Annotated in this window: 96 protein-coding genes (2 of these 96 only partly in view); 55 read left to right on the top strand and 41 right to left on the bottom strand. The window is 62.7% G+C overall.

Annotated elements, in window-relative coordinates; translation table 11 throughout:
- From V3C40_RS20545 to V3C40_RS20525, 5 genes are all read right to left on the bottom strand, one after another.
- On the bottom strand, positions 1-479 hold the 5' portion of the coding sequence (locus tag V3C40_RS20545; RefSeq protein WP_254671641.1) for a response regulator. The gene continues 223 nt to the left of window position 1, outside the view; only the first 479 of its 702 coding nucleotides appear in the window; its start codon is at positions 477-479; its stop codon lies beyond the left edge, outside the window.
- Positions 476-2,143, bottom strand: coding sequence for a sensor histidine kinase (locus tag V3C40_RS20540; protein WP_139143401.1), 1,668 nt, complete (start codon positions 2,141-2,143; stop codon positions 476-478). Before V3C40_RS20540 ends, V3C40_RS20545 begins: the two co-directional genes overlap by 4 nt.
- 149 nt (positions 2,144-2,292) lie before the next feature.
- Entirely contained in the window at positions 2,293-3,252 is a 960-nt protein-coding gene (locus V3C40_RS20535; protein WP_034750954.1) for a sensor domain-containing diguanylate cyclase, read from the bottom strand.
- Positions 3,253-3,257: 5 nt separating this feature from the next.
- On the bottom strand, positions 3,258-3,884 hold the full coding sequence (locus V3C40_RS20530) for a chemotaxis protein CheC (RefSeq protein ID WP_034750807.1): 627 nt from the start codon (positions 3,882-3,884) through the stop codon (positions 3,258-3,260).
- Between the two features lie 2 nt (positions 3,885-3,886).
- Entirely contained in the window at positions 3,887-4,255 is a 369-nt protein-coding gene (locus V3C40_RS20525) for a response regulator (RefSeq protein ID WP_070303475.1), read from the bottom strand.
- 206 nt (positions 4,256-4,461) lie between these two features.
- Between V3C40_RS20525 and rpiA the strand changes: the two genes are divergently transcribed.
- Positions 4,462-5,139: a ribose-5-phosphate isomerase RpiA gene (gene rpiA / locus V3C40_RS20520; RefSeq protein WP_034750801.1), complete on the top strand. Its 678-nt coding sequence runs from the start codon at positions 4,462-4,464 to the stop codon at positions 5,137-5,139.
- A gap of 20 nt (positions 5,140-5,159) precedes the next feature.
- On the opposite strand, the gene V3C40_RS20515 is transcribed toward rpiA, so the two are convergent.
- Both V3C40_RS20515 and V3C40_RS20510 read right to left on the bottom strand, forming a co-directional pair.
- A complete protein-coding gene (locus tag V3C40_RS20515; protein WP_331778396.1) occupies positions 5,160-5,684 on the bottom strand; it encodes a DUF6622 family protein in 525 nt (174 codons plus the stop codon).
- A 167-nt stretch (positions 5,685-5,851) separates the two neighbouring features.
- Positions 5,852-6,124, bottom strand: a complete 273-nt coding sequence (locus V3C40_RS20510) for an oxidative damage protection protein (protein ID WP_034750797.1) — start codon at positions 6,122-6,124, stop codon at positions 5,852-5,854.
- Positions 6,125-6,343: 219 nt separating this feature from the next.
- On the opposite strand from V3C40_RS20510, the gene kdsA reads away from it, so the two are divergent.
- Positions 6,344-7,189 carry a 3-deoxy-8-phosphooctulonate synthase gene (gene kdsA / locus V3C40_RS20505; RefSeq protein ID WP_034750794.1) on the top strand — a complete coding sequence of 282 codons (846 nt, stop codon included), beginning with the start codon at positions 6,344-6,346 and terminating at the stop codon, positions 7,187-7,189.
- Positions 7,190-7,233: 44 nt separating this feature from the next.
- On the opposite strand, the gene argA is transcribed toward kdsA, so the two are convergent.
- Positions 7,234-8,544 (bottom strand): amino-acid N-acetyltransferase, encoded by a 1,311-nt coding sequence (argA, locus tag V3C40_RS20500; RefSeq protein ID WP_046685875.1) that lies wholly within the window; start codon positions 8,542-8,544, stop codon positions 7,234-7,236.
- A gap of 56 nt (positions 8,545-8,600) precedes the next feature.
- On the opposite strand from argA, the gene hrpA reads away from it, so the two are divergent.
- Complete coding sequence (gene hrpA / locus V3C40_RS20495) at positions 8,601-12,836, top strand: ATP-dependent RNA helicase HrpA (protein ID WP_331778395.1); 4,236 nt, start codon at positions 8,601-8,603, stop codon at positions 12,834-12,836.
- 181 nt (positions 12,837-13,017) lie between these two features.
- Here hrpA and V3C40_RS20490 read toward each other — a convergent pair whose 3' ends face one another.
- The gene (locus V3C40_RS20490; RefSeq protein ID WP_331778394.1) at positions 13,018-13,617 is read right to left on the bottom strand and encodes a PRC-barrel domain-containing protein; all 600 of its coding nucleotides are present in this window, start codon (positions 13,615-13,617) and stop codon (positions 13,018-13,020) included.
- A gap of 239 nt (positions 13,618-13,856) precedes the next feature.
- Between V3C40_RS20490 and V3C40_RS20485 the strand changes: the two genes are divergently transcribed.
- The 3 genes from V3C40_RS20485 (at position 13,857) to V3C40_RS20475 (ending at position 18,695) form a co-directional block, all read left to right on the top strand.
- Positions 13,857-15,056, top strand: a complete 1,200-nt coding sequence (locus tag V3C40_RS20485) for an extracellular catalytic domain type 1 short-chain-length polyhydroxyalkanoate depolymerase (RefSeq protein ID WP_331778393.1) — start codon at positions 13,857-13,859, stop codon at positions 15,054-15,056.
- 307 nt (positions 15,057-15,363) lie between these two features.
- Positions 15,364-16,578, top strand: coding sequence for an MFS transporter (locus V3C40_RS20480; RefSeq protein ID WP_331778392.1), 1,215 nt, complete (start codon positions 15,364-15,366; stop codon positions 16,576-16,578).
- An 83-nt stretch (positions 16,579-16,661) separates the two neighbouring features.
- A complete protein-coding gene (locus tag V3C40_RS20475; RefSeq protein ID WP_331778391.1) occupies positions 16,662-18,695 on the top strand; it encodes a GNAT family N-acetyltransferase in 2,034 nt (677 codons plus the stop codon).
- Positions 18,696-18,747: 52 nt separating this feature from the next.
- Here V3C40_RS20475 and V3C40_RS20470 read toward each other — a convergent pair whose 3' ends face one another.
- Entirely contained in the window at positions 18,748-20,013 is a 1,266-nt protein-coding gene (locus tag V3C40_RS20470; RefSeq protein ID WP_070303483.1) for a putative Na+/H+ antiporter, read from the bottom strand.
- A 206-nt stretch (positions 20,014-20,219) separates the two neighbouring features.
- On the opposite strand from V3C40_RS20470, the gene imuA reads away from it, so the two are divergent.
- The 4 genes from imuA to V3C40_RS20450 all read left to right on the top strand — a co-directional run bounded on the left by imuA (position 20,220) and on the right by V3C40_RS20450 (position 23,961).
- Positions 20,220-20,930, top strand: a complete 711-nt coding sequence (gene imuA, locus V3C40_RS20465) for a translesion DNA synthesis-associated protein ImuA (RefSeq protein WP_152546434.1) — start codon at positions 20,220-20,222, stop codon at positions 20,928-20,930.
- Positions 20,860-22,347 carry a Y-family DNA polymerase gene (locus tag V3C40_RS20460; protein ID WP_331778390.1) on the top strand — a complete coding sequence of 496 codons (1,488 nt, stop codon included), beginning with the start codon at positions 20,860-20,862 and terminating at the stop codon, positions 22,345-22,347. The genes imuA and V3C40_RS20460 overlap by 71 nt, the downstream gene beginning before the upstream one ends.
- Positions 22,348-22,428: 81 nt before the next feature.
- Entirely contained in the window at positions 22,429-23,133 is a 705-nt protein-coding gene (locus V3C40_RS20455) for a glutathione binding-like protein (RefSeq protein ID WP_331778389.1), read from the top strand.
- 69 nt (positions 23,134-23,202) lie between these two features.
- Positions 23,203-23,961, top strand: coding sequence for an alpha/beta hydrolase family protein (locus V3C40_RS20450; RefSeq protein WP_070303486.1), 759 nt, complete (start codon positions 23,203-23,205; stop codon positions 23,959-23,961).
- A gap of 74 nt (positions 23,962-24,035) precedes the next feature.
- Here the strand turns inward: V3C40_RS20450 and V3C40_RS20445 are convergent, their stop codons facing one another.
- Positions 24,036-24,386, bottom strand: coding sequence for a hypothetical protein (locus V3C40_RS20445; protein WP_331778388.1), 351 nt, complete (start codon positions 24,384-24,386; stop codon positions 24,036-24,038).
- 221 nt (positions 24,387-24,607) lie between these two features.
- Between V3C40_RS20445 and V3C40_RS20440 the strand changes: the two genes are divergently transcribed.
- The 5 genes from V3C40_RS20440 to coaD all read left to right on the top strand — a co-directional run bounded on the left by V3C40_RS20440 (position 24,608) and on the right by coaD (position 30,135).
- A complete protein-coding gene (locus tag V3C40_RS20440) occupies positions 24,608-25,075 on the top strand; it encodes an Hsp20 family protein (RefSeq protein WP_331778387.1) in 468 nt (155 codons plus the stop codon).
- A gap of 274 nt (positions 25,076-25,349) precedes the next feature.
- Entirely contained in the window at positions 25,350-26,864 is a 1,515-nt protein-coding gene (locus tag V3C40_RS20435) for a Do family serine endopeptidase (protein ID WP_331778386.1), read from the top strand.
- 31 nt (positions 26,865-26,895) lie between these two features.
- On the top strand, positions 26,896-27,555 hold the full coding sequence (locus V3C40_RS20430; RefSeq protein ID WP_034750756.1) for a response regulator: 660 nt from the start codon (positions 26,896-26,898) through the stop codon (positions 27,553-27,555).
- Positions 27,556-27,557: 2 nt separating this feature from the next.
- Positions 27,558-28,892, top strand: coding sequence for an ATP-binding protein (locus V3C40_RS20425; RefSeq protein WP_034750754.1), 1,335 nt, complete (start codon positions 27,558-27,560; stop codon positions 28,890-28,892).
- A gap of 94 nt (positions 28,893-28,986) precedes the next feature.
- Complete coding sequence (gene coaD / locus V3C40_RS20420) at positions 28,987-30,135, top strand: pantetheine-phosphate adenylyltransferase (protein WP_128142265.1); 1,149 nt, start codon at positions 28,987-28,989, stop codon at positions 30,133-30,135.
- 2 nt (positions 30,136-30,137) lie between these two features.
- Here the strand turns inward: coaD and V3C40_RS20415 are convergent, their stop codons facing one another.
- Together V3C40_RS20415 and V3C40_RS20410 are read right to left on the bottom strand one after the other, a co-directional pair.
- The gene (locus V3C40_RS20415; protein WP_331778385.1) at positions 30,138-30,737 is read right to left on the bottom strand and encodes a 2-hydroxychromene-2-carboxylate isomerase; all 600 of its coding nucleotides are present in this window, start codon (positions 30,735-30,737) and stop codon (positions 30,138-30,140) included.
- Between the two features lie 23 nt (positions 30,738-30,760).
- Entirely contained in the window at positions 30,761-32,959 is a 2,199-nt protein-coding gene (locus V3C40_RS20410) for an OsmC domain/YcaO domain-containing protein (protein ID WP_331778384.1), read from the bottom strand.
- Positions 32,960-33,107: 148 nt separating this feature from the next.
- Between V3C40_RS20410 and V3C40_RS20405 the strand changes: the two genes are divergently transcribed.
- Together V3C40_RS20405 and V3C40_RS20400 are read left to right on the top strand one after the other, a co-directional pair.
- Positions 33,108-33,656 (top strand): histidine phosphatase family protein, encoded by a 549-nt coding sequence (locus V3C40_RS20405; protein ID WP_331778383.1) that lies wholly within the window; start codon positions 33,108-33,110, stop codon positions 33,654-33,656.
- A gap of 114 nt (positions 33,657-33,770) precedes the next feature.
- Complete coding sequence (locus V3C40_RS20400) at positions 33,771-34,160, top strand: GNAT family N-acetyltransferase (protein ID WP_331778382.1); 390 nt, start codon at positions 33,771-33,773, stop codon at positions 34,158-34,160.
- A 73-nt stretch (positions 34,161-34,233) separates the two neighbouring features.
- Here V3C40_RS20400 and V3C40_RS20395 read toward each other — a convergent pair whose 3' ends face one another.
- Complete coding sequence (locus V3C40_RS20395; RefSeq protein ID WP_331778381.1) at positions 34,234-36,636, bottom strand: TonB-dependent receptor plug domain-containing protein; 2,403 nt, start codon at positions 36,634-36,636, stop codon at positions 34,234-34,236.
- 177 nt (positions 36,637-36,813) lie between these two features.
- Complete coding sequence (locus V3C40_RS20390; protein WP_331778380.1) at positions 36,814-37,608, bottom strand: PhzF family phenazine biosynthesis protein; 795 nt, start codon at positions 37,606-37,608, stop codon at positions 36,814-36,816.
- 144 nt (positions 37,609-37,752) lie between these two features.
- On the opposite strand from V3C40_RS20390, the gene V3C40_RS20385 reads away from it, so the two are divergent.
- The 4 genes from V3C40_RS20385 to V3C40_RS20370 all read left to right on the top strand — a co-directional run bounded on the left by V3C40_RS20385 (position 37,753) and on the right by V3C40_RS20370 (position 42,237).
- Positions 37,753-38,118 carry a toxin-antitoxin system TumE family protein gene (locus V3C40_RS20385; protein WP_331778379.1) on the top strand — a complete coding sequence of 122 codons (366 nt, stop codon included), beginning with the start codon at positions 37,753-37,755 and terminating at the stop codon, positions 38,116-38,118.
- Positions 38,115-38,465, top strand: coding sequence for an HVO_A0114 family putative DNA-binding protein (locus V3C40_RS20380; RefSeq protein WP_219307422.1), 351 nt, complete (start codon positions 38,115-38,117; stop codon positions 38,463-38,465). Before V3C40_RS20385 ends, V3C40_RS20380 begins: the two co-directional genes overlap by 4 nt.
- A gap of 112 nt (positions 38,466-38,577) precedes the next feature.
- Complete coding sequence (locus V3C40_RS20375) at positions 38,578-41,718, top strand: error-prone DNA polymerase (RefSeq protein WP_331778378.1); 3,141 nt, start codon at positions 38,578-38,580, stop codon at positions 41,716-41,718.
- A gap of 39 nt (positions 41,719-41,757) precedes the next feature.
- Positions 41,758-42,237: a GNAT family N-acetyltransferase gene (locus V3C40_RS20370; RefSeq protein ID WP_331778377.1), complete on the top strand. Its 480-nt coding sequence runs from the start codon at positions 41,758-41,760 to the stop codon at positions 42,235-42,237.
- On the opposite strand, the gene V3C40_RS20365 is transcribed toward V3C40_RS20370, so the two are convergent.
- The gene (locus tag V3C40_RS20365; RefSeq protein WP_442907304.1) at positions 42,238-43,647 is read right to left on the bottom strand and encodes an FAD-binding oxidoreductase; all 1,410 of its coding nucleotides are present in this window, start codon (positions 43,645-43,647) and stop codon (positions 42,238-42,240) included.
- Between the two features lie 183 nt (positions 43,648-43,830).
- Between V3C40_RS20365 and V3C40_RS20360 the strand changes: the two genes are divergently transcribed.
- From V3C40_RS20360 to V3C40_RS20340, 5 genes are all read left to right on the top strand, one after another.
- Positions 43,831-44,742: a ChaN family lipoprotein gene (locus V3C40_RS20360; RefSeq protein ID WP_331778376.1), complete on the top strand. Its 912-nt coding sequence runs from the start codon at positions 43,831-43,833 to the stop codon at positions 44,740-44,742.
- A 141-nt stretch (positions 44,743-44,883) separates the two neighbouring features.
- Complete coding sequence (gene exbB, locus V3C40_RS20355; protein WP_331778375.1) at positions 44,884-45,639, top strand: tonB-system energizer ExbB; 756 nt, start codon at positions 44,884-44,886, stop codon at positions 45,637-45,639.
- 3 nt (positions 45,640-45,642) lie between these two features.
- Complete coding sequence (exbD, locus tag V3C40_RS20350) at positions 45,643-46,068, top strand: TonB system transport protein ExbD (protein ID WP_331778374.1); 426 nt, start codon at positions 45,643-45,645, stop codon at positions 46,066-46,068.
- Positions 46,065-46,844 (top strand): energy transducer TonB, encoded by a 780-nt coding sequence (locus V3C40_RS20345; RefSeq protein WP_331778373.1) that lies wholly within the window; start codon positions 46,065-46,067, stop codon positions 46,842-46,844. The genes exbD and V3C40_RS20345 overlap by 4 nt, the downstream gene beginning before the upstream one ends.
- Before the next feature lie 31 nt (positions 46,845-46,875).
- The gene (locus tag V3C40_RS20340) at positions 46,876-49,134 is read left to right on the top strand and encodes a TonB-dependent receptor domain-containing protein (protein WP_331778372.1); all 2,259 of its coding nucleotides are present in this window, start codon (positions 46,876-46,878) and stop codon (positions 49,132-49,134) included.
- A gap of 30 nt (positions 49,135-49,164) precedes the next feature.
- Here the strand turns inward: V3C40_RS20340 and V3C40_RS20335 are convergent, their stop codons facing one another.
- The gene (locus V3C40_RS20335; protein ID WP_034750714.1) at positions 49,165-49,572 is read right to left on the bottom strand and encodes a PRC-barrel domain-containing protein; all 408 of its coding nucleotides are present in this window, start codon (positions 49,570-49,572) and stop codon (positions 49,165-49,167) included.
- Positions 49,573-49,818: 246 nt separating this feature from the next.
- On the opposite strand from V3C40_RS20335, the gene V3C40_RS20330 reads away from it, so the two are divergent.
- The 3 genes from V3C40_RS20330 (at position 49,819) to ftsB (ending at position 53,281) form a co-directional block, all read left to right on the top strand.
- Positions 49,819-51,471: a CTP synthase gene (locus V3C40_RS20330; RefSeq protein ID WP_319990991.1), complete on the top strand. Its 1,653-nt coding sequence runs from the start codon at positions 49,819-49,821 to the stop codon at positions 51,469-51,471.
- Positions 51,472-51,612: 141 nt separating this feature from the next.
- A complete protein-coding gene (gene eno / locus V3C40_RS20325) occupies positions 51,613-52,896 on the top strand; it encodes a phosphopyruvate hydratase (protein WP_034750709.1) in 1,284 nt (427 codons plus the stop codon).
- 61 nt (positions 52,897-52,957) lie between these two features.
- Positions 52,958-53,281, top strand: a complete 324-nt coding sequence (gene ftsB, locus V3C40_RS20320; protein ID WP_070221436.1) for a cell division protein FtsB — start codon at positions 52,958-52,960, stop codon at positions 53,279-53,281.
- A 230-nt stretch (positions 53,282-53,511) separates the two neighbouring features.
- Here the strand turns inward: ftsB and V3C40_RS20315 are convergent, their stop codons facing one another.
- The 5 genes from V3C40_RS20315 to V3C40_RS20295 form a co-directional block, all read right to left on the bottom strand.
- Entirely contained in the window at positions 53,512-53,787 is a 276-nt protein-coding gene (locus V3C40_RS20315) for a hypothetical protein (protein ID WP_072455257.1), read from the bottom strand.
- 152 nt (positions 53,788-53,939) lie between these two features.
- On the bottom strand, positions 53,940-55,070 hold the full coding sequence (locus V3C40_RS20310; protein WP_331778371.1) for a glycerophosphodiester phosphodiesterase: 1,131 nt from the start codon (positions 55,068-55,070) through the stop codon (positions 53,940-53,942).
- Entirely contained in the window at positions 55,070-57,481 is a 2,412-nt protein-coding gene (locus V3C40_RS20305; protein ID WP_331778370.1) for a TonB-dependent receptor, read from the bottom strand. Before V3C40_RS20305 ends, V3C40_RS20310 begins: the two co-directional genes overlap by 1 nt.
- Positions 57,482-57,621: 140 nt before the next feature.
- The gene (gene hslO, locus V3C40_RS20300) at positions 57,622-58,602 is read right to left on the bottom strand and encodes an Hsp33 family molecular chaperone HslO (RefSeq protein WP_070303508.1); all 981 of its coding nucleotides are present in this window, start codon (positions 58,600-58,602) and stop codon (positions 57,622-57,624) included.
- Between the two features lie 4 nt (positions 58,603-58,606).
- Positions 58,607-59,131, bottom strand: coding sequence for a gamma carbonic anhydrase family protein (locus tag V3C40_RS20295; protein ID WP_131687534.1), 525 nt, complete (start codon positions 59,129-59,131; stop codon positions 58,607-58,609).
- A 206-nt stretch (positions 59,132-59,337) separates the two neighbouring features.
- Here V3C40_RS20295 and V3C40_RS20290 point away from each other — a divergent pair, with 206 nt between their 5' ends.
- The 8 genes from V3C40_RS20290 (at position 59,338) to bamC (ending at position 66,391) form a co-directional block, all read left to right on the top strand.
- Entirely contained in the window at positions 59,338-60,213 is an 876-nt protein-coding gene (locus tag V3C40_RS20290; RefSeq protein WP_331778369.1) for an alpha/beta fold hydrolase, read from the top strand.
- A gap of 90 nt (positions 60,214-60,303) precedes the next feature.
- Positions 60,304-61,137, top strand: a complete 834-nt coding sequence (locus tag V3C40_RS20285; RefSeq protein WP_331778368.1) for a 3',5'-nucleoside bisphosphate phosphatase — start codon at positions 60,304-60,306, stop codon at positions 61,135-61,137.
- Between the two features lie 82 nt (positions 61,138-61,219).
- Positions 61,220-62,104 carry a protease HtpX gene (gene htpX / locus V3C40_RS20280; RefSeq protein ID WP_034750690.1) on the top strand — a complete coding sequence of 295 codons (885 nt, stop codon included), beginning with the start codon at positions 61,220-61,222 and terminating at the stop codon, positions 62,102-62,104.
- 38 nt (positions 62,105-62,142) lie between these two features.
- Complete coding sequence (locus tag V3C40_RS20275; RefSeq protein WP_128142283.1) at positions 62,143-62,766, top strand: L-threonylcarbamoyladenylate synthase; 624 nt, start codon at positions 62,143-62,145, stop codon at positions 62,764-62,766.
- 94 nt (positions 62,767-62,860) lie between these two features.
- Complete coding sequence (locus V3C40_RS20270; RefSeq protein WP_034750684.1) at positions 62,861-63,538, top strand: site-2 protease family protein; 678 nt, start codon at positions 62,861-62,863, stop codon at positions 63,536-63,538.
- A gap of 42 nt (positions 63,539-63,580) precedes the next feature.
- Positions 63,581-64,153: a class I SAM-dependent methyltransferase gene (locus V3C40_RS20265; RefSeq protein ID WP_331778367.1), complete on the top strand. Its 573-nt coding sequence runs from the start codon at positions 63,581-63,583 to the stop codon at positions 64,151-64,153.
- Between the two features lie 84 nt (positions 64,154-64,237).
- Positions 64,238-65,116 (top strand): 4-hydroxy-tetrahydrodipicolinate synthase, encoded by an 879-nt coding sequence (gene dapA, locus V3C40_RS20260; protein WP_331778366.1) that lies wholly within the window; start codon positions 64,238-64,240, stop codon positions 65,114-65,116.
- 81 nt (positions 65,117-65,197) lie between these two features.
- Complete coding sequence (gene bamC, locus V3C40_RS20255; RefSeq protein WP_034750677.1) at positions 65,198-66,391, top strand: outer membrane protein assembly factor BamC; 1,194 nt, start codon at positions 65,198-65,200, stop codon at positions 66,389-66,391.
- A 281-nt stretch (positions 66,392-66,672) separates the two neighbouring features.
- Here the strand turns inward: bamC and V3C40_RS20250 are convergent, their stop codons facing one another.
- On the bottom strand, positions 66,673-66,927 hold the full coding sequence (locus V3C40_RS20250; RefSeq protein WP_034783358.1) for a hypothetical protein: 255 nt from the start codon (positions 66,925-66,927) through the stop codon (positions 66,673-66,675).
- Between the two features lie 353 nt (positions 66,928-67,280).
- A complete protein-coding gene (locus V3C40_RS20245; protein ID WP_331778365.1) occupies positions 67,281-68,402 on the bottom strand; it encodes a ribosomal protein uL16 3-hydroxylase in 1,122 nt (373 codons plus the stop codon).
- Between the two features lie 93 nt (positions 68,403-68,495).
- Here V3C40_RS20245 and V3C40_RS20240 point away from each other — a divergent pair, with 93 nt between their 5' ends.
- Positions 68,496-69,041 carry an FKBP-type peptidyl-prolyl cis-trans isomerase gene (locus V3C40_RS20240; RefSeq protein ID WP_070303515.1) on the top strand — a complete coding sequence of 182 codons (546 nt, stop codon included), beginning with the start codon at positions 68,496-68,498 and terminating at the stop codon, positions 69,039-69,041.
- 47 nt (positions 69,042-69,088) lie between these two features.
- Here V3C40_RS20240 and V3C40_RS20235 read toward each other — a convergent pair whose 3' ends face one another.
- The 8 genes from V3C40_RS20235 to V3C40_RS20200 form a co-directional block, all read right to left on the bottom strand.
- Positions 69,089-70,126 (bottom strand): hypothetical protein, encoded by a 1,038-nt coding sequence (locus tag V3C40_RS20235; protein ID WP_072455243.1) that lies wholly within the window; start codon positions 70,124-70,126, stop codon positions 69,089-69,091.
- A complete protein-coding gene (mutS, locus tag V3C40_RS20230) occupies positions 70,123-72,816 on the bottom strand; it encodes a DNA mismatch repair protein MutS (RefSeq protein WP_331778364.1) in 2,694 nt (897 codons plus the stop codon). The genes V3C40_RS20235 and mutS overlap by 4 nt, the downstream gene beginning before the upstream one ends.
- 247 nt (positions 72,817-73,063) lie before the next feature.
- Entirely contained in the window at positions 73,064-73,588 is a 525-nt protein-coding gene (locus V3C40_RS20225) for a hypothetical protein (protein ID WP_331778363.1), read from the bottom strand.
- A gap of 29 nt (positions 73,589-73,617) precedes the next feature.
- The gene (locus V3C40_RS20220) at positions 73,618-75,846 is read right to left on the bottom strand and encodes a protein kinase domain-containing protein (RefSeq protein ID WP_331778362.1); all 2,229 of its coding nucleotides are present in this window, start codon (positions 75,844-75,846) and stop codon (positions 73,618-73,620) included.
- A gap of 201 nt (positions 75,847-76,047) precedes the next feature.
- Positions 76,048-77,370 (bottom strand): aspartate aminotransferase family protein, encoded by a 1,323-nt coding sequence (locus V3C40_RS20215; RefSeq protein WP_331778361.1) that lies wholly within the window; start codon positions 77,368-77,370, stop codon positions 76,048-76,050.
- Positions 77,371-77,451: 81 nt separating this feature from the next.
- Positions 77,452-78,339 carry a MurR/RpiR family transcriptional regulator gene (locus V3C40_RS20210; RefSeq protein WP_331778360.1) on the bottom strand — a complete coding sequence of 296 codons (888 nt, stop codon included), beginning with the start codon at positions 78,337-78,339 and terminating at the stop codon, positions 77,452-77,454.
- A gap of 44 nt (positions 78,340-78,383) precedes the next feature.
- The gene (locus tag V3C40_RS20205; RefSeq protein ID WP_331778359.1) at positions 78,384-78,668 is read right to left on the bottom strand and encodes a hypothetical protein; all 285 of its coding nucleotides are present in this window, start codon (positions 78,666-78,668) and stop codon (positions 78,384-78,386) included.
- A gap of 299 nt (positions 78,669-78,967) precedes the next feature.
- The gene (locus V3C40_RS20200; protein ID WP_331778358.1) at positions 78,968-81,628 is read right to left on the bottom strand and encodes a TonB-dependent receptor; all 2,661 of its coding nucleotides are present in this window, start codon (positions 81,626-81,628) and stop codon (positions 78,968-78,970) included.
- A 292-nt stretch (positions 81,629-81,920) separates the two neighbouring features.
- Between V3C40_RS20200 and V3C40_RS20195 the strand changes: the two genes are divergently transcribed.
- Complete coding sequence (locus tag V3C40_RS20195) at positions 81,921-82,355, top strand: hypothetical protein (protein WP_331778357.1); 435 nt, start codon at positions 81,921-81,923, stop codon at positions 82,353-82,355.
- Between the two features lie 58 nt (positions 82,356-82,413).
- Here V3C40_RS20195 and cphA read toward each other — a convergent pair whose 3' ends face one another.
- The gene (cphA, locus tag V3C40_RS20190; protein WP_219327534.1) at positions 82,414-84,984 is read right to left on the bottom strand and encodes a cyanophycin synthetase; all 2,571 of its coding nucleotides are present in this window, start codon (positions 84,982-84,984) and stop codon (positions 82,414-82,416) included.
- A gap of 65 nt (positions 84,985-85,049) precedes the next feature.
- Positions 85,050-87,227 (bottom strand): cyanophycin synthetase, encoded by a 2,178-nt coding sequence (locus V3C40_RS20185; protein ID WP_331778356.1) that lies wholly within the window; start codon positions 87,225-87,227, stop codon positions 85,050-85,052.
- A gap of 467 nt (positions 87,228-87,694) precedes the next feature.
- Here V3C40_RS20185 and V3C40_RS20180 point away from each other — a divergent pair, with 467 nt between their 5' ends.
- Together V3C40_RS20180 and V3C40_RS20175 are read left to right on the top strand one after the other, a co-directional pair.
- Positions 87,695-89,965, top strand: a complete 2,271-nt coding sequence (locus V3C40_RS20180) for a cyanophycin metabolism-associated ABC transporter (protein WP_331778355.1) — start codon at positions 87,695-87,697, stop codon at positions 89,963-89,965.
- Between the two features lie 2 nt (positions 89,966-89,967).
- Positions 89,968-90,438 carry a cyanophycin metabolism-associated DUF1854 family protein gene (locus tag V3C40_RS20175; RefSeq protein ID WP_034750645.1) on the top strand — a complete coding sequence of 157 codons (471 nt, stop codon included), beginning with the start codon at positions 89,968-89,970 and terminating at the stop codon, positions 90,436-90,438.
- A gap of 132 nt (positions 90,439-90,570) precedes the next feature.
- Here the strand turns inward: V3C40_RS20175 and V3C40_RS20170 are convergent, their stop codons facing one another.
- Both V3C40_RS20170 and V3C40_RS20165 read right to left on the bottom strand, forming a co-directional pair.
- Positions 90,571-93,096, bottom strand: a complete 2,526-nt coding sequence (locus V3C40_RS20170) for a TonB-dependent receptor (protein WP_331778354.1) — start codon at positions 93,094-93,096, stop codon at positions 90,571-90,573.
- Between the two features lie 410 nt (positions 93,097-93,506).
- The gene (locus V3C40_RS20165; RefSeq protein ID WP_034750639.1) at positions 93,507-95,021 is read right to left on the bottom strand and encodes an AMP nucleosidase; all 1,515 of its coding nucleotides are present in this window, start codon (positions 95,019-95,021) and stop codon (positions 93,507-93,509) included.
- A 124-nt stretch (positions 95,022-95,145) separates the two neighbouring features.
- Between V3C40_RS20165 and V3C40_RS20160 the strand changes: the two genes are divergently transcribed.
- From V3C40_RS20160 to V3C40_RS20145, 4 genes are all read left to right on the top strand, one after another.
- A complete protein-coding gene (locus tag V3C40_RS20160) occupies positions 95,146-95,745 on the top strand; it encodes a TetR/AcrR family transcriptional regulator (RefSeq protein ID WP_331778353.1) in 600 nt (199 codons plus the stop codon).
- A 17-nt stretch (positions 95,746-95,762) separates the two neighbouring features.
- On the top strand, positions 95,763-96,566 hold the full coding sequence (gene map / locus V3C40_RS20155; protein ID WP_051991081.1) for a type I methionyl aminopeptidase: 804 nt from the start codon (positions 95,763-95,765) through the stop codon (positions 96,564-96,566).
- Between the two features lie 2 nt (positions 96,567-96,568).
- Positions 96,569-97,093: a hypothetical protein gene (locus V3C40_RS20150; RefSeq protein WP_219327532.1), complete on the top strand. Its 525-nt coding sequence runs from the start codon at positions 96,569-96,571 to the stop codon at positions 97,091-97,093.
- A 78-nt stretch (positions 97,094-97,171) separates the two neighbouring features.
- Positions 97,172-97,819, top strand: coding sequence for an FABP family protein (locus V3C40_RS20145; RefSeq protein ID WP_219327531.1), 648 nt, complete (start codon positions 97,172-97,174; stop codon positions 97,817-97,819).
- Here the strand turns inward: V3C40_RS20145 and V3C40_RS20140 are convergent.
- Positions 97,816-100,278 (bottom strand): hypothetical protein, encoded by a 2,463-nt coding sequence (locus V3C40_RS20140; RefSeq protein ID WP_331778352.1) that lies wholly within the window; start codon positions 100,276-100,278, stop codon positions 97,816-97,818. The two genes, V3C40_RS20145 and V3C40_RS20140, sit on opposite strands and share 4 nt — an antisense overlap.
- An 80-nt stretch (positions 100,279-100,358) precedes the next feature.
- Entirely contained in the window at positions 100,359-101,138 is a 780-nt protein-coding gene (locus V3C40_RS20135; protein ID WP_072455213.1) for an AraC family transcriptional regulator, read from the bottom strand.
- Positions 101,139-101,239: 101 nt separating this feature from the next.
- Here V3C40_RS20135 and V3C40_RS20130 point away from each other — a divergent pair, with 101 nt between their 5' ends.
- Together V3C40_RS20130 and V3C40_RS20125 are read left to right on the top strand one after the other, a co-directional pair.
- The gene (locus tag V3C40_RS20130; RefSeq protein ID WP_331778351.1) at positions 101,240-102,130 is read left to right on the top strand and encodes a DMT family transporter; all 891 of its coding nucleotides are present in this window, start codon (positions 101,240-101,242) and stop codon (positions 102,128-102,130) included.
- A 38-nt stretch (positions 102,131-102,168) separates the two neighbouring features.
- Complete coding sequence (locus V3C40_RS20125; RefSeq protein ID WP_070303531.1) at positions 102,169-102,756, top strand: O-methyltransferase; 588 nt, start codon at positions 102,169-102,171, stop codon at positions 102,754-102,756.
- Here V3C40_RS20125 and V3C40_RS20120 read toward each other — a convergent pair whose 3' ends face one another.
- Both V3C40_RS20120 and V3C40_RS20115 read right to left on the bottom strand, forming a co-directional pair.
- Complete coding sequence (locus V3C40_RS20120; RefSeq protein WP_070303532.1) at positions 102,757-103,266, bottom strand: GAF domain-containing protein; 510 nt, start codon at positions 103,264-103,266, stop codon at positions 102,757-102,759. It abuts the gene before it with no gap.
- A 68-nt stretch (positions 103,267-103,334) separates the two neighbouring features.
- Complete coding sequence (locus tag V3C40_RS20115) at positions 103,335-104,225, bottom strand: LysR family transcriptional regulator (protein ID WP_331778350.1); 891 nt, start codon at positions 104,223-104,225, stop codon at positions 103,335-103,337.
- A gap of 89 nt (positions 104,226-104,314) precedes the next feature.
- Here V3C40_RS20115 and V3C40_RS20110 point away from each other — a divergent pair, with 89 nt between their 5' ends.
- Positions 104,315-105,301: an aldo/keto reductase gene (locus V3C40_RS20110; RefSeq protein WP_331778349.1), complete on the top strand. Its 987-nt coding sequence runs from the start codon at positions 104,315-104,317 to the stop codon at positions 105,299-105,301.
- Between the two features lie 7 nt (positions 105,302-105,308).
- Here the strand turns inward: V3C40_RS20110 and V3C40_RS20105 are convergent, their stop codons facing one another.
- Complete coding sequence (locus V3C40_RS20105; RefSeq protein ID WP_331778348.1) at positions 105,309-106,277, bottom strand: IS1595 family transposase; 969 nt, start codon at positions 106,275-106,277, stop codon at positions 105,309-105,311.
- A 221-nt stretch (positions 106,278-106,498) separates the two neighbouring features.
- Here V3C40_RS20105 and V3C40_RS20100 point away from each other — a divergent pair, with 221 nt between their 5' ends.
- The 7 genes from V3C40_RS20100 to V3C40_RS20070 all read left to right on the top strand — a co-directional run.
- Positions 106,499-107,332 (top strand): CheR family methyltransferase, encoded by an 834-nt coding sequence (locus tag V3C40_RS20100; protein ID WP_034750609.1) that lies wholly within the window; start codon positions 106,499-106,501, stop codon positions 107,330-107,332.
- Between the two features lies 1 nt (position 107,333).
- The gene (locus V3C40_RS20095; RefSeq protein ID WP_331778446.1) at positions 107,334-107,942 is read left to right on the top strand and encodes a chemotaxis protein CheB; all 609 of its coding nucleotides are present in this window, start codon (positions 107,334-107,336) and stop codon (positions 107,940-107,942) included.
- A gap of 106 nt (positions 107,943-108,048) precedes the next feature.
- Complete coding sequence (locus V3C40_RS20090; RefSeq protein ID WP_331778347.1) at positions 108,049-109,173, top strand: hybrid sensor histidine kinase/response regulator; 1,125 nt, start codon at positions 108,049-108,051, stop codon at positions 109,171-109,173.
- On the top strand, positions 109,170-112,568 hold the full coding sequence (locus tag V3C40_RS20085; RefSeq protein ID WP_331778346.1) for a hybrid sensor histidine kinase/response regulator: 3,399 nt from the start codon (positions 109,170-109,172) through the stop codon (positions 112,566-112,568). The genes V3C40_RS20090 and V3C40_RS20085 overlap by 4 nt, the downstream gene beginning before the upstream one ends.
- 50 nt (positions 112,569-112,618) lie before the next feature.
- Complete coding sequence (locus V3C40_RS20080) at positions 112,619-113,017, top strand: MAPEG family protein (RefSeq protein ID WP_331778345.1); 399 nt, start codon at positions 112,619-112,621, stop codon at positions 113,015-113,017.
- 115 nt (positions 113,018-113,132) lie between these two features.
- A complete protein-coding gene (locus V3C40_RS20075; RefSeq protein WP_442907305.1) occupies positions 113,133-114,803 on the top strand; it encodes a RecQ family ATP-dependent DNA helicase in 1,671 nt (556 codons plus the stop codon).
- Positions 114,804-114,893: 90 nt separating this feature from the next.
- Positions 114,894-115,343, top strand: the 5' portion of a protein-coding gene (locus V3C40_RS20070; RefSeq protein ID WP_331778343.1) for a ligase-associated DNA damage response exonuclease. It continues 591 nt past the right edge of the window; only the first 450 of its 1,041 coding nucleotides appear in the window; it begins with the start codon at positions 114,894-114,896; its stop codon lies beyond the right edge, outside the window.

The raw sequence follows: 115,343 nt of genomic DNA, 5'->3' as shown, positions 1-115,343 counted from the left end.
ATCGCTTGCGCCGAGCCGCCACCGGGCTGCGTCAGCTGCGTCAGCATGCGTCCCAGCATCGCGTGTTCCAGCCACAGCTCGCCCTGGTACACCTTTTCGATGGCCTTCAGGACCATCTCCGCCGGCGCATCCTTGCTGACGATGCCGCGTGCGCCCTTGAGCACCGTCTGGTCGAGGACGGCCTGGTCGTGGCTGGCCGTCAGCACCAGCACGCGCGTGCCCCCGCTCTGCGCCAGCGCGGGCAGGATGGACAGCGAGCTGATGCCGCCCAGGTCCAGGTCCAGCACGATCACATCGGGTTGCAGCGCTTTCGCCTGCTCCAGCGCCTCGGTGCCGTCGGAGGCCGTGGCGACCACGCGCATGCCCGAGTGCTCACCGCCGATCAGCCGCTCCAGGCCCCATAGCATGGTCTTGTGATCGTCCACCAGCATGACGCTGATGACATGGCTGGCCGGTGGCATGTGGCGTAAGTCATTCATATGGGGATCTCGATCTGCACGGAAGTGTTGCCCAGCATGCCATGCGTGACGCGGGCCGTGCCGCCGAGGGCGGCGGCGCGCTCGGCCAGCGAGTCGGGCAGGAAATCGGGGACGTGGGCGGCGGCGCATTCGTTGTCGATGCTGATGTGCAGCGCGCCCTGCACGCAGGTCAGCTTGACGGCGCCGTGGCGCGCCGACGTATGCTTGCGGATATTGCTCATGCCCTCGTTGACGATCTGGAACACCTCGGCCGCCAGGCGGTCGTTGATGTGCAGGTCGCCTTCGATCTGCAGGGCGATGTCGATGCCATAGAATTCGCGGATCTGCGTGGCCTGGCGGCGCAGCGCGACCAGCAGTTCCGGCTCGCTTTGCACCTGTCCGTTCTTGAACGTGCGCGCGTAGCTGCGCAGGTCGGCGATCACCTGGCCCGACATGATGATCAGTTTTTCCAGTTCCGGCAGCAGCGGATTGCCCGGCGTGGCTTCGTTGCGCAAGGCGGCCAGGCCGTGGCGCAAGCCGATATACGGCTGCACGGCCGTGTCATGCAGGTCGCGCGCGATCTTTTCGCGTTCGCGCGAGGCCGCCTGCGACGCCAGCCGGTCGAGCAGGTTGATGTTTTCAATGACGGGAAACGCCTGCGCGCCGATATGGCTGAGAAACAGGGCGTCCGTCTTGCTCATGCTGGTGGCGGAGACGATAAAGATGCGGCCTTTGCCATTGCGCAGGGGCAGCGGCGCGCTGATGAAGGCGTGCGCTTCGAGCAGCTCGGCCAGACGGGCGCCCGCCGCGTCGTCATGCCGCAGCCAGCGTCCGCTGTCGGGCTCGAGCATGCGCGCGCCGCCTATCCACGGCAGCCAGGGGCCGGCGGGCTGGTTGTACAGCGCGATTTTATCGTGCGGGAAAGCGAGCAGGGGACTGGCCGCGTCGTCGCTGAGGAGCGAGCTGGTATGCACGACGCCCGTTGCCGTTTGCAGCACGCTGCGCAGCGACCAGACCCGCGTGCCCTTGTCCTGCATGATCAGCAGGCAGCTGCGGCCGTTGAAATAACTGCGGGTTTTTTCCAGCACCGAGGTAATGGTCTGGTCGACGCCGAAGCGCGGATTGGACAGCTGGCTGACATCGCGCAGCAGCGCCAGGTGGCTGCGCTGCGTGATGGCCGAACCGCCCCAGTAGGCGATCATGTAGCCGAGCGCCAGCAGGAAGGTGGTGCGCAGCAGCAGGCGCGACAGTTCCGCATCCGTTTCGCCGAACAGGGCAGTCGCGGCGAACAGGCCGGCCGAAGCGAGGGTGACGCGCGCGCCTTCCTCGAAGCCACGCTGGAACGACGAGGTCAGGATGGCAAAGAAAAAAAACAGGAAGAATAAAGTGTTGTGGCTGCTGGTGGAAAACACGATCAGCGCATACCAGGCCACGTCGAGCCAGTACAGCAAGATATCCTGGGGCAGGCTGAGGCCCAGCACGGCCAGCACGTAGAGCAGCAGGCTGTGCATGGTGTAGGCGGAAAAGATCAGCCAGGTAATCTTACTCAGCTTGCCGGCGCTTTCGGGATCGATGAACAGGGTCAGCAAGGTGGCGCTCGACAGCAGCAGGCGCATGCCGTTCACCATGGTCGTATCCATGCCAGCACCCGGCAAGCCGGATTTGAGGGGAGGATCGAGTTTCACAAGCGCTCCTGGCCGTGTCCCGCATGGTGAGCCATGCGCAGGGATAGATACCACAGATAAATTCTTGTTGTTGTTGCTGCAATCACTGACGAGTCTACGCACACGCCGTAAAGATGTCTACTGGAATCCTTTGTCCGGCGTTGCTTTTTTTATAGCGGCTGCACCATCACGCGGTTGCGCCCGGCGCCCTTGGCCAGGTACAGGGCGCGGTCGGCGGCGCCGATCAGGGCGGCGATGGTCGGCTGCTGCTGCGGGTGCTGGGTGGCGATGCCGATGCTGACCGTAATGTGCTTGACCTCATTGCCCGTCTTGGCATGCGGAATACGCAGCCCGGCCGCCCGTTCGCGGATCGCCTCGGCCATGCGCAGCGCCTGCGCCGCGTCCGTGTCGGGCAGGATGGCGGCAAATTCCTCGCCGCCATAGCGCGCCAGCAAGTCGGTGGGGCGCTGCAGCATGGCGGCCAGTTCGGCCGCCACTCTTATCAGGCAGTCATCACCTTGCTGGTGACCGTAATGGTCGTTGTAATCCTTGAAATGGTCGATGTCGATCATCAGCAGCGACAGGGGGCTGCCCGTGCGCATGGCGCGCCGCATTTCCTTTTCGATCGCCACGTCGAAGTGGCGGCGGTTGGCGATGCCCGTCAAGCCGTCGGCAAAGGTTTGTGAACGCAACACCATGGTTTGTTCGCGCAGCAGCTTTTCGCGGCCCACGGCGATGGTCACATCATTGATCTGGATCAGGCAGTGGCGCGGCGAACCGGGCAAATTGATCGGCGTGACGGCAATCGCCTGCTGCATGCGCTCCCGGCCTTCGGCCGCGCCATGCGTGTACAGGGGGAATGGCGCCTTGTGCAGGGTTTGCGACAGCAGCGACTGGAAATTGTCGCGCAGGGCCTGGGTGATGGCCGAGGCTATGCGCTTGTGGCGCAGTTCAGGATAGACGGCAAAGAAATCCTGGCCCAGCACGGCGTCGGCCTGGCACGCCGAGTGGCGCGCCATCCAGTGGTTCCACAGCACGATGCGGTGCTGTTCGTCGAGCACGATGGCGCCCAGGTTGACGGCGCCGAGTATGCTCTCGAGCAGGGCGAGTCGGTGCAAGGCCTCCGGCATGATCGTCACGCCTGTCCCAGGACCTTGGCCAGATAGCGGCTGACCTGCTGCTTCAGGTCGTGCAAGGCGGACAGGTCGAGCACGAATGCCACATAACCGTGGATCTGGTGCTTGGACAGCACGAAGTCGATATGCAGCATCAGCACGACGGCGTCGTCATCGTCGCCGCCGAACGAGGACAGGATTTCTGCGCTGGTGCCCACGTGGTACAGGGGCAGCGAGCCATGCAGTTCACTGTCGAACAGGTTGGCCAAAGTTCCCACGCAGGAATTGAGGATGATGTTGCCGATTTCGCTCATCGCCTCCTGTTCCATTTCCGTCAGTTCCTGCAGCGGCATGGCATCGCCCACCATCAGGCGCACGATTTCCAGGCTCTTGTCTTCGGGGAACATCAATATGGCTTCGGTGGCGAAGGCGCCATCGTAATGCTGGCTGACGCCGCAGATGCGTTCGCCATCTTTCTTGCTGCCCAGCAAGGCAGCCGCGTCGGCACGGTTCAGGAAGGTGATCGACGGCACCGACATGGTGACTTCTTCATTGACGATTTCGCTCATCGCGGCGGCCGCATGGCCCACCCCGATGTTGAATATCTCTACGAGGGCATCGTTTTCGAGTTCGGAGAGATTGACCATGCTCACAGTCCCAGTGACGCGATCAGCTGGTGGATGCGCGTTTCCGTGATCGGTTTTTCCATGAAGCCGACGCCGAGCTCAGTGGCGCGGTTGCGGATGGCGTTTTGCACGTTGGCCGTGACGAGAATGATGTGCGTTTGCGGACACAGCGCGCGCAATTGTTCCGCCGCCGCCACGCCGCCCATGCCGGGCATGTTGACATCCAGTAATATCAGCACAGGGCTGATGGTCTTGACTTTTTCCAGGGCTTCTTCACCGGTCGCCGCCTCAATCACTTGCCAGTCGGCATGTTTGCTGAGGATGAACTGATGCGACATCAAACGTGAAACCCGGCTGTCATCGACAACAAGTACCTGTTTACTGTGATTCATGTGCTATTCCTGGAACGTCATATCGGGCAATCGTGCCATTTTCGCATATTTTAGAGTGCATAGAGAGGAATTGGCTGGGAATTGCCCTGGGGCAAAGGTTTCCAGCTTGGCTGTTGTATTCCATCGCATGGCCCGTCATCATGGCCGGCTGGCCGGGCTGGCAATCCGTTAAAATAGCGGCATTCCCCACTTTAGCCTTTTTTGCCATGACCCAAGACGAATTGAAGCAAGCCGTAGCCCGCGCCGCCATTAACTATGTGGTGGACGGTGAAATCATCGGTGTCGGCACCGGTTCCACCGCCAACTTTTTCATCGATGAACTGGCCAAGATCAAGGACCGTATCAAGGGGACGGTCGCGTCGTCCGAAGCGACGGCCGCGCGCCTGGCAGGCCATGGCATTCCCGTCTTCGACCTGAACGACGTCGAATCGATCGCCGTCTACATCGACGGCGCCGATGAAATCACGGCCAGCGGTGCCATGATCAAGGGTGGCGGCGCGGCATTGACGCGTGAAAAGATCGTTGCCTCCGTCGCGAAACAGTTCGTCTGCATCGCCGACGGCTCCAAGCTGGTGGAAACCCTGGGCGCCTTCCCGCTGCCCGTGGAAGTGGTGCCGATGGCGCGCGCCGCCGTGTCGCGTCAGCTGGCCGCGCTGGGCGGCACGCCCCGCTTGCGCCTGAAGGCTGGCAGCGATCAAGCGTTCATTACGGATAACGGCGGCGAGATCATTGACGTGCTGGGCTTGAAAATTGCCGACCCGGTGGCGCTGGAACAGCAGATCAACCAGATCGTCGGCGTCATCGCCGTCGGCCTGTTCGCCGTGCGCGGCGCGAATGTGTGCCTGCTGGGCATGCCGGAAGGCGTGCGTACTTTGGCATACTGATACGCAGCAGAAATCCGGGGTCAGACCCGCCGGGTCTGACCCCAGCCTTCACTTTGCACAGCCCGGTACACGGCCACGGTGCGCAGCAAGCCGCCGAGGAAGAGGCCGCTGAAGCAGCCATAGGCGAGGCAGACTGGTACGGTGAAGCCGGTCGCGTGGGCATAGGCTGGCGCGATGACCAGGGTCACGGCCACCGCATATTTCATGCAGAAGATACTCATCATCAAGATCAATGGCACCCAGCTGCCGGGACGCCGCACGCTGCTCCGTTCGGGAATGGCGACGATCTTGCGCGCATCGGTCAGCGTCCACGCCAGCGCAGCACCGGCCAGGGCGCCGATTGTCCAGGCGAACGGCGCCACGCCATGGAAGCCGAAACTGCCATGCACGCCGCTCAGCGACAGCGCCAGCATCACCAGCGGAATGATGCACAGCTTGCGCAAGGTCACTTCGCGCGCGCGGCTGGCCAGCACGCCCCGGTAGACGAGAAAGCCCAGGATGGCCCAGACGTAGAGGGGAGTGTGGCTGAAGATTTGCTGCAACATGGTGTCCGCCTTGGAATGAGGTTGTCGATGGACGTACTGTGCCAGCGGGCGGCATGGGCGGCGAGCGGTGTGCGACGAAACGGGGAGGCGGTGCCGTGAAACGGCGGAGGCGGGCGTGAAACGCAGGCGAAACTGCCCGTGACGTGGTCACGGGCAAGCGATAAAACTTATTCCGTTGGCGGCACGTAGCCCATGGCGGCATCGGCGCCATCGCCGAAGAAATGCTTTTCCATCTGCGTGGCCAGGTATTTGCGGGCGCGCGCGTCGGCCAGGTTCAGCCGGTTTTCATTGACCAGCATGGTCTGGTGCTTGAGCCAGGCAGCCCATGCTTCCTTCGACACGGATTCGTAAATCTTCTTGCCCAGTTCGCCCGGGTACGGCGGGAAATCCAATCCTTCGGCTTCCTTGTTGAGTTTGATGCAGTGGATCGTGCGGGCCATCTGTGCTCCTGAATCAGTGTAGAGATAAAGCGTGATTATAAGGCACTTTGCGCCTGCCCTCGCGGGGCCGTCGCGGCCTGGCGACACGCCGTTTGCCGCGCCCTTGCGCTGGATCAAATTTGATCTGCGCCGCCCCAGCTAGTAAGATGCCTTATCGCGCCAGCCGCTGGCTGCGCCTCTTCCAAGCAAGTAGTAACAATTAACCAATATGGAATCCCTATGACCTCAGTGAAAGTCCATGGCATCGACGTCAGCAATACGGGCAGCTTTGCGCTGTTTGGCGGCATCAACGTGCTCGAATCGCGCGATCTTGCCATGCGCGCCTGCGAAGAATATGTGCGCGTGACGCAAAAACTGGGCATTCCCTATGTATTCAAGGCCAGCTTCGACAAGGCCAACCGTTCATCGATCCATTCCTACCGCGGCCCGGGCCTGGAAGAAGGCATGCGCATCTTCCAGGACGTCAAGGCGGCGTTTGGCGTGCCCGTGATTACCGACGTGCATGAACCATGGCAGGCGCAGCAGGTGGCCGAAGTGGTCGACGTGCTGCAACTGCCCGCTTTCCTCGCGCGCCAGACGGACCTCGTCGTGGCCCTGGCGAAAACAGGCAAAGTCATCAACATCAAGAAGCCGCAATTTTTGAGCCCTGGCCAGATGGCCAATATCGTCGAGAAATTCAAGGAAGCGGGCAACGATCAGCTGATCCTGTGCGACCGCGGCACCTGCCTCGGCTACGACAACCTGGTGGTCGACATGCTGGGCTTTGGCGTCATGAAGAAGACGTGCGACGACTTGCCCATCATCTTCGACGTCACGCACGCGCTGCAGCAGCGCGACCCCGGTGGCGCCGCTTCGGGGGGCCGCCGCCAGCAAGTGGCGGACCTGGCCCGCGCCGGCCTGGCCGTCGGCATCGCCGGCCTGTTCCTGGAAGCCCATCCTGACCCCGACAACGCCCGCTGCGACGGCCCCAGCGCCTTGCCGCTGGACCAGCTGGAACCATTCCTGGCGCAATTGAAGGCGCTCGACGACCTGGTCAAATCGTTTGCGCCGCTGAATATCAAATAATGGTTCCAATGTAAAAAAGCCCGGCATGCCGGGCTTTTTCAGTTTTACAGTGTCTTGATCAGCACTTGGGATTTACGCTGCCAGTTATACATGTGCTGGCGGTCCTTCGGCAAGTCGTCGACGGTGGCTGGTACGAAACCGCGCTTCTTGAACCAGTGCGAGGTGCGCGTGGTCAGCACGAACAGTTTGTTCAGGCCGGCGGCGCGCGCGCGGTTTTCCATGTGTTTCAGGATGCGTTCGCCGTCGCCCTGGGCTTGCACTTCCGGGTTGACCGTCAAGCATGCCATTTCCGCCATCTTTTGCGCGGGGAACGGGTACAGGGCGGCGCAGCCGAAGATCACGCCATCATGCTCGATGACGGAGAAATAATCGATTTCGCGTTCGATCAGCTCGCGGCCCCGTTTGACTAACGTGCCGTCCGCTTCCAGCGGTTCGATCAGTTTGATGATGCCGCCCACGTCTTCGATGGTGGCCTGGCGCAGGCTTTCCAGGTTTTCATGGCTGATCATGGTGCCCACGCCATCATGGGTAAACAATTCCAGCAGGGCCGAACCATCCATCGAGAACGGTACGATGTGCGAGCGCTCGACGCCGTTGTGGCAGGCCTTGACGCAATGTTTCAAATAAAACGCCGTGGCGTCGGGCAGGAAGCCTGCCATCAGCACGGCTTCGGCCTGGTGCGACGACAGTTCGCGGATTTCCACGCCCGTCGCATCTTCCATCATTGGCGTTTCGGTAATGAAAATCAGTTTATCCGCGTGCAGGGCGATGGCGGCGCTGCAAGCCACGTCTTCCATGGTCAGGTTGAACGCTTCACCGGTAGGCGAGAAGCCCAGCGGCGAGAGCAGCACCAGGCCGTCCGAACCGAGGATGGAATGGATGGTTTCGGCGTCGACCTTGCGCGTGATGCCCGTCAGTTCCAGGTCCACGCCATCGATCACGCCCAGCGGGCGTGCCGTGATGAAGTTGCCTGAAATGATACGGATGGCCGCATGCGACATGGGCGTGTTCGGCAAGCCCTGGCTGAACGCCGCCTCGATATCGAGGCGCAGCTCGCCGGCGGCTTCCTTCGCGCATTCCAGCGCGGCGATGTCCGTGATGCGCACGCCATTGTGGAAGCGGCCTTCGACGTTACGCAAGGCCAGCTGTTCCGCCACCTGCGGCCGCGAGCCGTAGACGACGGTGACATTGATGTCCAGCGCATGCAGCAGGGACAAATCATGGGCCAGCACCTGCAGCGCCCCGGCGCTGACGAGTTCACCGGGGAAGGCGACCACGAAGGTCTTGCCGCGAAAGGCGTGGATGTAGGGCGCGACGGAGCGCAGCCATTGGACGAATTGGGTAGGGTTTTCCATTAAGCGCATTATAATTCGCTGCGCGATGTGCGCGCTTAAAATACCTGTAAAAAACAATGTCTTCAGCCAGCAATAAGTCTTCCCCTCCTTCCAACGTTGCAAATGTGCCCGCCGGCGGGGATGTTTCCGCGCCTGCCGCCACGCCTGCGCAGGGCCGCCAGCGCCCGCCCGTGAGCCAGCAAAGGCAGCAGCCGCCGCGCGCGGAACAACAGAAACAGCAACAGCAGCAGCGTGCGCCGCGCCCGCCGCGTGAGGGGCAGCCGCCGCGCAATGACCAGGCTAGCCGCGAAGAGCGCGAAAGCCGTGACGCAGCCCGCGCCGCGCGCGAAGCGGAAAAGGCGTTCCGCAATCCGCTGCCACCGATTACGTATCCGGAAGACTTGCCCGTCTCGGGCCGGCGCGCGGAAATCGCCAAGGCCTTGCTGGAAAACCAGGTGATTATCGTCTCGGGCGAGACGGGTTCCGGCAAGACGACCCAATTGCCGAAGATTTGCCTGGAACTGGGACGCGGACAGAAGGGCATGATCGGCCACACGCAGCCGCGGCGTATCGCCGCCTCGTCGACGGCCAAGCGCATTGCGCAGGAGCTGGGCACGCCGCTGGGCGAAACCGTGGGCTTCAAGGTGCGCTTTACCGATACCCTGAGCCGTGGCGCGTCCGTCAAACTGATGACGGACGGTATCTTGCTGGCCGAGACGCAGACCGACCCGTTGTTGAAAAATTACGACACCATCATCATCGATGAAGCGCACGAACGCAGCCTGAACATCGATTTCCTGCTCGGCTACCTGAAACAGCTGCTGCCGCGCCGGCCCGATCTGAAAATCATCATCACGTCGGCCACCATCGATGCGGAACGCTTCTCGCGCCATTTCGGCACACCGGAAAAACCGGCGCCGGTGATCGAAGTGTCGGGCCGTTTGTACCAAGTGGAAGTGCGCTACCGTCCCGTGGAACGCGAGCAGGTGGCCATGCCCGGTGCCGCCAACCCTGACAAACCTGGCCAGCGCACGGCGAATGTACGTGTAGCTGCGCGCGAAAAGCGCGATTTGATGGATGCCGTCGTCGATGGCGTGGAAGAACTGTGCCGGATCGGCTCGGGGGACGTGCTGGTGTTCCTGCCGGGCGAGCGCGAAATCCGCGACTGCGCCGAAGCGCTGCGCAAGCACCATCCGCCGCACGTGGAGATTTTGCCCCTGTTCGCCCGCCTGTCGGCCGAAGAGCAGGAGCGCGTGTTTAAAACCAGCAATGCGCGCCGCATCGTGCTGGCCACCAACGTGGCGGAAACCTCGCTGACCGTGCCCGGTATCCGCTACGTGGTCGACGCGGGCCTGGCGCGGGTGAAACGCTATAGCTACCGCAACAAGGTCGAGCAGCTGCAGGTCGAGCCGATCGCCCAGTCGGCCGCCAACCAGCGTGCGGGCCGTTGCGGCCGCGTGGCCGACGGCGTCTGCATCCGCCTGTACGAAGAGCAGGATTATTTGCTGCGCCCGAAATTCACGGAGCCGGAAATCCTGCGCTCCTCGCTGGCCGCCGTCATCCTGCGCATGAAGTCATTGCACCTGACGGACGTGGAAACCTTCCCCTTCATCGAGCCGCCGCTGGCGCGTGCGATCGCCGACGGCTACCAGTTGCTGCAGGAACTGGGCGCCGTCGATGAAGTCAATAAACTTACGCCGCTGGGCAACAAGCTCGCCAAGCTGCCGCTCGACCCGCGCGTGGGCCGCATGATCCTCGCCGCGCTCGATAACGCGTGCTTGAGCGAAGTGCTGATCGTCGCTTCCGCCTTGTCCGTGCAAGACCCGCGCGACCGCCCGATGGAGCACCAGCAGGCGGCCGACGAGGCGCACAAGAAGTTTGCCGATGAAAAATCGGAATTCTTGAGCTACCTGAAGATCTGGCGCTGGTTCGAATCGGCCATCGAGCACAAGAAAACCAACCGCCAGTTGCAAGACAATTGCCGCACGAATTTCCTGTCGCAGATGCGCTTGCGCGAATGGCGCGACGTGCATTCGCAGCTGCTGACCATCGTCAAGGAACAGGGCTGGCGCCTGAACGAAGCACCCGCCACCTACGACAATCTGCACATGGCCTTGCTGACCGGCTTGCTGGGCAATATCGGCTTCAAGGGCGAGGACGAGCCGGGTGCCGGGTATCTGGGCGCGCGCGGCATCAAGTTCCACATCTGGCCCGGTTCCTCGCTGCTGAAAAAGCCGGGCAAGTGGATCATGGCGGCCGAACTGGTCGACACGACGCGGCTCTACGCGCGCTGCGTGGCGCAAATCCAGCCCGAGTGGCTGGAAAAGGTCGGCGAACATTTGCTGAAAAAATCATGGGGCGAGCCGCGCTGGGAAAAACGCTCGGCGCAGGTGACGGCGTCGGAACGCGCGACCCTGTACGGCCTGGTGGTGTACAGCCAGCGCCGCATCAATTACGGCAATTTCAACTTGCCGGAAGCGCGCGAAATCTTCATCCGCGACGCCTTGGTCGGCGGCGACTTCGATACGCGCGCGCCGTTCTTTGCGCACAACCACAAGCTGATCAAGGACATCGAAAACCTCGAGCACAAGTCGCGCCGCCTGGACGTGCTGGTCGACGATGAACTGATCGCCGCCTTCTACGACCAGCTGCTGCCGGCCGACGTGTGCAATGGCGCCGGTTTTGAAAAGTGGCACAAGGAAACCACGCGCGACAATCCGAAGCTGCTGTACCTGAATCGCGAAGAGCTGATGCGCCACGAGGCGGCCGGCGTGACGACGGACCTGTTCCCGAAAACCATGTCGGTGACGGGCCTGGAAATGGGCCTGACGTACCACTTCGAGCCGGGCAGCGTGCGCGATGGCGTGACCTTGAGCGTGCCGCTGTATGCCTTGAACCAGTTGCCGCGCGAGCGCTGCGAATGGCTGGTGCCGGGCATGCTGAAGGAAAAGGTGCATCTGCTGCTGAAATCCTTGCCGCAAAAACTGCGCCGCCACTGCGTGCCGCTGCCTGATTACGCGGCGAAATTCTGCGAGCGCGTGCATGCAGCGGGCGTGTTTGGCCGAGGCGACCTGATCGACGCCATCATCGCAGACATCCGTACGCAGATCACGATCAATGTGCTGACGACGGACTTCAAGCCGGAAACCCTGCCTGCCCATCACTTCATGAATTTCAAGGTGATCGACGAGCATGGCCGCCAGCTGGACATGGGCCGCAACCTGGCCACTCTGCAAGTGGAATTTGGCGGCCAGGCGCGCCAGAGTTTCCAGAAGCTGGCCGAAGTGTCGGGCGTCTCTGGCTCAGGCACACCGGGTGCCAAGGTGGCGGGTGCGCAAGTGGCGTCGCGGCTGCAGGCGCAAGCGCAGGGCGCCGCCGCCAATGCGGCAGCAGGCAAGGGCGGCGCGCCGGCCAAGGGTGCTGCCGTTGCCGCGCAGCCTTCCGCGAATGCCACCGTTTCGCAGCACATGGGCTTGACGGGCTGGACCTTCGGCGAATTGCCGGAGTTGCTGGAAATCGTGCAGGGCAAGCTGACCCTGATCGGCTTCCCCGCGCTGGTCGACAAGGGCACGCATTGCGACCTGGAAGTGTTTGACGACCCGACCGTGGCCGCCCGCACGCACAAGGTGGGTTTGCGCCGCTTGTTCGCGCTGCAAATGAAGGAGCAGATCAAATACGTCGAGAAAAGCATCCCCGGTTTGCAGCAGATGGGCATGCAGTTCATGGCCCTCGGTTCGCAGGAAGAGCTGCGCGAGCAAATCATCAACAAGGCGCTCGACATCGCCTGCCTGCAAGATCCGCTGCCGCTGGACGCCGCCTCGTTTGCCAAGCGCCAGGCGGAGGGCAAGTCGCGCCTGGTCTTGCTGGTCAATGAAATCGCCCGTTTGCTGTCGCAAGTGCTGACGGAATTCCACGGCTTGCCCAAGCGCCTGCAGAATATTCCCGCAGCGGCCGCCACCGATATCCAGTCGCAGCTGCAGGGCCTCGTGCATAAACGCTTCCTGACGGAAAACGAATACACGCAGCTCGCGCATTTCCCCCGCTATCTGAAGGCGATCAACGTGCGTCTGGAAAAGCTGCGCGCCGACCCCGCGCGCGACACCAAGTTGATGGCCGAATGGCAATCAGCCGCTGCGCCGTACTTGCGCCAGGCCAAGGACCGCCAAGCCGGCAAGAACACGGACCCGAAACTGGTCGACTTCCGCTGGATGCTGGAAGAGCTGCGCGTGTCGCTGTTTGCGCAGGAGTTGCGCACGCCGATGCCGGTGTCGGCCAAACGCCTGCAGAAGGTATGGGAGTCGATGCAGCGGTGATGGCGCCTCTATAAACCTACTGCGCAGCTCACTATCGCGTCGGCGTTGCTCACCGTACTAGAGTACGGTTGCGCTACTCAACGCGATATTGAACTTGCTCGCTACGGTTTCTAGAGGCGCCTTGACGCTAACGATGGGCAGCAACATGCTCCGCTAATCCATCCTACCCGACCTACCCGGCTCAAGTGCGCTTGTTGAGATCATCATCATCATCATCGCTGAGCGTTGAGCGCGAGCCCAGATCGCCGAGGTCGCCCTGGCCGCTGCCCGTGCCGGCACGGCTGCCGCTCATGGAGCTGCCGGTCAGGCTGCCTTCGCTGCCCGATTGCAGGCTGGCGCCGCTGCGCAGGTCGCTGCCGGATGGCATATGGCCTGCCATGCTGCCGTAGCGCGTGCCGCTGCCATAGAATGCTTCCATCTGCTGGTTCCAGGCTTCGCTGCCCATGTCGGGCCAGTTGTCCTTGTCGAAGCCGGGAGCGTTTTTCAGCAAGTCTTTGTCGACGTTCAGCAGGAAGCGCTTGTTGACGGTGTCCAGGGTCAGGCGTTCCCAGGGCACGGCAAACAGCTTGTCGCCCATGCCCAGGACGCCGCCGAAGGACAGCACGGCGTAGGCGATCTGGCCCGTGCGCATGTCGAGCATGATTTCCTTGATGTCGCCCAGCTCCTCGTCTTCGTGATTGTAGACATCGTCCCCGATCAGGGTATCGGCCCCCATCAGGGCCGGCCCCGGGCCGTCGTGGTTACGGTACATGCCCAGGATGTCGCGGTCCAGATAGCTCATGGTGTTCTCTCCTCGTGTGAAGTGCTGTTCGAACATCCAGATTAAGCATACGCACTATGTGGCGTTTGATCTGCCTCAATGGTGCCAGCGGCACTTTTATCGGTGTGCAAACGTACGGTGCTGTCAGCCAATTGCGGTACTCTATGCGTTCCAAGGAGGAGGCCGCACATGCTGATGACGCAACGATGCAATGGGATGAACTTGCGGTACGCTCCACAACGACACGCACGCCGCGTGCCATGGTAAAGCCCGCCACCAAATGGCTGCGCGGGCTATTGCGCGCCGGTAAGGCGCAGCAGCGCACGGCGACCAAGCTGGCCAAGGTGCTGTTCGGGCCCGTGCCAGCCAAGCCCAGGGCCAAACCCCGCAGCAAGCCGGTGCCCAAGACCAAGGTCAAGGCCAAGGCGACGCCGCGCGCCAGGCCCGCCAGCGACGCCGTACCCTCGCTGGCGCCCTTTGCCACGCCCCTGTCGCCACCGCGCGTGCGCAAGCGAACGGCGCCCCCGCCGGGCAAGTGGCTGGCCGCCCACTATGCGCCGCTGCCGGAACTGGGGCAGATGCCGGGCCGGCGCCTGCCGTATTTCCTGTACCTGCCCGAGAAGGCGCCGAGCGTCGCCATGCGCAGCCGGGGCCGGCCGCTGCTGGTGATGCTGCACGGCTGCGAGCAGAGCGCCACGCAGTTTGCCGATGGCACGCGCATGAACCGCCTGGCCGAGCGTAAGGGCTACGCCGTGCTGTATCCGCAGCAATCGCTGCGCTCGCATGCGCGCCGCTGCTGGAAGTGGTACGACAAGCTGACGCAGGAGGGCGGCGGCGACGTGCGCCTGATCGTCGGCGCCATCGAGCAGGTGGCGGCCCGCTATGTGATCGACCGCGCGCGCATCTATATCTGCGGCATTTCCGCCGGCGCCGGCATGGCGCATATCGTGGCCCTGAACCATCCCCATCTGTTCGCGGCGCTGGGCCTGCATTCCGGACCCGTCTTTGGCGCCGGGCATAATCTGATCGGCGCGCTGGGCGTGATGCAGCATGGCGCTGCCGCCCGCGCCGACGCGGCCATCGATGAAGTACTAGCGCGCCAGCCCGCGTTTCCCCGCCTGCCCACCATCCTGCTGCAAGGGCTGGCCGACAAGGTGGTGCGGCCCATTAACCAGACGCAGCTGGTGCGCCAGAGCGTGCGCGTCAACCATTTGCCGTTCGATACCGTGGTGACGGCGCAGCGCCTGCCTGGCGGTGCGGCGGGCGGGCGCAATCCGGCCCATGCGTATGCGCTGCACGATTATCAGGTGGGCAAGGATGTGCTGCTGCGCGTGGCGCAGGTCGAGCACCTCGAGCACGCGTGGAGCGGTGGCGACGCCAGCCTGCCGTTCAACGACAAGGCCAAGCCCGACGCCAGCAAGATGCTGCTCGATTTCTTCGCCAGCCACCGCCGCCGCTAAACCAGCGTGCCGCGCGCCGCAACGGTGCGCTGGCACTGGTACGCACCGTTCTCCCTTTCCCCACAGGGCCGCGGCCAGCGCGCCGGCACGCTGGCCGCGCCCTTTTCAGCCTGAATTCTAAATACCGCAGTACCATGGATTTCACTCAAGTGGTATTGCTGCGGTATTTAAAAATCACAAAAACAGGCGTTAAAAATGCTAACTGGTATACAATTGGTACACGTTTTCAGTGTGAAACCGTGTCCGCCGTCCCATGCCCGACGGCTGATACGCACTGACGGCAGCCACCCACGTTACGGAACGCGCCATGTCCATCAAGTCGAAGCAGTTGCTGTGGTTTTTTGCGTTTTTCCTTGTCTTTGAGCTCAACATCTATCTGTCGAACGACATGATCATGCCGGCGATGCTGGGCATCGTCGAGGAGTTCCAGGCGGAAAAAAAGTTCGTCCCCCTGTCACTGAGCCTGTATCTGCTGGGCGGCAGCTCGCTGCAGATTTTCCTCGGGCCCCTGGCTGACTGCATCGGCAAGCGCAAGCTGGTGTTGACCGGCAATACCTTGTTCTTGCTGGCTACCTTGGCCGTGCCATTGACCGCCTCGATCGAGCAATTTCTCGCCGTGCGTTTCATCCAGGGCATGGGCTGCTGCTTCATCTTCGTCGGCTATGCCATGATCCATGAGCTGTTCGATGACATGGCGGCCGTCAAGCTGAGCAGCATTTTGTCGAGCACCACCATCCTCGCACCCCTGGCCGGCCCCATCCTCGGCAGCGCCATCATCAGCCGGCTGGACTGGCGCTACGTCTTTTTCCTGTCGGCTCTGCTGGCGCTGCTGTCCTTGCTGGGCCTGTTCAAGACCATGCCGCGCGCGGCCCTCAAGACCACGCGCCCGGACCTGGCCGCCATCATGCGCAGCTACGCGGCCATTTTCAGCAATGGCCGCTTCATGTTCGGCATGTTCACGGCCGGGCTGGCCACCGTGCCTCTGACGGCCTGGATCGGCTTTTCACCCATCTTCGTGCTGCAGGAAATGGGCGCGTCCTACGCCACGTATATCGCCCTGCAATGCGTGATCTTGTCGGGTTTTGTCCTCAGCAGCATCGCCATCCAGCGCCTGCGCCAGGATTTCCCCCTCGTCTCCCTGCTGCGCCTGGGCGGGCTGATCGCGGCCGCCGGCATGCTGGGTGCCGGCGCGGGCCGCCATCACGTCGACGTGTTTGCCGCCTGCATGTTTGTCTATTCCATCGGTTTCGGCCTGTTCAACGGCGCGCTGATACGTAGCGCCATCACGGCCAGCAAGGAGGCGATGACCTTGACGACGGCCGCCATGAGCTTGCTGTACTGCATTTATCTGTCCGCCTGGCTGCAGCTGTACAACGTGCTGTGCCAGCGCTTCGGCTATGCGCTGGAAACGTATGCGTTGCTCAATATTCCCGTCATCGTGGCCATCACGGCCTGCCTGCTGCTGTTTACGCGGGGCATGGCGGGGCGCCGGGAAAGCGGGGTGCGGCTGGCCCGGCACTGATGGCGCAACGATGCGCTTGTTCTCGACCTTGCTTTACCTCCTGCGAAGTTTATTGACACTCTCCTGCGGAAAATGGTGCGCCCATGAAAATAGATGACCTGGCCTCGAAACACGATCAAGCAAAGATTTTCAACCTCGAATACGAGTTCCGCATCAACCGGCTGAAACTCGATTACATCACCCTGGCCGATGTCCGGCCGGCCGGCAGCGACCTGGAGCAACTGGCCGTGGAGCACCAGACGGGCATCGCGGCCCTGCGCAGCTTCGTCGCCCTGAACTTCAACCATTTCAACGCGGCAAGCTGTTCCTCGCTCAGCTGCATTCCCACGCGCGCGCTCGGCGACGACGAGCGCTACCTGCACCGCATCTGGATGGGCGGCCCATTGCCGGCCATCGCAGCCGAAGCGATCGGGCAGTGGGGCGCGGCGCTGGAAGAGGTGCGGCGCAACGGCGGCGCGCCATATGTCTCCATCCTGTGGGTATGGGATGCGCAGCAGCTGCGCAATGACGAGCGCTTCAGCCCCACGGGCGGCGCCGGGCGCTACACGATAGGCCGCTACGCGATCGGCGGCACGACCCTGCACATCAACTCGCTGCGCGCGCTGGCGCTCGATTTCGCGCCCGCCCGCTTCGACACCCTCGATACCCTGCATACGCAGCGCTATTTCGCCACCTTGTCCGATTACTTCCGCATCCTCATCATGTGCGAATACGGCGGCCTGTATATGGATGTCGATACGATCCCGCATAATCCGGCGACGATTTTCCTGATGAAGCCGGAAGTGCCCGATTATTTCCAGCGCAAGGAGGATGGCAGCGAAGAGCGCCGGCATGTCAGCTGGATGAATCTGTTTCTCGATGAAACGGGCATGCTGATCGCCAAGAAGAACGATGCCGCGCTGCGCGTGATCCAGCGCAATGTGAACCTCGCCTATGCGGGCATCGACGCGCAGATTCCACGTTCCTGCCCGCAATTCGAGGCGCAGCTGTTTGGCCAGTTCTATGCGGAATGGAAGAAGAACCTGGGCGTGACCGTGCTCAGCCATGCCGAGTTCTACCAGCGCTATTGCGTGCTGTATGACGGTGCGCGCGAAGCGGTGGCGGGCGGCATCCGCGGCATGCGCTTGCTGGACGATATCATTACCGACATGCACATTCCCTTGAGCGACGAGGAACGGCGCGCGTATGCGCGTTGCGTGGCGCGGCTCGACGAGATCGGCTGGCAGCTTGACGATCCTTTGATCCTGCCCGACATCGTCGATGTGTTCGATATCGAGGAAGTGCCGCGCATGGCGTATGCGGCCCAGCTGCGTGCCGACATCGACCATTTCCACTATTACTCGGTGCTGTCGGACGACCCGCAGCTCGACCGCGTGAATAGCGTCTTTTGCCGCTACCTGCTGGCCCACCGTTCGCAGCATATTGCCGCCGGTGCTTTCTGGCGCCCGACCGTCGGCCGCCACGGCAGCCGCATGCCGGCCGTCAGCGATGTGGCCCCGCCAGGTGACGAGGCGCAGGCGGACCTGCTGTCGCATGCACCGCTCACGCTGGTGCCGGGCGAACTGCTGGACGACGAGACGAAGAACCGCATGGCGAAGCTGCTGTTTGCCACCAGCTACCTCGAATACTGCTCGTTCGGCAATAAATTGAATCTGCAATTCGTCGAATTGCAGCGGCGGCAAAACATCGACCCGTATCTGGCGCACATCCACGGCCTGCATGACGAGGACGGGCGTTTCATCGGCTTTTTCACGGCCGCGACGATGGACGAGTTCCAGGCCTGCGGCGCCGTCTCCTATTACCGCGACGACATGAAGGCGCTCGACGATGCGTATGACGCCTTCGTGCTCGCGCATGCGCGTGCCGACGACTGTTTCGTCAGCAGCCTGGCCATCGACGAGAAATACCGGGGCCAGGGTTTATTCAGGCAGATGTTCCATGAAATCCGCGACCTGGCCAGCCGCAAGGGGTGCGCGCGCATCACCCTGACGGTGTGGGAAAAGAGCGAAGCGCTGCAAGTGTATCTGCACAAGGGTTTTCGCAGCGTGGGCACATTCGATTATGCCTACAGCCTGTTCTATGACCGGCTGCATTTCCTCGTGTATGAGGGTAACTGAGGCGGGAAACTGAGGGAAGCGGGGGCGGCCGGCAGCCGCCCCGTGAGTAGCGTTACAAAGCGAGGAAGGCCAAGGCCGCCACGGCCGTCGGCAGCAGGGCGCCGGCCAGCAGGCCGACGGCGCCGATCGATTCATCCTTGAAGCCGCGGCGCAGCAGGGCCACGCCGGCCGGGTTCGGCGCATTGGCGATGACGGTCAGGCCGCCACCGGCCACGGCGCCGGCCATCAGCATGTATTTTGCTTCGTCCGTCATGCCGACGATCAGCGAACCGAGGTAAGTGAGGGCCGCATTGTCGGTAATTGCCGTCAAGCCCAGGGCGCCGAAGAACAGGGCCAGCGGCTTCAGGCTTGAAACGATGGGTTGCAGCCACCATTGCTGCATGCCGCCCAGTACCACCAGGCCGCCCAGGAAGAAGCCGACCAGCAAGCCTTCCTTGAGGATCAGCGGGCTTTGATAGCGTTCGTACGCCTGCACGAAGCCGAGGAAGAACAGAAACAGGCCGATGAACAGCACGGGATGGTGCGCCAGGGTCACCACGCCGGCCAGCACGATCATGTGCACGAGGCTGACGGCCAGCGGCACTTTTGGCGCTTCCACATCGCCGGCCTTCGGCTTGATGTCGGAAGTGTTGCTGTGCAGATATTTGCGCAGCAATATGCTCACGCCCGTGGCGTTGACGAGCACGGCGATCGCGGCCTTCCAGCCGAAATGGCTGGCCATGTAGGCGCTGTCCCAGTTCCACGTGGTGGCCACCATCAGCACGGGCGGCGCCGCGTACGAGGTCAGGGTGCCGCCGATGGAAACGTTGACGAAGAGCACGCCCAGCGCGCCGTATTTCAGCCATTCAGGGATGCCCGGGCGGAAGATTTGCGGCGCCAGCATCAGCGCGGCCAGGGTCATGGCGGCCGGTTCCGTGATCAATGAGCCCGTCAGGGGTACGAGCGCGAGGCCCAGCCAGACGAGGCCCAGTTCCGTGCGCAGCGGCATCACGCGCGCCACGCTTTTCAACAGGCGCTGCACGGCGTCGAGCACAGGGCGCGAGGCGGCCACGACCATGACGACAAAGACGAACAGGGGCTCCGTGTAATGGCGCGACTCGGCATACTCGATGGCCGCATCGCTGCCCGAGACAAAGGCCATGATGAGGATCAGGATAAAGGCCCAGAAGCCGAACACGACTTCGACTTCGCCCAGCAAGTGCAGCAGGCCCGCATGGCGGGGATGGCGCCGCGACAAGGTTTCAAACGACTTGGCGGCAAAGGTGTGGATGAGCGCAAGGCCGAAGACGATGGCGCTGATGATTTGGATGGTGGTCAAATGCGTTTCCTTATGGACGGAGGAAGCCGGCTGGTACGTTGCCAACCGGTAAGGAGAGTGCTTATGGTACAGCAATCGATGCCGAAAACGGGGTTTTTCGGACATGGCGGAGCGGCCCCTGCGCTAGCGGCAGTCAGATAAACCTTGCCAAAAGTGGAGCTGGATAGTACTGTATATGCATACAGTATTCATCTATCTATCCAATGATGCAACATTCTCAATTGATGGCCTCGCCGGAAGCCTTGCACCCGTCCTTGTGGCGTGCATCGCAGCTGGGGCAGGGCGCCACGCGCTGCCTGGACACGGGTTTTGCCGCCCTGTCCGCGCAGCTGCCCGGCGGCGGCTGGCCCAGCGGCAGCCTGATCGATCTGCTGGTCCAGCAGCCGGGCAGCGGCGAATTGCGGCTGCTGGCCCCCGCGCTGGCGCAACTGCCGGGCTTGCCCATCGTGCTGCTGCAGCCGCCCCATCCGCCGCAGGCACTGGCCCTGGCCGCGCAGGGACTGGCGCCGTCGCAACTGCTGTGGCTCAAAAGCGCCGGCAGCAAGGATGCCTTGTGGGCGGCGGAAAACATCTTGCGCAGCGGTACCTGCGGCGCCTTGCTGTTCTGGCAGCCGCACGTGCGCGCCGACAGCCTGCGCCGCCTGCACCTGGCCGCGCAAAGCGGCAACACCCTGTTCTGCATGCTGCGCCCGCTGCACGGCGTCCAGGATGCGTCGCCGGCGCCGCTGCGCCTGTCCGTGCGCCCGGCCGCCGGCGGCATCGAGATCGGCTTCATCAAGCGCCGGGGACCGCAGCGCGACGCGCCCCTGTTCCTGCCCCTGCAACCTCCCTCATTATTGCGACGCCATGCGACTCTGGATCGGCCTGTGCCTGCCCCGGCTCCCGCTCGAAGTGTTTTGCCCGCGCTGGTCGGCTGACAGCCTGGGCGTGGTGCTGGAGCAGGAGCAAGTGATGGCCGTGTCGCCGCTGGCGCGGGCCGCCGGCATCCGGCCGGGCATGCGCCGCGCCGGTGCGCTGATGCTGGCGCCGCAGGCGCGCCTGCACGAGCGCTCGCCTGAACTGGAAGCGCAAGCCTTGCAAGCAGTGGCGCTGGCGCTGCTGCAATATTCACCGCTGGTGGCGCAAGGCGAGGAAGCGACCCTGCTGGTCGATGCGGGCGCCAGCTTGCGCCTGTTCGGCGGCGTGCGCGCCCTGTGTCGGCACATCGAGGCCAGCTTGCGCGCGCTCGGCTACACGGCCCAGTTGTCGTGCGCACCCACGGCGCGCGGCGCCTGGCTGCTGGCGCGCGCCGCTATGCGCCGGCGCCGCGTGCTGGGCATGGAGAGCCTCACCCGCCGCCTCGACGGCCTGCCGTGCGCCTTGCTGCCGCCCGCGCGCCCCTACCTCGACTGGTTCGAGGGCATCGGCTGCCGCACCCTGGGGCAGCTGCGCCACTTGCCCCGGCCCGGCTTGCAGCGCCGTTGCGGTGCAGCCTTGCTCGATATGCTCGACGATGCGCATGGCCACAGCACGGAATTGTTCGTGTGGCTCGAAGCGCCGCCCACGTTCCGCGCCAGCCTGGAATTGTTCGACCGCGTGGAGCACGCGGACGCGCTGCTGTTCGGCGCGCGCCGCCTGCTGCAGCAAATGACGGGCTGGCTGTGCGCGCGGCAATTTGCCGTCGAGCGCATCCAGCTGCTGCTGGCGCACGAGCGGGGCAGGGTGGCGCGCCCGCCCACCGTCATCGACCTGGCGTTGGGCGAGGCCGTGTGGCGCGACGAGCATCTGGTGCGCCTGCTCAAGGAGCGCCTGGCGCAGCTGGTGCTGGAGGCGCCCGTGATAGGCCTCACCCTGGAAGCGCTGCAGGTGCAGCCGATGGCGCCGCCCAGCGACAGCCTGTTTCCCGAGCCGGGCGGCACGCCGCAGGAACGCCAGCGCCTGCTGGAATTGCTGGTGGCGCGCCTGGGCACGGACAATGTCTTGCAGGCAGCGCCGCGCGCCGATTACCGCCCCGAGGCGGCCAACCAGTGGCTGCCGCTGCCGGCCAAGGCCGGCGCAAAAAACGCGCTGCCGGACTTGCCGCCAGGCTTGCCCGGCATGCCCCGTCCCGGCTGGCTGCTGGCCCAGCCCATCGCCCTGCTGATGCGCGAGCACCGGCCGTTTTATGGCTCGCCCTTGAAAATGGTATCCGTTGCCGAACGCATAGAGGCGGGCTGGTGGGGCCAGTCGCAGGCGCGCGATTACTTCATCGCCGAAGGCCTCGACCACGCCCATTACTGGGTCTACCGCGAGCGCATTGCCGGCAGTGGAGAAGACGCCGCGCCGCGCTGGTTTTTGCATGGCTTGTTTGGCTGAATGGGCTGTCCTGCTGAAACTGCCATGCTTGGCTATACTGGCTTCCCGGCGCCGCATCTTTCATTGAAACAAAGGATATCCATGACACAGCTTTCCGACTTCCCCATCACCCAAAAATGGCCCGCCCGCCATCCCGAGCGCTTGCAGCTGTACTCGCTGCCGACGCCGAACGGCATCAAGGTTTCGATTTTGCTGGAAGAGCTGGGCCTGGCGTACGAGCCGCACCTGGTCAGCTTCGAGACAAACGACCAGACATCGCCCGCCTTCCTGTCGCTTAATCCCAACAACAAGATTCCCGCCATCCTCGATCCGAACGGCCCCGATGACAAGCCGCTGGCCCTGTTCGAGTCGGGCGCCATCCTGCTGTACCTGGCCGAAAAGACGGGCAAGTTCATCCCCCAGGACGCGGGCCTGCGCTATGAAACGATACAGTGGCTGATGTTCCAGATGGGCGGTATCGGCCCCATGTTCGGCCAGGTGGGCTTCTTCCACAAATTCGCCGGCAAGGATTACGAGGACAAGCGTCCGCTCGAACGCTACCTCGGCGAAGCCAAGCGTTTGCTGGGCGTGCTCGAGCAGCGCCTGCAGGGCCGCGACTGGATCATGGGCAGCCAATACACGATTGCCGACATCGCCATCTTCCCGTGGGTGCGCTGCCTGGTGGGTTTTTACGGTGCGGGCGATCTCGTCGGTTTTAACAACTTCCCGAATGTGCAGCGCGTGCTGGATGCTTTCCTGGCCCGGCCTGCCGTTATCAAGGGGCTCGACATACCATCGCGTGGCTAAAACAGCCGTGGCCGGACAGCGCTACAATGCGCCATCGGCCGCGCTGCGCGGCAGCTTTGATCTGAGACAATGAAATCCACCCGGCAAGACTTTCCCGGCGCGCACGGCCATGTGCTGGCGGCGCGCCTCGATGCGCCCGACGGCGCCATCCGCGCCTACGCGCTGTTCGCCCACTGCTTTACTTGCGGCAAGGACGTGCTGGCCGCGCGGCGCATCGCGCAAGGCTTGACGGAACACGGCATCGCCGTGTTGCGCTTCGACTTCACGGGACTGGGTGCCAGCGAAGGCGAGTTCGCCGCCACGAATTTCTCGTCGAACGTGGACGACCTGGTCGCCGCCGCCGACTTTTTGCGGGCCAGACACGCCGCGCCGCAATTGCTGATCGGCCACAGCCTGGGCGGCGCCGCCGTGCTGGCCGCCGCGTCGCAAGTGCCGGAAGCGACCGCCATCGCCACCCTGGCCGCGCCGAGCACGCCCGCCTACGTGACGCGCATGTTCAGCGACCACCTGGAAAAAATCGCCGCCGAAGGCGAAGCGCTGGTGCAGCTGGAAGGGCGGCCCTTCCGCATCCGCCAGCAATTCGTCGACGACGCTGGCAGCCACAGCTTAAAAGAGCACATCGCCGGCCTGCGCCGCGCCCTGCTGGTGATGCACGCGCCGAACGACACGACGGTCAGCCTGTCGAATGCGATGGATATCTTTACGGCGGCCAAGCACCCGAAAAGCTTCGTTTCGCTCGACGATGCCGACCATCTGTTGACGGGGCGCGATGACGCGGCCTATGTCGCCAACGTGATCGCCGCGTGGAGTGCGCGCTATATCAGCTAAGTAACTAAGCTGCCGCCCATGAAAAACGCCGCGGCAGCAGAAGCTGGCGCGGCGCAGATGGGGGAGAAAACGGATCAGTCTTCGTCAAATTCGGCGGATAAATCTTTCCAGCCCTTGCTCACGGCAAAGGCCGAGAATTCCTCGGGCGCTTCCAGAACGATCAGTTTCTTGTCTTGCAGGCCCAGGTCTCCATGACCGAAGTCGGGGCCCACGTAGCCGAGGCTGCGCAGGCGGGCCAGGATGTGGCCGACCAGGGTCTTGTCCTTGTAGGCGCCCGCTTCGAGCGGGGCGGCGAAATCGACGTAGACGTCGATGATGCCGTAGCCTTCGTCGAAGATGCGGATGGCCTTGATGTCGTGGGCACGGCCGGAGCCGTCGGTGGCCTTGAAGGAGCCGCTGAGCTGGATGTCGGTGTCATTGTTCATGCCGTCAGCATACACCAAAAGCCGGCCCCGCATGGGGGGCGCCATGCAAAATCCCCGGGATGGGTCATGTAAAATTTTCTTACAAATTGAGCGGCGTCTGGGGCGCTTTTCGCCAATTTCAAGGCCTTGAAAGGGACTGGAGAGGCCGTATATCGGTAACAAGCGGATGCTCATCGTGAGGTCCGCCCCTCTTATCGCTTCATTTGAAAAGGATATTTATCATGCGTACTTTTGACCTTGCTCCCCTCTACCGTTCCGCCATTGGCTTTGACCGCCTGGCACAGCTGCTCAACGAACAACGCGCCGATGCGCAACCGAGCTATCCACCGTACAACATCGAACTGGTGTCGGAAGACAAGTACCGCATCGTGATGGCATTGGCCGGCTTTTCGCGCGAAGAGATCGACATCATCACCGAACGCGACTCCCTGCACGTCACGGGCCGCAAGCAGAAAGATGGCGTCGAGCGCACGTTCTTGCACCGCGGCATCGCTGCCCGCGATTTCGAACAGCGTTTCCAACTGGCCAACCATGTGAAGGTCACTGGCGCCACGTTTGAAAACGGCATGCTGACCATCGACCTGGTGCGTGAAGTGCCGGAAGCGCTGAAACCGCGCAAGATTGAGATCGGCGCCGGCAGCGACACCGCCGCTAACGTGAATGCGCTGGAACAGCGTCAAGCGGCCTGATCTGATCGTGGCGCCCCTTCGGGCGCCCTGGCAGCCGGGAGGGTTCCCTTCCTCCCCATGCAGTAAAATACTGGCCGGTTGATCCGGCCAGTGTCACGTCTGGAGCCTGTTCGGGCCCTTCATTGAGCGCCATGCAAGGTGCGTGCTGCAGGCCAGATTAAGCCATGCTTAAAGGCGCAAATACCTGTTTCCAAATAGAAAAATGTTAAGCACCGCCTAAGACTCGTGGCCCACTATTGCAGACATCAAAATCTCATTAAATGAGGAGCAATTCATGGAACAGCAAACGAATACCGCATCCCTGAAAATCAAACGCACCGTAGCCGCGCTGGCCGCGATCGGTGTGCTGGGCGCCGGTGGCGCCATGGTGGTGCATCAGAACAATGCAGGCGCGAATGCCGCTGCCGCTGCCCCAGGCACCCCCGTGGCTGCCGCCGTGGCACCCGCCGCTGCCGCGCCGCTGGTGGCCTTGCCCGACTTTAGCCAGATCGCCGCGCGCAACAGCCCGGCCGTCGTCAATATCAGCGTCACGGGCAGCACCAAGGTGGCCTACGACCCCTCGGCCCAGGCCGGCAATGACGACTTCGGCAACGACCCCTTCTTCGAATTCTTCCGCCGCTTCCAGGGGCCGCAGGGCGGGCAGCGCGGTGGCCGCGACGTGCCCACGCACGGCCTCGGTTCCGGTTTCATCGTCAGCCCCGACGGCGTCATCATGACGAACGCCCACGTGGTGCGCGATGCGCGCGAAGTGACCGTCAAGCTCAACGACCGCCGCGAATTCCGCGCCAAGGTGCTGGGCACGGACCCGAAGACCGATATCGCCGTGCTGAAAATCGACGCCAACAACCTGCCCGTCGTGCCGCTCGGCCATTCGAGCGACCTGAAAGTGGGCGAGTGGGTGCTGGCCATCGGTTCTCCTTATGGCTTCGACAGCACGGTGACGGCCGGCGTCGTCAGTGCCAAGGGCCGTTCCCTGCCCGACGACAGCAATGTGCCGTTCATCCAGACGGACGTGGCAGTGAACCCCGGCAACTCGGGCGGCCCGCTGTTCAACACGCGCGGCGAAGTGGTCGGCATCAATTCGCAGATCTACAGCCAGACGGGCGGCTTCCAGGGCCTGTCGTTCGCCATCCCTATCGACCTGGCCGGCCGTATCAAGGATCAGATCGTCGCCACGGGCAAGGCCAGCCACGCCAAGCTGGGCGTGACGGTGCAGGAAGTGAACCAGGGCTTTGCCGATTCGTTCAAGCTGGCCACGCCGGAAGGCGCCTTGGTCGCCAACGTGGAGCGGGGCAGCCCGGCCGACAAGGCGGGCCTGAAATCGGGCGATGTGGTGCGCAAGGTGAATGGCCAGCGCATCATCGGCTCGGCGGACTTGCCGGCGCTGGTGGGCACGTCCTTGCCAGGCGACAAGATCACGATGGATGTCTGGCGTGACGGCAAGATCGTGAGCCTGACGGCAACCCTGGGCAATGCGGCCGACAAGGTGGCCGACGTGGCGAAGAGCGACAGCGCCGCCGGCAAGGTAAAGCTGGGCCTGGCCCTGCGTCCGTTACAATCGGATGAAAAACGCGAGGCGGGCATCAGCGCCGGCCTCTTGGTGGAAGACGCGGGCGGTGCTGCGGCCAACGCCGGGGTGCAGCCGGGCGACGTGCTATTGTCGGTCAATGGCCGTCCCGTCAACACGGTCGAGCAGGTGCGCGACGTGGTGGAAAAATCCGCCAAGTCGGTCGCCTTGCTGATACAGCGGGGACCCGACAAGATTTTTATTCCGGTGCGTTTGGGCTGAAAACAAGAGTAACGAGATAGAGAGGCAAGCCATGCGCTTATTGCTGGTAGAAGACGATACGATGATCGGCGAGGTGGTGCTCGATTTGCTGCGCGCCGAGCATTACGCGGTGGACTGGGTCAAGGATGGCGATATGGCCGATACGGCCCTGCAGACGCAGACCTATGACCTGGTATTGCTGGACCTGGGCTTGCCGCGCAAGGATGGCCTCGACGTGCTGCGCTCGATGCGCTTGCGCAAACTCGACACGCCCGTGCTGGTAGCCACGGCGCGCGACGCCATCGAGCAGCGCATCGCCGGCCTCGACGCGGGCGCCGACGATTACGTCTTGAAGCCGTATGACCTTGACGAACTGCTGGCGCGCATCCGTGCCTTGCTGCGGCGCGCCTCGGGGCGGCCGGAACCGGTCTTCGAACACCAGGGCGTTTCCATCAATCCGCTGACGCGCGAAGTGATCGCCGAAGGGCATCCCGTCAATCTGTCGGCGCGCGAATGGGCCGTGCTGGAAGCCTTGATCGCGCGCCCCGGCATCGTGCTGTCGCGCGCGCAGCTGGAAGAAAAACTGTACAGCTGGAAGGATGAAGTCAACAGCAATGCCGTGGAAGTGTATATCCATGGCTTGCGCAAGAAGCTGGGCAGCGACTTGATCCAGAACGTGCGCGGCCTCGGCTACATGGTGCCCAAGGCATGAGGATGAAGGTCACGGTGACGCATTCGCTGCGCGGCCGCCTGCTGTGGTTTTTGCTGGCGGCCATTATCATGGCTGCCCTGGCGCAAGCGTCGATCGCCTACCGCAGCGCCTTGTACGACGCCGACCAGATCTTCGATTACCACATGCAGCAGATGGCTTTGTCGCTGCGCTCCGGCGCGCCGCTGGCCAACCATGCGCAAGCCTTGCCGGCAGACCCCGTCAACAACGACATGGTGGTGCAGGTGTGGACGCCGGACGGCGTGCAGGTGTTCCGTTCGATCACGCGCGCGGAACTGCCGCAGCGCGCCGTGCTGGGCTTTTCGAACGTGAAGGCGAACGGCACGACCTACCGCATCTTCTCCGTGCAAACCAGTTCCCAGACCGTGCAGATCGCCCAGGACATGGCCGTGCGCAAGCGCATGGCCGGCAGCCTGGCGCTGCGCACGGTGGGGCCCATCGCGCTGATGGCGCCGATTTTGATGCTCGTCGTCTGGTGGGTCGTCAGCGGTTCGCTGGCGCCCGTTTCGCGCGTGCGCAAACAGGTGGCGGCGCGCCAGGCGGACGATCTGTCGCCCGTTTCGGAAGCGGGCTTGCCCGACGAAGTGCGCCCGCTGGTGCATGAGCTGAACTTGCTGTTCGGCCGCGTCAAAACGGCGTTCGACGCGCAGCAGCATTTCGTTGCCGACGCCGCCCATGAATTGCGCACGCCGCTGGCGGCCCTGAAACTGCAGGTGTTGAGTCTGGAGCGGGCCGAATCGCAGGAAAAGCGCAGCCTGGCGATCTCCCGCGTGAGCGCCGGCATCGAACGGGCCACGCGCCTGGTCGAGCAGTTGCTGGTGCTGGCGCGCCAGGAAGCGAGCGCCGCCAGCGGCGACCAGCTGCAGGCGGTGGATTTGAACGACGTCGTCAAGCGCGCGCTGGGCGACATGGCCGGCATCGCGCAGGCGCGCAAGATCGATCTGGGCCTGCATCACATGGATGCGGCCAAGGTGGCGGGGCAGGCCGATGCGCTCAACATCATGCTGCGCAACCTGGTCGACAACGCCATCAAGTACACGCCGCAGGGCGGCACGGTCGACATCGACCTGCGCGCCAGCCCCGTCGGCGTGACGTTATCGGTGGAAGACAGCGGCCCCGGCATTCCGCCCGAGGAGCGCGAGCGCGTCTTCAGCCGCTTCTACCGCGTGCCCGGCACGGACGCCAACGGCAGCGGCCTGGGGCTGGCCATCATCAAGGCCATCGCCGAGCGCCACGGCGCGCGCCTGGTGCTCGATAAATCCGAGCGCCTGGGCGGCCTGTGCGTGCGCGTGGAGTTTCCGCAAGCCGTGAAAAAATAGCGTTTTGATCATGATCTTTGGCATGTTGCATTGACGCGCGCGCCGCTGGCATATATTGTCTGCGCAATAAGCAATCAAGCAAACGGAGCGCAGCATGCAGAAGATCGGCTTTTCAGGAACCCTCGACCCCATCACCAATGGCCATATGTGGGTGATCGGCGAAGCGCGTTCGCTCGCCGACGAGGTGATCGTGTTCCTGTCGCAAAACCCCGCCAAGCGCCCCCAATTTCCCGCCGAAGACCGCAAGCGCATCATCGAACAGAGCGCGCGCGAGTGCGGCTGGGACAATGTGCAGGTGGTCATCGTCAAGGGTGACTACACTGCCCGCGCGGCCAAAAAGCACGGCTGTGACTACCTGATCCGCGGCATCCGCACGACGGCCGATTTCGACTATGAAAACCTGATCCAGCAAACCAATGTGGATGTGCTGCAGGGCGCCAAGACGATTTTCGTGATGCCGCCGCGCGACCTCGGCTCCGTCAGTTCCAGCTTCGTCAAGGCGCTGGAAGGCCCTGTGGGCTGGAACTGGACCATGAAGAAATTCGTCCCCGGTCCCGCCTACCAGGCGTGGATACTCGACTGCCTGCGCAAGGAGTGGGAAGCGCTGTGGAACTACGCTACCGCCTCGCAAGATGACATCGCGCTGGCGGACCACTGGTTCGCCCACCTGACGGGACCGCAGGCGTATGGTGGCGCGGACCGCCACTATCACAACCTCGACCATCTGGTGCATGGCCTGTCCGAGATCCGCGTGTGGGCCGACAATACCTTTGCGCCCAAGCGCGACAGCGCGCTGGTCAAGAAGGCGTTCTGGTTCCACGACGCCGTCTACAGCCACGACGACGATGCCCTGTATTCGAGCGAAGAGGCGAGCGCCCAGCTGTGGCTGGCCAGCGGCCTTGATGCGGGCGACAACCAGGATGTGGCGCAATTGATACGCGCCACCGATCACTTCCAGGGACCCGGCATCAGCCATGCGCTGAAGGACGCCATGCTCAGTGCCGACCTGGCCATCCTGGGGCAGGATGAAGAAGTGTATCAAGCGTATACGCAAGCCATCGGAAGAGAATACGCGCACGTGGACCCCGTACGCTTCAACGAACAGCGGGGCCTGGCCCTGCAGCACCTGAGCGCCAAGGCGCAGGCGGGCCAGCTGTTTGGCGATGCGTATTTCGCCGACCAGTACAACGAGCGGGCGATAGACAATATGCGCAAAGAGATCGCGGCGCTGGCGGGGAATTGAGTTTAACGGCGGCTGGCTGCTGCATGCAGCAGTGCATCCTCGAGCCGGTCATTGCCCCAGAATAATTCTCCAGCGTTGATGAAGCTGGGGGCGCCGAACAGGTTCAGCGCTTGTGCCTGCTCGGTCTGGCGGCGCAGCCGCAGCTTGTTATCTTGTGTCAAAGCCAGCGCCAGGACGGCGCGTGCATCGAGACCCAGTTCCTCCAAGGCTTCGCTGACGGCCTCGATGTTGTCGATATCACGGTCCGCGGCAAAATTCATCGTCATCATGCGGCGCGCGAATGGCACAATCCAGCCCTGGTCCGCGCCGATCAAGGCCACACGCATGGGCAACAGGGCCGTGCGGGGAAAGGAACTCGGCTGCTGCCATGGCAACGCGTACTTTTCGCACTGGCGCGCCATGTCGCGCCACGTGTAGTCGCCCTTGAGTTTTTGCAAGATGAAGGGCGATGTCTGCCAGCCCAGCGCCTTGAAGACGACGCCCAGCAGGAAGGGTTTCCAGATCACATGTACCTTCTTTTCATGCGCCAGCGCTTCGATGCGCATGGCGCTCAGGTAGCTGTAGTTGCTGCCGAAATCGAACCAGAATTCCAGTGTGGCCATGGCATCGCTTCCAAGTGGTGGTGCTAGCGGGCCGCCGCCTTGGCGCGCGCCGCGTGCAGTTTCTTGAAGCTGTCGATCAGGCGCTGGTGCCTGTCGAGGCCTTCCAGCTGCATGCTGGTCGGGGTCAGGCCGAAGAAGCGCACGCTGCCTTCCACCGAGCCCAGCACTGCATCCATCCGTTCGTTGCCAAACATGCGGCGGAAATTGACGACGTAGTCGTCCAGTTCCAGCGCGTCATCGAGCTCCACTTCCAGCACCACGTTCATGGCCTGGTAAAACAGTTTGCGCTCGAGCGTGTTGTCGTTGTACTGCAGGAAGGTTTCCACCAGCTCTTTCGCTTCTTCGAATTGCTGCAAGGCGAGATGGATCAGCAGCTTCAATTCCAAGGTCGTCAGCTGGCCCCACACCGTGTTTTCGTCAAATTCGATGCCGATCAGGGTGGCGATGTCGCCGTACTCGTCGAGCTCGCTGTTTTCCAGGCGGTCGAGCAAGTCTTCCAGGCCGGCATCGTCCAGCTTATGCAGGTTCAGGATATCGGCGCGGAACAGCAGCGCCTTGTTGGTGTTGTCCCAGATCAGATCTTCGACCGGATACACCTCGGAATAACCGGGCACGAGGATGCGGCAGGCCGTGGCGCCCAGCTGGTCGTATTCGGCCGTGTACACTTCCTTGCCCATGCCGGCGAGGATGCCGAACAGCGTCGCCGCTTCCTCGGCATTCGAATTTTCGCCGTGACCGGAAAAATCCCACTCGACGAAATCGTAATCGGCCTTGGCGCTGAAGAAGCGCCACGAGACGATGCCGCTCGAATCGATGAAGTGTTCGACGAAGTTGTTCGGCTCGGTGACGGCTTCGCTGGCAAACGTTGGCTGCGGCAAGTCGTTGAGGCCTTCAAAGCTGCGGCCCTGCAGCAATTCCGTCAGGCTGCGCTCGAGCGCCACCTCCAGGCTCGGGTGCGCGCCGAACGAGGCGAACACGCCGCCCGTGCGCGGGTTCATCAGGGTGACGCACATCACCGGGTACACGCCGCCCAGCGACGCATCCTTGACCAGCACGGGGAAACCTTGCTCTTCCAGGCCGGCGATGCCGGCCAGAATGCCCGGGTATTTCGCCAGCACTTCCTGCGGCACGTCGGGCAGGGCGATCTCGCCTTCGAGGATTTCGCGCTTGACGGCACGTTCGAAAATTTCCGACAGACATTGCACCTGCGCTTCAACCAGGGTATTGCCGGCGCTCATGCCATTGCTGACGTACAGGTTTTCGATCAGGTTCGAGGGGAAATACACGATTTCGCCATCCGAATGGCGCACATACGGCAGCGAGCAGATGCCGCGCTCGGCATTGCCGGAGTTGGTGTCGATCAGGTGCGAGCCGCGCAGCTCGCCATCGGGGTTGTAGATATCCAGGCAATATTCGTCGAGAATCTCTTTCGGCAGCGCATCCTTGCGGCCCGGCTTGAACCAGCGCTCGTTCGGGTAGTGGACGAATGGCGCGTTGGCGATGTCCTCGCCCCAGAACGACCCGGCGTAGAAATGGTTGTTGCTGAGACGCTCGATATACTCGCCCAGGGCCGACGCCAGCGCGCTTTCCTTGGTCGCGCCCTTGCCGTTGGTGAAACACATGGGCGAATGCGCATCGCGGATATGCAGCGACCAGACATTCGGGATGATGTTGCGCCACGAGGCGATTTCAATCTTGATGCCCAGGCCCGCCAGCAGGCCCGACATATTGGCGATGGTCTGTTCCAGCGGTAAATCCTTGCCCACGATATAGGTGCTCGCGCCAGGGGCTGGATTCAAGGCCAGCAAGGCCTGCGCATCGGCGTCCAGGTTTTCCACTTCTTCGATTACGAACTCGGGACCCGTTTGTACCACTTTCTTGACCGTGCAACGGTCGATCGAGCGCAGGATGCCCTGGCGGTCCTTGGCCGAGATATCGGCCGGCAGCTCGACCTGGATCTTGAAAATCTGCTGGTAACGGTTTTCCGGATCAACAATATTGTTTTGCGACAGGCGGATGTTTTCGGTGGAAATATTGCGCGTATCGCAATACAACTTCACGAAGTAGGCCGCGCACAGTGCCGATGATGCCAAAAAGTAATCGAACGGGCCAGGCGCCGAGCCATCGCCCTTGTAGCGGATGGGCTGGTCGGCGATGACCGTAAAATCGTCGAACTTGGCTTCGAGACGCAGCTTGTCGAGAAAGTTGACTTTAATTTCCATGAGGTAATCCAATACAGTGCTTATGAGTTAGGCGCTATTATCCGTGCTTTCTGCCGCAGGGCAAACATTGTTCACTGCGGCCGTGCTGGCCGGGCACCATCGGGGCAATGAGGCAGGCTGATAAATATGCGAGGCGACCGAACTGAACATGCGAATAACACTGATGCGTCACGGCGAGCCGCAACTCGCCAAGGGCGGCTGGATAGCGCCCATGCAAATGGGACAGTGGATTGATCTCTACAATCAATCGCTGATCAAGGAGGGCGACATTCCTCTGGAGTGCCCCGTGGCCGCGCTTTCCGCGTCGACCATCGTGGCCAGCACGGCACCCAGGGCATGCTCGACGGCCAGGGCGCTGGGTGACTTACCATTCACGCAAGAGGCGATTTTCATTGAAGCGGAGCTTCCCTTTGCGCTCTGGAAAGCGCCCTGGCTGCCGCCTCAAGCCTGGGCAGTGATTTTCCGCCTGCTGTGGCTTTGCGGTTATGCGCGCGGCTCGGACTCGCTGACGCTCACCCGGCAGCGTGCCAGGGCCGCCGCCGAGCGGCTTGTTGCGCTTGCCGCCAAGGGGCCTGTGCTGCTAGTCGGACATGGCATCATGAATCGTTTGATCGGCAAGGAACTGCAGGCATTGGGTTGGCTTGCCCGCAACAGGCAAGGCAGCCGCTACTGGAGCATGGGCGTCTACGAGTTGTGAAACTGGCGGGGCGTGGATCGATACAATAGATGGTGATGTGATCGAAACGCTTGGACCTTCCCATTGCGAAGGTCAGCGTCATCCATAAAGAAGGCCGTGCCGATGCAAATTTCCATGAATGATGTGATCACCGAGCAAGAAGTGATAGCCCTCTACAAGGCCAATCACTGGTCGTCCGCGGAAAAGCCCAAAGAGCTGATGGCCGCGCTGCGCAATTCCCACAGCCTGGTGACGGCCCGCGCCAATGGCAAATTGATTGGCATCGGCAATGCCATTTCCGATGGCCATCTGGTTGTCTACTTTCCGCATATGCTCGTCGATCCGATGGCGCAAGGCCAGGGTGTCGGCAGAAGGATGATGGCGGCCATGCTGGAAAAATATGCGGGATTTCACCAGCAAATGCTGACGGCGGACGGCAAGGCTATCGCGTTCTACGAATCCGTGGGATTTGTTCGTGCCGGGAAAACAGAGCCCATGTGGATCTATGCGGGCGATGAGCATTGAATGGTGATGCCGACATGAAAACAGCGGCTGCCCATGCTGGCGCAGCCGCTGTTTTTTTAGGTGGATACGGTGATCAGAACTTCACCCACAGCCGTCCGAAATACGAAGCGCCGTTCAGGCCGAACTGCACGCTGTCGTATTTGAAGCCGTTATCCGTCTCGTCCGCGTTTTGCGTGGTGGGCTTGACGTTGAAGATGTTGTTGCCGCCGAAAGTCAGCTTGGTGTTCTTGCTGATGCTGTAGGTAAAGCTCAGGTCGGCCGAGGTCTTGGCCTTGTAGCGGGCGTTCGGTACGCCTTCGGCCGTGCCGCTGAAGGTGCCGAGGGTTTGCGGGCCAAAATAGATGATGCGCAGGTCCGATTCCAGCTTGCCCGTGATGTAGTCGAAGCCCAGCGTGGCTTTCGCGCGCGGGCCGCCCTGTTCGATGAACAGGCGTTCGCGTTCGGACAGCAAGACATCCTCGAAGCCCGTCAGCGAGGCGGGCGTCTTGACTTTCGTCACTTCCGTCTTGCTCAGGTTTAAGGCTACGAAGGTATTCAGGCGGTTGCCGGCCAGCTCGCCCTTGTGCGAAGCCGTCAGGTCCAGGCCGCGCGTGCGCGTGTCGATGGAGTTGACGAAGAATTGCGCCTCGCCCACGCCCAACAGGGCCAGGCGCGCGGCCAGGTCAGGGTAGTTGTCGGCATTGAAGCGGCCCGACAGCACGATGCGGTCCTTGATCTTGATGTTGTACAGGTCGGCCGTGACGGAGATGGCTTGCGTCGGCGTCCAGGTGGTGCCCAAGGTAAAGCTGGTGGATTTTTCCTCTTTCAACTTCGGGATGCCGGCCGCGTTGGCGACTGTGCCGCCGTTCGGCGCCAGCACCACGTCGGTGGGCACGCCGCCGATGAAGTCGGTGAAGGTGGACGAGAAATACACTTGCTGCAACGATGGCGCGCGGAAACCCGTGCTGGCGGAACCGCGCAGCAGCACGTTCGGCGCCAGCTTGTAGCTGCCGGCCAGCTTGCCTGTCACGGTGGAGCCGAAGTCGCTGAATTTTTCATAGCGCAGGGCGGCCTGGGTTTTCAGGCGTTCCGTCCATTCCAGTTCCACGTCGCCATACGCGGCGATGCTGTGGCGCTTGGCCTTGGTGGCGTCGCCGGGCTGGAAGCCGGGGAAGCCCTGGCTGCCCGCATTGCCGCCCACGCCCACGCCGTCCGCGTCGATGTAGGAGGCCTGTTCACCGGCCATGATCTTGTATTCCTCGCTGCGGTATTCGGCGCCGAAGGCCACGTTCATGCCGCGCATCACCGTGTCGTAGTAGCGGCTGAAATCGGCGTTGCTGGTCAGTTGCTGGAACGAGAAGCCGCCCGCGTCGTAGTTGCTGGCGCTGACACCCTTGCCGCCGTTCATCAGGTCGAGGTTGGCGATCGATGCGTTCAGCGTATTGCTGATGTCGTAGCGCATCTTGTTGTAGCCATAGGTTTGCGAAAAGTCCGCATGCCATTCGCCGATCTGGCTGCGGTGGCCGATGGTGGCATATTGGTCGTCGATCTTGCCGTTAATGAAGGGCACGAAACCGTCCGGGTACATGGCGGCCGAATTGCGCGATGGAATGTCGTCGCTGCCGATGCCGCCCCGGCCAAACGCGGCGCTCGAGGCATCGCGCGTCTGCGCGCCGGCCGTGAAGTACAGCTTGCCCGTGCCGCTGGTGGCGTAGTCGCCATTCACATACAGGGTTTTGTTCTTGGATTTGGTGTCGCCGATGATGCGCATGCTGTCGGAATCGGCGCGGTTCGAGCGGCCCCGGTCCAAGTATTCGCCCGTGATGGCAAGCGTGCCCTTGTCGCCCAGCGCGATGCCGCAGTAGGCGGAGGTCATGTAATTCTTGCCGTCGCCTTCGGAATACTGGCTGTAGCCGGCCACCGCTTCGCAGCCCAGGCTTTTCTTCAGTTCGATGTCGATCACGCCGGCAATGGCATCCGAGCCGTACTGGGCGGCGGCGCCGTCGCGCAGCACCTGCACGTTCTTGATGGCCAGCAAAGGAATCGCATTCATGTCCGTGCCCGTGTTGCCGCGGTTGCGGGCGCCGAACAGGTTGACGAGGGCCGTCGTGTGGCGCCGCTTGCCGTTGACCAGCACAAGGGTCTGGTCGGAACCGAGGCCGCGCAGGGCGGCCGAGTCGATCAGGTCGGCCCCGTCGGCGCCCGTCTGGCGCGTGGAATTGAACGAGGGCGAGATGTATTGCAGCGATTGCGCCAGGTCGAACTGGCCGCCTTGCTCGGCGACCTTGGAAATCGGAATGATATCGACCGGCACCATGGTATCGGTGGCGGAACTGGCGACGCGGCGCGAGCCGACCACGCTGACCGTTTGCACGGGGCCGTCCGTGGCCGCAGGGTCGTTGCTCTGCGCCATGGCGGCGGGACTGAAGGCGGCCATGGCGGCGCTGCCGTACAGGCTGATGAGGACTGCTTTACGCAAGGTGGTGAGGGTCGGCACGCAGTATCTCCAAGTGGCTGATGAGCAAGATTCGTGACTTGATTCTAGTGCCATCATTTCATCATTCACCAGCGATACTTTGTTTTGTTATTACAAATTTGAAGTAACTGTTGTTTCCTGGTTGATTATCTTTTCGCCGCTGCCCGGCTTGCCTCGTACTGGTGCGGCATGCCCCGTTCAGGTGCTGCGTTGCACCATGCCGCCCACCAGGATTTCCACAGGGCTGTATTGCACCTGGATCAGACACGGCTGCTGCGTCACGTGGCCCTGATGCAGGCGCAGCGACTGTTGCAAATGGACTGCCAGCGCGCCCGCCGCCACGCCCGTGGCGCTGTCTTCCAGCGCCGGATCGAGGTGGTTGAAGTTGCGGCCCTCGTACTCGTGCTCGCCCGTGCGGCAATACGCATAGCAGCCATTGATTTGATGTAAAGCGCTCCAGTCGGCGATCAGTTCCAGGTTCGGCCGCAGCGCGCGCAGGGTGGTGCGGTCGGCCACTTCCAGCAGCAGTTTCGGGCTGCCGACGGAGGCGATGACGGGCGGCGACAGCAAGTGCATGTGCTGGCCCATCAGTTCGGACGGCACATATTTTTCCAGCATGACGGACGGTGCTGGCTGCGGCGCCAGGCCGATAAACAGACCGGCTGCGTTGTACACCAGCTGCAAGGCTTGCCCGCGCATGGCCGTGGTGACCGTCAGGGTTGCCGGGGCGCCAGGCGCCGTCAGCAGCACATGCGCGGCCGCCAGGGTGGCGTGCAGGCACAGGGGGCTGCGCGTGTGCGGATAAAAATAGTCGAGCACGAGGCATCCCTCCGCGCCGTCCGCCTGCCGGTCGATGAAGACGCAGGCGCTGACCTGGCGCTCGCGGGCGAATTGCTGGCGCGCCGTTTCGCTGCTGTCGTCGTTTTCCACGACCAGCGCCGCATTGCCGCCACCGGGTGCGGCGCCGAAACATTTCAAGAGATGGACGATCATGGCGGGCGATGTGAACGGTAAAACACGAGCATAAACGAAAATCCGTGCAAAGCTTCAGGATGTCTTGGTCGACTGTAGTCCCAAGGCTCTGCTTATTGATCATTTCGTAGAAGTGGTATATCAACAGATGATATACTTTGTCGCATGTGGATCGATCCTGCCATTGATACATTGCTGGACCTCGATGGTTCCATACTCGACCAGGATGGCGGCTATTGGATCAAGATAGAGGCCAAACGGACGAAGGTATCGGATGAGATCCCTCACGGCATACGCTATTCTCTGACGCTGCACGAACCGTATGGTAAACGCATCCTCGGTTACGACAATGCGCACATGGTAAAGCCGCCAAAGAAATTCAAATATGCGGGACGTATCGTGGCTTTTGACCATAAACACCGGCATCCGTCGGATCAGGGAGTGCCTTATGAATTCAAGGATGCGCAGCATCTCATCACTGATTTCTTTGCTGACGTGGACCGCGTTTTGCTGGAGGTAAAAAAACAATGAAACCGATTTTTATTGGCATCATGCCGCAAGAGAAAATCCGCGAACGCGTGTTGGCTATCGCTAGCGGTACCTATAAACCGAAGCCGAACGAACCTAAAGTCTGGTTCACTTCCATCAAATCGCTGGCGGAAGTCCTGAGCGACGAAAACCGGGCATTGCTGCACGTGATTCTGGAAACGCAACCGGAATCCATCTCCGCATTGGCTGAGACAACAGGCCGTAAACCGAGCAATCTGTCGCGCACATTGAAAACCATGTCCAACTACGGCATCGTGGAACTGAAACGGGAGCGCAATCAAGTTCGCCCCATCGCCACCGCGACGGAGTTTCGCATTGTCGCGCATTGACGTTTCATGCTCTCAGCGGTTGATTTTCTAAATCAACAGTCGTTGCGCTTCCCGGCCACCTTTTCCAGATGAGTATAATATACTGTGTTTATATACAGTATTGAGGTAGATCATGTGGGGCGCCGTCTTACCCGAGTATGCTGAGTTGTACTGCCTGAGCAATTTCAGCCTCCTGCATGGGGCCTCGCATGCGGAAGAGCTGGTGGCGCGCGCCGTCCAGCTCGGCTACAAGGGGCTGGCCATTACCGACGAGTGCTCGCTGGCGGGCGTTGTGCGCGCGCATGCGACGGCCAAGCGGGCCGATTTTCCGCTGATCATCGGCGCGCATTTTCACTTGACGCAGGCCGACGGCAGTCCGGCCCTGTCCTTGCTGGCGCTGGTGCGGGACATCGACGGTTACGGCAATTTGTCGGAACTGATCACGATGGCGCGCACGCGGGCGGCCAAGGGGCGCTATTTGCTGACGCCTGACGATTTCGCCGCGCCTTCGGCGGAGTTTGCCCATTTGCAGGGGCTGCCAGGCTGCCTGATGATCTTGCTGCCCAGCTATCCGGCCCAGCCGGAAACCGTGCGCGCGCAGGGGACGTGGATGGCGGCTACCTTTGGCGGCGAGCGCAGCTGGATCGGCCTGAACCTGCTGCAGCGGGCGCAGGATGACGCGCACCGCAGTGCCGTGCAGGAGGCGGCGCAGGCGCAGGGCTTGCCCGTGGTGGCTGTCGGTCACGTGTGCATGCACGTGCGTTCGCGCAAGCCCCTGCTCGACACCCTGTGCGCGATACGCGTGGGCAAACCCGTGGGCGAGTGCGGCTACGCGCTGGCGCAAAATGCGGAGCAGCATCTGCGCGCGCGCCTGCGCCTGGCCAATGTGTATCCGCCGCAGGCGCTGGCGGAAACCGTGCGCATCGCCAAGAAGTGCACATTTTCCCTCGACAGCCTGCGCTATGACTATCCAGTCGAGCTGGTGCCGCACGGCCACACGCCGGCGACCTATCTGCGCGAGGAAACGTATGCGGGCGCGCGCAGCCGTTTTCCGCTGGGTATTCCGGCCAACGTGCAGGAGCAGATCGAGCAGGAGCTGGATCTGATCGCCGAGCTGTCGTATGAAGCGTACTTTTTGACCGTGTACGACATCGTGCGCTTTGCCCGCTCGCAAAACATCCTGTGCCAGGGCAGGGGCTCGGCCGCCAATTCGGCCGTCTGCTATTGCCTGCACATCACGGAAGTGGACCCGGCACGGGGTAACTCGCTGGTCGGGCGCTTCATGTCGCGCGAACGCAACGAGCCACCCGATATCGACGTCGATTTCGAGCACCAGCGGCGCGAGGAGGTGATTCAATATATCTACGGCAAATATGGGCGCGAGCGGGCCGCGCTGGCAGCCGTGGTGATCAGCTACCGGCCGAAGAGCGCCTTGCGCGACAGCGGCCGGGCGCTGGGGATCGACCTGGCCATCGTGGAAAAAGTGGCCAAGGCGCATCGTTGGTTCGACGGCAAGTGCGATCTGCTGGAACGCCTGGCCGAATGCGGACTCGACCCGGCGGCGGCATTGTCGCAGCAGTGGGCCGGTCTGGCGCAGCAACTGCTGGGCTTTCCCCGCCACCTGTCGCAGCATCCGGGCGGCTTTGTGATTGCACAGGGAAAATTGTCGCGCCTGGTGCCGATTGAAAACGCCAGCATGGCCGAGCGCAGCGTCATCGAGTGGGACAAGAATGACCTCGAGGAGCTGGGCTTGATGAAGGTCGACGTGCTGGCGCTGGGTATGCTGTCGGCCCTGCGCCGCGCGCTGGAGCTGGTGGGGGCGCGGCGCGGCGAGGAATTCCGCCTGCAGGATATTCCCGCCGAAGACCGCGCCACCTACGACATGATGTGCCAGGCCGACACCATCGGCGTGTTCCAGATCGAGTCGCGCGCCCAGATGAGCATGCTGCCCCGGTTGCGCCCCCGTGAATTTTACGACCTCGTCATCGAGGTGGCGCTCGTGCGCCCCGGTCCGATCCAGGGCGGCATGGTGCATCCGTATCTGCAGCGGCGCCAGCAGAAAGAACCGGTCGACTATCCGAAGGGTCTGGAAAAGGCGTTGGGACGCACCCTGGGTATCCCGATTTTTCAGGAGCAGGTGATGCAGGTGGCCATCATCGCCGCCGACTTCACGCCCGGCGAAGCGGACCAGTTGCGGCGCGCCATGGCGGCCTGGAAACGCAAGGGCGGCATGAACAATTACAAGAAACGTATCGTTGAAACGATGGTCAAAAATGATTATGACCGGGAGTTCGCGGAGGCCATCTTCAGCCAGATCGAGGGCTTTGGCGAATATGGTTTTCCCGAGTCGCACGCGGCCAGTTTCGCGCTGCTGACATACGCCAGTTCCTGGCTGAAATGCCACGAACCGGCCGCCTTCCTGTGCGCCTTGCTCAACAGTCAGCCGATGGGCTTTTACAGTCCATCGCAACTGGTGCAGGATGGTCGCCGGCATGGCGTGCAGGTGCTGCCCGCCGACGTCGCCGTCAGCGGCTGGGAAGCGGCATTGGAAGACGGGCAGGGCGCCGCGCCCGCCGTGCGCCTGGGTTTGAACAGCCTGTTCGGCATGCGCGCCGAGGCGGCCCTGCGCATCGAGGATGCGCGCGCCATCGCCGCCTTTGTCGACGTGGCCGATCTGGCGCGGCGCGGCGGCCTGGATCGCCATGACTTGCAGGTCTTGGCAGCCGGCAACGCCCTGCACGCGCTGGCCGGCCACCGGCGCGAGGCCTTATGGCAGGCGGCCGGCGCCGTGCCCGACAGGGATTTACTGCGCGTCACCACGCAAGAGGAAGACTTGCCCGTGCTGGCCGCACCGACGGAAGGCGAGAGCATCGTCAGCGACTACCGCGCGCAAGGCCTGACTTTGGGCCGCCACCCGCTGGCGCTGCTGCGCAGGCAATTGCTGGAGCAGCGTTTCCTGCCCGCGTCCGCGCTGGCCAGCTACACGGATGGCCAGCTGGCACGCGCCTGCGGCATCGTCACCGTGCGCCAGCGTCCGGGCACGGCCAAGGGCGTGATCTTCATGACACTGGAAGACGAGACTGGCACCGTCAACGTCATCGTCTGGCCCGACCTGGTGGAAAGCCAGCGGCGCGAAGTGCTGAGCGCGCCGCTGCTGGGCGTGTATGGCGTGTGGCAGCGCGAGGGCATCGTGCGCAACCTGGTGGCCAAGCGCCTGGTCGACATGTCGCATCTGCTGGGACGCTTGCGCACCAGCAGCCGGGATTTCTGTTGAGAGTTGCAGGCGGGGAGGAGGGCATGGCATTATTTAAGAATGACAACATCACCCGAACCGACACTGCGCCCCGCCCTCGTCGCCGACGCGCCCGCCATCGTTGCCCTGATCGACGATCTGATGCCCTTTCTGACCCTGCATCCGGATGGTGCGGGGGCGGAAAAATTCATCGAACACTGCCGCCAGCCAGCCATTGAAGGCTATCTGTCGCAGTCGCGCTATGCGTATCAGCTCGCGCATATCGGCGGCGAGCTGGCCGGCGTGGTTGCCATGCGCGACAACACGCATCTGTTCCATATGTTCGTGCCGCGCGCCCTGCACCGGCGCGGCATGGCGCGCCGCCTGTGGCAGACCGCCCGCGATGCGTCGCTGGCCAGGGGCGGCGTGACGGCCTTTACTGTCAACTCCTCGCTGTATGCCTTGCCCCTGTACACGAGCTTGGGCTTTGTCGCCACGGGGCCGAAGGTGGAAATGGATGGCATCGCCTTCGTGCCGATGCGCATGGCATTGACGGCCTGATTACCAGCGCACGATCTTGCCCGGATTCATGATGTTCTTCGGGTCCAGCGCGTGCTTGAGGGCGCGCATGGTGTCGATGGCGCCTGCACCATGTTCTTCCATCAGGAACGCCATCTTGTGCATGCCCACGCCGTGTTCTCCCGTGCACGTGCCATCCATGCCGATGGCGCGCGTGACCATGTCGCTGTTGACCTTTTCCGCGCGCGCGATGTCGGCCGGGTCGTCGGGGTCGACCAGCATCTGCACGTGGAAATTGCCGTCGCCGACGTGGCCGATGATGGCGTAGACGAGGCCCTGCGCTTCGCAATCGGCCTTGGTGGCGAGGATGCATTCGGCCAGGCGCGAAATCGGCACGCAGCAGTCGGTGGAAATGGCGCGGCTGCCGGGGCGCATCTGCAACAGCGCGAAATACGCGTTGTGGCGCGCGGCCCACAGGCGCGAGCGGTCTTCGGGGCGGCTGGCCCACTCGAAATCGCTGGCGCCGTGTTCCGCCGTGATGGCTTGCACCAGCTGCGCCTGCTCGGCCACGCTGGCCGGCGTGCCGTGAAATTCAAACAGCAACAAGGGTTTCTCCGGCAGCGCCATCTTGTCGTAGGCATTGATGGCTTTCACGCCATTTTCATCGAGAAACTCGACCCGCGCCACAGGAATACCCATCTGGATGGTCTGGATCACGGCGCTGACGGCTTCACCCGTGCCGGGGAACGAGCACACGGCCGCCGAGATCGCTTCCGGCAGCGGATACAGTTTCACCGTCACTTCCGTGATGATGCCCAGGGTGCCCTCGCTACCGACGAACAAACGCGTCAGATCGTAGCCGGCCGACGATTTTTTCGCCCTGGTCCCCGTCTTGATGATGCGCCCATCGGCCGTGACCACCGTCAGGGCCAGCACGTTTTCGCGCATGGTGCCGTAGCGCACGGCGTTCGTGCCAGAGGCGCGCGTGGCTGCCATGCCGCCCAGCGATGCATTGGCGCCGGGGTCGATGGGGAAGAACAGGCCCGTGTCGCGGATTTCTTCGTTGAGTTGCTTGCGCGTCACGCCCGCCTGCACGGTGGCCGTCAAGTCTTCAGCATGCACCGCTACCATCTGGTGCATTTGCGACAGATCAATCGTCACGCCGCCATGCAGGGCCAGCACGTGGCCTTCGAGCGACGTACCGCTGCCGTAGGCGATGACGGGCACGTCGTGCGCGCTGCACAGCTTGACGGCGGCCGCCACTTCCTCGGTGGAATGGGCGAAGATGACGGCGTCCGGCAGCATGGGGGGATAGCTCGACTCGTCGCGGCCATGGTGTTCGCGCATGGCTTGCGTCATGGAAAAGCGGTCGGCAAAGATCAGGGAAAGTACGGCAGCAAGAGAGTCTGGCAGCGGTTTTCTCAGTACCGCCAACTGGTCAGTTTGATTCACGCAAGTCCTCCGTTTTTTTTATTCTACCCCGCACCTGGAGATTTCACCGAAGCACCATTTTTGCCAGTTGTAAAAAATTCCGCATGATGCGCCGCGCAGTTGTTGTAAATGAGAATCATTTCTATTAAAATGCCCGCCAGTAGTTATTTTGCAATGCGTGCTTCAACCCGAAAGGCCATGCCCATGAGATTCCCCCTGTCCCTCGCCGCCGTCCTGCCCGCCTGCGTGCTGGCCCTGAGCGCCTGCGGCAGCGTCACGCCCGTCACCGGCGCCACCGCCGTTGCGCCTGCCGCTGCGCAAGACGTGCGCCAGCTGGGCGAGATCGTCGACCTGCGCAGCGGCAAGCGCGTGACTGCCGAGCAATTGCTGGCCCAGCTGGCCGCCGCGCCGCGTGTCATCGTGGGTGAGCAGCATGACCAGCTCAGCCATCACCAGATCGAGCAATGGCTGTTGCAGCAGTTGCAGGGCCAGCGTCCGCAAGGCAGCGTGCTGCTGGAAATGCTGAACCCGGACCAGCAAGCCAAGGTGGACAAGGTCAAGCCATGGCTGCAGACGGACCCCGTCGTGCGCCCCGAACACGTGGCCGAACTGCTGGCCTGGCAGCCGAACTGGAAGTGGGCGCAATATGGCGACCTGGTGATGACCGTGATGCGCGCGCCGTATCCCGTCTGGTCGGCCAACCTGGACCGCAGCGAGATCAAGCAAATGTTTATCGACAAGCCAACTGTTCAAGGCAAGCATTCGAACCTGGCCAACGATGGCAAGGTGCATGCCAAGCTGAAAGACATCATCCGCGTCATGCACGACAACCAGATCGACGAACCGCGCCTGGCCGCCATGCTGTCGGTGCAGCAGCAGCGCGACCGCCGCATGGCCGAACGCCTGCTGGCCGCACCCGCGCCGGCCGTGCTGATCGCCGGCGCCTACCACGCGCACAAGGACCTGGGCGTGCCGCTGCACGTACAGGACTTGACGGGCGGCCCGGCGTCGCTGGTGCTGGTCCTGGCGCAGCAGGGCGCGGCAGTCCAGGCGCCGCAGGCCGATTTCGTCTGGTTCACGCCGGTTGTTGCGCCCGCCGTCGTCAGCGTCAAGTAAACCGTTTTACCTCCGCCGGGCGTTCAGCCCGGCATTCTCCCCCAGCAAGCGTCTTCGCAGCAGCCAGGTAGTTCGTCCGATTTTTTTGCATGCGCGTGCGCGCCGTTGGCGAAGCCATGCCTGTTACCTGTTGAAGCTTCCATGCGTATCTCCTGTCTCAAAGCCGCTACCTGCGGCGTCGTTCTTTCCCTGTTGCATGCCACGGCGCAAGCGTCCGCCGTGTCGCACGACATGTCGCCGCTGGGCATGTTTTTCGCTGCCGACCAGGTCGTCAAAAGCGTGCTCATCGGCTTGCTGGTCGCCGCGCTGGCCACCTGGGTGGTCTTGCTGGTGAAGGGCGCCAGCTTGCTGCAAGCGCGGCGCGAAGCGGCGCAAGCCGTCGCCGTGCTGAAGACGGCCACTTCCTTGCCCGACGCGGCCGTCAAAGTGGAGGGCGCGGGCAGCACTTCGCTGGCGCAACAGCTGCTCGACGACGTGCAGCAGGAATTGAATTTATCGCACGCCAGCGCGCCAGCGGCGGCCCTGAAGGAACGGGCCGGCTTTCGCCAGGAACAGTTCATTGCGCAGCAGGTACGCAGCATGACGCAAGGCATCGGTCTGCTCGCCAGCATCGGCGCCGTAGCGCCGTTCGTCGGCCTGTTCGGTACCGTGTGGGGCATCATGAACAGTTTCATCGGCATCGCCGCCAGCCAGAGCACGAATTTGGCCACTGTCGCGCCCGGCATCGCGGAAGCCTTGCTGGCCACCGCCCTGGGCTTGGTGGCGGCGATTCCCGCCGTCGTCATCTATAACGTATTGAGTCGGGGCATCAACCAGTACAAGGCGCAGCTGCGCGCCGCTTCCGCGCAAGTGCTGCTGATGCTGAGCCGCGACCTCGACACGCGCCAGCAGGCCTGAGCCATGGCTTCCCTGTTTCCTTCCTCGGATGACGACACCGCCGACATGCCGGAATTGAGCGAGATCAATGTCACGCCCTTCATCGACGTGATGCTGGTGCTGTTGATCATCTTCATGGTGGTCTCGCCGCTGGCCACCGTCGACCTGAAAATCGACTTGCCGGCCGCCACGGCCAAGCCGGCACCGCGCCCCGACAAGCCCCTGTTCGTTTCCCTGAAAGCCGACCGCAGCCTGTACTTGGGCGAGGCACCCGTGGCGCGCGAGCAATTGGGCAGCTTGCTCGACGTGCAAACGGGCGGCGACCGCCAGCGCATCCTGTTTTTCCAGGCCGACAAGCAAGCGGCCTATGAAGATGTGCTGGGCGTGATGGATGCCCTGCGCCAGGCCGGTTATCTGAAAGTGGGCCTGGTCGGCCGGGAGGGCGGGTGAATCCGCGTCCGATATTGAACTGGGGCATCGCCACGTCGTTGGTGGTGGCAGCCTCACTGGCGCTGCTGCTGTGGGCCGGCTGGCAGCCCGTCAGCGTCGCTCTCACGCAGCCGCCCGCCAGCGTGATGGTGGTGTTTGCCGCGCAAGCGATGTCGCCGGAAACACGGCAAGCGGCAGCGGCAGGGGCGCGCCACTCGGCGGCGTCCAGCGCCGCCCAACCCAAAAAGAGCACGGCCAGGCAAGAGGCGCTGCCCGTGCAGGCGCGCGCCGTCGCGCCGGAGATTGTCGCGGCTGAAAAAGAAGCGAAAGCAGAAACCAGCCCGTCGACGGAGCCGGGCAAGGATGCCGCGAAGGAAGCGTCCGTGCCCGCGCAAGCGAGCAGCAGCGCCACGCCGGCGCCGGCCGCCGTGCGCGGTCCGCAGGCGGCGCCATTCGATAGCGATACGCCGTCGACCAATGCCGCGCCCGCCAGCTGGCAAAGCCGCGTGCTCGGCCACCTGGCCCATTTCAAACGCTATCCGGGCGACGCGCGCCAGCGCAAGCGGGCCGGCGCCGCCTGGGTACGTTTCCAGGTGGACCGCGACGGCAAGCTGCTGGCCAGCGAACTGGTCACCTCATCGGGCACGGTGCTGCTCGACCGCGAAGCGCTGCAAGTGCTGCAGCGCGCGCAGCCGCTGCCGGCGCCGCCCGACAACGTCTTGCGCCAGGGCACGGTGACGGTCACCTTGCCCGTGTCGTTCAAGCTCGACGCCGAGAGCGGCCACGGCACCAGCTGAATTTTTCAATCACATAAGAAATCGAGGGTGTATGCATATCAAGACAATGACGCAGGCCGTAGGCATCTGCATGGCTTTGCTCGCGCAGCAGGGATGGGCGCAACAGACACAAGACAATGGCAAGGTCGTGTTTTCGCCGCTGAACGTATCGGGCGAGGCTGTGTCGGCGGAACAGCAGGCGCTGGAAAAACCGGGCGCCGTCAGTGCGCGCGGCGCCGATACGCGCTTGCAGCCGGTCGACCAGATACTGCGCGGCATGCCGGGCACGTTTACCCAGATCGATCCCGCGCAGGGCGCCGTCAGCGTCAACATCCGCGGCCTGTCCGGCTTTGGCAGGGTCAACACCATGGTCGATGGCGTGGCGCAGAATTACTATGGCAGCGCACCGTCGGAAGTGGCGCATGGTAGCGTGCCCAGCAGCCAGTTCGGCGCCCTGATCGACCCGAATTTCATCATCGGCGTGGACGTGTCGCGCGGCAATGTCGTTGGCGGCGACGGCGTCAATGCACTGGGCGGCAGCGCCAACTTCCGCACCATCGGCGTCGATGACGTGGTGTTTGCGGGCGAGAAGGTGGGCGCGCGCACGAAAATGTCCGCTGGCAATAACGGCGTGGGACGCAGCGCCATGCTGGCCGTGGCCATGAAAAACCCTGCTTTCGATGGCGGCAGCGTCGGCTTCATGGTGGCCACGAGCGCGAGCGTGATCGGCAACAACTACAAGAATGGCAAGGGCACGGATAGCGAGCAATTCGGCTTCGGTTACAACCGTTTCTATCAACAAAAGCCGAAGTCGCAATTGCTCAAGCTGGACCTCAAACTGAGCGATTTCCATGCGCTGGAACTGTCGGCGCGCGATTACCGCAATACGTTCACGCGCCGCGATATCCGGAGCGATGACTACTATGTGAAATACCACTACACGCCGTTTTCGGAATTGATCGACCTGAATGTGACGGCCAGCATCAGCCGCGGCAAGCAGAAGTACATGCCGGAAGCGTTGATCAATTTCGTCAACACGAGCACGGCCAACCGTGCCGATGCCTTCGACATCAACAACACGAGCAGCTTCAAGCTGGCGGGCGGCGATGCGCTGGTGACCGTGGGCGGCAAGCTGATGCGCAATCAATACAGCAAGCACGTGGAAAGCCTTGTCGACGATCCCGACAATCCGGATGCCAACCGGCAGTCGATTGAAAACAATACCTTTGGCCCGGCCGGCAAGCAAAAGATCGACAGCCTGTATGCGGGCCTGCAATACAACCGCGGGATTGTTCAGGTCAATGCCGGGCTCAATTACACGCGTTTTGAATTGACGGGCTACAAGCCGGCTTGCGACGAGCGCGTGAAATGCTTCCCGCAAGGGGCGGCGCATATCGCGCTGAAGGAACACGGGATCAATCCTTCGCTGCTCGTTTCCGCGCAGGTGACGCCATGGTTCCAGCCGTTTGCCAGCGCCGAGCGCACCATGCGCGGGCCGAATCCGCAGGAAGTGTTTTTTTCGAATGACGGCGGCGCGTCGATGAACCCGTTTTTGAAGGGCGAGAAAGCGACGACCTATCAGCTGGGCTTTAATTCAAGCCTGCACGGTTTGCTGAGCGCGAACGATGCGCTGAACTTCAAGGTCTTGTATTTCAAGAGCAAGATCGACGGCTATATCACCAGCCAATCCTTCCTCGTCTGCGACAACGGGCGCAAGTGCAATATGTCGGAAGTGATCGCCACGGACTGGGAGACGGTCGACGAATACGTGACCAATATGTATATCTACATCAATTCGGCCACGCCCGTACGCACGCGCGGCTGGGAACTGGAAGCGCAATACCAGCTGGGCCCGGCTTTTGCGCGGCTGTCGTACACGCGTGAAAAGACCAGTCAGCCCACCTCGATCGCCAGCGCGTGGTTTGGCGCGTCCGACATCAGCGAACTGCCCAGCACCTACTACAACCTCGATGTGGGCACGCGCTTGCTGGACAATAAAATGGAGGTGGGCGCCATCATCAAGCACACGGGATCGAACCGCCGCCTGTCGCCGGACAACGAAGCCGATGAGGTGACGGGGGAAGTGGCGAAGGTGGACAATCCGAAGATCCCGGCCGTGATCGATTTGTATGCGAGCTGGCAAGTGACGAAAAACCTGTTCCTGCGCCTGTCGGTGCAGAACGCCATGGACAAGAATTATTCGGAAGCGCTGAACCGGCTGAACTCGATGCCGTCGCAGTCACAGGACAACACGCCGATGAGTACGGCGCGGGGCAGGACGTATGTGGCAGGGCTGGAGTACCGGTTTTAAGGTAGTCCCCAGCCCTGCGCTGTGGCTTAATTAATACTCGCGCGGTGTCGTTCCATAATAGCTATGGATCGACGTCGCCCAGGCTTGGTCCGCCATGTTCGGCCAGTTATCCGTGTCGAAGCCGGGCGCGTTCTCGATGCGTTCCTTGTCGACGTTGAGGGTGAAGCGCTTGTTGACAGTGTCGAGCAGCAGCGCTTCCCACGGCACGGCGAACAGCTTTTCGCCGATGGTGAACACACCGCCGTGCGACATGACGGCGTAGGCGATTTTGCCGCTGCGCATGTCGATCATGATTTCCTTGATTTCGCCCAGATGTTCATCCTTGGCGTTGTGCACATGGTCGCCGATCAGGGTGTCTGCACCCATCAGTTCCGGGCCGGGACCTTTGTGGCCGCGGTTGACATACATGCCGTAGGCGTCGCGTTCTTCGTAGCTCATGATGGACCTCCTGTTGAAAATGCCAGTGTGCCGCCAGGGTGCGGCAGGGTCTGTTCGCTCTCCCACACAAAGTATGGAATTGGAAATATTTTAATTATTGCCAGCTTGCAATTTTGTTGTGCGTAGACAGCAGGAGGGGGAGGGATAGTCGGTATTTGGCGCAAATTTCCGCGCGCGGGAGGCGACGCAGGCGGGCTTTAGTGTATAATTTCAATTTCCCGCACGTGCCGTTCGGCACCATCTGCAATGACCAAATTTGTCTTCGTCACTGGTGGCGTTGTGTCTTCCCTTGGAAAAGGGATTGCCGCCGCCTCCCTCGCCGCGATCCTCGAATCGCGCGGCCTTAAAGTCACCATGCTCAAGCTCGACCCGTATATCAACGTCGATCCTGGCACGATGAGCCCTATGCAACACGGTGAAGTATTCGTCACCGACGACGGGGCCGAAACCGACCTCGACCTCGGTCACTACGAGCGCTTCATCTCCACCCGCATGAAAAAGGTGAATAACTTCACCACCGGCCAGATCTATGAATCGGTGATCCGCAAGGAACGCCGGGGCGAATATCTGGGCAAGACCGTGCAGGTGATTCCGCATATCACCAATGAAATCCAGGATTACATCCGCCGTGGCGCCGAAGGCTACGACGTGGCCCTGTGCGAAATCGGCGGCACCGTCGGCGATATCGAATCGTTGCCATTCCTGGAAGCGGCGCGTCAGCTGAGCCTGCGCGCCGGCCGCAAGAACACGGCCTTCGTCCACCTGACCCTGGTGCCTTACATCGCCTCGGCCGGTGAACTGAAGACCAAGCCGACCCAGCACTCGGTGCAAAAGCTGCGCGAAATCGGCATCTTGCCAAACGCGCTGCTGTGCCGCGCCGACCGCGCCATCCCGGAAGACGAGCGCGCGAAAATCTCGCTGTTCTCGAACATCGAGGAAGACGCCGTCATTTCCGTGTGGGACGTCGACACCATCTACAAAGTGCCGCAAATGCTGCACGACCAGGGCCTCGACAAGATCATCTGCGATGCGCTGGACCTCGATCCCGCACCGGCCGACCTGTCGATCTGGAGCAAGCTGATCTACACGATGGAACACCCGAAGGCGGAAGTGACCGTCGGCATGGTCGGCAAGTATGTCGAGCTGACCGAGTCGTACAAGTCGCTGATCGAAGCGCTGCGCCACGCCGGCATCCACACGGAAAGCCGCGTCAACATCGAGTACATCGATTCGGAAGAAATCGAAACGACCGGCTGCGACGGCCTGGGCAAGTACGATGCCATCCTGGTACCGGGCGGCTTCGGCAAGCGCGGCGTGGAAGGCAAGATCAAGGCGGCCCAGTTCGCCCGTGAAAACAAGATCCCTTACCTGGGCATCTGCCTGGGCATGCAAGTGGCCCTGATCGAATACGCGCGCAACAAGGCAGATATGCCGAACGCGAATTCGACCGAGTTCGACCTTGATACGGATCAACCTGTCGTTGCACTGATCAATGAGTGGCAAAACCACGATGGTAAAGTCGAGTTGCGCGATGAAAACTCGGACCTGGGCGGTACCATGCGCCTGGGCGCGCAGACCTGCGCCGTCAATCCGGGCACCCTCGCCGCCGAGATCTACGGCAGCGTGGTGACCGAGCGTCACCGTCATCGCTACGAAGCCAATAATCACTACCTGGCCCGTGTCGAAGCGGCTGGCCTGATCGTTTCGGCCCGTACGCCGAGCGAAGATTTGTGCGAAATCATGGAATTGCCACGCACGGGTGAAAATGCCCACCCATGGTATATGGGCGTGCAATACCATCCCGAGTTCAAGTCGACGCCACGCACCGGCCATCCGTTGTTTACCTCGTTCATCAAGGCAGCGCTGGCGCACAAAGAAGCCAACGCCGCTGCTGAATAACGCGGTCGATCGCGACAGTATTACCCGTAAGACAGCTCCCGGCCTGATGGTTCCCGCCGGGAGTTTCTTTGCCCCCTTTGTGCAATTGCGCATCAGAACGCAGTGTGCAGCCCCCTGTTACGCTTAACTTTGGAGAATGACATGAGTGCTATTGTTGATATTATCGGTCGCGAAATCCTGGACTCGCGCGGTAACCCGACCGTCGAATGCGATGTGTTGCTGGAATCGGGCGTGATGGGCCGTGCGGCCGTACCGTCGGGTGCCTCGACCGGTTCGCGCGAAGCCGTGGAATTGCGCGATGGCGACGCCAAGCGCTACTTCGGCAAGGGCGTGCTGCAAGCATGCGAAAACATCAATACCGAAATCTCCGAAGCCATCATGGGCCTGGACGCCAATGAACAGGCTTTCCTCGACCGTACCCTGATCGACCTGGACGGCACGGAAAACAAATCGCGTCTGGGCGCCAACGCCATCCTGGCCGTCTCCATGGCCGTCGCCAAGGCTGCCGCCGAAGAAGCGGGCTTGCCGCTGTACCGCTATTTCGGCGGCTCGGGCGCCATGCAGATGCCAGTGCCGATGATGAACGTCATCAACGGCGGCGCACACGCCGACAACAACCTGGACATCCAGGAATTCATGATCATTCCCGTGGGCGCCCCGTCGTTCAAGGAAGCCGTCCGCTACGGCGCGGAAGTGTTCCACACGCTGAAAAAGATCCTGCACAAGAAGGGCCTGAACACCAACGTCGGCGACGAAGGCGGTTTCGCGCCATCCTTGGCCAACCATGAAGAAGCCATCAAGCTGATCATCCAGGCCATCGAAGAAGCGGGCTACGAGCCAGGCACGCAGATCGCCATTGGCCTCGATTGCGCCGCGTCCGAGTTCTACAAGAACGGCAAGTACGAAATGGAAGGCGAAGGCCTGAGCTTGACGGCCACCGAGTTCACCAACCTGCTGGCGACCTGGTGCGACAAGTACCCGATCATCTCGATCGAAGACGCGATGCACGAAGGCGACTGGGACGGCTGGGCGATCCTGACGGCGGAACTGGGCAAGAAAGTGCAACTGGTCGGCGACGACCTGTATGTCACCAACACCAAGATCCTGAAAGAAGGCATCTCGAAAGGCATCGCCAACTCGATCCTGATCAAGATCAACCAGATCGGCACCCTGACGGAAACGTTCGCCGCCATCGAAATGGCCAAGCGCGCCGGCTACACGGCCGTCATTTCGCACCGCTCGGGCGAAACGGAAGACTCGACCATCGCCGATATCGCCGTTGCCACGAACGCCCTGCAGATCAAAACCGGCTCGATGTCGCGTTCGGACCGCATGGCCAAGTACAACCAGCTGCTGCGTATCGAGGAAGACCTGGGCGACATCGCCAGCTACCCTGGCCGCGATGCGTTCTATAATCTGAAGTAAGCTGATGTAAAACCCACTGGCCGGCCGGAGATATCCGGCCGGTTTGTTAACCGACTACCCCATGCGCCTGATTACGCTCGCCCTGGCAGCCCTGCTGCTGCTGATCCAATTTCCCCTCTGGCTGGGTAAAGGCGGCTGGCTGCGCGTTGCCGACATGGAAGCCCAAGTGGCGGTGGCGAATAAAAAGAATATGGAATTGAAGGCGCGAAACGCCAAGCTCGAATCCGAAGTGCGCGACCTGAAAGATGGTACGGGCGCCGTCGAGGAGCGTGCCCGCTATGAGCTGGGCATGGTCAAACAGAATGAGATTTTCGTGCAGATCGTGCGCAAGGGCCAAACCCCGCCACTGCAGGAAACGCCGGTGGACGCTGCCGCGCCGCACTGAGTACTTCCCACTTGCCAGCCTGAACCGATTGCCAGGCTGACATATCACAGCTGTATTACTGCCTGATACTTCTTACTTTCTACTGCTATACACGACTGCCTTGCTGTTTGCTGATCAGAAACGGGCCTTGCCGGTCGAGATCAGGTAGAAATGGATGCCGGTAACAACGACGGCGACGGCGATCAGTGCGGTTTCGAGAATCATCATATAAAAATCCTTTCAGTATTGAGTTAGCCGCGCGAGGCGAGGAAGCGCAACTCAGAAGCCAGATTCGGCATCAGGTTTTCGTAACGTGCCGCTTCCGAGTTCAGCAGGGCGATGTCGCGCTTGCTTGGGCGCACATAGCGCTCTTCATTGGCGACGCTGCTGGCGATGACTTCCTTCTGGGCCAGGTCGCTGTACGGCTTGGAAGCGAGCAGGGCGCCCAGGAAGGCACGCGTGGCACGGCCCAGGTTGCTGAAGTAATTGTCGTTGTCGTTGCTGTAGGTGTTGGTAAAAGTGGACATATGCCCTCCATGAATGGTCTGTTGTTGCATTGCACAATAATGGAGTTCACGATATATGTCTAATTCCAAATTCCAATTTCAGAAATTCAGGAAGCGAATAATAAGGGCGTAGCCGCCGGCCACGCCCTGAAAAAGAATTTGTTACGAAATGTTTATCCGGCGGCGATGCGTCCCAAACCCGGATCGTCGCTGAAAAAGCCGTCCAGTCCCGTCTCGATATAACGCCGCATTTCCGCCACGGAACCCGCTTCGTTGCGCGCGTTTTCACCGTTGCCGTCGCGGAAGTCGGCCGCCAGGAAGCGGTTTTCCGGACGGAAGGTCCACGTGTGCAGCAGCAAGCCCGCCTGGTGCGCATCATCGACGATGGAGGCAGGCTTGGCCAGGCGCTGGCCGGCGCCCAGTGGGATGATTGCTCGCGTTGGCGGCGCCACCACGTCCGCATAGGCGGCGATGTCGCGCAGGCCGGCCGGCGTCGTCATCTGCCCGAACGTCAGCTTGCCGCCCGCCTTGGCCACGTCCATGGGGCGGATATCGCCGCCCACCACCAGTTGCATCAGGCGGACGTTGGCGCGCCGTCCCAGTTTCTCGCGCAAGTATTTCAAATTTGCCACTTCGAAGGACTGGATTTCGATCGGTGCGCGGCGCGTGTATTCGTGCGCCAGCAGGGTTGAGAGGAAACGGTCTTCCAGCGCCAGGCCCGCATCGCGGAAGTAGGTCGAGCTTTTCAGCTCGGGCACGAGGCCGATGATGCGTCCGCTGGCGGCTGATTGCGCTGCAACAAAATCGATGATTTCTTCCCAGGTAGGGATCTGGAATTGTCCATCGTACAGGGTGTTGCCGGTGCGTACCTTCGGCAGCCGTTCGATGGCGCGCAGGGTTTTCAGTTCGGCCAGGGTGAAGTCGTCGACGAACCAGCCTTCGTGCCATTCGCCGTCGACCATCTTCTTGCCGCGCCGGCTGGCGAACTCGGGACGGCGCGCCACGTCGGTGGTGTCGATCAGGTTGCTTTCGTGGCGCGCCACGAGGATGCCGTCGCGCGTGGCGACCAAGTCCGGCTCCACGTAGTCGGCGCCGTCGAGGATGGCCTTGGCGTACGACGCCAAGGTGTGCTCGGGACGCAGGGCGCTGGCGCCCCGGTGGGCGAACACGAGCGGGCGGGCAGGTGGCGTGGCCAGCAGGCCGGCCGCAAAGCCGGGCGCGGCGGCCAGCGCCAGGCCGCCGGCGGCCGCCCGGACGAAGCTGCGGCGCGAAAAATGCCGTTGCGGCAAGATTGGCGTACGCATCAGAAGTCCGCCGTCAAGGTGAGGAAGCCCTGACGCGGGGCGATCGGGAAAGTGTTGTACGTTTTGTCGGCCGCGCCGACGACCACGTTCAGCGAGCCTTCGCGGTTGGCCAGGTTGCTGACGTTCACTCTCCAGCGCGGGTTTTTCAGCCAGCTGGCCATGGCCGGCAGCTTGCCCGACACGCCCAGGCCCATCAGGAAATAGCTGGGCACGGACAAATCGTTGGTGTACGTCGCGTAGCGCTTGCCCACATAGTCTCCCGTCAGCTGCACTTCGATATCGCCAAACGTTGCGGAAGCCACGAACTTGTTCAGCCATTCCGGCGAGCCGGGCACGTTCTTGCCAGCAGTCAAGACCAGCGCGGCGCCATTGTTGTAATTATCCGCGTACTGCGAACGGTTGTACGACAGGGCATTGTAGAACGAAAAATTGTTGCCGAAGTGAACAGTGCCGGCGATATCGATGCCGTCCGTGCGCACGCTGCCCACGTTGGCCAGCACGGGGTTGCCGCCGATGATGGAGGAAATCACGGGGGTCGGGCTGATCTGCAGCAAACGGTTGCTGAAGTCGACGTGGTAGACGTTGACTTGCCCATCGATGGACGTGATGGCGCCCAGGTTCAATGGATGGCTGCCGCGCACGCCCACTTCATAGGTGAGGGCCGTTTCCGGTTTGGCGTCGCGCTTGAACAAATCAAAAGCGGCCTGGCTCGACAAGCTCCACGGCGAGGCGCCGCCACCGCCATAGGTGACGAACTGGCGCATGTTTTTCTGGATGTTGAAATACAGCTGGTCTTGCGGCGTGAAGTCCCAGCGCGCGCCCACTTGCGGCAGGAACCATTTTTTCGTGTTGATGGTGCCGACCGGCAAGGCCGTCGAACCGCCGGCGATGGCGCCCTTGGCCGGCTGCACGGGGAATTGGCCGTCGGCAAACTGCAGGCTGGACTTGAAGCCGGCTTGCAGGGCGATATCGGGGCGGATGCGCCATTCATCCTGCAAGTGCAGCTGCACCACCTTGTTGTCGATCTCGCTGCCGTATTGCGTGATCAAGGGATTGCTCGGGCGGTCGTACGGCGACGTCGGGTTGTTGACGTCCAGCGCATACCAGCGGCGGTAGGCGGACGAGCGGTTCTGTTCCAGCCACAGGCCCGCTTCGAGCTGGTGATTGCCGATTTCCTTGCGAAGTGTGGAAATGAAGCCGCCGCGCTTGATGTCGTATTCCGTCGTGCGCACGGCGTAGCCCGAGTTGCCGAAGACTTCCTTCAGGTTCTGCTTCGGATAGTACACGCTGAACAGGCCCGGCAAGCCAGCCACGCCGATGGGGCCGGCCACCACGCCCGCGCCGTCATCCTTGTGGTAATACACCTGGTTCGACCAAGTCATGCCTTCGGACAGGTTGGCGTCGAACTTGGCGTAGGCCAGGTAATCGGTGCGCTGCGCATCGCTGTAGTAATTGCGGTAATTGTTGCCGTCCGCGGCCGGCGTGGCGCCCGTCGGCGACAGGTAATTGAGAGCCGCCTTGAAGTCCGGATACAGGAAGGGGCGCGTGTACGGCGCGCTCGTCTCGCCGGCCACGTGCACGGTGCTGTCTTCGTTCGGCTCGATCTTGTCCGAGTAATTGAAGAACAGGGTCAGCTTGCCCGCATCGCTGCGGTTGACGTATTTGGCGTTGAACTGGTCGCCGCCCTGGCGCGCATCGAAGTCCCAGGCCCGCGCTTCGTGGTGCAGTATGGAAAAGTAGGCGCTGCTGCCGTCGCCGAAGGCGCCCGTGTCGTAGCGGGCAAACGTGCGCGAGGTGCGGTGGCTGCCCACCGTTTGCTGCACGCTGGCGCCCTGCGTGACCAGCGGGTCGCTGGAATAGGTTTCGATGGTGCCGCCCAGGTTGCTGGTCGAGGCCGTGGCCAGGTCGCCCGCACCCGACGACAGCACGACGCTGCGCACGTTTTCGCTGATCACGGCGCGCTGCGGCGACAGGCCGTTATAGTTGCCATACTGCTGGTCGCCCAGCGGCACGCCATCCATGGTGTAGCCCAGTTGCTGGCCGGAAAAGCCATGCACGAACAGCGACAGGTTCTGTTCGTTGTTGCCCCACGGGTCGGCCGTTTGGAAACTGACACCCGGCAAGGTTTGCAAGGCTTTCAGTGGATTCGTGCCGGGCAGGATTTTCTGGATTTCATTCTTGCTCAGGGCGACCGAGGAGCGCGTCTTGCGCGAGGAAATCTCCACGGTGGCCATAGTCGCGCCATCATCGGCGGCAGTGGCGGGCGCGGCCATCTCGGTCGTGGCCGAGGCCACGGCGGCAGCCACGGCCGTTTGCGCCAGGGCCGGCAAGGAGAGACCTGCGGCGCAAGCGCCCAGCAAAACATGGAAGGAATGGCGGCGCAGGGCCAGCGTCAAGTGGGTGGTCATCATCAGCCTGTGGAAAGTATTGGAAGTAATACAAGCTGCGCAGCGTAACGGCGGCGCGTGACGGGCTGATGACGAACTGATGACGGGAAGATGACAGCAGAAACAAAGGCGCCGCCTGAGAGGCGGCGCGGGGAGTATTACAATTAGTTAATGCTGGCTGCGGGTGGGATGAGCACCTCTGCCGGCGCATCCGTGACGAACAGCTGCGCGCAATCGACCTTGTCGAACTCGTAGTGCTGGCCGCAGAAATCGCAGTTCACGCCCACTTGTCCCACTTCTTCCAGGGTGCTGTTGACTTCTTCTTCGCCCAGCATCTTGAGCATATTGCCCACTTTTTCGCGCGTGCAGCTGCAATGGAAGCTCGGGTGCAGCGGGTCGAAGACGCGGATCGTTTCTTCCCAGAACAAACGCTGCATCAGGGTCTCGATGTCCGTCGACAGGATTTCCGCTTCTTTCAGGGTCGACGCCAGCATCACGGCGCGGTTCCACGTGTCGAGCGCGTCTTCTTCCGACACGGGCGTCGCTTCGGCCTTGCCGCCATGGTGGGGCAGCTTTTGCAGCAGCAGGCCGCGCGAGACGGTGTCGTCCGTGGCCAGCCACAGACGCGTGTCGAGCTGTTCCGAGCGCAACATGTAGTTTTCGATCACGGTCGCCATGTCGTCGCCGTCCAGCGGCACGATGCCCTGGTACGGTTGCTGGCCCGGTACCTTGTCGGCCGGGTCCAGGGTAATGATGAAGCGGCCCTTGCCCGTGGCGTTGAGCAATTGCGGCACGGTGGCCACGTCGGCGATGATGGCGTCCGGGTCGAGCTTGGCCGTGGCGCGCAGGCGCAGGTCGGAGTCGCACTCGACCACCATCAGGCGCACGGGGCCGTCACCATGGATTTGCATGATGATGGAGCCGTTGAATTTCAGGTTGGCCGACAGCAGGGCGGCGGCTGCCACCATTTCGCCCAGCACTTTTTTCACGGCCGTCGGATAGGCGTGGCGCGACACCACTTCCTGCCAAGTGTGGGACACGTCGATGAACTGGCCGCGCACGGCGGCGTTGTCGAAAATAAATTTTTGCAGGGTATCCTGGCCGGTAGCGGCTGCGCTGACGGCGCCCGTGGTTTCAGTCGTCATTCTTTTATCCAATCTTCTTGAGTTGCGTATTAAATAGCTGGCCGCGCTGTACATAGTTCACGGCGTTGCCTTGTAACCTGGTGATATCGTCTGCCGTCAGGGCCCGCACGGCTTTCGCCGGTGAGCCGAGGATCAGCATATTGTCGGGAAATTCCTTGCCTTCCGTGACCAGCGCGCCCGCGCCGACCAGGCAGTTCTTGCCGATCTTCGCGCCATTCAGGATCACGGCCTGGATGCCGATCAGGGCGCCATCGCCGATCGTGCAGCCATGCAACATTGCCTGGTGGCCGATGGTCACGTTCTGGCCGATGTCGAGCGGGTAGCCCGGGTCCGTGTGCAGCACGGCGCCTTCCTGTACATTGCTGTTGGCGCCCACGGTGATGCGTTCGTTGTCGCCGCGAATCGTGGCGCCGAACCATACGGACGTATTCGCTTCCAGGGTCACCTTGCCGATCACGTTGGCCGTGTCGGCAACAAAAGCGGAAGCATCAATCTGCGGCGCATCGGCGCCCAATTGGTAGAGTGTCATCGTTAGCCTGTGGCGGTGGTGGAAGCGCCGGGCGCGGCCGGACGCGGAAGTTTTGCGCTATTTTACGCTGTTGCAGGGCAAGTCCGAGCGCCGACCGCCAATCCGGTATAATTATCGAACGGTCGTACTTTTATGTCCGCACTATCTACAGACACAGCATGTGGCGCCATTCGCGCCACTTTCAAGGCAGGCATGCGATGAAACCCATGAAACTTTCCCGTTCCGAATTCATCAACATCCGCGGCGCCCGCACGCACGTGCGCCACTGGGGCCGTGTAGGGGCGCCCATCCTGTTCATGGTACACGGCTGGATGGACGTGGCCGCCTCGTTCCAGTTCGTCGTCGACGAGCTGGCCGGCGACTGGCACGTGATCGCGCCCGACTGGCGCGGCTTTGGCCTCAGCGACTACACGCAATCGGACACCTACTGGTTCCCCGACTACCTGGCCGACCTGGACGCCATGCTGCTGCATTACTCGCCGGACGCACCCGTCAATCTGCTGGGCCACAGCATGGGCGCCAACGTGGCCGGCCTGTACGCGGGCGTGCGGCCCGAGCGCATCAGCCGCTTCATCAACCTGGAAGGCTTCGGCATGATGGCAACAAAACCGGAGCAGGCGCCGGGCCGCTACGCCAAGTGGCTCGATGAATTGCGCGAGCCGCCCGCCATGCGCAGCTATCCCACGCAAAAGGCCGTGGCCGAACGCCTGCAAAAGACCAATCCGCGCCTGCCGGACGAGCGCGCGGCGTTTCTGGCCGAGCACTGGTCGGCGCAGAACGAGGCGGGCGAGTGGGACATCATGGGCGACCCGCAGCACAAGCGGGTCAATCCCATCCTGTACCAGGTGGAGGAAGTGATGGCGTGCTGGCGCCGCATCACGGCGCCCGTGCTGTGGGTGGAGGCCGATGACACGAATATGTGGCGATGGATGGGGCCCAAGGAACAGGCACGCATCGAGATCGACCGGCGCTTGGCCTGCATCAAGGATGTGCGCTGCGAGATGATGCGCGATGCGGGCCACATGCTGCATCATGACCAGCCGGCGGCACTGGCGCGGCTGGTGGAAGCCTTTTTGGCCTGATGTGTGACGGGAACGCCGCAGCGCGATTTGACAAGCAGCGTACAATGAAAACTTCTTCCATGCTGAGCCCGTGCAGGGTATTGTTTTCACATGCTTAAAGTCGACCTGCATTGTCATTCGAATATCTCCGACGGCGTGCTCGCGCCCGCCGCCGTGGCTGCGTACGCACGCAAGGCCGGCGTCGATGTGTGGGCGCTGACGGACCACGATGAAGTGTCCGGTGTCGCCGCCGCGCGCACGGCCGCGCTGGACCTGGGCATGCGTTTCGTGGCCGGCGTGGAAATTTCCATTACGTGGGCTGGCGAAACCGTGCACATCGTGGGCTTGCAAGTCGATGAAAACAATCCCGGTCTCGTGCAGGGCTTGCACCAGACGCGCTCTGGGCGCGACGCGCGCGGCCGCGAAATCGCCCGCCAACTCGATCTGGCTGGCATCCCCGATGCCTATGAAGGGGCCTTGAAATTCGTCGGCAACCCGGATCTGATGTCGCGCACGCACTTCGCCCGCTACATCGTGGAAATGGGGAAATGCGCGAACATCCCCGACGTGTTCAAGAAATACCTGTCGGAAGGCAAGCCTGGTTATGTCGAGCACCGCTGGGCCACCCTGGCCGAAGCGGTGGGCTGGATACGCGGCGCGGGCGGCGTGGCCGTCATCGCCCATCCGGGCCGCTACCGCTTCAGCGACATGGCGCAAGGCGTGCTGTTCGATGAATTCAAGCAACTCGGTGGCGTGGCCATCGAAGTCGTCACGGGCAGCCACAGTCCGGACCAGTATCCCGAATACGCGCAACTGGCCAACGCCTACGGCTTCCTCGCTTCGCGCGGCACGGATTTCCATGCGCCGGGCGAATCGCGCGTGGATTTTGCCAAGTTGCCGCCTTTACCTGCCAACGTGACCCCGATCTGGCACGACTGGTTCTAGGGCGCGGCTGGCCTGCGCGGGCTTGAAAAGTCGCGACTGCACACTTATCTTTTAGCTATTCTGTTTTCCGGAGCCAACGCCCATGAAACGTATCGTCCTTTTTATTGCAACCAATCTGGCCGTGATGCTGGTGCTGTCGCTCGTGCTCAGTTTGCTGGGCGTGGGCAATCCGGCGCGTGGCAGTACCTTGAACCTGGGTAGCCTGCTCGTGTTTTCGCTGGTGGTGGGCTTCACGGGATCGATCTTTTCCCTGTTGATCAGCAAACCGATGGCCAAGTGGAGCACGGGCGCGCGCGTGATCGACAACCCGACGTCGTCAACGGAATTGTGGCTGGTCAATACCGTGCGTGCGCTGTCCGAGCGGGCCGGTATCGGCATGCCGGAGGTGGCCGTCTATGAGGGCGACGCGAATGCGTTCGCCACGGGCGCCTTCAAAAACTCGGCGCTGGTGGCCGTCTCGACCGGCTTGCTGCAAAGCATGAACCGCGATGAAGTCGAAGCCGTGCTGGGCCACGAGATCGCCCACGTCGCCAATGGCGACATGGTGACACTCACCCTGATCCAGGGCGTGGTGAATACCTTCGTCGTCTTCATGGCGCGCGTCGTGGGTTTCTTTGTCGACAATGTGCTGCTGAAAAATAACAACCGCGAAGGCGGCGGACGGGGCATCGGTTACTTTGTTACCGTGATGGTGTGCGAAGTGATCTTCGGCTTGCTCGCGTCCATCATCGTGGCCTGGTTCTCGCGCCAGCGCGAATTCCGCGCCGATGCCGGTTCAGCCAAGCTGCTGGGCAGCCCCACGCCGATGATGCACGCGCTGGCCCGCCTGGGCGGCGTGCACCCGGGCGAGCTGCCGCAATCGATGCAGGCGCTGGGCATCAGCGGCGGCAATGGCGGTTGGGGCGCGCTGTTCGCCACCCATCCGCCGATCGAACAACGCATCGCCGCGCTGCGCGGCGTACAATAATGCTAACTTAACAAGCTGGTTCTCCAGAACGCTTACACATGAGTCAATTTTTCCAGATTCACCCTGACAATCCGCAATTGCGCCTGATCAAGCAGGCGGCCCAGATCATCCAGTCCGGCGGCGTCGTGGCCTTGCCCACGGATTCTTGCTACGCGCTCGTGTGCCAGCTCGACGACAAGGGCGCCGTCGAACGCCTGCGCCGCATCCGGGGCATCGATGAAAAGCACCATCTCACCTTGCTGTGCCGCGACTTGAGCGAGTTGGGCGTGTATGCCCGCGTCGACAACCGCCAGTTCCGCCTGCTCAAGGCGGCCACGCCGGGCGCCTACACCTTCATCCTGGAAGCGACCAAGGAAGTGCCGCGCCGCCTCAGCCACCCGTCGCGCAAGACCATCGGTCTGCGCGTGCCGCAGCACCGCATCGTGCAATGCCTGCTGGAAGAGCTGGGCCAGCCCCTGCTGGGCGCGACCCTGACCTTGCCTGGCGACGAAGACAGTCTGACGGATGCCGACACCATCCGCGAACGCCTGGAAAAACTGGTCGACCTGATCATTGATGGCGGGGTCTGCGCGCATGGCCCCAGCACCGTGATCGACCTGACGGGACCGGAGGCGGAAGTGGTGCGCGTGGGACGCGGCGACCCGGCCGTGCTGGGCTTGTAGAGGGGTGTCGCGCGCCTGTTGCCGCGCCGGTCTTCACCTGTTCTTAATGACAACGTAAGAAAGAGGCTGTGGCGCCTCTGGTAGAATCGCGGTCATGAGCGATTTCAATACGATAGTCCAGACCATTGCGGTGTACCTGGTACCGGTGCTGTTTGCCATTTCCCTGCATGAGGCGGCGCATGGCTACGTCGCCCGCTATTTCGGCGACCCCACGGCTTCGAACGAGGGCCGGCTGAGCCTCAATCCCATCCGGCATATCGATCCTTTCGGCACGATCTTGCTGCCTTTGATGCTGTATTTCGCAATCCAGGTACCGTTCGGCTATGCCAAGCCGGTGCCCGTCGATTTCAGCCGCCTGCGCAATCCGAAGAAGCAGATGGCCTGGGTGGCGTTTGCCGGGCCTGGCGCCAATTTCGTGATGGGCCTGGGCTGGATGATCGCCTTTGTCGTGCTCAGTGTTATGCCGCCGACGGAAATGGGCATGTTTTTCCGCAAGATGGCGGGCGCCGGCGTCAGCGTGAATGCGGCCATGTTCGTCTTTAACCTGATTCCCGTGCCACCGCTCGATGGCGGACGCATCATGACAGGCTTGCTGCCGATGCAACTGGCGCGCCCTTACGCCAGCATCGAGCGCTACAGCCTGTATGTGTTCGGTGCCCTGGTGCTGCTGATGTATACGGGCGTACTGAACCGCGCCTTGCTGGCGGCGATTGAATTTGTCATAGGCATTTTTGTCACCATGGTCACGCCCCTGACGGCCCTGTTGACGTGATACAAGCAACTGGATATACGCAAATAATTGATGGAAGTACCGATGCAAGCAATTGAACCAACAGTAGAAACCGAAGCGATTTCCGGCTGGCTGCGCCGCTGGGCGCCGCTGATCCCGGGCGGCGAAGTGCTGGACCTGGCCTGCGGCGCAGGCCGCCATGCGCGCCACCTGGTGAGCCTGGGCCACCCCGTGATCGCGCTCGACCATGATCCGGAAATGCTGGAAAAAGCGGCCGGCACGGGCATCACCACGTCGCTGGTGGATCTGGAAGCGCCGGGCGCCATATGGCCTTTCGCGCCCGGCCGCTTTGCCGGCGTCGTCGTCACCAATTATCTGCACCGGCCGTTGCTGGACGCCATGGTTGCCAGCCTGGCACCCGATGGCGTGCTGCTGTATGAAACGTTTGCCGAGGGTAATGAGCAGTTCGGCAAGCCGTCGAATCCGAAATTTTTGCTGAAGGAAGGCGAAATGCTGAGCTGGGCGGTGCAGCAGGGATTGCGTGTGGTAGCGTATGAGGATGGGCGTGTGGAACAGCCAAAAGCTGCTCTGGTGCAACGAATTTGCGCCGTCCGGCCGGATTTTCCACGGTTGGCGGCGCTGCTGCCGACGTTTTGAGCGGCCATACTATGTCAGAATGCACCACAGGCGCGGGCTATCCGCTACAATCGTTGTTTTATTTATCGGCGCTATAAACTTACTATGATCAAGGGCAGCATTGTAGCAATCGTCACCCCGATGCACGCAGACGGCAGTCTGGACTTTCCAGGTCTGCGCAAGCTGATCGACTGGCATATCGCCGAGGGTACGGACGGCATCGTCATCGTTGGCACAACGGGCGAATCGGCAACAGTCAGCGTGGAAGAACACTGCGAACTGATCCAGTTGACCGTCGAACATGCCAAGGGACGCATTCCTATCATCGCCGGCGCCGGAGGCAACTCCACGGCCGAGGCCATCAAACTGACGCGCTACGCGAAAGAAGCGGGCGCCGATGCTGTCTTGCAAGTGGTGCCGTATTACAACCGTCCTACCCAGGAAGGCATGTACCAGCACTTCAAGGCCATCGCCGAAGCCGTCGACATCCCCGTCATCCTGTACAACGTGCCGGGCCGTACGGTTGCCGACATGAGCAACGAGACCATCGTGCGCCTGTCCGCCGTCCCGAATATCGTCGGCGTGAAAGATGCGACCGGCAATATCGGCCGTGGCATCGACCTGCTGCGTTTGGTTCCAGCGGACTTCGCCGTGTACTCGGGCGACGATCCGACCGCTATGGCGCTGATGTTCTGCGGCGGCCACGGCAATATCTCCGTGACGGCCAACGTCGCGCCGCGCGCCATGCACGAACTGTGCGTCGCGGCCATGGCGGGCGAGCGCGCCACGGCAATCGCCATCAATAACAAGGTTTTCCCTCTGCACCAGAAGCTGTTTGTCGAGCCCAACCCGGTGCCCGTCAAATGGGCGATGGCCGAAATGGGCCTGATGCCTGCCGGCATACGCTTGCCACTGGTGCCGCTGGCTGAAAACTGCCATGCGACCGTGCGCGATGCCTTGCGCGACGCCGGCATCCTGTCTTAAGACCGAACTTCAAGCCCGGACTTGACCAGTCCGGACCTTCCCTGATTCCAGCTGCTACTTAGCTTCTTATCCAGTTACGACATGACTAATTGCAAGAAAAACCAATCGGCGCCTGCCACCATCGCCGTCCGCGGCATCGTCATCGGCGCCATCGCAGCCAGCCTCGCGGGCTGCGGCATGATCAGTTCGGTAGTCGGCGGCGACAAGGTCGACTACAAGTCGGTCAAGAAAGCCGGCACTCTGGACGTGCCGCCTGACCTGACGCAATTGCAGCAGGACAACCGCTACTCGCTGCCGGATGCGAAAAACGGCGTGGCCACGGCTTCCGGCTACAACGCGCAGCGCAACGCCACGGCCGGTACGCCAGTCGTCGTGGGCGCCGACGGCGTGGTCGGTGTCGTGCCGGTCACGGCAGGCGGCGTGAAGGTCGAGCGCGCGGGCAACCAGCGCTGGCTGGTCGTCAAGCAGTCGCCTGAAGTGCTGTGGCCGCAACTGAAACAGTTCTGGGAAGATTCGGGCTTTACCATTGCCGTCGACCAGCCGACGGCTGGCATCATGGAAACCGAGTGGAATGAAAACCGCGCCAAGGTGCCGCAAGACTTTATCCGCAGCACCATCGGCAAGGCTTTCGATTCGCTGTACTCGACCGGTGAAAAAGACAAGTTCCGTACCCGCGTGGAGCGCCTGGCCGATGGCTCGACCGAGATCTACGTCAGCCACCGTGGCGTGGAAGAGGTTGTCACGGGCCGCGACAAGGAAACCACCACCTGGACCGCTCGCCCGAACGATCCGGGCCTGGAAGCGCAATTCCTGGCCAAGCTGATGACGCGCCTGGGCGCGGCCAGCGACGATGCGCAGGCGAAGACGGCTGTCGATGCCGCCATCGTGCAGCCGCAGCACGCCAAGCTGGTCGGCGACGCCGCCACGCCGGCGCGCGCAATCGAAGTCGATGAAGGTTTCGACCGCGCCTGGCGCCGTGTCGGCCTGGCGCTGGACCGCGTTGGCTTCACCGTGGAAGACCGCGACCGCACGCAAGGCACGTATTTCGTGCGTTACGTCGATCCGGACGCGGTCAAGAAAGACGGTTTCTTCTCGAAACTGTTCAGCTGGGGTTCGTCGTCCGACAAGGACAAGGAAGCGCAGCGCTACCGCGTCCTCGTCAAGGCCGGCACGGGCTCGACCAGCCTGGTCAGCATCCTCAGCAACGAAGGCCAGCCAGATACCTCGCCAGTGGCAGAGAAGATCCTGGGCCTGCTGAACGATCAGTTGAAATAAGGTTCACTGAGTGGCGGCGATCAAAAGCTGCCACGCATCATAAAAAAGGCTGGCCCGGTGCAAACCGGGACAGCCTTTTTATTTTGGGTACGCAATAGATGCTTGCGACGCCCAACAAAACCGTAGCGAGCGCCAGTGATTTGTGGCTAAGAAGCGCAGCCGTACTTTAGTACGGTGAGCATCGCAGGCCGCAAAGCGCGGCGCGCAGTAGGTTTGGTTGGGTGTTTACCCAACAAAAAAGCCGGCCCTAAGGCCGGCTTTCTCTAGTGCAGGGTGCTAAATTACTTAGCAGCCGATGCAGCAGCCGAAGCAGCCGAAGCAGCGTCGGTAGCGGCCGAAGCGGCAGCCGAAGCAGCAGCAGCAGCGTCGGTAGCGGCCGAAGCAGCAGCGTCAGCAGCAGCAGCTGGAGCAGCTTCAACTGCTGGTGCTGGTGCTGGGGTTTCAACTACTGGTGCTGGTGCAGGAGCTTCTTCTTTTTTGCTGCAAGCAGCCAGAGCAACAACCATCAGGGAGGCGATCAGCAGGGATTTTTTCATTTGTTTTCCTTAATTATTTCAAAAAATAAATCAACATTGTTGCGATGAATAATTACCGGTAATTATCGCTCGTTAGGTCGTCTTCGAAGGCTTTTCGTACCAGGTGGTGCCTGCCAGACAACGGAAACTTCCTAACCGAATATTATAGCGATTTTTGGTGCGTCGCAATAGGAGCAAGAGGCAAATTCGCAACTATTTTGTGATATCGCAATATTTGCCGAAGCAAATTGCAAGCAAGTGTAAGTGTTTTGCGAAAGCGCGACAAAACGATATAAAAATAATATCTTTCTTTGCGCTGGCGCAGAAGATGTTATTTTGCTTACTGTAATACCACTTTGCTACGCTGCACCCATTCAAGCCAGTTCGATCCAGCCATCCTGATACCATGTATATAAGGCATCCATCACGTCATCGGAAGCCAGGGCCACGGCGGCGCCATCGAGGGCGCGTTCGTTGGCCAGGGTTTCCAGGGCCGCTTTGTCGGCCTTGCCAATGGCAAACGATTCGCCATTGATGAAGACATTCTTGCCACGATACAGCATCAGCGTCTTGCGCGACAACACGACACCTTTTTTCTGTGCGGTGTCCGCGAAGCGGCCTACCGTCAGCGGCTTGGACAGCGGCGTGAAAAACACATTGTGCTTCGGTTCCGACAGGTGTTCGCCGAGGAAAATGGTGACGTCTTCTTCCGTGAAGCGCACCTTGTTCAGTTCTTCCGCGATGGTGCTGAGCATTTCACGGGGGATTTCGGCCGGCTTGCCCGACGCTTTCAGGTCCGGATCGCTGTAAATGCCCGGCAAGTCGATCGAATCGGCCATGAATTGCAGGAAAGCTTCGCCCAGTTCCTGGAACGAAGGCGAGCGGAAACCTATCGAATACGTCTGGCAGTCGCCGATGGCCACGCCGTCGTGTGCGTAGTGGGGCGGCAGGTACAGCATGTCGCCCGGTTCCAGGGTGAATTCTTCGTCGGGCGTGAAGTTGCTGAGGATTTTCAGCGGCAAGCCGTCGATCAGGCTCAGGTCTTTCTGCGCGCCGATGCGCCAGTGGCGCTTGCCCTGGCCTTGCAGCAGGAACACGTCATAGGAATCGAAATGCGGGCCCACGCCGCCGCCATCGGTGGCGAAGCTGACCATCAGGTCGTCCAGGCGCGCGTCCGGCAGGAAACGGAACTGGCGCAGCAGGGCGTCAGCCTTGGCGCTGTGCAGGTTGGCGCCCTGCACCAGCAGAGTCCATTCTTTCTGTTTCAGCGAAGGCAGGCTGGTCAGCGGACCTTGCTGCATGTTCCAGTGGCCATCCGCATGGCTGACCAGGCGCGATTCGACGTGATCGAGGGTAGCCAGTTCGGCCAGGGCCTTGAAATCGAACAGCGCCTTGAAGCCCGGTACGGCTTGACGGATCAACAGGGGCTTTTTATGCCAGTAGTCGCGCAGGAATTGCGCCGGCGTGATATCGCCGAGGAGAGTTAATGTTTTCATGCGCCCATTATAACAACCGGAAATGCAGGAATGCGCCTGCCGTTGGCGGCGTGAAGGTATAATTTGCCAGCTTATACAATGAAAGGAAGCATAATGAAGATTGCCAAAAATACGGTCGTGACTGTCAACTACAAACTGTCAGACGCGCAAGACAATCTGATCGAAGACGGCCGTCAGCCGATGGTCTACCTGCACGGTGATTATGAAAACACCCTGCCGAAGATCGAAGAAGAGCTCGACGGCAAGGAAGTTGGCTATTCCAACACGATCCAGATCGAACCGGATGATGCTTTCGGTGAATACGATCCCGCCCTGGTCAAGGTCGAGCCGCGCAATCGCCTGCCTGAGCCGCTGGAAGTGGGCATGCAGTTCGAAGGCATGCCGGAAAGCGATTCGCCGGACGAAGAAGCGATGATCTTCACGGTCACCGACATCGCCGATGACAAAGTCGTGCTGGATGGTAACCATCCTCTGGCCGGCATCGCGCTGCGCTTCTCGCTGACCGTCGCTGACGTGCGCGCCGCCACCGACGAAGAAATCGCCCACGGCCACGTGCATGGCGCACACGGCCATGACCATGGTGATGATGAAGAAGAGGGTGACGAAGGCGATCACTTCCGTTCGCATCCGATTCACTAATATCGCTTGTTCCAGGCCGGCTACATGCCGGCCTGTTTGCTGATGCGCTAGCGGCGTACAGTCGACGCTTTGGCGCGCGCTTGCGCCGATGGCCTGACGGCACGTTGACGCACCTCAAAGAATGGCGTCTTGCCTGGCCGTACGGCGATGGCGGACCAGTCGTTGTCGATGCTGACGTGGCCCAGGTTGCCTTTCCAGCTGATTTTCGGCCCGCCTGCCTTGGCCGCGGCCTTTTTACTCTTCCCTTCCTTGCCGTCCGCGTCGCCATCGCGCTGCGTATCGACCAGCAGCACTTTGCCGCTGAACTTCTTCGCCAGGGTACGGACTTGCTTGCGCGGTCCGGCAAAGCCATCCTGTTTTGAGCTGAAGCTGGGCAGCAGCGAATTGTCGTCTTCATCGAGCACACCCATGTCGCCATCGGAAAACAGCACGATGCCGTCGAGTTTCTTGCGCTGCGCCATGGCGAACAGGCGCTGCAGCCAGGAACGGTTGGCGACCAGGCGGTCTTCGAATTCGCTGTTGCGTCCCGCTTCCGGCAGGAAATGGTTGTTATTCGCGGGCAGGTTGATGGTGGCAAACAGCACGCCGCCATATTCCCAGTGGGCGTTTTCCGCATAGCTGCGGAACTTCGCCGTCGATGACAGCCGCGACAGGGTCAGCTTGCGCTGGCCCAGGCTCTGGTCGTCGGCGAAATACACGTCGCGCAAGCGGTTCAGGCGTTCGATGGCATTGACCCTGCCGCGCGAGTTGCGGCAGTTGGCCCAATCACTGGCCGACAGCGAGACGATCAGCGGCGGGCCGCTGGCGTCCAGCAAGTCCTTGCGCTGGCTGTACAGCTTGTCGCTGCACGATTCGCTGGCCGCCTTGATGCCGGTGGCCACGACGAACGAGGCATTGAAGGCGCTGGTGTCGGCGATGGCTTTTTTCAGGGGGCCATCGTCCGGTCCGGCGTTGAAGGAATGGCCCAGCACGGCAAACTCGAAGCCGGCCTGGTCGCTCTGGGCGGCCAGCGCCGCTTGCCATGGCAGGCTGGCAGCCAGCAAGCCGGCGGCCAGCAGGTGTATCGTGCCGCGCCGGAGGGTCATGCGGCGGCCAGCCGTTTCAACTGATACAGCTGCTCGAGCGCATCGCGCGGCGTGAGCGCATCGGGATCGAGGTCGGCGATGGCGTCGAGCAAGGCTTGCTGCGCCGCATTCAGCGCGGCCAGCGGCGCCGCCGCTTCCTCTTCTTCCTCCTGCGCATACGGATCGGCTGCCGGCGCGGCGAACAGGTCGCGCTGCGGCGTGGCGTCGAGCGCCTGCGCTTCCAGGCGCGCCAGGTGCTTGCGCGCGGCCTTGATCACGGGCTGCGGCACGCCCGCCAGTTGCGCCACCTGCAAGCCATAGCTTTGCGAGGCAGGGCCCGGCTGCACGGCGTGCAGGAAGACGATGCTGTCCTTGTGCTCGACGGCCGACAGATGCACGTTGGCAGCGCTCGGGTGGCTGTCCGGCAATTGCGTCAGCTCAAAGTAATGCGTGGCGAACAGCGTGAAGCTGCGGCTCGTGTCGATCAGATGGCGCGCGATGGCCCATGCCAGCGCCAGGCCGTCGAAAGTCGAGGTGCCGCGGCCGACTTCATCCATCAGCACCAGCGAGTGCTCGGTGGCGCCGTTCAAAATCGCCGCCGATTCCGTCATTTCCACCATGAAGGTCGAGCGTCCGCCCGCCAGGTCGTCGGTGGCGCCGATACGCGTGAAGATGCGGTCGATGGGGCCGATGGTGGCGGACGCGGCCGGCACGTAGCTGCCCACGTAGGCCAGCAGGGTGATCAATGCCACCTGGCGCATGAAGGTCGATTTACCGCCCATGTTCGGACCGGTAATCAAGAGCAAGCGGCGTTCGTTGACGAAGCGACAGTCGTTGGCGATGAAGCGTTCGATCTGCTTTTCCACCACGGGGTGGCGGCCTTCGACGATGTTGATGCACGGCTCGTCGACCAGTTGCGGCGCGGCCCAGTTGTGCTGCTGCGCATGTTCCGTCAGCGCGTTCAGGGTGTCGAGCTGGGCCAGGCCCTGCGAGATCGTCTGCAAGGTGCCGATGTGCGGCGCCAGGTCGGCCAGCAGCAGGTCGTACAGCATCTTTTCGCGCACGAGGGCCTTGTCTTGCGCCGACAGGGCCTTGTCTTCGAACACCTTCAATTCCGGCGTGATATAGCGTTCGGCGTTTTTCAGGGTCTGGCGGCGGCGGTAGTCGTCCGGCACCTTGTCTGTCTGGCCGTGCGTGACTTCAATATAGAAGCCGTGCACCTTGTTGTATTCCACGCGCAGATTGGCGATGCCCGTGCGCGCCCGTTCGCGCGTTTCCAGGTCAAGCAGGAACTGGCCCGCGTTTTCCGACAGCGCGCGCAATTCGTCCAATTCGGCATCGAAACCGGTGGCAAACACGCCGCCGTCGCGCACCATCGCGGCCGGTTCCTGCGCCACGGCGCGCACCAGCAAGTCCAGGCAGGCAACAGGCGTGGCCAAGGCCGTGTGGATGGCGGCCAGCAAGCCGGTTTCGCCGCCCTGGCCAGGACCATAGCAACGCACGACGTCGCCGCGCAGGGCCGGCAGTTGCAGCAGGCCGTCGCGCAGGGCGGCCAGGTCGCGCGGACGCGCCGACAGCAGCGCGATGCGCGTGGTGATGCGTTCGATATCGGGCACTTGCGCCAGGGTGGCTGCGAGCGGACCGGCCGCTTCGCTTTGCGCCAGCGCGGCGATCGCTTCATGGCGCGCGCGCGCCACCTTCTGATCGCGCCGCGCATGGTGCAGCCAGTGGCGCAGCATGCGCGAACCCATGGCCGTGCGGCAATGATCCAGCAGGGAAAATAAAGTGGGCGACTCCTGGCCGCGAATGGTTTCCGTCAGTTCCAGGTTGCGGCGCGTGGCCGCGTCCAGACCGATGAACTCGCTTTCCGTTTCCGTCGTCAGCGAACGCACGTGCTGCAGACCGCGTCCCTGCGTCGACTGCGCATAGCGCAGCAGCGCGCCGGCCGCGCTGAACGCGGCGCCGAGGCCATCGGCGCCGAAGCCCGTCAAGGTCGCCACGCCCAATTGGTCGAGTAGGGCCTTGTGGCCGCCCACCACGTCGAAATGCCAGTCCGGTACGCGGTTGATATGTGTGCCCGCATAGTCGTCGAACAGGCTGCCATTGTCGCCACTGAGAATTTCGGCAGGCACGATGCGTTCGAGTTCCTGCTGCAATCGCACGGCCACAGTGGCGCTGTCGCCGGAAAACTCCATCAGTTTCAAGGCACCGCTGGCCAGCGACAGCCAGGCCAGGCCCGTGGTCACCGTCTTGCGCTGCGTGATGCTGCACATGGCCAGCAGCGGGCGCTCAGCCTTCTCTGGCAGCAAGTCCGCATCCGTCAAGGTGCCGGGCGTGACCACGCGCATGACCTTGCGTTCGACGGGGCCCTTGCTGGTAGCCGGGTCGCCGATCTGTTCGCAAATGGCCACCGACTCGCCCAGCTTGACCAGCTTGGCCAGATAGCCGTCCAGCGAATGAAACGGCACGCCGCACATCTTGATTGGATTGCCGCTGGCCACGCCGCGCGCCGTCAGGGTAATCCCCAGCAGGCGCGAGGCTTTTTCCGCGTCCTCGAAAAACAGCTCGTAGAAATCGCCCATGCGGTAGAAGACCAACATCGTCGGGTGGTTCTCCTTGATGCCTAAATATTGCTGCATCATGGGAGTGAGCTTTTCAGCCGAATTTTTCTTTGCCGCGGCGGCGTTAATTTCTTTTGGGACGGTGGTCATGTGTTCTTTGTCGTTGGTCCGGCGGCAGGGAAAGGCATGCCTGCCGGGCTGTGTGTGGTGCTGTGTGCATTCAAGGCCGCGCCATGTGGCGGAGCTTGGGTTCAAGGCCGTCATTTTACCGCTTTCGGCGGGCAGGGCGAGGTATTGCGTGCGCAGATGAAAAAGCCGCATCGACAATGTCGATACGGCTTCGGGTATGCGCGGACATCAATGCCTTATCGAAAGGCAGCGCTATGCATAATTGATTTTACAAGTTACCGTCGCCGCCCACCGAGCTTTCCGGGTCGAAGGAAAAGACGCGCAGTTCTGGTTGTGTGTCTTCGCCGCGCATGATGCGTACCGTCATGACGAAGGATAATTCCCAACGACCAGCGGTATAGCCGACATCCAGATTATGTTTCCACTCCTGGCGGATGCGGTGCAGGGGCGTCTGCTCTGGTTCGCCCAATAGTTGCTGGATCTCGAAGTCCAGCGGGAAATGGTAAGTGGCGCCTATCGACTGGAGGAATGGCGATGGCGGTGAATAAATAGTTGGTACTTTCGGGCCAATCTGAGTCAGTTGCGGTACGGTGACGATGCAGCAATCGATGATCTGGAAAGACGTGAAACCGCTATCCTTGGAGCCGCAGCAGGTAACGTCGAGATAGACATGCTGGCCTTTCTGAAAATGCACGCCACCCATGTAGGGGCCATGGCGTGGATCGGCCGTACCATCGCAAGAGGTGAAGTTGTAGTCGAGCTGGTTGGTGATCTGGTCTGCATCGAAGTGCACGGATAACTTCATCCAAGGGCTTACAGGCGTCATTTTTTACTGTCTCTTTCCAGGTTGATAAGAAATTGTTGGTAGCGGGCATCACGCCGCAGGTTCAACAGATCGGGCGCTGATTCGATCAGATTGAGTGGGTAGCCAAGCTTGCTGGCCTGTAGTAGCGCAGCCAGAGCCTTGCTGCGGTTGCCAGTCAGTTCATGCGTCAGGGCCGCGCGAAACTGCACGTCGGCGATCTGTGGTGCCAAGCTTAGTGCGTGCTGCACGTTTGCCAGAGCGCCTTCCTTTTCTCCGGCGTAGGCTTGGTACAGGGCCATGCGCGAATTCAAGGTAATGTCATTGGGCATGCGCGCGAGCATGGGTTGCAGCAGGGCGATCGCACGTAAATACGATTGTTTCGATGCTTGGGTCAAAGTGGGAACCCAGCGTTGTGCATCAGCCAGGTTGGCCCAAAGCAAATAGGTGCCGGGGCTGCCTTTTTTCTCGGAAACAGCATTTTCAAATGCTTGTACCGCACCAAGGTAGTCGCCCTTGGCAAACAACGAGGTGCCCAAGTTGGTGTAGAGTTCCCAGTGTGGACGTACCAGCAGACCTTGCTGAAGAACCGCAAGTGCCTCGTCTTCACGGTTCTGGCGCAGCAAAGTTGCATTTAAATAGGCATAGGCTCCGGATGACTGCGGGTCCATACGTATACACTTGCGAAAAATTTGTTCGGCAGCCGCGTAGTCACCCTTTCTATAATTCATCACACCGAGTGACATATCGAACATGCGTTCATTTGGATAAGCCGCAACGGCTTGTTTCAGTACTGCGTGCGCCAGATCAAAATTGTGAGCGGCGATATGCAAGCGGGCCTTGCCATACAACGCCAGCATATTGTTTGGTTCTAAGTTCAATGAGATGTTTGCTTCGTGCAGCGCCTCGTCATTCTTGCCCTGGAACTCCAGTACCCACGCTTGCGCGACATGGGCAAGCGCTAACTGATTATCTGCTGACAATGCCTGCTTTGCGCTGACATCGGCTCTTTGCAACCAAGTAGCATCGCGTCCATTTCCCGTATAGCGGAAGCTCGACGCCAGTGACAGGCCTGCCGCCGCCGCCGCATTACCTGGATTATGTTGCAGCACAGTCATGAAATGTCCGATTGCCTCTGCCTGGCTGGTATCCCGGTCAAATACACGTAACGCTTCCATGCCGGCCTGCATCGCAGCCATTTCCGAATATGGCTTTGCGGCGTATTGGCTGCTTACCGTTGCCCATAGTTTTGGTCCTTGCCAGATACCCAGGCCCAGCAAGACGACGGCGCCTGCCGCCAGCAAGGCGCGCTTGACGGGTACTTGTAGCTCGATGGCAATTGAAGCCGGCGGCTTGGCAGGCTGAGCGGGTTTGCTGTCGGCGTCGAGGGCGGTCGCTGTTGCCGCAGATATTTGCTGCCCACCTAGCGCCTCGCGCACAGCGCGCATGGTGCGTGGCCGTTCGGCCGGGTCGTGCGCCGTCATCGCGCGCACGAGGGCGTTGATGGCGGGCGGCACTGTTTCCGGCAGGTCGGGCCATGGTTCCGTCGCCTGCATGTGGGCGGCGGCCAGGGCCAGGCCGTTCAGGTGGGCGAAGTGGCGCTGGCCGGCCAGCATTTCGTACAGCATGGCGCCCAAGGCGTACACGTCGCCGCGCGTGTCGGGCAGGCGGCCCATCAGGCGCTCGGGCGCCATGTAGGCAATGGTACCTTGCAAGTCGCACAGCGTGGTCGTTTGCGTTGCTTGCGGGTCGATGTGGCGGGCCAGGCCGAAGTCGAGGATGCGCACTTGACCGTCCGCTTCCAGCATCAGGTTCGACGGTTTCAGGTCGCCGTGCACGAGGTCCATGGCGTGCGCCTCGTCCATGGCGTCAGCGATCTGGTAGGCGATGTCGAGTGCCGTTTGCAAGTCTGCCTTGCCGCTGTGCATGAACTGGCCCAGGGTCTGGCCTTCGACCAGTTCCATGACGATGGACTGGCCCGTGCCCTGGCCTTCGATGGCGAAGATGCGCACGAAGGCCGCATGCTTGAGCGAGGCGGCCAGGCGCGCTTCATTGATCAGTTTTTCCGGATGCAGCACGTCGGCTTGCGGTTTCAGGCGCTTCAGCGCCACGCTACGGCACAGCTTGGCATCCCACGCTTCGAATACATGGCCGAAACCGCCTTCGCCCAGCAAGCGGCGCACTTCATAGTGCCCGCTGATCGTGTCGTCTTGCAGTGGGGGCTGACGCAGGGAGTCGAGCAGTTCCATATACCTTGGCTTCAGAGTGCATCAACGTGGGCGTCAAGCATCGAAAAGGGGTAATGCGATGATTGAATGCCCAAGATGATTGATTTTGAGTAACTTCCTGATTTAAAACGATTGTTTAAAATAAGTCAATTAATATTGACAAGGAGTGAACAGAAATTGCTGGCAGTCGCCTTTGCGCGTTTCTGCCGCAGGCATGCGCGGCTACGCCACACAGGCATCGATGGCCGCGCCCAGCTTGTCGACAATCTCATCGACGTGGCTGGCGTCGATGATGTAGGGCGGCGCCAGCAGGATGTGGTCGCCGTGCAGGCCGTCGACGGTGCCGCCCATGGGATAGCACATCAGTCCGTTTTGCATGGCTTGCGTCTTGATGTGCGCGTGCAGGCGACGGGCAGGGTCGAACGGCTGTTTGGTATTGCGGTCCCGCACCAGTTCCAGTCCCAGGAACAGGCCGCGGCCGCGGATGTCGCCCACGTGCGCATGGCTATCGAAACGCTGGCGCAGCCGCTCTTGCAGCAAGCCGCCCATGGCGCGCACGTTGGCCAGTAAATCGCGCTCCTCGATCTGCCGCTGCACGGCCAGGGCGGCGGCGCAGGCTGTGGCGTGGCCGATATACGTGTGGCCGTGCTGGAAGAAGCCCGTGCCGGCGCGGATGGTGTCGCGAATGTCCCTGGAGACCATGACGGCGCCGATGGGCTGGTAGCCGGCGCCCAGGCCCTTGGCGATGCAGACCAGGTCGGCCGTAATGCCTTCCTGCTCGCAGGCGAACAGGCTGCCCGTGCGCCCCATGCCGCACATGACTTCGTCGAGGATCAGCAGGATGCCGTGGCGCTGGCAAATGTCGCGCATGCGTGCAAAATAGCCGGCGACGGCGGGCATGGCGCCGGCCGTGGCGCCGACGACGGGTTCGGCGATGAAGGCCATGACGTTGTCCGCGCCGAGTGCTGCGATATGGTCTTCCAGTTCCTGGCCCAGGCGCGCCACGTAGTCGCTATCCGTTTCATGCGTCTGCTGGTCGCGCCAGGCGTAGCACGGGGAAACGTGGGTGACGCCGATCAGCAGCGGCTCGAACTGCTGGCGGCGCCAGGCGTTGCCGCCCGTGGCCAGCGCGCCCAGGGTGTTGCCGTGGTAGCTCTGGCGACGTGCGATGACGTGGCGGCGCTGCGGCTGGCCCCGCTCGACGAAATACTGGCGCGCCAGCTTGAGCGCGCTTTCCACCGCTTCCGAACCGCCCGAGACGAAATACACGCTGTCGATGCCGGCTGGCGCCCGAGCGACGAGAAAATCGGCCAGCTGCTCCATCGGTTCGCTGGTAAAGAAGGAGCTGTGCGCGTACGCCAGCGTGGCAATCTGCCGCTGCACGGCGGCGATCACGGCCGCATCCGAATGGCCGAGGCAAGAGACGGCCGCGCCGCCGCAGGCATCCAGGTAGCGCTTGCCATCGGCATCGATCAGGTAGGGGCCGTCGCCGCCCACGGCGACGGGATAGCTGGCGGTCAAGCTGCGGTGGAAGACATGGCTCATGGCATCGCTTTCTTATCGGCAAGTGGGATGGCCGATTATAGAAGGCGTTGCGCCGCATTGCAACGATTGATGTATTTGTTTTTAATTTACATCATTTGATGTTTTTGCGTAGGCGCCCAGTGTCCGCAGTTGGCTTTCCGCCGCACCGATGGCCGTGACGGCATCGGGCCCCGCGCGCGCCACCAGCAGTTCCACCAGGCTTTCCACGGCCGCGACGCCGGCCACGATGGAAGGGAAGAACGAGGGGCTGTCGACGGCGATGACGATGCTGGCGTCAGCCTGCAGAGCCAGCGGCGACATGGCGCTGTCGCTGATGGCGACCACCTGGCAGCCGGCCTGGCGCGCCGCCTGCGCCACCAGCAGCGCTTCGCTCGAATACGGCGCGAAGCTGACGACGACAACGGCTTCGTCCGCCTGCAGGGCGCGCAAGTCCATTTCCAGGGTGCCGCCCTGGCCGCTCAGCAGCTGCACGCTGGGGCGCAGCAGCCGGTACAGATAATGCAGGGTGTAGGCGATCGGGTGGGCGGCGCGAAAGCCGGCCACGTGCACGCGGGGCGCCGTCTGCAGCAGGTTGGCAGCCGCATCCAGGGCGGCGTGGTTGGCGCTTTCCGTGGCGGCCAGGTTGCGCTGCTGCACCATGAACACTTCGGTGACCAGATTGCCCTCCTTGCCGGCCAGCGCGCCGGCTTTTTCCGCATAGCCGGCCGGTCCCGCGCGCAGGCGTTCGACAAAGATGGCTTTCAGCTCCGGCCAGCCGGCAAAGCCCAGCTGCTGCGCCAGGCGCACGAGGGCAGCCGATTGTACCTGCGCGCGCGCGGCGATGCTGCGCATCGACGAGACGGCCACTTCGTCCGGATGGTCAGCCAGGTAGCGGGCGCCGGCCTGGAATTGCGGGCTCAGTTCCGCATGGCGCGCCTTGATCAGGTCCATCAGTGCCGCATAGGAATCGTGGGGTGTCGCTGCCTGCATCGCCGTGCCTCATTGAATAGGTTGCGGCGATGGTACAGGATTCGTCAGCGGGCCGGTAGCGGCGCGCCATGCGCCAGGGCGGCCGTGCGCGGGCGCAGCCGGGCAAACAGGTGCGGTCCGGCAGGTTTGCGGTGCGGTCCCGCCGTCAGCACGCGCAAGGCGGTGGGCAGCGGCACGTCGTGGCAGTGCAAAAACAGGGCGGCGGCGCCCGTGCCGGCCATTTCCTGCAAGGCCAGCGCATGTTCGACCAGCGCCGCCGTGCGCATGTCGAGCCGCACGGGGATGTCGGGTTGAAATAACTGTGTGTCGACGTGCCGTGCCTCGCGCATGCTGTCCCCGCCGGGTTCGATGGTCAGACTGCCAGCATAAAAGCGCCCCGGCGCCGCCACTTTGCGTTAAATCAATTCCTGTGTCGGATAGATTCCACAAGGCAAAAAAAACGCCAACCGTCACCGGCTGGCGCTGAACACCCTCAAGGAAGAAGACATGTATTCCAACGACGTTTCGACGCCTGACAAAACCATCGCGAGCGGCAGTGATTTGTGGCCGAGAAGCGCAGCGGCACTGTGGTGCCGTGAGCATCGCCGGCCGCAAAGCGCGCCGCGCAGCCGGTTTGGTCAGGTGTTCATCACAAGCTCCAGCGTACTGATAAACCTACTACCTTGTCGTAGCGCCGCACGTCGCGCACATAGTCCGGCGTGTCGTGGTAGTCGCGATAGGTCGAGTCGAGCAGGTTGTTCGCGTCGAGGGTCACCGTGGTGTTCGGGTTGAGCTTGTACGACACCGACGCGTCCAGGGTCTTGGTGGGCGCCACAGTCAGGTGGATGCCCTTGCCGCGGTAGTTGTAGTCGTCGACGTATTTGTCGCGCCAGCTGTAGGCCAGGCGTGCCGACCACGGTCCCTGTTCGTACAGACCGACGATATTGGCCGACCACTTCGACATGCCCGTGAACGGGTGCACGCTGCCATTCAGCTCTTCCAGCTCGCCCGTCATGTAGGTGGCGTTCGCTTGCAGGCCCAGGCCGCTCATCCAGCCGGGCAGCTTGTCGTAGAACTGCTGGTACGCCATTTCCAGGCCTTGCAGATGGCCCTTCGAGGTGTTGCGCGGGCGCGTGATGTCGTACTCGATGCCGCCATACGTTTCCTTGGCCGAACCGGACAGGATGTAGTTCTTGAAGTTGTGGCGGAACACGGTGGCCGTGACGGAACCCGTCTGCGCGAAATACCATTCCAGCGCCACGTCGAGGTTCTTGCCTTCCACGGGTTTCAGGTCGGGATTGCCGCCGCTGCCCGTCGGGCGCACCATCTCCAGGCTCTGGCCCAGGCTCACGCCGGGGTTGAAATCGGCGAAGTTCGGGCGCTGCACGGCCTTGCCGGCCGTCAGGCGGGCGACCAGGTCCTGGCGCAGCATGGCTTTCAAGGTCATGCTGGGCAGCACGTCCGTATCCGAGGTTTTTACGCGCACGGGCGTGATGATGCCGTTTTGCGAGGAATTGCCCTGCAAGTCCTGCTTGGTCTGCACCACGCGCACGCCCAGGGTGCCGTCGACCGGTACCTGCGCCAGGTCAAAGCCGATGCGCGCCTTGCCGTAGACGGCATTGGTTTTTTCCACATCCTTGTAGTGGGTCATCGGATCGTCGGGGCTGCGTTCGCTGCTGCCCGTAAACAGCTGGCGCAGCGCGGCCGTGTTGTTGAGCATGAAGTCGCGGCACGGCGTGAGCCAGCTTTGCAGGCCGAAGTTGCCCGTGTTGTCGTGCGAGGCGCACGCCAGGCCGGGGATCGCGTCCGCAGTCATGACCGACGCCAGCCCGCCCTGGCCATTTTTTTCGCGGATCGATTCGGCCTTGCGCTTGGCCAGGCGCACGCCGCCCGAAAATTCGCGGAAGAAGCCCGTGCTGTCCATGTCGTAGGTGACGTCGCCGCGCCAGTCGGTCGAGCTGCCTTCGTCGTGGCTGTGATTGTCGTAGAAGCCGAGCAGCGTATAGTTCTTCGGGTCCATCATGTTGTAGCCGGGGTAGCTGATCTGCGCTCCGCCGTTCACGTTCGTGCTGCCGATCACGCTGGTCGGATGGGCGAGGAAGTCGAGGATGGGGAATTCGCGCTCGAAGTTGCTGACCGTGCGCGCCAGTTCCGTCGTGGCGCGCAGTTGCGGCGTGATGTCCCAGCGCGCGCCGATGGCGCCTTGCGATCCGATCGAGCGGTCGCGCCGCGCCTGGGTCGAGCCCAGCGTGAACGGCGACCATGGGCCGTCGATCTTGCCCACCGTGGCCGCCTGATTGGTGCCGGGGATCAGGGTGATGTCCGGGTTCTGGCCCCATGGCAGCGAACCGACGAAGAACTGGCTGTCGAAAGCGTGCTTGATCAGGGTCGACATGCCTTCCGCATACACTTCCACCTGCGAGTTCGGGCGCCACTGGAAGGCGGCGTTGGCCGCGTAGCGCTTGCGGTCGCCCACGGTCGGGATCATGCCGACGGAATCGGGGCCCGTGATGTTGCCCGCTTCCGGGCGCTTGACGGGTTCGGCGTTCCAGATCGTCTCGTCATAGTATCTGCCGCGCTGGTAGGACAGGCCGAGCAGGGCGCCGAATTCGCCGTATTGGGTCTTCCAGCGGTTCGAGACCATGCCGCTGACGTTCGGGTCCGTCGAGCCGGACTTGTCGCGGTGTTCGGCGCGCACGTTGCCCGATGCCGTAAAACCCTTGAAGTCGAACGGGCGGTTGGTGCGCACGTCGATCACGCCGGCCGTGCCGCCTTCGACCATGTCGGCGCCCTGCGATTTATAGACGTCCACGCGCTGCAGCATGGCCGTCGGAATATCGGCCAGGTACAGGCTGCGGCCCACGGAGGTGAACATTTCGCGGCCGTTGAGCAGGGTCACCACGCCAGGCAAGCCGCGGATGATGACGGTACCGGCTTCGCCGCCTTCGCGGCGGACCTGCACGCCCGTCACGCGGCCGAGGATTTCAGCCACGTTCTTGTCGGGGAATTTGCCGATTTCATCGGCGACGATGGAGTCGACCACCTGGTCGCTGTTTTTCTTGATCGTCTGCGCGCTTTGCGCCGCCCTGCGCACGCCCGTAACGGCGACGACGGCGATGCCGCCATTGTTGGCTGGCGCTGCTGCCGGTGCCGCTTCTGCCACTGGTGTTTCCACGGCGGGCGCTTGCTGCGCCCAGACGGAGGCGCTGCTCAGCAGGCCTGCGCCGGCCAGGGCGGCCACCGTCGCCTTCAAGGTCAAGCGTGTATTTTGTCGGGGCGTGCGGGTGCCCGTTGCCATCAATTGCATCATCTTGTCTCCACCTGTATTTTAGTTATGTTGAGAACGCTGCGGCAGTCGCCGCCAGAGCTGGAACTGGCTCAGGAAGCATGGTAGGGGCGAATGACTTTGCGCCACAAATGACTTCTTTTGCGATGTCCATATCAATTCCGGTATCCCTGCCGCATTCATGCACCTGCCGGCCTTGCCCGCTCTCCACACGTGGCGAAAATAGTTTTGTATTTTTTGCCGGTGGCGGCGTTGAGGTAGCGATGCAGCGGCACCAGATGGGGCGTCGCCATCCCACTCAATGAAAGGAAGCACCATGTTGGCATCCACTATCACCGAACCGTTGCTGCGGCACTTGCAAGCGGACGGATATCAGGCGCAGATCGACAGCGATGGCGATATCGTCTTCCGTTTCGAAGGCATGGGCTATGTCCTGTGCTTTGACGCCGATGACGCGCAATTTGGGAAACTGCTGTTGCCGAATGTGTGGACCATCGATACGCCGGAAGAGTTGCTGCGCGTGCGTGCCGCGCTCGATGAAGTCAACCGCCGCATCAAGCTGGTGAAAGGCCATGTGCAGCGCGGTCAGGTATGGTTCTGCATCGAGATGCTGCTGCTCGAGCAGCAGCACTGGACGCATTTCCTCGCGCGTGCCACCCGCGCCATCGCGCATGCGGCGACGCTGTTTGCCAGCGAGATGCGGGCCGGTGCGCTGGCTGCGCAGGCGATCGAGAAAGCCGGCGCCGACTGAGGCGCCGGGATGAAAAAGGGCGGCCCGCAGGCCGCCCTCGTATGCCGTCAGGCTGCGCTTAGGCTTCGGCGACGCGCTTGGCGATGTGCGCCAGCGCTTCTTCCACCTGGTCGATCAGGATCAGGCACAGATCGCCTTCGCCGAGGCGCGCCAGGGCCTTGTCGATGGCGACGAATTCGCCGTTGATTTCATCGATATGGCTGGTGCGCTTGGCGCCGTTCAAGCCCTGGCGCAGCAATGCCACCACTTCGCCGTCGGCGCGGCCGCGCTGGCATTGATCCTGGTACAGCAGCACGTCGTCGAAGGCGGCGCCGAGGATTTCCGTCTGCTGGCGGATGTCTTCGTCGCGGCGGTCGCCGGCGCCGCTGATGACCACCGAGCGGCGCTTGGCCGGCATGCTTTCCACTGCCTGCACCAGCGCCAAGATGGCGTCCGGATTGTGGCCGTAGTCGGCGATCAGGGTGGCGCCCTTGTAGTCGAACACGTTGAAGCGGCCTGGCGCATTGTCGGCTTCATTCGCAAAGGTTTTCAGGCCCAGCGCGATGGTTTTCCAGTCCAGGCCCACGGCCCAGGCGGCGGCCAGCGACGCCATGACGTTGTCGACCTGGAAGCCGATGGCGCCGTTGCGCGTGATCGGCACCTGCGACAGGGGGATTTCGTGGCGCTCCTTGCCTTGCGCCGCGACCAGCTTGCCGTCCTCCACGTACACGACGCGGTTGCCCTGCGCGCGGTGCGTGGCCATCACGGGGTGCGTCTTGTCGGCGGCGAAGAAGGTCACCGTGCCGCTGCAATTCTTGGCCATGCGGGCCACGGCCGGGTCGGTGGCGTTCAGTACGGCCACGCCGCTGTCGGCCACGTTCTGCACGATCACGCGCTTCAGGACCGCGAGGTCTTCCACGGTGGTGATGTAGTTCAGGCCCAGGTGGTCGCCCGCGCCGATGTTGGTCACCACGGCGACCTGGCAGCGGTCGAAGGCGAGGCCTTCGCGCAGCATGCCGCCGCGCGCCGTTTCAAACACGGCCGCGTCGACGTCCGGATGCAGCAGCACGTTGCGCGCGCTGCGCGGGCCGCTGCAGTCGCCGCTGTCGATCTGGCGTCCTTCGATGTACACGCCATCAGTGTTGGTCATGCCCGTGCGCAGGCCGGAAGCCGTCAGCAGGTGGGCGATCAGGCGCACGGTGGTGGTCTTGCCGTTGGTGCCGGTAACGGCAACGACGGGAATGCGGCCATCGTCGCCCTCGGCGAACATGGCGGCGATGATGGCTTCGCCGACTGGGCGCGGCTTGCCGAACGACGGCGCCAGATGCATGCGCAGGCCGGGGGCGGCGTTCACTTCGACGATGCCGGCGTTCTGCTCTTCCAGCGGTTTCAAAATGCTGTCGGAGACGACGTCCACGCCGCAGATATCGAGGCCCACCATGTGCGCGGCCGCGACGGCGCGCGCCGCCACTTCCGGATGCACGTCGACGGTGACGTCGGTGGCCGAGCCGCCTGTCGACAGGTTGGCGTTATTGCGCAGGATGACGCGCTTGCCGACCGGCGGCACGGAGTCGGCCACATAGCCCTGCTTGGCCAGGCTGGCCAGGGCGATGTCGTCGAAGCGGATCTTCGTCAGCGAGGTGGCGTGGCCGCTGCCGCGGCGCGGGTCCAGGTTGACCTGGTCGACCAGTTCGCGCACCGTATGCTGGCCGTCGCCCACCACTTGCGGCGGGTCGCGGCGGGCCGCTGCCACCATCTTGTTGCCGATGACGAGCAAGCGGAAATCGTGGCCCGGCAGATAGCGCTCGACGAGGATATCGTCGCGGAATTCCTGCGCCGCGAGGAAGCCGGCCGTCAGCTGTTCGCGCGTGGTGACGTTGACGGTGACGCCCTTGCCCTGGTTGCCATCTTTTGGCTTCACGACGACGGGCAGGCCGATCTCGCAAGCGGCGGCCCAGGCATCGTCCGCATCGACGGCGACGCGGCCTTGCGGCACGGGCACACCGGCCGAGTCCAGCAGCTTCTTGGTCAGTTCCTTGTCCTGTGCGATGGCTTCGGCAATCGCGCTGGTGCCGTCCATTTCGGCGGCCTGGATCTTGCGCTGCTTGCTGCCCCAGCCGAATGTCACGAGGCTGCCTTCGGTCAGGCGGCGGAACGGGATGTTGCGGGCCACGGCGGCGTTGACGATGGCGCCCGTCGATGGACCGAGACGTACGTCTTCATCGAGCTCCTGCAACTGGTGCAGGGCGCCGGCCAGGTCGAACGGCGCATCGTCGAGCGCGGCCTGGCACAGCTGCTGCGCCAGTTCCAGCGCCAGGCGGCCGACGGCTTCTTCCGAATATTCGACGACGACCTGGAAGATGCCCGTTTCCAGTGTCGGCGTGGTGCGGCTGAAGGTGACGGGGCAGCCGGCTTGCGCCTGCAGGCCCAGCGCCGCCAGTTCCAGCACCTGCGCCATCGGCGCGGCGTTGTAGTTGCCCAGCGGTTGCAGCGGGCTCAGTTGCGGGAAGAGGGCGCGCAGGCGGGCTTCGAAGCCGGGCAGCTGGGCGATGTCGAGTTCCTGCGTGGTGCAGGAAACAATGGCTTCCACGGCGGTGTCGTGGCTCCAGAGGTTAGGGCCACGCAAGGCCCGTACGCGAGATACTTCCATAATTAAACCGTAATCCTGTTGTGTTCTTGTGGGCCCGGCCGTCCTGGCCGGGCTTGAGTGCTGTCTTAATTCCCGATGCAGCCGGGCGCGGCGTCAAACGTGCGCAATCCTGCGCAAATCAGGTCGACTGGCAGGTTCAGGGCCCAGGCGGCGGCCGCGACGGCCAGCACGCTGTCGACATTGCCGGCCGTGGCCGGTTTCAGCAAGTCCAGGCACAGCAGGACCGTTTCGATGCCGCCTTCGGCCAGCACGATGTGGTTGCCGCGCACGAACACGGCGCGCTGGCCGGCGGCCAGTTGCGCCGCGATGGCTGGCAAGCCGCCATCCTGCGCATACAGGGTCACGGTGCCGTCGCACAGTTCGGCCAGTTCCAGCACGTGCGCGTTGGCGGCGTTGAGCACGGCGACGCCCGTCGGCACCACCACGTCAACCTGGCTGCGCACGGCCTTGTACAGGCCCGCTTCGTCCAGCACGTCGAAATCCTTCACGCTATCGAGGCTGCCCATGTCCGTGACGACGCCGATCTGGCATTTGTCGTAGGCCAGGCCTTCGGCCAGGATCATGCGCGGATTGCTCTCGAACAGGGCCGTCTGCACGGTGCGGTTGAGCAGCAAACGCTGGCCCGCGTCCCAGTTTACGCAATCGCTGCTGACGACACGGCGCTGGTCCAGGTACATGCCTTCGCTACAGACGGCGCCCGTGTGCAGGCCCGACAGGTTGAGCAGCTTGCACAGCATGCGCACGATCAGGCTGGCGCCTCGCGTGCCCGTCACGCCGATCAGCGGAATGCGGCCCGTTTCCTCGGGTGCGAACAGGTGGTCGACGATGGCCGCGCCGACAGGGCGGGGCTGGCCCACGCCCGGTTTGATGTGCGCCAGCAAGCCAGGGCTGGCATTGACTTCGATGATGGCGCCGCGCTGTTCTTCCAGCGGACGCGTGATGTCGGTGGTGACCAGGTCGATGCCGGCGATATCGAGGCCGACCACGCGCGCGGCCAGCAGGGCCGCATGCACGACGGATGGGTGCACGTCGTCCGTGACGTCGATGGCCACGTTGCCGTTCGGCTGGATCAGCACTTTTTGGCCGGCCTGCGGCACGGACAGGGCGGTCATGCCCTGGCGCTGCAGTTCCAGCACGATTTCGCCCGACTCGTGCGGCTTGACGGTGCCCAATGGGAAATCTTCGCCTTCGCCGCGGCGCGGGTCGGTATTGATCTGCGTGTTGACCAGTTCCAGCACGGTGGAGACGCCGTCGCCGTCGACCCACAGCGACTCGCCCTTGGCGGCCGCGATCAGCTTGTTGCCGACGACGAGCAGACGGTGCTCGTCGCCCGTGATGAAGCTTTCCACCAGCACGGCCGAACTGTCGCCCTTGCGCGCGGCCAGCTCGTAGGCGGCCTTCACGTCGCTTTCCGTCATCAGGTTCAGCGAGACGCCGCGGCCATGGTTGCCGTCATACGGCTTGACGACGACGGGCACGCCGATGTCCTGCGCTTCTTCCCAGGCCGCTTCGGCGCTGCGCACCAGGCTGCCTTCAGGGACGCGCACGCCGCACGATTTGAGCAGGAATTTGGTCAGATCCTTGTCGCTGGCGATGCCTTCGGCGATCGCGCTGGTGCGGTCCGTTTCGGCCGTCCAGATGCGGCGCTGCGCGGCGCCGTGGCCCAGTTGCACCAGGTTACCGTCGTTCAGGCGCAGCGAAGGGATGCTGCGCTCGGTGGCCGCATCGACGATGCTGGCCGTGCTCGGGCCCAGGCAGCGCGCGTCGACCATGTCGCGCAGCGGCGCCAGGGCCGCTTCCAGATCGTAGGCTTCATCGTTGATGGCGGCCATCAGCAGTGTGCGCGCGGCGGCCAGGGCGGCGCGGCCCACGTGCTCTTCGCGCGTGCGGAAGGCCATCTTGTAGACGCCGCGCTGGCTGGTCGAGCGCGTCTGGCCGAAGCCCGTGCGCATGCCTGCCAGGTTTTGCAGCTCCAGCACCACGTGCTCGAGGATGTGGGCCGCCCACGTGCCTTCGCGCAGACGCTCGAAAAAGCCGCCCCGTTCGCCCACGCCGCAGCGGTGCTCGATCATGCCGGGCAGCCACGCCACCAAGCGTTCGTACAGGCCGGGCAGGGTATTGGATGGATAGTCTTCCAGTTCGCCGATGTCGACCCAGGCTTCAATCACCGGGCGGTAAGTCCAGATGTTGGGGCCGCGCAAGTGGGTGACGCGGGCAAATTCGATGTTCTTCTTCTTGATCATGTAAGTGGTTTCTTGATAACAAGCCAGGCGTCTGGGCGCCAGATACTTTATGTTGGCTCTACAGAGTCTTTTCAGGCTCGTGCTTGGTTCTTTATCCCGGGTATGCGCAGTGTGCCACTTTTAGCGGCCTCTTGTCGCGTTTGCTGCCCTTATTCTGCTGGTGTTGTCATTCTAATTGTTACTAATTGTTGCCATACTTGTTATAAAGATACCGACTCTGCTTAAAGCTGGAGCATTTGCGCAACAGCGGGCTGTTGTATACTTGCTCCTGTACGACGGACGCTGATTTTTTTGCGCCGTTTTGCCATCATTCCTTACCGGCAGGCATCCATTCGATACAATACAGGAAATTGCCACTGGTGCATCCACCTCGCCATCGCGCAGTACACAAACATTGATCGGGCGTCTGCCCCATCCCCCAAATCCCGCCCTGAAGGGCTTGGCCTCGAGCCGGAGTATGCTTTACGATGACAACTGAACTGAGTGTTCCTGCAACAACTATTCCCCTCACATCGCTGCCTGAACACTGGCTGGCGGAAGTGGAGAGCAACCTTTCTCCAGGGGAGAACGTTTTAAGTAGCGTTGAGGTTGACCTCGATGCGCGATTACGTTTCACAAAAGGCATAATAGTTGTCACCGAGAAGCGTTTGCTGGCCCGTTCGCCGGGCGATATCACCTGGAAAAGTTGGTCTTTCCGCCACGGATTGCGCCTGACCCACCATGACCACGCCGGCGTCGGCCACCTGGAACTGTTCGACGACCACGGCCGCCTGGCGTCGTGGCGCTTTACCCTGGGCCAGAACCTGCATGCGATCCGCGTGCTGGAACAGTTCGTCGAGCGCCTCGACAGCCACCTGACGGGCCAGCCCGTGCTGGAAGCGGAGCAGGAAGTGTGCCCCAGCTGCAAGGCGCCTTTGGAGCCGGAACAGGAAGAATGCCCGATCTGCGCCAAGGTGCTGCACACGCCGCCATCGACCTGGACCCTGTTCCGCCTGTGGCGCTTCGCCCATCCCTACCGTGGCCAGCTGGCCCTGGGCTTCATGCTGATGCTGCTGAGTACGGCCGCGCACATGATTCCACCGTATCTGACGGCGCCGCTGATGGACAATGTGCTGATCCCGTATCAGAACGGCAAGCATATCGACCCATGGCTGGTCGTGTATTACATGAGCGGCTTGCTCGGTTCGGCCCTGCTGGCCTGGCTGCTGGGCTGGGGCAAGACCTATGTGCTGGCCCTGGTGTCCGAACGCATGGGCGCCGACTTGCGCTCGGCCACGTATGAACACCTGATGAAACTGTCGCTGGAATTTTTCGGCGGCAAGCGCACGGGCGACCTGATGGCGCGCATCGGCAGCGGCAGCGACCGTATCTGTGTCTTCCTGTCGCTGCATTTGCTCGATTTCGCTTCCGACGTGCTGATGATCATCATGACGGGCGTCATTTTGTGGTCGATGAACCCATGGCTGGCCATCATGACCCTGGCGCCGCTGCCCTTCATCGCCTGGATGATCCACCTGGTGCGCGACCGCTTGCGCACGGGCTTTGAAAAGATCGACCGCGTATGGAGCGAAGTGACCAACGTGCTGGCCGATACGATTCCCGGCATCCGCGTCGTGAAAGCGTTTGCGCAGGAAAAACGCGAAGCGGCCCGCTTCCGCGACGCCAACGCGCACAACCTGGCTGTCAACGACAAATTGAACAAGGTCTGGTCGCTGTTCTCGCCGACCGTGTCCTTCCTGACGGAGATGGGTTTGCTGGTTATCTGGTGCTTCGGCATCTGGCAGCTGTCGCGCGGCGAAATCACCGTCGGCGTGCTGACCGCCTTCATCGCCTACAGCACGCGTTTCTATGGCCGCCTCGACTCGATGAGCCGCATCGTCTCCGTGACGCAGAAATCGGCGTCGGCCGCCAAGCGCATCTTCGACATCCTCGACCACGTGTCGAGCGTGCCGGAACCGGCGCAACCGGTGAAACTGGACAAGATCGAAGGACGCATCGACTTGCGCGAAGTCGGTTTCCGCTATGGCAACCGGGCCGTCAACCGCGGCATCACCCTGAACATCAAGGCGGGCGAGATGATCGGCCTCGTGGGCCATAGCGGCTCGGGCAAGAGCACCCTGGTCAACCTGATCTGCCGTTTCTACGACGTGTCGGAAGGCGCGATTCTGCTCGACGGCGTCGACATCCGCTCGTTCGCCGTGTCCGACTACCGCCGCAATATCGGCCTGGTGCTGCAGGAGCCGTTCCTGTTCTTCGGCACCATCGCGGAAAATATCGCCTACGGCAAGCCGCACGCGACGCGCCAGGACATCATCGCCGCCGCGCGCGCCGCGCATGCGCACGAATTCATCCTGCGCCTGCCGCAAGGCTACGATTCGATGGTGGGCGAGCGTGGCCAGGGCTTGTCCGGCGGCGAACGCCAGCGCATCTCGATCGCCCGCGCCCTGCTGATCGATCCGCGCATCCTGATCATGGATGAAGCGACATCGTCGGTCGACTCGGAAACAGAGAAGGAAATCCAGAAGGCGCTGGACAACCTGGTGCAGGGCCGCACGACGATCGCCATCGCGCACAGGCTGTCGACCTTGCACCGCGCCGACCGCCTGGTGGTGCTGGACCGCGGCCAGGTCGTCGAAGTGGGCAGTCACGATGAACTGATGGCGAAAGAGGGCGCCTATTTCCGCCTCTACGAAGCACAGGCGCGCAACAACGAACTCGCGCTCGACGACAAGGAATAAGCATGGCCAGTACAACTTTTACATTAAGCCGCGACACCTTCGGCAAGCTGGTGATGACGGACGCGGACGGCCAGGTTTTTGAGGGCGTGGCGCCCGTGCGCGCCTTTCCCATCCAGTCGCCCGATGAAGGCATTTCGCTGGTGCTGGGCAATGGCAAGGAAGTGGCGTGGATCGACCGCCTCGACGCCTTGCCGGAACCGGCGCGCAGCCTGCTGCAGGAAGAGCTGGAAGGACGCGAATTCATGCCCGAGATCGCGCGCGTGAAAAGCGTGAGCAGCTTCGCCACGCCGTGCACGTGGTACGTGGACACGGACCGGGGCGAGACGCAGTTCGTGCTGAAAGGCGAGGAAGACATCCGCCGCATCGGCGCCACGTCGCTCTTGATCGCCGACAATCACGGCATCCACTTTTTGATACGCGACATGTTCAATATCGACAAGACGACGCGCAAGATACTCGACCGTTTCCTGTAAGCGTTGGACTTGCCTGAAAACCGCTGCCTGCAGCGGTTTTTTTCGTCTGTCGGGCATGAAAAAGCCGCACAGGAGTGCGGCTTTCGTGGGTAGCACCGGCAGCCATTTCAGGCCGCCGGGGATGGTGCTGCATTACATGAACTTGTAGCCTGCGCCGATGTAGAAGTAACGGCCGCGCACGTTGTACAGCTGGGCAAAGCCCAGGGTGCCATACTGGTTGCTGGCACCCGTCGCGCTAAATGGTGGCATCTTGTCGAACAGGTTCTTGATACCAGCCGTGAAGGTCAGGTTTTGCATCGCCACGTACTGGCCCGTCAGATCCACTTCCGTGTGCGAAGGAATCGTGCGGGTGCCCGGCTTGATTTCGTCGCGGCGCAAGGGCGAGTCGATCATGTCGCCCGTCGTGCGGATGACCAGGGAACCGGACATATTGTCCTTTTCCAGGCTGGCAGTGAACGTGTTGCGGTACTTCGGATTCATGAACGTCTTCAGCGTGCTTTGCACCGGATCGGTTTCCGTATCCTGCGTTTCCATGCGGGTGTAGATGGTGGACGCATTGCGGATCGTGAACTTGCCGAACATCGTTTGCGGCGACGTGTAGCGCAAGTCCGTATCGAAACCCTGCACTTCGGTCGTGGCCAGGTTCTGGTTGTTCAGCAGGATGCGCGCGTCGCCATTCTTGATTTCCACGTTGCCGCGCTCGATTGCCTTCAGTTCCGACAGGGTGCCGATCTCGTTCTTCTTGTTGATCTTGAAGTAGTCGACGCTGACCGTCAGCGAGTTCACTGGCGAGAACACCATGCCCAGGTTGTAGGTCTTGCCCGTTTCAGGTTTCAAGTCCTTGTTGGAACCGGAGACCTCGTAGTAGGAGAAGTTGGTGCAATTGCCGGCGATCGAAGGGAAGGCTTTGCAGATATCAGTATCGTTGGTCGTGTAGGCGCCCGCATCGACGCCGCCAAACATCTGTTTCAACGATGGCGCCAGGTAGCTCCCCGCATACGAACCACGGAACATCAGGTTGTTCAGCGGTTGGTAGCGCAATGCCAGTTTCGGGCTGGTTTTGCTGCCGACATTTGAGATATCGTCATAGCGCACGGCCACTTGCGCTTCGACGTTTTTCAGGAAGGGAATCGACAGTTCGCCGAAGATGCCCTTGGAATTGCGGTCCGCCTTCACGGCAGCCTGCTGGATGCTGCCGAAGACCAGGTTATCGATCTGGTTCTGGTCGGGCTGGTCGCTCAGCGTTTCCTTGTTGTAGGACACGCCGACGGCGTAAGCCATCGCGCCGCCTGCCAGGTCCATGATCGGCGCCGATGCCTTGGCGTTGAAGAAGGTCAGTTCCGACTTGCCGGCGCGCGTAGGCGTGAGACGGATCTTGTCGACGGCGGCCTGCGGGTTGTCGGTGCGGGTCGGGTCGATCGTGCCATTGGCGATCGCTTCGTTGAACAGATCCGACTGCGCATAGTTCGAATCGCGGTTGGTGGCCTTGCTCACGCCCTTGCCGATGGCGACGTCCCAGTCGATGCCGCGCGTCGTGCCTTCCAGGCCCGTCGAGAACTGGGTCATCGTACCCTTGCGGTTGGTCTGGCGCGGGCCCATTTGCATGAAGCGGCCGGCAACGATCTTGCCATTGGATACGAAGTTGCCAGGCGCAGGCTGGGACGAGAAGTCGTCCTTGCTTTCGGAATAGGTAAATTCCGCGAACGCGCGAATGCTGTCGCTGATTTTCAGGCTGCCGATCAGCATGCCGCTGGCGCGGTCGGCGCCGTTGGTCGAGGTCAGCAAGGTCTTGTTGACGTCGAAACGGCAGGAACCGGCGCTCAAATCGCCCGGTGGACAAGGCACGAGGGTGCCGCCGCCGGCAATGTTGCCGCTAGGATGGAAGCCGCTGCGGCCATCCGGACCGCCAAAGCGGCGGAAGTCGGCCGAACTGGTCAGGTCGCGGTCTTTGCGGTAGATCGGATCGCGCTTGAACACGTCGACCGTGGCCAGCACGTTGAAGCCCTGGGTGTCATAGTCGCCAAAACCGTACACGAGGTTGGCCGTCTTTTCCTTGGCGTCCGAACGCGAGCTTTGGCCGTAGCTGGTTTTCGCTTCCAGGCCTTGGTAGTTCTTTTTGGTGATGAAGTTCATCACGCCGGCAACGGCATCGGCGCCATAAATGGCTGAACCGCCATCCTTCAGGATTTCAATGCGTTCCAGCGCGCTCAGCGGGATGGCGTTGACGTCAACCGCGGCGCCCGCGCCCGAACCGTCAGCCAGCGCATTGGTCGGCAGGCGGCGGCCGTTCAACAGGATCAGCACGTTGCGTTCGCTCAAGCCGCGCATCTTGATGTTGGTGGTGCCGGAACCGGAAGGCGAGCTGGCGCTCAGTTCGCCCTGGTCATTGATGTCGATGGAAGCCAGGTTCCGCACCAGTTCAGCGACGCTGGTGGCGCCCGTGCGCTCGATATCTTTCTTGCTGTAGATTTCCACCGGTGCGGCCGTTTCGGCATCCACGCGCTTGATGGCGGAACCGGTGACGACCACACGCTGCACTTTTTCCTCGCCAGCCTTGGCTTCCTGCGCCTGGACGGCCTGGTGCATGAAACCTGCGCTCATGACCAAAGTGCCGGCAAACATCATGCGCAAGGATTTGCTCAATTTCTTTTCAATCATTGTCCATCCTCCAACTAGGAAACTTTAGTTTCCTTAGGGTTTTATGTAGCTATTTGAAAGTATTTTCAAAATGACTATGTTTACAAATTTAGTATTTTAAATTTGCAATTCATCAGACCATTTTTTGATCTTGACTGTCAAGAACTGCCGGGTATTTGTTCAGGTGCATGGCACGAGGCAGAATGAAGGTGGATGAATTTTATTTGTGGCAAGCAGGAAAGTATTAAATTTCAATTGTTAAATAAATTAAATTTGCAATTATGTTCAATTATCATTGAAAGTTTGGTCTTTGCTGATCGCCTGTCTAGACAGCTGTGGTTTTTTTGTGACAATGTCGGGGGTGAACAAGGCGGGCAGCAGGACAAAAAAAAGCCGCCCGGCAGGGGCGGCTGGCGCTGGGAAAGGCGCTATTACTGAAACGCCACTTCCGCAAAGCTGCGCAATTTCCGGCTGTGCAGCCTGTCCACGCCCTGGCGGCGCAGCAGTTCCACGGCGCGGATGCCGATGCGCAGATGCTGGTCGACGCGCTCGCGGTAGAAGTGATTGGCCATGCCGGGCAGCTTGATTTCGCCGTGCAGCGGCTTGTCGCTCACGCACAGCAGGGTGCCGTAGGGGACGCGGAAACGGAAGCCGTTGGCGGCGATCGTCGCGCTCTCCATATCGAGCGCGATGGCGCGGCTCTGGCTGAAACGGCGCTCCGGCGTGCGCTGCGGCAGCAATTCCCAGTTGCGGTTGTCCGTGCTGGCCACGGTTCCCGTGCGCATGATGTGTTTCAGGTCATGCCCCGTCAGCTGGGTGATTTCCGCCACGGCCGTTTGCAGCGCCTGCTGGATTTCCGCCAGCGGCGGGATCGGCACCCACAGCGGCAAGTCTTCGTCGAGCACGTGGTCTTCGCGCACATACGCATGCGCCAGCACGTAGTCGCCCAGGCTTTGCGTGGTGCGCAAGCCGGCGCAATGACCGAGCATCAGCCAGGCGTGCGGGCGCAGCACGGCGATATGGTCGGTAATGGTCTTCGCATTGGCGGGGCCGACGCCGATATTGACCATGGTGATGCCGCTGCCGTCCGCGCGCAGCAAATGGTAGGCGGGCATCTGCGGCAGGCGCGGCGGCGCGGCGCCCAGCGCATCCTCGCTTTCGACCGTCTGGCCGACCCGGCGCGTGACCACGTTGCCCGGTTCGACAAAGGCGATGTAGCCGTCGTCGTCCGAGGGCGCGGCCGCATCGGGCGCGCGGTCCATCATGGCGTGGCCCAGGCGGATGAATTCGTCGATGTAGAACTGGTAATTGGTGAACAGGACGAAGTTCTGGAAGTGCTGCGGCGACGTGCCGCTGTAATGGCGCAAGCGCTGCAGCGAATAATCGACGCGCGGTCCCGTGAACAGCGACAGCGGCTGCGCTTCGCCATGCGCCGGTTCGTGCGTGCCGTTGGCGATGCCGTCGTCCATGGCCGACAGGTCGGGCAGGTCGAACAGGTCGCGCATGGCCAAGCGGCGGCCCGCATCCATATTGCCTTCGATATGGTCATGCTCGGCGAACGAGAAATGCACGGGGATGGGCTGGGCGCTCACGCCCACTTCCAGGTGCACTTTCTGGCCGCTGTTATGGTTTTTCAGCAGCAGGGTGAACTGGTCCAGGTAGTAATCGCCGAACAGGTCGGGGCGCGTCAAGGTGGTTTCAAACACACCGGGGCCGGCGACAAAACCGTAGGCCAGCGGCGAGTCGGCGCGCGCCACGGTGTCCGTCTGGATGCGCACGAAGGGGTAGCAGGCACGCACACGTTCGTGCATGTCTTCGCCGGCGACAAAGCGCTGCAGCGCATCGCGCAAGTGTTCGATGCTGCTGCGGTAAATGGCTTGCACCTGTTCCAGCGCCAGGCGTGGATCGTCGAAGCGGGAGGAGGCGATGAAGGGGGGCGTAAGCAAGCGGATTCTCCTTGTGGCGGTTCGTGCATACCATTGTAAGGCAGCAGGGCCAGTCGTGTTGCCGCTCGTGTGGGTCCATGGTTGGGTGCTTGACGAATTCAAATAGAATCTGTATTCTATTTGAATGGTCAGACTAGCTAAATTCAACGAAAACAACTTCATCGACAGCGCGATCGCCGTCGCCGCCCAGTGCGGCGTGGGCGCCGTCTCGATGGCCGCCATCGCCGTCAAGGCCGGCGCGCCCATCGGCTCCGTGTATCACCGCTTCGATTCGCGCAACGCCATCCTGGCGCGCGCGTGGCTGCGCGTAAAAAGCGACTTCCGCGAGGAAGTGGCCAGCCGCTGGCTCGGCGGCGACACCTGGGCCGGCGTGCATGGCTTGCTGGACTGGTGCCGGCGCAAGCCCGTGTATGCGCGCTTCCTGCTGCAATGCGCGGACAGCCCCGATTTCAACAGTGGCCTCAGCGAGGAATTGCTGGCCGCCGTGGAAGAGGAGCAGGCCGCGCTCGACGCCTGCTTTGTCCGCTGCGCCGAAGCCATGCCCGCCACCACGGAACTGGACCTCGATCACATGCTGCTCAAATTCGTGCTGATCGATGCGCCCGTGGCCGTCGTCAAACCTTACCTGACCCAGGAGCGGCCGATACCGGCCAGCGTCGACGCCATGCTGCGTGCCTCGCACGACGCCGTGCGCGGCTGGGCCGCCCATACCACCTCACACTAACAAAGAAAAGAATCCCCATGCGCTATTCCACCCAGCTTGAACACGGCAAGAAAATCCCGCTGCACGACGAAGAAGGTTTCATCGGCATGCGCGCGGCCGGCCGCATCGCCGCCGACACGCTCGACTACATCGCGCCTTTCGTCAAACCGGGCGTCTCGACGGCCAAACTCGACGCCCTGTGCGAAGAATTCATGCGCGCGGCCGGCGCCATCCCCGGCACCATCGACTACCACGGCTACAAGCACGCCAGCTGCATCTCCGTCAATAACGTGGTCACGCACGGCATCCCGTCCGAGACCAAGATCCTCAAAGTGGGCGACATCCTCAACATCGACGTGACGCCGAAGTTCAACGGCTGGTTCGGCGACACCAGCCGCACCTTCAAGGTGGGCGCCGTCTCCATCCTGGCCAACCGCCTCGTCAACACGGCGTATGACGCCATGATGGCAGGCATCCACACCGTGCGTCCCGGAGCGACCCTCGGCGACGTGGGCGCCGCCATCGAAGCGGTAGCCAAGGCGCAGGGCTTTTCCTCCGTGCGCGACTTCTGCGGCCATGGCGTGGGCCAGGTCTTCCATGACACGCCGCAAGTGCTGCATTACGGCCGCGCCGGCACGGGCATCGTGCTGGAACCGGGCATGATCTTCACGATCGAACCGATGCTCAACGTGGGCAGCTACCAGGTCAAGGTCTTGCCCGACAAATGGACGACGGTGACGAAGGACCGCTCGCTGTCGGCGCAGTTCGAGCACTCGCTGGCCGTGACGGAAACGGGCTTTGAAATCTTTACCCTGACCGGTTCGACCGAGCCGCTGGTGTAAGCATGGAGGACGCGCGCCGGCAGCAGCTCACCGATATCGTCGCCGCGAAAGCCGGCGTGGATGTCGCTTGCGCGGCCCGCCACCTGGCGCTGCATGATGACGACGTGGCGGCCGCCTTGCGCGGCATCGACGCCGAACGTTATACGCTCACGCAGCGTCTGCTGAACAAGTACCGGCGCGATCCGGAAGACGCGCTGCAGCACGTGGCGCTGGCCGTGCTGCAGCAGGAAGGCATCGGCAGCGACAGCGTGCTGCGCGCGGAGCGCATCGCGTCCCTGGCGCCGTCCGTCGCCGGCATGGTGATGCTGGCCGAATGGCTGGCCTATGTGGACTGGGAAGGCTACGACAGCGCCCTGTACGCGAATATCGACGCGGTGGCGGCGATCATCGCCGGCGCACTGGACCTGCCCGAGGTGGCGGCCAATCTGCTGCAGGCGCGCGACGAAACGGTGTTCGAAGCGCAGCGCCCCGCGCTGGCCGCCGCCGCCCTGCTGTTCATCGAGCGCCACACTACGCAGTTTCCCTGACGGCTGGCGCTTTGCCGCCGGCGGGCGCGCGTCTTACAATGGCGGCAAGCACTGTTGCCCCATTTTGAAGACTTCCGCATGAGCGATTTTCCCGAAGATATCTACACCGAGCCGTCCGCCGACGTGCACACTCTCAACAACCTGGGCCCCTTGACGGGCATGGCCGGCATCTGGACGGGCACGCGCGGCCTGGACGTCAAGCCGAAAGCGGATGGCCCGCGCAAGCAGGCCTTCGTCGAGCGCATCGAACTGCAGCCGATCGACCCCGTCACCAACGGCCCGCAACTGTTCTACGGCTTGCGCTACTACATCCACATCACCAAGCCGGATCAAGTGAAAACGTACCATGAGCAGGTGGGCTACTGGCTGTGGGAGCCGGCCACGGGCGCCGTGATCCAGACCCTGGCGATTCCGCGCGGCCAGATCGCCATGGCGTCCGGCACGACGACGGCGGACGCCACCAGTTTCGAACTGGTGGCCAAGCGCGATTCGACGGCGTACGGCATCTGCTCGAACCCCTTCCTCGAACACGCATTCACCACCGTCGAATACCGGATCAAGGTCGATATCCACGCCGACGGCACGTGGGGCTACGATGAAGACACGGTCATGCTGATCCGCGGCAAGGACGAACCGTTCCACCACACGGACCGCAACTTGCTGACAAAAGTCGCCGAGCCGACGCCGAATCCGATGGCCTTGCAGGCACTGGCGGCGGCAGCTTAAGGTTTTCCCTGCGCGACGGCTTTGATGGCCCGTTCTTCGCCCATGGCGGCCGCGATCTTCCAGCGCTGCATGGCGCTGGCGCGGTCGGGGCGTTTCAGTCCCGCGCCTTCCCAATCCATCAGTCCCAGGTTGTAGATGTCGCCCGCGCTGCCCTTGTCGGCGGCGAGGGTGAACCATTTGCGCGCTTCCTTGTGGTTGACGGGAATCTGGTAGCCGCGCACGTGGTACAGGCCCAATAAGTGCATGGCTTGCGCATTGCCCTTGTTCGCGGCCTGTTTCAGCAAGTCGAGGCCGCGCGCCATGTTGCGCGGTTCCTGCCAGCCTTCGGCCAGCATCACGCCTTTCGCCGCCAGCGCATAGCTGTCGTTTTTCACGAGGCCCTTGCCGATCAGGGGCTTTGCGGCCACCTGGCGCGCTTCGCGCTGCTGCGCCGTCGGCGCGGTGACGGGGCCGGGCTTGCCTTCGCCCATCAGCAGCATCCAGCCATACAGGCCATACGCGCCGGCGTCGCCCTTGCCGACCAGGCTTTCCAGCATGGCCAGCGCCTGTACCTTGTCGCCATTTTCGTACAGCTTGACGGCCTTGGCGCTGCTCGCATCTGGCGGCACTGGGACTGGCGCATGGGGCGCGATGGGCGCCGACGCCATGGCCGTTTGCGGCGGTGGAGCCGCCGGGCGCACACGCACGGGCAAGCCATAGCTGGCGGCCAGCACGGCCAGAGTGGCGGGCGCGAGGATCAGCACTTGCGCCAGCTGGTTGCGGCGTCCCTTGCCGGCGATGCCCATGGCCCGTTCGGCTTGCTGCTCGCCGCCCAGCGCCTCGCTCAGCACGTTTTTTACCTTGCGGTTGAACAGCCAGTAGCCGGCGCCCGTGACGAGCAGGCCTGCGACGGCGGCCGCCCCGCGTCCTGCGAAGAACCACGTGGCGATGGCGACGGCCAGCGCGGCCAGCGCGCTTTTCCACCAGAATTGCTTGGCCAGCCGCGTGTAGACCTGGCGCAGGGCGCCGAGCACGCAGGTGCGCACATTGTTGGCATAGTCGGCGGAGACGACATCGACGTGCGCGTGGTCCGCGTCGCCGCTGAGGACGGACTCGATCACGTCCGCATTCAGTTCCGAGGCGGCCACGTCGCGCAGCGGCGTCAGCAAACCTTGCACGTGGGCCGAGAACAGGCCGTCGTCGGCGCTGCCGGCCAGCGCGTCGCTGAGCGCCTTGAGGTCGCCGCGCAGCAGCTTTTCCACGATGTCGTCCAGGGTCAGCCAGCGCAAGTCCGTGCCGTACGCCACCAGGTGGTGCTTTTCCGCGTTGCACGATGCATCGAGGCGCACGATGCGCAGCTTGGCCGCATACAGGGCGTCGACCTCTTGCGGCTGGTCTTCATTGTAAATGCTCACTTTCGCCAGGGCCAGGCTGCTGGCAATGGCTGCCAGTGAGTGCACGCTCTCCTTGTCGCGGATGCGGCGCGCGTCATCGGGTGCCTGCTTGGGCAGGCTGACGCTGTAGCCGGGCGTCACATGCACGTCGACCCAGGCCGCCTTGCCCACCTTGCCGGAACCGTCGCACGGGTTGCAGCGCAAGTCGCCCACGCCGCTGCAGGTGCGGCACGTGACCTTGCCGCTGGCGCGGCAGGTGCCGCAATTGATGTTGCCGGAACCGTGGCAAGTGTTGCAGCTGACCTTGCCGTAGCTGCAATGGTAGCAAGAGCGGTATTCGGTGCGGTACTGGGGCCGCGTCTCGCTATGGTAACTGGTGTGCGAGCTGCCGTTGCTGTAGGTGGTAGTGGGCACTTGCACCGTGATGTAGTCGGTGACTTGTTCGGACACGGTGCCGCTGCCGCTGCAATACGAGCACGACACCTTGCCGCTGCCGTAGCAGCCATACGCGTCGCAGCTGACGGTGCGCCCGCCGTGGCAGTTCCAGCATGTTTCCGTCGTCGCGCCGTAGCAGGTGTGGCAGTTGATGCGGCCGCTGCCGGTGCAGTTGCTGCAGGTATCGAGGTGCCAGTACTTGACGGCGTGCGGCAGGTAGACGCCCGCCTCGACGCCGTTGTAGGCCTGGCCTGGCTGGCGCAAGGCATTGTCGAGCTTGCCCGCCGCGCGGCGCAGCCGTTCCTTCTCCTGCGCGTGAGCGAGCGCTCCCACCTCGTGGGAGCCGCAGCGGCAGTCATTGCCCGCTGGCGTGAAATAGCCATTGATGACGCGCTGCTCGAAGCGCGCCTCGAGCGCGTAGTTCGCTTGCAGCGAAAACTCCTGCAGTACGTCTTCCTCGTCCAGCGGCGTGATGTCGTGCGGTTCGAAACGCGTCTTGTCCTGCACCAGAGTGCGCAGCTTGCCCAGCACCGTCGGTATCTCTTCCTTGTCGAGCTTGAGGGGCGCTGGCGCCGTCACGGCCGTTGCTGATGCCTGGGGCATGTCCTCGTTGCCTTGGGTATCGGTGGCCGTCTCGGTGCTGGGGTTCATGCGCGTCCTTTTGCTCTCTGGAAAGATGTTTGAATTTTAGCATCCTCATATGACAAAGCGGATAGCGCCGGTCCGCTTTTTCAGCGCAGGCCGCGGCGGAACTGGTCGGGCGTGCCGCCGCTTTGCCGGCGAAACATGGCGATGAAAGCGGAGGCCGTGCTGTAGCCCAGTTCCAGCGCGATCGCCTGCACGGTGTCGCCCCGTTCCAGCAGGGGCAGGGCGGCCAGGAAGCGCTGGCGCTGGCGCCATTCGCCGAACGGCATGCCCAGTTCGCGCTGGCAGCGGCGCGCCAGGGTGCGCTCCGTCACGTGCAGTTGCGCGGCCCACTCGGCCAGTGAGCGGTTACTGCCGGGCTCCGCCTGCAGGGCCGCAAGCAGCGCCGCAATGACGGGCTCGTCGCTGCCAGGCAGATAGTTGCGGCTGCACGGCGCCAGCTGCAGCTGGTCGACCAGCACCTGCGCCAGGCGCTGGTCTGCTTCGGTGGCGGGCGTGGTGACATGGCGCCCGGCAAAGTCGCCGAGGATGGCTTTGAGCAGGGGGCTCATGACCAGCGCGCACGGCTGGGCCGGCAACTGCGCGCACAGGCTGGCGTCGATGTAGGCCGAGTGAAACACGACATCCTGGCGGATATAGCCGTCGTGCAAAGTCTCGGGCGGTATCCACACGGCGTACTGGGGCGGCGACAGGTAGCGCTGGCCCGCGACCATGATTTCCATCACGCCCGTGGAGCAATACGTGAGCTGTCCCCAAGGATGGCTCTGGTAATCGAACTGCTGGTGCGCGCGGTAATCGTCGAGGCGGAAATACACGGGATGGGGCAGGGTGTCGGAAACGGCGGGGAAATGCTGGTTGCTGGCCATGGTGTCTTTGTCCTGTTCTTCGCATCGATTGTCCGATATTCATTATATCCATGGAATCGGACCATGCGAAAATGGCGGTCTTGAATACTGGAGTACGCCGCATGCAAGTGAAGCACTATCTGTTACCCGTGATCGCCGTGCTGATCTGGGCCATCAATACCATCGTCAGCAAGATGGCCGTGGGCGTGATCGATCCGGCCGCCATCTCGTTCTACCGCTGGCTGCTGGCCGGCGTGCTGCTGGCGCTCGTGTTTGCCCGTCCCGTATGGAAGCAGCGCTCCGTGGTGCGACCGTATCTGGGCAAACTGTTTGTGCTGGGTATGTTGGGCATGGTCATGTACCAGTGCCTCGCCTACATCGCCGCGCAAACGACGACGGCCACCAATATGGGCATCCTCGCATCGATGATGCCGCTGCTGGCCGTGGGCCTGTCCGTGCTGCTGCTCGGTGAGGCGCCCACCGTGGGCGGCGTGTTTGGCGGCCTCGTGTCGCTGCTGGGACTCGCTTACTTGCTCAGCCATGGCGATCCGGCCGCCCTGCTGGCCCATGGCGCGGCCGTGGGCGACGCGCTGATGCTGCTGGCCTGCCTGTCGTATGCGGGCTATGGCGTGCTGCTCAAGCGCTGGAAGATTCCCCTGAATAACTGGCATTCGCTGCTGATACAGGTCTGGTGCGCCGTGCCCGTGCTGTTCGTGTATTACCTGAGCCAGTCCGCGCCGCCTGTCACCGGTGCCGGCTTGCCGCTGGTGCTGTTTGCCGGCATCCCCGCCTCCATCATCGCGCCGTTCTTGTGGATGCACGGCCTGGCCAAGCTGGGACCGAGCCGCGCGACGACCTTGATGAATTTGCTGCCCGTGTTCACGGTGATCATCGCCATGCTGTTCCTTGGCGAAACCTTGCACAGCTACGATGTGATCGGTGGCGGCGTGACCCTGCTGGGCGTGGTGATGGTGCAGTATCTGAAACGTCCGCTGCGCCGCGCACCGGCATAGTTTTTTTGCTATGCTGGTGTTTTGAACAAGGAGGCACCATGCCCAGCATCGATACTCTGTTGAGTGAACTCGAAGCATTCGGTAACACCAATGATGCGGCGCACACGGCGCGCGCCAGCCGCATGCTCAACATCACGCGCGACACGGGCGAATTGCTGGCCGTGATGGTGCACGCGCGCGGTGCCCGGCGAGTGCTGGAAATCGGCACGTCGAACGGCTATTCCACCCTGTGGCTGGCGCGCGCCGTGCAGGCGCTGGGTGGCAAGGTAGTGACGGTGGAAAAGGCGCAGGACAAGTTCGACATGGCGCACGACAATTTTGTGCGCGCGCAATTGCAGGGCGTGATAGGCCAGCTGCTGGCGGACGCGGGCGACGTGCTGCGCGATGCGGCGGACGGCGCCTACGATTTCATCTTCCTCGATTCCGCGCGCCAGCAATACGCGCAGTGGTGGCCGCAGCTGGACCGCGCGCTGGCGGCTGGCGGCGTGCTGGTGGTCGACAACGCCAGTTCGCACTACGCGGACATGGCCGGCTTCATCGAAACCATCCGTGCCGACAGCCGCTACACGACCTGCCTGGCGACGGTCGGCAAGGGCGAATTCATCGCCGTCAAGGCGGGCAACTAGTTATTCAGCAACGATAGCCGCTTCCAGCACGCGCACCAAGGATTCGACGCCTTGCGCGTCGACGTCGTCGAAACGGCCAATCAACGGGCTGTCGAGGTCGAACACGCCGATGATCTGGCCGTGCGCAAACACGGGCACCACCAGTTCCGAGCGGGAATTGACGTCGCAGGCGATGTGGCCGGGAAATGCATGCACGTCCTGCACGACGATGGACTTGCCTTCAACCACCGTGGTGCCGCACACGCCGCGCCCCTTCTTGATGCGGATGCAGGCGGGCTTGCCCTGGAACGGTCCCAACACCAATTCCTCGCCCTTGAGGAAATAAAAGCCGGCCCAGTTGAGGCCCGGCATGGTGTTGAAGACCAGCGAACTGAAGTTGGCCGTATTGGCGATGAAGTCGGTCTCGCCTGACAGCAAGCCTTGCAGTTGCGAGCGCAAGTCCGCATACATGGCTTGTTTGGCGGCGGGGGTATCGGTGCCGTAGGCGGCGTCGCTGATGGTAAACGTCATGGTCGTGGTGGCGCTTGAAAATGGGGAAGGCAACATGGTAGCGCGTCTTGCGCCTCCGCGCGCGGCCGTCACTGTTTCAGATATTCCTGCGCCAGCTGGCGCAGCAGGGGCAGGGCCGCATGGCCGTGGTCGGCTTGCCAGGCCAGGCCGATGCCGGCCGCCAATTCCTCGCCTTCCGCCAATGGCCGGTAGATCACGCCATCCATGCGCAGCGCGCGGAACGAGTCGGCCAGCAGCGCCATGCCTTTGCCTGCGGCCACGTCGCCGAGCAGCACATGGTGGTCGGGTGCTTCGCGCAGGAAATGCGGCGCGAAATCATGCCGGCGGAACACTTGCTGGCAATGGTCGAAAAAGGCGGGCTGGCGCGCCCGTTCGAACCAGTAGACGGGTTCCATCGCGATGTCAGCAAGGCTGAGCTTGCGCCTCTTCGCCAGCCGGTGCCCGGCGGGCAGGGCCAGCATCATGGGCTGGCGCGCCAGCGGCTGCACGGCCAGTTCGAACGTGGCGCTGGGCAAGGCAAGCAGGGCCGCATCGAGCTGGCCCTTGCGCACGGCGGCGACCAGGCGCGGCGACGGGGCCGCCGTCAATTCCAGGCGGACATTGCCCAGTTGCTCCTCCAGTGCCGCCAGCAAAGGACGGAACAGGCCGGCCGCCACGGAACTGGTCAAGCCCAGACGCAGGCGCGCGGGTGCGCTGTCTTGCCGCAGCGATTGCTGTGCCATCTCCAGCAAATCGAGGATGTGCAGCGCCTGCGGCAGCAGGGTACGGCCCGCTGGCGTCAAGGCCACGCCTTGCGTGTCGCGTTCGAACAGGCGTGCGCCCAGCTTGTCTTCCAGTCCCTTGATGGCGCGCGACAATGGCGGCTGGGTCATGTGCAATTGCTCCGCAGCCTGGCGAAAGTTCAGGCAGCGGGCGACGGCGCAAAACAGGGTCAAGGCATGGGTATCGAGGGCTCTCATACCAGAAAGGTATCACGAAATTGGGCATTCCCTTGTCATCCGGCGCGGCCCAGACTGGCGGCATCGAGTCAACAACTGAGGAGAGCAGCATGCAACAGCGACGCATCGGCAATAACGGTATGAGCAGTTCGGCATTGGGCCTGGGCTGCATGGGCATGTCGGAATTCTATGGCGCCACGGACGAGGCGCAATCCCTGGCCACCCTGGAAGCGGCCCTGGCGGCGGGCGTAACCCTGTTCGACACGGCCGACGCCTACGGTTTCGGCCACAACGAACAATTGCTGGGGCGCTTTTTGACCAGCCATCGCGGCCAGGCCCTGGTCGCCACCAAGTGCGGCCTGGCGCGCGAGGCGGGCAGTTATGCGCGCCGCGTCGACAATTCCCCCGCCTACATCCGCCAGGCGTGCGAAGCGTCGCTGGCGCGCCTGGGCGTGGAGCGCATCGACCTGTTCTATCTGCACCGCCTGAACCTCGAGACGCCACTGGAAGAGTCGATGGGCGCGCTGGCGCAACTGCTGCAAGAGGGCAAGATCCGCGCAGTGGGCCTGTGCGAAGTGAGCGCCGCCACCTTGCGGCGCGCGGCGGGCATCTGCCCCGTGGCGGCCGTGCAGAGCGAATACTCGCTGTGGACGCGCGAACCGGAGCAGGGCGTGCTGGCCGCCTGCCGCGACGTGGGCGCCAGCTTCTTTGCCTACAGTCCGCTGGGCCGGGGATTTTTGACGGGTGCCATTGCCGATGCGGCCAGCCTCGACGCGGGCGACTTTCGCCAGTTCAATCCCCGCTTTGCCGCCGATAACCTGGCGCGCAATCAGGCCATCGTCGCGCAAGTGAGGGACATCGCGCGCGCAAAAGGCTGCACGCCGGCCCAGCTGGCGCTGGCCTGGCTGCTGGCGCAAGGCGACGACATCATTCCCATTCCCGGCACCAAGCGCATCGCGTATTTGCACGACAACCTCGGCGCGCTGGCCGTGCGGCTGGACGGGGCGGAACTGGTGGCGATGAACGCGGCCTTTCCCTTGGGCATGGCGGCCGGCGCGCGCTATACGGAGGAAGGCATGAAGGGCGTGGATGCCTGAAAAAAGGCTATGTCACCGTTAGATGTGGGAATGCTCCTAGTGTTGCCTTCAATAATGTTTCTGGCGAGCGGATGCGCCCGGCGTCGAGTATCCAGCGCCAGCCCAGGTAATTCGACAGGTAGCGTGTGGCTACGCCGTGAAACGGCCGTAGCCAATCCCGCAAGCGGCTGTGATACGCATTGACGTTTTGCACGTGGGCGGCGCCCCGCACGCGGATGCCGGCACGCAAGTTGACGGCCTGGTGGCTGACCCCTGCTTCATGGGCGAAGGCGCGGTAGGCGGCATGACCATCGGTGACCAGCAAGATATCCTTGTCGATGACGGGTGGCAGGCAAGCATGTAGCTGTGCCTTGGTCAGTGCTCCTTTTCCCGTGACGAAATCGAGGGTTTGCCCAGTGCGGTCACGCGCCACCAGGATGCAGACTTGCTCATTCGATATGCCACGTTTAAAGGCATGACCACCACGGCGCCGCGCCGGGCGCGTCAAATGCCGCGATCCCTTCTCCGATTCCAGTACATACAGCTCGTCCGCTTCGGCGATGCCATGCAGGCGATGGGGCCGGTCCGTTTTTGCCAATGATAAAAACCGGTGGCGCCAGCGAAACGTGGTATTGCGGTGCACGCCCAGCTGTAACGCCGCCTTACGCACGGAATCCGATGTCAGCATGCAATGGGCATACTCAAGCCACAGCGCCTTGTGGCGCAAGCGGGCAAGCGGCGTGCCGGTGAGTGCATTGAAGGTGCGGCCGCAAGGCACGCAACGGTAGCGCTGCAGTCCGTGCGCATGGCCGTGCCGGTGAGCATGGTTGCTGTTGCAAACCGGACAGTGCGGTTGTTGGCGGGCCACGCTTTCGATCAATGCCACGGCGACGTCTTGCGATGCGGCCCAGTGCAGCAGGGCGATGCCCGCCAGGCGCTGGCGGCGGTTCAGTTCGGCGAACTGGGCGATGAAGGTTTTCCATTGGGCTGGCTGCATGGAAGGCTCCCGCTTGTCTGCGATGCTCAGTCAGACAGCAGGGACACGGGAAGATTCCCGGAATTCCCCTACTTGTCGAGGACAGAGCCGAAAAAAACGCGTGAGTGTACGCCAGCGTACCTAACTGAAACTTTCTCTACAGGATAATTGCCGGCGATCTGCTAGCATTTGGCAGTGACTGCGCGCTGCGCTTTGCACGCTGTTCAATGGTCAGGTATCCGATGAGGTGGATGTTGTTAGATGACGATATTTTCGATATAGAACTGAAGTTATTGCTTGAGGGAATACTGCTGCGCTATCAGCACGATTTCCGCGATTATTCCGTGGCGTCCCTGCGCCGGCGCATGCGCCAGGCCATGGAGCGCTTCGGCTGCGCCAGCCTGTCGCAATTGCAGGACCGCATCTTGCACGAGCCGGCCATGTTCGCGCAGATGCTGCAGTTTTTCACGGTGCAAGTGAGCGAGATGTTCCGCGATCCCGCGTATTTTCGTGCCCTGCGCGAAAAAGTCGTGCCCATCCTGCATACCTATCCCTCGATCAAGATCTGGGTGGCCGGCTGCAGCAGCGGCGAAGAGGTATGGTCGCTGGCCATCTTGCTGGAAGAAGAGGGCTTGCTCGAGCGCAGCATGATTTATGCGACCGACATCAATGTGGAAGCGCTGGCCGCCGCTGAAGCGGGCATTTATCCCATCGAACGCATCGCCCAGTTCAGCGAGAATTACCAGCTGGCGGGCGGCAAGCGCTCGCTGTCCGACTATTACACGGCCGCCTACAAGGGCGCTATCTTTGACCGGCGCTTGCGGCGCCAGTTCGTCTTCGCCGACCACAGCCTGGCGACGGACAGCGTGTTTTCGGAGGTGCACATGGTTTCCTGCCGTAACGTCATGATTTACTTCAACAAAGATTTGCAAGACCGCAGCCTTGGCCTGTTCCATGAAGCGCTGGTGAACCGGGGCTTCCTGGGGCTGGGCATGAAGGAAAGCCTGCATTTCAGCCGCCATGCGGACAGCTTCAACGAGCTGAGCCCGGCCGAACGCATCTTCCAGCGTGCCTGACATGCTGCCAGGCTGCGACGTCGCGCCACCGCCCGACGGCCTGCGCCTGATCGCCATCGGCGCCTCGGCCGGCGGCGTGGAAGCGCTGGGCATCGTGCTGCGCGCCTTGCCCGCCACCTGCCGCGCGGCCGTCGTGGTGGTGCTGCATCTGGCGCCGGGACGCTCGAGCCAGTTGCCGCAGCTGTATGCAGAACGTTGCCAGCTGCCTTTGCGCGAGGCGCAGGACAAGGAACCGCTGCAAGCGGGCGTCGTGTATTTCGCGCCGCCCGACTACCACCTGCAAGTCGAGCCCGGTGGCTGTTTTTCCCTGTCGCAGGAAGCGCCCGTGTATTTTTCGCGCCCGTCCATCGATGTCTTGCTGGAAACGGCGGCGCTGGCTTACCGGCGAACCATGCTGGCCATTATCCTGACGGGTGCCTCGGCCGATGGCGCGGCCGGTCTGGCCCGCGTGCGGCAGCTGGGCGGTAGTGCCTGGGTGCAAGACCCGCAGCGGGCCAGTTGTGGCATCATGCCGGCGGCCGCGCTCAAGCTGGCGGGCGCCGACCGCGTGCTCGATTTGCCGCAAATGGCCGCCAGCCTGGCATTGCTCGGCGATGGCGAACACAAGTGAATGGGAGTGGTGTAGTGCGTGTAATATATGTGAGAATTGAAACAATGTTGATGTTCATATCGAAACACGATGGCATCTTGCCGTTGCGATGCCTGAAGATGATTCCGTGACCGCACCTATCCATATCCTCGTCGTTGACGACATCGCGCAAAACCTGGTCGCCGCCGAAGCCGTGCTGGCACGGCCCGGTATTGTCATCCTGAAAGCAAGCTCGGGCGCGCAAGCGCTGGAATTGCTGTTGACGCATGAAGTGGCGCTGGCCCTGATCGACGTGCAAATGCCGCACATGGATGGTTTTGAGCTGGCCGAGCTGATACGCGGCAGCGAGCGCACGCGCAGCATTCCCCTGATCTTCCTGACGGCGGCGTCGCGCGAACCGAGCTACAGCTTCCGCGGCTACGAGGCGGGCGCCGTCGATTTCCTCTACAAGCCGATCGACGTGAAGGCCTTGCAAAGCAAGGTGGCCGTGCTGGTCCAGCTGTACCAGCAGAAACGCGAATTGTCGGCCCAGCTCGACGAGCTCAAGCATGCTTTGCACCTGAATGAACTGTTCACTGCCGTGCTGGGCCACGACTTGCGCACGCCCTTGTCGGTGGTGATGAACGGCGCCATGCTGTTGCCGATGATGAGCGACCACCCGAAGGTGATCGTCACGGCGCAGCGTATCGAAAGCAGCGCCAAGCGCATGGGGCGCATGGTCGACCAGTTGCTGGACCTGGCGCGCATCCGCTCGGGCACGATGGAGTTGCGCAGCAGCACGCACGACTACCTGGCGCTGGCGCGCGCCATCGTCGAGGAATTCGAGACGGCGGGCCAGGCGCCGCTGGTCGAAGTCAGCAGCGTGGGTAATCTGCACGGGCAATGCGATGCGGGCTTGCTGTCGCAAGTCATTTCGAATCTGTTAAACAATGCCATCACGCATGGCGAGCCGGGCACGCCCGTGCAACTGGCCCTCGATGGACGGGCCGCCGACCATATCGAATTGCGCATCGCCAATCGCGGCGTCATCCCGGCCGCCTTGCTGCCGACCCTGTTCGAACCATTCCAGCAGGCGGGCGAGAAGCGCAGGACGGGACAGGGCCTGGGGCTGGGCTTGTACACGGTCAACATGTTCGTCAAGGCCCACGGCGGCACGGTCGAGATCAGTTCGACGGCCGCGCAGGGCACGCTGGCGACCGTGCGCATCCCGCGCCAGTGCCAGGTGCGCGTGCAAGCGGGATTGGTTACATGAGCGCGCCAGCCTGGCCGCGCGGCGGCGGCAATATGGGCGAGCTGGTGCGCCAGCGCGACTGGTCCGCCACCAGCCTGGGCCCGCTCGATGGCTGGCCCGCCCATTTGCGCACCAGCGTCGACATCGTGCTCAATTCGCCGATGGCGATGGTGCTGATGTGGGGCCCGCAGCACGTGATGATTTACAACGACGATTACATCCAGATCGCAGGCGAGCGCCATCCTGCCGCGCTGGGCGGCACGGTGCCGGCCATCTGGCCTGAAATCTGGGACTGGAATGCGCGCATCCTCGAAACGGGGTTGCGCGGGGAAACACAGGTGCACCGAGAATGCTGCTTGCCGCTGTTGCGCGGCGGACAGCGCACCGACGTCTGCTTCGACCTGTTTTATACGCCCGTGCATGGCAACGAGGGCCAGGTGGACGGCGTGCTGTGCACGGCACTGGAATTGACGGCGCGCATGGAAGAAGGGCGCCAGCTGAAGCTGGCCACGGCCGAGCTGGGCAAACTCAACACGACCTTGCAGGCCGAGAGCGAGGCCGTGCGCGCGGCCAACCGCCGCCTGGGCGAGGAGCGCGCGCTGCTGCGCGCCCTGTTCCAGCAGGCGCCCAGCTTCATGGCCATGCTGCGCGGGCCGCGGCACGTGTTCGAGCTGGCGAATGAACATTATCTGCGCCTGGTCGGTCACCGCGATCTGCTGGGCAAGACAGTCGAAGCGGCCTTGCCTGAAGTCAAGGAGCAAGGTTTCATCGAACTGCTCGACCAGGTCTACCGCACGGGCGAACCGTACGAGGGACGCCAGGTGAAGGTGGATTTGCAGACGGCGGACGGGCAGACGGGCCAGCGCCAGATCGACTTCGTCTACCAGCCCATCAAGGATGACGAGGGCGCGGTCACGGGCATCCTCGTCGAAGGCATCGACGTCACCGAACGCATGGAAGGCGAGGAGCGCTTGCGCCTGGCCCAGCAGGCCGGCGGCATCGGCACCTTCGAATGGTTCCCCGAGACGGGCGCGATGCTGGTGTCGCCCACCTTCCGCCGCCTGTGGGGCATTGCCGACGAGGTGGAAGTGACGGAACGCTTGCTGGTGAGCCTGGTCGATGCGCGCGACCAGCAAAAGGTCGGACCGAGCAAGCTTGCTGTGGCGCCCAATCCCCTCGAATACGTGGAGTACCGCATCCGCCGCCCCGCCGATGGCGCGCTGCGCTGGATCGCGCGCCAGGGCGAGGTGGTGGCAGGCCGCGTGCCGGGCCAGCGCCGCTACGTGGGCGTGTCGTTCGATGTGACGGAGCGGCGCCAGATCGAGGATGAACTGAACGCCAGCCAGGAGCGCATGGCGGCCATTTTCGGCCAGGCCTCGGTGGGCTTGTCCGAGCTGGGCCTCGACGGCAGCTTCCAGAGGGTCAACGGCGCGCTGTGCTGCATGCTGGGCCGCTCGGCCGAAGAGCTGCTGAGCCTGAACATGAACGACATCATGCATCCGGCGGACGTGCCCGGCAACAGCGTGCTGTTCCAGCGCCTGGTGGAAACGGGCGAATCGTTCTCGCTGGAAAAGCGCTACCTGAAGCCCGACGGCTCGCAAGTGTGGGTGTCGAGTAATGTCAGCCGCCTGGTTGATGAACAGGGACAGACGCGTTCCTTGATCGCCGTCAAGACGGATATCACGGACCGGCGCCGCGTGGAAAAAGCGCTGCATGAATTGAACGAAACGCTCGAGCACCGGGTCGAACAGGAAGTCGGTGAGCGCACGAAGGCGGAAGACGCCTTGCGCCAGGCGCAAAAGATGGAAGCCGTGGGCCAGCTGACGGGCGGCATCGCGCACGATTTCAATAATGTGCTGCAAATCATTTCCGGCAATTTGCATTTGCTGCAGCATTTGGCGGGCACGGATGGCGTCATGCGCCAGCGCCTCGATACGGCGATTGCCGCCGTCGAGCGGGGCGCCAAGCTGTCGTCGCATCTGCTGGCGTTTGCGCGGCGCCAGCCTTTGCAGCCGGTGGTGGCCGACCTGGCGCGCGTGGTGCGCAACATGGATGCGCTGCTGCGGCGCGCGCTGGGCGAAGCGATCGACATCGTGCTGGTGGGCGGCGGCGGACTGTGGAATACCCTGGTCGACCGCGGCCAGATCGAGAACGTCATCCTGAACCTTGCCATCAATGCGCGCGACGCCATGGATGGCGTGGGCAAGCTGACCATCGAGCTGGGCAACGTCGTGCTCGATGAGCAGTATGTGCACAACCTGGTCGACGTGCCTGCCGGCCAGTACGTGATGCTGTCGGTGACGGACACGGGCCGTGGCATGAGCGGCCCCGTGCTGCAGCGCGCGTTCGAGCCGTTCTTCACCACCAAGCCGGAAGGCGCGGGCACGGGCCTGGGCTTGTCGATGGCGTATGGCTTTGTCACGCAAAGCCGCGGCCATATCCGTATTTACAGTGAACCTGGCGTGGGCACGGGAGTCAAAATCTATTTGCCCCGTTCCCTGATGGCCGAAGCGGACGAGGAACTGGAACTGAGTGGCGTCGTCACGGGCGGCACGGAAACGGTGCTCGTGGTGGAAGACGACGTGGGCGTGCGCACGACCGTCGTCGATATGCTGGGCGCGCTCGGCTACAAGGTGCTCAAGGCTGAGGATGGCGAAAGCGCGCTGGCCGTGCTGCATAGCGGCGCGCAGATCGACTTGCTGTTTACGGACGTGATCATGCCCGGTCCCGTCAGCAGCACGGAGATGGCGCGCCAGGCGCGCGAATTGCAGCCCGATATCGCCGTCTTGTTTACGTCGGGCTACGCGCAGGATGTCATCGTGCACGAAGGCAGACTCGACGCGGGAGTGGAATTGCTCAGCAAACCGTACCGGCGCGAAGAGCTGGCGCGCAAGCTGCGCCATGTGCTGGCCAACCGCCAGCAGCAAATGCGCGCGCGCCAGTTTGAACGGTCCGGCGCACCGGTGGCCGGCACGCAAGCGGGTGGTGGCCTGGCGGCCAGCGTGCTGGCAGGCGGCACGCCGGGGCTGGACTTGACGGGGCATGCGCCAGAACCGCAGGGGGACATGCCGACATCGATGAAGATACTCGTGGTGGAAGATAATCTCGATTCGCAGCTGATGGTGTGCGAACTGGTGGGTATGCTGGGCCACACGGTCAGCGGCGTGTCCGATGGCGAGGCGGCGTGGAAATTGCTCAACGAGCAAGACTTCGATATCCTGTTTACGGATGTCAGCCTGCCCGGCATGTCCGGCATCGCGCTGGCGCGCATGGTGCTGCGCGATAAACCTGATATGCGCATTATCTTTTCCACGGGATATGGCAAGGAGTCGATGGATGAGCTGGGCTTTTCCGCCAGCGTCTTGCGCAAGCCCTATGATTTGCTGGAGTTGCAAGCGGCACTCGACCAACCCTGACAGGCACGCGCTCCCACGACTTGCCCGTCTCACCCTGCAGAGGAAAATGGATGACTCCTGAACTGACGATGCTGGCCTGTACCCTCGTGCTGGCGCTGGTGCAAATCCTGCTTCCCGCCCTGTTCCGCACGCGCGAAACGGGCACGGCCTATAACGTGAGCGCGCGCGACGGCGACGGGCCGCCTGTGGGCAAGATCACGGCCCGCTTGCGCCGGGCCCAGGCGAACCTGTTCGAAACCCTGCCCCTGTTCGCCGCCGCCGTGCTGATCGCCCACGTGACGGCGCAGGAAAGCGCGCTGACTCTGTACGGCGCCGCTCTGTACCTGGCCGCGCGCGTGCTGTACCTGCCCTTGTACGCGTTTGGCGTGCCCGTCGTGCGCACGCTCGTATGGTGCGTGTCGATTGCCGGCTTGCTGATGCTGTTCTGGGCCATCCTGTTTTCTTCCTGAATTCCTACGTCAGCTGTGGCGCCCGTCCTATGGCGGCGCGCCAGGCCCGGCCGTAAAGTAACTCACCCTGGCGCTGTGGCGCCGGCATGGCGGTTTTACTTTTAGGATGGCAATGATGCTTGCTTCGCTGAACAAGTCTGGTCGACACATCCAGCGTCTGCTGCGCTCGGTATTTGGCGTGGCGCGGCTGCGCACGGGCCAGCAGGAAGTCATCGACAGCGTGCTGGCCGGGCGCGATACCCTGGCCATCATGCCCACCGGCAGCGGCAAGTCCCTGTGCTACCAGCTGCCCGCCGCCCTGTTGCCCGGCGCCACCCTGGTCGTGTCGCCGCTGATTTCGCTGATGAAGGACCAGCTGGAAAAGCTGCACGAACTGGGCATCACGGCCGTGCAGCTCAACAGCAGCCTGTCGCGCGCCGAAGAGGACGACGCTATCGTCCGCATCGCCCAGGGCGGCAGGCTGATCATTTTTTGCACGCCGGAACGCCTGGCCAGTCCCGATTTCCTGTCGCTGCTGGCCAGCGCGCCGCCCAGCCTGGTCGTCATCGATGAAGCCCATTGCATTTCCCAGTGGGGCCACGACTTCCGTCCCGCCTACCTGGAAATCGCGGCCGCCCTGCGCGCACTGGGCCGTCCGCCCGTGCTGGCGCTGACGGCCACGGCCACCGGTGAAGTGATAACCGATATCGACGCGCAGCTCGAAGCGCGCAAGCTGCAGGTCATCAACACGGGCATCTACCGCGCCAATTTGCGCTACCGCGTGATCCAGGTCACGAATGCCGGAGAGAAACAGGACGAAGTCTTGCGCCTGCTGCGCGAGACGCCCGGCGTGGGCATCGTGTATGCGGCCACCGTCAGAGCTGTCGAGGATCTGGCGGCGCGGCTGGGCGAATTGGGCGAGAGCGTCACGTGCTACCACGGCAAGCTGGCGGCGCGCGAGCGCAAGCACAACCAGGACTTGTTCATGAATGGCGAGCGCCGCATCATGGTCGCCACCAACGCGTTCGGCATGGGCATCGACAAGCCCGACACGCGCTTCGTCATCCACTTGCAGGTGCCGGCCAATCTGGAAGCGTATTACCAGGAATCGGGCCGGGCCGGGCGCGACGGCTTGCCCGCCGACTGCACCTTGCTGTACTTCCAGGAAGACAAGCGGGTGCAGCAATTTTTCCTGGCCAAGCACTATCCCACGGCCGAAGAACTGGCCGCTATCGTGGCGGCCGCGCAAGAATTGCCTGCCACGTTCGCGTTCGCCGCCCTGGCAGCGCGCCTGCCCGAGTTTTCCGACGGCCACTTGAAGGTGTGCCTGAAACTGTTAAAAGACGGCAAGCTGCTGCGCCAGGACCGCAAGCTCGGCTACCGCTTGACAGCCCAGTCGGCCGCCACGCCTGCGTATGCGCAGCTGTCGCAGATCTATGTCGACAAGCAGGAGCGCGACAAGCAGGCGCTCGAGCAGATGGTGGCGTACGCGCAAAGCGGCCTGTGCCGATGGAAACTGCTGCTTGATTACTTTGGCGATGCCGGCGATTTCGAGCGCTGCTGCACTTGCGACAATTGCCAGTCGCCGCCGGCGCTGGCCGCACCCATCAGCCTTGACGAGTTCCCGCCCGCGCCTGTTGAAACGCCACCGCCAGCGCCGACACCCCAGATCGCCGTCGGCAGCCGCGTGCGCGTACCGCGCTACCAGATCGGCACCGTGCTGTCGGTGGCGGGCGACCAGGTCACCATTGCCTTTCCGGAAAACACCACGCGTACTTTCATGGCGGAGTTCGTCGTTCCCGCGTGAAGCCATGGTGCGCTGCCGAACAGTGATTTGGCGCAAGCGCGCTAGAATCAGCCCATTCCAACGCGCTTTTTTTAAGGCAGGGGGCAGGGCATGGCAGACATGGTGGTGGTGCGCAAGGAAGGCTTGTACTGTGTGCCGGGGCAGTTCTACATCGACCCGTGGCGTCCCGTCGAGCGCGCCATCATCACGCATGCGCATGCCGACCATGCGCGTGTCGGGCATCGGCACTACTTGTGTGCCGCGCCCGGCGAGCAAGTATTGCGCGCGCGCCTGGGCGCCGTGTCCATCCAGGGCCTCGCGTATGGCGAGACCATCGACCACCACGGCGTGCGCGTGTCGCTGCATCCGGCCGGCCACGTGCTGGGTTCGGCCCAGGTGCGCATGGAAGTGGGCGGCCAAGTGTGGGTGGCGTCGGGCGACTACAAGCTGCAGCCGGACCCCACGTGCGTACCGTTCGAGCCCGTGCGCTGCGATACTTTTATTACGGAATCGACCTTCGGCCTGCCCATCTACCGCTGGCAGGCGCCACAGGAAGTTTAT

It is taken from the genome of Janthinobacterium sp. LS2A (assembly GCF_036543145.1).
GTDB classification, from domain to species: Bacteria; Pseudomonadota; Gammaproteobacteria; order Burkholderiales; family Burkholderiaceae_D; genus Janthinobacterium; species Janthinobacterium aestuarii.
This window is presented reverse-complemented; position numbering and strand designations above follow the sequence as displayed.

Bases quoted from the DNA above. Each gene is read 5' to 3' on its own strand.
- V3C40_RS20535 (WP_034750954.1), bottom strand. From the start codon at position 3,252: ATGCCGGAGGCCTTGCACCGACTCGCCCTGCTCGAGAGCATACTCGGC.
- V3C40_RS20530 (WP_034750807.1), bottom strand. From the start codon at position 3,884: ATGGTCAATCTCTCCGAACTCGAAAACGATGCCCTCGTAGAGATATTC.
- V3C40_RS20525 (WP_070303475.1), bottom strand. From the start codon at position 4,255: ATGAATCACAGTAAACAGGTACTTGTTGTCGATGACAGCCGGGTTTCA.
- rpiA (WP_034750801.1), top strand. From the start codon at position 4,462: ATGACCCAAGACGAATTGAAGCAAGCCGTAGCCCGCGCCGCCATTAAC.
- V3C40_RS20515 (WP_331778396.1), bottom strand. From the start codon at position 5,684: ATGTTGCAGCAAATCTTCAGCCACACTCCCCTCTACGTCTGGGCCATC.
- V3C40_RS20510 (WP_034750797.1), bottom strand. From the start codon at position 6,124: ATGGCCCGCACGATCCACTGCATCAAACTCAACAAGGAAGCCGAAGGA.
- kdsA (WP_034750794.1), top strand. From the start codon at position 6,344: ATGACCTCAGTGAAAGTCCATGGCATCGACGTCAGCAATACGGGCAGC.
- argA (WP_046685875.1), bottom strand. From the start codon at position 8,544: ATGGAAAACCCTACCCAATTCGTCCAATGGCTGCGCTCCGTCGCGCCC.
- hrpA (WP_331778395.1), top strand. From the start codon at position 8,601: ATGTCTTCAGCCAGCAATAAGTCTTCCCCTCCTTCCAACGTTGCAAAT.
- V3C40_RS20490 (WP_331778394.1), bottom strand. From the start codon at position 13,617: ATGAGCTATCTGGACCGCGACATCCTGGGCATGTACCGTAACCACGAC.
- V3C40_RS20485 (WP_331778393.1), top strand. From the start codon at position 13,857: ATGGTAAAGCCCGCCACCAAATGGCTGCGCGGGCTATTGCGCGCCGGT.
- V3C40_RS20480 (WP_331778392.1), top strand. From the start codon at position 15,364: ATGTCCATCAAGTCGAAGCAGTTGCTGTGGTTTTTTGCGTTTTTCCTT.
- V3C40_RS20475 (WP_331778391.1), top strand. From the start codon at position 16,662: ATGAAAATAGATGACCTGGCCTCGAAACACGATCAAGCAAAGATTTTC.
- imuA (WP_152546434.1), top strand. From the start codon at position 20,220: ATGCAACATTCTCAATTGATGGCCTCGCCGGAAGCCTTGCACCCGTCC.
- V3C40_RS20460 (WP_331778390.1), top strand. From the start codon at position 20,860: ATGCGACTCTGGATCGGCCTGTGCCTGCCCCGGCTCCCGCTCGAAGTG.
- V3C40_RS20455 (WP_331778389.1), top strand. From the start codon at position 22,429: ATGACACAGCTTTCCGACTTCCCCATCACCCAAAAATGGCCCGCCCGC.
- V3C40_RS20450 (WP_070303486.1), top strand. From the start codon at position 23,203: ATGAAATCCACCCGGCAAGACTTTCCCGGCGCGCACGGCCATGTGCTG.
- V3C40_RS20445 (WP_331778388.1), bottom strand. From the start codon at position 24,386: ATGAACAATGACACCGACATCCAGCTCAGCGGCTCCTTCAAGGCCACC.
- V3C40_RS20440 (WP_331778387.1), top strand. From the start codon at position 24,608: ATGCGTACTTTTGACCTTGCTCCCCTCTACCGTTCCGCCATTGGCTTT.
- V3C40_RS20435 (WP_331778386.1), top strand. From the start codon at position 25,350: ATGGAACAGCAAACGAATACCGCATCCCTGAAAATCAAACGCACCGTA.
- V3C40_RS20430 (WP_034750756.1), top strand. From the start codon at position 26,896: ATGCGCTTATTGCTGGTAGAAGACGATACGATGATCGGCGAGGTGGTG.
- V3C40_RS20425 (WP_034750754.1), top strand. From the start codon at position 27,558: ATGAAGGTCACGGTGACGCATTCGCTGCGCGGCCGCCTGCTGTGGTTT.
- coaD (WP_128142265.1), top strand. From the start codon at position 28,987: ATGCAGAAGATCGGCTTTTCAGGAACCCTCGACCCCATCACCAATGGC.
- V3C40_RS20415 (WP_331778385.1), bottom strand. From the start codon at position 30,737: ATGGCCACACTGGAATTCTGGTTCGATTTCGGCAGCAACTACAGCTAC.
- V3C40_RS20410 (WP_331778384.1), bottom strand. From the start codon at position 32,959: ATGGAAATTAAAGTCAACTTTCTCGACAAGCTGCGTCTCGAAGCCAAG.
- V3C40_RS20405 (WP_331778383.1), top strand. From the start codon at position 33,108: ATGCGAATAACACTGATGCGTCACGGCGAGCCGCAACTCGCCAAGGGC.
- V3C40_RS20400 (WP_331778382.1), top strand. From the start codon at position 33,771: ATGAATGATGTGATCACCGAGCAAGAAGTGATAGCCCTCTACAAGGCC.
- V3C40_RS20390 (WP_331778380.1), bottom strand. From the start codon at position 37,608: ATGATCGTCCATCTCTTGAAATGTTTCGGCGCCGCACCCGGTGGCGGC.
- V3C40_RS20385 (WP_331778379.1), top strand. From the start codon at position 37,753: ATGTGGATCGATCCTGCCATTGATACATTGCTGGACCTCGATGGTTCC.
- V3C40_RS20380 (WP_219307422.1), top strand. From the start codon at position 38,115: ATGAAACCGATTTTTATTGGCATCATGCCGCAAGAGAAAATCCGCGAA.
- V3C40_RS20375 (WP_331778378.1), top strand. From the start codon at position 38,578: ATGTGGGGCGCCGTCTTACCCGAGTATGCTGAGTTGTACTGCCTGAGC.
- V3C40_RS20370 (WP_331778377.1), top strand. From the start codon at position 41,758: ATGACAACATCACCCGAACCGACACTGCGCCCCGCCCTCGTCGCCGAC.
- V3C40_RS20360 (WP_331778376.1), top strand. From the start codon at position 43,831: ATGAGATTCCCCCTGTCCCTCGCCGCCGTCCTGCCCGCCTGCGTGCTG.
- exbB (WP_331778375.1), top strand. From the start codon at position 44,884: ATGCGTATCTCCTGTCTCAAAGCCGCTACCTGCGGCGTCGTTCTTTCC.
- exbD (WP_331778374.1), top strand. From the start codon at position 45,643: ATGGCTTCCCTGTTTCCTTCCTCGGATGACGACACCGCCGACATGCCG.
- V3C40_RS20340 (WP_331778372.1), top strand. From the start codon at position 46,876: ATGCATATCAAGACAATGACGCAGGCCGTAGGCATCTGCATGGCTTTG.
- V3C40_RS20335 (WP_034750714.1), bottom strand. From the start codon at position 49,572: ATGAGCTACGAAGAACGCGACGCCTACGGCATGTATGTCAACCGCGGC.
- V3C40_RS20330 (WP_319990991.1), top strand. From the start codon at position 49,819: ATGACCAAATTTGTCTTCGTCACTGGTGGCGTTGTGTCTTCCCTTGGA.
- eno (WP_034750709.1), top strand. From the start codon at position 51,613: ATGAGTGCTATTGTTGATATTATCGGTCGCGAAATCCTGGACTCGCGC.
- ftsB (WP_070221436.1), top strand. From the start codon at position 52,958: ATGCGCCTGATTACGCTCGCCCTGGCAGCCCTGCTGCTGCTGATCCAA.
- V3C40_RS20315 (WP_072455257.1), bottom strand. From the start codon at position 53,787: ATGTCCACTTTTACCAACACCTACAGCAACGACAACGACAATTACTTC.
- V3C40_RS20310 (WP_331778371.1), bottom strand. From the start codon at position 55,070: ATGCGTACGCCAATCTTGCCGCAACGGCATTTTTCGCGCCGCAGCTTC.
- V3C40_RS20305 (WP_331778370.1), bottom strand. From the start codon at position 57,481: ATGATGACCACCCACTTGACGCTGGCCCTGCGCCGCCATTCCTTCCAT.
- hslO (WP_070303508.1), bottom strand. From the start codon at position 58,602: ATGACGACTGAAACCACGGGCGCCGTCAGCGCAGCCGCTACCGGCCAG.
- V3C40_RS20295 (WP_131687534.1), bottom strand. From the start codon at position 59,131: ATGACACTCTACCAATTGGGCGCCGATGCGCCGCAGATTGATGCTTCC.
- V3C40_RS20290 (WP_331778369.1), top strand. From the start codon at position 59,338: ATGAAACTTTCCCGTTCCGAATTCATCAACATCCGCGGCGCCCGCACG.
- V3C40_RS20285 (WP_331778368.1), top strand. From the start codon at position 60,304: ATGCTTAAAGTCGACCTGCATTGTCATTCGAATATCTCCGACGGCGTG.
- htpX (WP_034750690.1), top strand. From the start codon at position 61,220: ATGAAACGTATCGTCCTTTTTATTGCAACCAATCTGGCCGTGATGCTG.
- V3C40_RS20275 (WP_128142283.1), top strand. From the start codon at position 62,143: ATGAGTCAATTTTTCCAGATTCACCCTGACAATCCGCAATTGCGCCTG.
- V3C40_RS20270 (WP_034750684.1), top strand. From the start codon at position 62,861: ATGAGCGATTTCAATACGATAGTCCAGACCATTGCGGTGTACCTGGTA.
- V3C40_RS20265 (WP_331778367.1), top strand. From the start codon at position 63,581: ATGCAAGCAATTGAACCAACAGTAGAAACCGAAGCGATTTCCGGCTGG.
- dapA (WP_331778366.1), top strand. From the start codon at position 64,238: ATGATCAAGGGCAGCATTGTAGCAATCGTCACCCCGATGCACGCAGAC.
- bamC (WP_034750677.1), top strand. From the start codon at position 65,198: ATGACTAATTGCAAGAAAAACCAATCGGCGCCTGCCACCATCGCCGTC.
- V3C40_RS20250 (WP_034783358.1), bottom strand. From the start codon at position 66,927: ATGAAAAAATCCCTGCTGATCGCCTCCCTGATGGTTGTTGCTCTGGCT.
- V3C40_RS20245 (WP_331778365.1), bottom strand. From the start codon at position 68,402: ATGAAAACATTAACTCTCCTCGGCGATATCACGCCGGCGCAATTCCTG.
- V3C40_RS20240 (WP_070303515.1), top strand. From the start codon at position 68,496: ATGAAGATTGCCAAAAATACGGTCGTGACTGTCAACTACAAACTGTCA.
- V3C40_RS20235 (WP_072455243.1), bottom strand. From the start codon at position 70,126: ATGACCCTCCGGCGCGGCACGATACACCTGCTGGCCGCCGGCTTGCTG.
- mutS (WP_331778364.1), bottom strand. From the start codon at position 72,816: ATGACCACCGTCCCAAAAGAAATTAACGCCGCCGCGGCAAAGAAAAAT.
- V3C40_RS20220 (WP_331778362.1), bottom strand. From the start codon at position 75,846: ATGGAACTGCTCGACTCCCTGCGTCAGCCCCCACTGCAAGACGACACG.
- V3C40_RS20215 (WP_331778361.1), bottom strand. From the start codon at position 77,370: ATGAGCCATGTCTTCCACCGCAGCTTGACCGCCAGCTATCCCGTCGCC.
- V3C40_RS20210 (WP_331778360.1), bottom strand. From the start codon at position 78,339: ATGCAGGCAGCGACACCCCACGATTCCTATGCGGCACTGATGGACCTG.
- V3C40_RS20205 (WP_331778359.1), bottom strand. From the start codon at position 78,668: ATGCGCGAGGCACGGCACGTCGACACACAGTTATTTCAACCCGACATC.
- V3C40_RS20200 (WP_331778358.1), bottom strand. From the start codon at position 81,628: ATGATGCAATTGATGGCAACGGGCACCCGCACGCCCCGACAAAATACA.
- V3C40_RS20195 (WP_331778357.1), top strand. From the start codon at position 81,921: ATGTTGGCATCCACTATCACCGAACCGTTGCTGCGGCACTTGCAAGCG.
- cphA (WP_219327534.1), bottom strand. From the start codon at position 84,984: ATGGAAGTATCTCGCGTACGGGCCTTGCGTGGCCCTAACCTCTGGAGC.
- V3C40_RS20185 (WP_331778356.1), bottom strand. From the start codon at position 87,227: ATGATCAAGAAGAAGAACATCGAATTTGCCCGCGTCACCCACTTGCGC.
- V3C40_RS20180 (WP_331778355.1), top strand. From the start codon at position 87,695: ATGACAACTGAACTGAGTGTTCCTGCAACAACTATTCCCCTCACATCG.
- V3C40_RS20175 (WP_034750645.1), top strand. From the start codon at position 89,968: ATGGCCAGTACAACTTTTACATTAAGCCGCGACACCTTCGGCAAGCTG.
- V3C40_RS20170 (WP_331778354.1), bottom strand. From the start codon at position 93,096: ATGATTGAAAAGAAATTGAGCAAATCCTTGCGCATGATGTTTGCCGGC.
- V3C40_RS20160 (WP_331778353.1), top strand. From the start codon at position 95,146: ATGGTCAGACTAGCTAAATTCAACGAAAACAACTTCATCGACAGCGCG.
- map (WP_051991081.1), top strand. From the start codon at position 95,763: ATGCGCTATTCCACCCAGCTTGAACACGGCAAGAAAATCCCGCTGCAC.
- V3C40_RS20150 (WP_219327532.1), top strand. From the start codon at position 96,569: ATGGAGGACGCGCGCCGGCAGCAGCTCACCGATATCGTCGCCGCGAAA.
- V3C40_RS20145 (WP_219327531.1), top strand. From the start codon at position 97,172: ATGAGCGATTTTCCCGAAGATATCTACACCGAGCCGTCCGCCGACGTG.
- V3C40_RS20140 (WP_331778352.1), bottom strand. From the start codon at position 100,278: ATGAACCCCAGCACCGAGACGGCCACCGATACCCAAGGCAACGAGGAC.
- V3C40_RS20135 (WP_072455213.1), bottom strand. From the start codon at position 101,138: ATGGCCAGCAACCAGCATTTCCCCGCCGTTTCCGACACCCTGCCCCAT.
- V3C40_RS20130 (WP_331778351.1), top strand. From the start codon at position 101,240: ATGCAAGTGAAGCACTATCTGTTACCCGTGATCGCCGTGCTGATCTGG.
- V3C40_RS20125 (WP_070303531.1), top strand. From the start codon at position 102,169: ATGCCCAGCATCGATACTCTGTTGAGTGAACTCGAAGCATTCGGTAAC.
- V3C40_RS20120 (WP_070303532.1), bottom strand. From the start codon at position 103,266: ATGACGTTTACCATCAGCGACGCCGCCTACGGCACCGATACCCCCGCC.
- V3C40_RS20115 (WP_331778350.1), bottom strand. From the start codon at position 104,225: ATGAGAGCCCTCGATACCCATGCCTTGACCCTGTTTTGCGCCGTCGCC.
- V3C40_RS20110 (WP_331778349.1), top strand. From the start codon at position 104,315: ATGCAACAGCGACGCATCGGCAATAACGGTATGAGCAGTTCGGCATTG.
- V3C40_RS20105 (WP_331778348.1), bottom strand. From the start codon at position 106,277: ATGCAGCCAGCCCAATGGAAAACCTTCATCGCCCAGTTCGCCGAACTG.
- V3C40_RS20100 (WP_034750609.1), top strand. From the start codon at position 106,499: ATGAGGTGGATGTTGTTAGATGACGATATTTTCGATATAGAACTGAAG.
- V3C40_RS20095 (WP_331778446.1), top strand. From the start codon at position 107,334: ATGCTGCCAGGCTGCGACGTCGCGCCACCGCCCGACGGCCTGCGCCTG.
- V3C40_RS20085 (WP_331778346.1), top strand. From the start codon at position 109,170: ATGAGCGCGCCAGCCTGGCCGCGCGGCGGCGGCAATATGGGCGAGCTG.
- V3C40_RS20080 (WP_331778345.1), top strand. From the start codon at position 112,619: ATGACTCCTGAACTGACGATGCTGGCCTGTACCCTCGTGCTGGCGCTG.
- V3C40_RS20075 (WP_442907305.1), top strand. From the start codon at position 113,133: ATGCTTGCTTCGCTGAACAAGTCTGGTCGACACATCCAGCGTCTGCTG.